Source organism: Pseudomonas sp. EA_35y_Pfl2_R111 (genome assembly GCF_963970955.1).
In the GTDB taxonomy this organism is placed as follows: Bacteria; Pseudomonadota; Gammaproteobacteria; order Pseudomonadales; family Pseudomonadaceae; genus Aquipseudomonas.
In genome coordinates, this window is the sequence record NZ_CAXAOM010000002.1 from 57,672 (window position 1) to 173,014 (window position 115,343).

Below are 115,343 nucleotides of genomic sequence, written 5' to 3' on the forward strand. Positions count from 1 at the left end.
TCGAGATCAAGGGCTAAGTCATTTTGCTGCACGGCGATGGACATAATATTTATCCCTATATGGAATTTATATAAATATTAGTCCACATAGAGATATCTGACAATGAGTTGCAGTCGCTGCGATAAGGCCAGACGGTCTAAACCGCTTATGCCTCTAGGCTTTTCTCTCTTGGGCCGTGGCCTGCTGGGAAATCTCGATAATCTGCTCGCGCATCCAGCGGTTGGCCGGGTCTTGGTCGGTGCTTTCGTGCCAGTAGATGTGGGTCTCCAGCGGCGTCATGTCCTTGATTGGCAGCTCGACAAAGTGCAGGTCGTTACGCCTGGCAAAGCGTTCCGGCACGGTCATCGCCATGTCGGTGCCTTGCAGCACAGTGGTGGCCATCAGGTAGTGCTGCGAGCGCAGGGCAATTTTGCGCTGTATGCCCATGCGGCCTAGGGCCAGGTCGACGTGACCAAGACCGCTGCGGCGGCTGGATATATGGATATGGGTCATGCCCATGTATTCGTCGAGGGTGATTTTCTCTTTGGCCAGCGGATGGCCACGGCGCATGGCGCAAACGTAACGGTCTTCCATCAACTTAACGTGGCGCACCTGCGGGTCGGTGTTAAGCGGAGCGTCCACGGCGAAGTCGAGGCGGCCGGCGGCCAGTTCCTTGGTGGTTTCGCGGCGCCGCGCCAGCATGCTCTCGATATTCACATTGGGTGCCATACGGCGCAGGCGCTGGAACAGCGGCGGCAGGACGATGGCCTCGGTAAGGTCGGTCATGCTGATGCGGAAAGTCTTGTTGGCCTGAGCCGGGTTGAAGATACGGCTTTCCTGCACGGAGATGCGCAGCTGCTGCAGCGCATTGCGCACCGGACCGATGATGTTCTGTGCCATGGGCGTGGGCACCATGCCCTGGGCGGTGCGCACGAACAGCGGGTCATTGAAGGTTTCGCGCAAGCGTGCCAGGGCGTTGGACACCGCGGGCTGGGTAATGCCGACGATCTGCCCGGCGCGGGTCAGATTGGCCTCGGTGTAAATGGCGTCGAAGACGACAAAGAGGTTGAGGTCGACCTTGTTCAGATTCATTGCACGCTCACTCCGAGTGATGATCGCTATCAGTGGAACATATATCGGTGATGAATGTTAATACACGGCGAGAATAGATTAGATAAATCTTAATCGCTGTTCTAGCATCATTTCCACCTCACCGAACTTCCCAAAAATCAGCGTCAGAAGGTAGCCACCATGGATTTCGCCTACTCCCCCAAGGTTCAGCAGCTGCGTGAACGCGTCACCGCGTTTATGGAGACCCATGTCTATCCAGCCGAAGCCGTGTTCGAGCAGCAGGTCAATGAAGGCGACCGCTGGCAGCCCACCGCGATCATGGAAGAGTTGAAAGCCAAGGCTAAAGCCGAAGGCCTGTGGAATCTTTTTCTGCCGGACTCCGAATTGGGTGCCGGCCTGACAAACACCGAATATGCGCCGCTGGCGGAAATCATGGGCAGCTCGTTGATCGGCGCCGAGCCGTTCAACTGCGCCGCGCCGGACACCGGCAATATGGAAGTGCTGGTGCGCTACGCCAACGAAGCGCAGAAAGAGCAATGGCTCAAGCCACTGCTGGACGGCACCATCCGTTCCGCCTTCGCCATGACCGAGCCAGGCGTGGCGTCCTCCGATGCCACCAATATGCAAGCCAGCGCCGTGCGCCAGGGCGATGAGTGGGTGATCAACGGCCGTAAGTGGTGGACGTCGGGCGCCTGTGATCCACGCTGCAAAATCATGATCTTTATGGGCCTGACCAACCCAGATGGTCCGCGCCATGCGCAACACTCGATGATCCTCGTGCCGATGGATGCCCCGGGCGTGAAAGTGCTGCGTCCGCTGCCAGTATTCGGCTACGACGACGCGCCGCATGGCCACGCCGAAGTGCTGTTTGAGAACGTGCGTGTGCCTTACGAAAACGTGTTGCTAGGCGAGGGCCGTGGCTTCGAGATTGCCCAGGGTCGCCTTGGCCCAGGCCGTATCCACCACTGCATGCGTTCCATCGGCATGGCCGAGCGCGCGCTGAAACTGATGTGCGAGCGTTCGATCAACCGTACTGCCTTCGGCAAGCCGCTGGCCCGCCTGGGCGGCAATATCGATCACATCGCCGACTCGCGCATGGAGATCAATATGGCCCGCCTGCTGACGCTGAACGCGGCTTATATGATGGATACCGTGGGCAATAAGATTGCGGCCAGTGAGATCGCCCAGATCAAAGTGGTGGCACCGAACGTGGCGTTGAAGGTGATCGACCGCGCGATCCAGATCCACGGCGGCGCCGGGGTTTCCAACGACTTCCCGCTGGCCTACTGGTACGCCATGCAGCGCACCCTGCGCCTGGCTGACGGCCCGGACGAAGTGCACCGCGCGGCCATCGGCAAATTCGAGATCGGCAAGTACGTGTCGAAAGAAGTGATGAACGCCAGCCGCTGAAACGCGTCGCTGGAAATGCACAAGGCCCGCATCAGCGGGCCTTGTGCGTTGTGGCGAGTGTGGTGTTTCTGGTGGAGCAAACTAGTCATCTGGACTCGCGCCTTGTTGCAGCCAGAGGTGGCGCATATGCAATTGCGCGGCGAAGGCGCGGGCGGCTTGTTCCTGTTGAAAAATCAGGCTGCGCCGGCCCATGCGCACTTGCCAATACAACTTGCCGCGCTGCAGCAGCGGTTCGATAACAATGCTCGGTGAACTCAAACGATCAGTGCTCCTGAAACAATGGCCAACACAGATATGGCCTAAGCATTAGGCTCTAACGGGAAGCTTGGCAAGCGCAGAAACAGTAAATCAGTTGCTGTACTGGTAGATGATCGGGGCAAAAATGCCCGTGTCATGGCCGTTCTCCAGGCACTGATTGAACTGCTCTAGGAACCAACCCATCTTCAGCGTTTTGGCGATGCCCATGTGCTTGCTATCACTCTTGAACGGCACCGGCAAAGTGGTGAAGGCATCTGACTGCAAGCCCGGCCAGCTTTGGGCAAGCCTACGGATATCGATGCTGGAGCCGAGTAGGATCGCATCGATGCGACCACGCTGTAGCATGCCCAGGCCGCTGCGGGTGTCGTTGAAGCCAACGATGGTCAGGCTGCCGTTGGTCACGGCTTCGTCATACACAGTGCCATAGCTGGTGCCGATGGTGACGCCGATCAGTTTGTCCTTTAGGTCCGTGACGTCCTGGTAGGCAAACTCACGGCCTTTCTGCACCACCAGCACGATATGTTCGGTGAAGATCGGCTCGGAAAAATCAAACAGAATCAGGCGCTCATCACTGATCGACAACCCGATCACGCCGCCTTCGCTGCGCTCGGCCATGGTGTAGGCGCGTTTCCACGGCAATAGCTGAATCTTATAGGGCACCTGCATCTGGTCCAGGCAGTGTTTGCTGATGTCCACAACAATGCCTTTGGCCTCGCCATCTTCCTCAAAGTACTTAGGGAAGCCATCGTGCGCGCCAAACACCCGAAACACCTCGGCCTGGGCGCTTTGTATGACCAGCAGAGTCAGCAGCAGGATCAGCCGCAGAGGTGTGGCAGGCATGGCAGAACCTCAAACTAGAGGCGAGAAAGTCTGTTCAGCTTAGCCACTCGGCGCGGTTAATCACGCCCTGATGCTGCAATACCTGCAAGCAACGCCGGGGTTGAGCCAGGTTCAGTAAACCCAGACCTCCACCCGGCGATTCTTGATCCGCCCTTCATCGGCGCTGTTGGCGGCTACCGGCAGTTCATCACCCATACCGATGATGTCGCGAAAGATCACGCCGCCCTTGTTCAGCTCGCGGCGCACGGCCATGGCGCGCAGTTTGGAGAGCAGCTCAGCGCGTGCGGTGTCAGCCTTGGCATCGCCGAATCCCACCAGCACCACCTTGTCGCGCAGCTTGTCCTGCTCGCGCAGGTAGGCCATCAGCCGGTTTAGGTCGCGCAAGGCCTTGTTGTCGAGGTTGGCGCTGCCTTCCTGAAAGCGGAAGTTCACCGACAGACGCTGGGCATTCTGCGCCAAGGCCTGGTAGTCCGCGGGCATTTGCGCGTTGGCGGGAATTTTCACCGCCTGCACGGTCTGCGCAATAAAGCCGTTCTGGTCGACAATCGCCTGGCCACGTGTGCTGTGGGCGAACTGCACCAGGGCACGGCCCCAGGGGTTGCTCAGTTCCGGCTGGTTATAAAGGAACAGCCGGCGCGACAGCGGGTAATCCTCGGTGGCAATCAGGGTCAGGCTTGGCAACATCGGTTGCGAGTCGCCAGCGGCAATCGCCACGGCCTTGGCCTGACGGATATAGGGCAGGCCAATAAAGCCGATGCCGTTAGGGTCCTGGCTGACTGAGTCAGACAGCTTTTCGCTGGACTCGTAGCGTTTGGCGTTGGCAGCCAGGGTTTTACCGTTGGCGCTGAGTACCAACTCCTTGAATGTGTCGAAGGTGCCGGACTTGTCATCACGGGCGTACAAAGTAATAACCCCGGCTGGCGCACCGAGTTGCGCCCAGTCGCTGATCTCGCCGGCAAAAATCTGCGCCAGCTGCGCGGTGTTCAACGCGGTGAGAGGGTTGCTCGGGTGCAGGATAATGGCCAGGCCATCCAGGGCGATGATCTGCTCGGCGCTGGCGCTTTTCAGATCACCCAGCCTTTGCAGACTGGTGGCCTCGCTGTCCTTGATCGGCCGGGATGAGGCAGCCAGCTCGGCGCTGCCGTCGGCCAGCGAGGTAAAACCAGTGCCCGAACCGTGGGCTGCCACCTCAATGCTGACACTGCGGCCGTCGGCGGTTTTACCGGTGATCTTCTGCTCGTTTTCTACGCTGCCTGCTTCGATGCGAATGGCGCTCAGGCCCTGTTCTTCGAACAGGCCTTTGACCAGCGCTGGGCCAAGCCGCGCGCCGATAGTATTGGACCCCTGAATACGCAGTACGCTGCTCTTGTCGCCAGGAATAGGCAGGGCGGCAAATACCGACCAGGGCAGGGCGTAGCAGATGGAGCCAAGCAGCAGAAAGCTGACGGTACGAATCCAGGTATCACGTTCGAAGGCAGAGGAGGCACGCGGCATGCGGCAAACACCTTATATGGGTGAGTGAAAGTGCCGCGACGATAAGACAAAAAAGTGACTGCAATATGACAGTCACTCATCCGTTAAAGGCTCTGCCTCAAGCTTATCAGCTCAACTCCAGCCAGATCGGCGCGTGGTCGGAAGGCTTTTCCAGGCCGCGCAGGTCGTAGTCAACGCCTGCATCCTTAATCCGCGCCTGCAACGCCTGGGAGGCGAGAATCACGTCGATGCGCAGGCCGCGCTTGGGTTCGTCCTCGAAACCGCGGCTGCGGTAATCAAACCAGCTGAAACGGTCATTCACTGCCGGGTTAAGGTGGCGGAAGCTGTCGACCAGGCCCCAGTTTTTCAGGGTGGCCAGCCATTCGCGCTCCTCCGGCAAAAAGCTGCATTTGCCGGTTCTCAGCCAGCGCAGGCGATTGGGTTCGCCGATACCGATGTCGCAGTCTTCGGGCGAGATATTGATATCGCCCATCACCACCAGCGCCTGCTCGGGGCTGAACTGGCTGAGCAGCAGCTGTTGCAGGTCGGCATAGAAACGCTGCTTGGCCGGGAACTTAGTCGGGTGGTCGCGGCTTTCACCTTGGGGGAAGTAGCCATTCATTACCGTTACCGGGTTGCCCTGAGCGTCGGCAAAGGTGCCGTAGATAAAACGCCGCTGTGCGTCTTCGGCATCGCCGGGAAAACCCTTGTGCAGGCTCAGTGGCTCTTGGCGAGAGAGCAGGGCGACGCCGTAATGGCCTTTCTGGCCGTGGTAATGCACGTGGTAACCGAGCTGGCGAATATCCGCCTCGGGGAACTGCTCGTCCGAGACTTTGGTTTCCTGCAGGCCGATAACATCCGGCTGGTGTTTGTCGATCAATGCGGCCAGTTGATGCGGGCGTGCACGCAGGCCATTGATATTGAAGGAGACGATCTTCATGGGCGGCAGTCCTGGCTGTGGCTCTGGAAAGCCCGCGATGCTAGCCGATTAGCAGTACTGCCGGCCAGCCTGTGGCGACGCTGGGTGCAGGGTGCTAACGTGGCTGCAGGCCCAGTAAATCAAGAACAACAGAGGTCAAGTAGATGCCTAACAGTCTCGCCGAAGTACGTATGCTCGATAGTGGCTATGCCCGCGAAGCACGCTCGTTGCTGTACCACGCTTACCGTCACGACCCCACCTTTGCCTACCTGTTTGAAGCCGAACGGCCAGGCTATGACCAGCGTGTACGCGCCACAGTGCGCGAGTTGGTGCAGCAGCATTTTAGTGAGGACCTGCCAGCTATTGGCCTGCTGATCGACGACCGCCTGATCGGCATGGCACTCATCGCCCCGCCGCAGCGGCGCATGGACATCACCGAAAGCTGGGGCTGGCGCATGCGCATGCTGCTGACCACCGGTTTCCGCTGTACCAAGCGCTATCTGGAATACCACGACGCTGTGATCGCCTGTCTGCCGCCGGGGCCGTACCATGTGTTGCCGCTGCTGGGCATCCACCCGGAGTACCAGGGCAAGCACCTCGGTGAGCAACTGCTTGAGGCGCTGCACAACTGGTGCGCCGAAGACGCCAGTTCCCAGGGTGTGGTGCTGGATACCGGCAACGGGCATTACCTGGATTTCTATAAACGTCAGGGTTACGAGGAAATTGGCGAGGTGGCCATAGGCCCGATTATCGAGCACGTGTTCTTCCATCCAAGCCCGCAAGTAGCAGTCAAAGCCAGCGCCTGACAACGGTCTGCTCGGTGTGTCTGCCGGCACACCGAGTCGCAACTATTTGCCCGCGCTGGTGCTCTAAGTCGGCCCTGAGCTCGTGCTAGCATCGCCCCCATGTCTGTTTTCTCCAACCTTCTTGCAGGGCTATTTCTTCTGCTACTGAGTGCTACGGCCCTGGCCGAAGCGCAGTTGCGCGTGCGGGTTGATCCGGCCAATAGCGCGCTGAAAAGCAATATCGAGGGCTATATCGGTAGCCTGGGCGATCGCGATGCCGACGCCCTGCAACGCTTTCGCCGGGTGGCCGAGAGCCAGGCGGAAAAAGCCGCACAAGCCCTGGGCTACTACCAGGCGCAGATCACGACCGAGGTAGGCGAGAGCGCGACACCGCGCCTGACCGTGCGCATTCAGCCGGGTGAGCCGGTGCGTTTGCGTGATGTGGTGGTGCGCGTCGAAGGTCCTGCCGCGCAGCTGAGCGATTTCCGCACTCCCAATGACCCGCAGCTGCGCAGCGGTGCCCAGCTTAACCACGGTCATTACGATGCGGCCAAGCGCGAAATTCAGATTCAGTCCTCGCGTTATGGCTTCTTTGCCGGACGTTTTAGCAGTCAGCGCCTGACGATTGACCCCGAGGCAGGGGTTGCTGATATCGAGCTGATCTACCTCAGCGGGCCGCGCTACCAGTTAGGCGAAGTGAGTTTTGTCGGCGATGCGCCCTTTGATGAGCAATTGCTGCAGCGCATGGTGCCGTTCCCGGCTGATACGCCCTATGACTCGGCGTTGATCGCCGAGCTGTATCAGGCGCTGCGTTCAAGTGGCTATTTCGAGTCGGTGCAGGTGGATGCCAACCCTGCCAGTGCGAACGCCGAGCAGATTCCGGTGCAGGTTCAATTGCAGGCGCGTAAACCGCGCAGCATGGGCCTTGGCTTGGGGTTTTCCACCGATGTTGGTCCGCGCGGTCGGGCCGACTGGACACGGCACTGGGCCAACCCGCAGGGGCATAGTTACGGCGCTGAGTTCGAATTGTCGGCGCCGCGGCAGAATGTCGGCCTGTGGTACGACGTGCCGCTCGATCCGCCGCTGACCGACAAATTGCGCGTGGCTGGCGGTTACCAGGCTGAAGATCTGGCCAACACCGACAGCAGCAGTCGCCTGTTGACCGTCGGCCCGGAATGGCACAGCAAACTCGACAGCGGCTGGCAGCGTGTACTGTCGCTGAAGTGGCAGCATGAAGAGTATGAGCTTGGGGATGATTCTGGCGTCAGCACGCTGCTGATGCCGGGCGTCAGTTATTCCTACCTACAGAGTGACAATCAGATCGACCCCAACCACGGCTACCGCCTGCAATTAGATTTGTCCGGCGCGGCCGAGGGGCTGCTGTCTGATGCCAATGTGTTGCACGGTAATGTCCAACTTAAAGGCTTGACCACGCTATTTACCCGGCACAGGTTGCTCGGCCGGGTGCAAGTGGGCGGCACTGAGTCCGATGGCTTTGCCAAGGTGCCGCCGTCGCTGCGCTTCTTTGCCGGTGGCGATCAGAGCGTGCGCGGTTATGACTACCAGAGTCTGTCACCGGAAAACCGCGCCGGCGACAAGGTCGGCGGTCGCTACCTGTTTGCCGCCAGCCTGGAATACCAGTACAGCCTGACCGAGCGCTGGCGCCTGGCGAGCTTCTTCGATCAGGGCAATACCTTCGACTCACTGGCGATTCCATCGCTGAAAAGCGCCGTGGGCATAGGCGTGCGCTGGGTGTCGCCACTGGGGCCGTTGCGCCTCGACCTAGCGCACCCGCTGGATGACCAGGGCGGCGTGCGCCTGCATTTCTCCATGGGCCCGGAGCTATGAAGCGTCGCCTGCGCAATGGCTTACTCGGCCTACTCGGATTGCTGCTTGTGCTGGCTATCAGCCTTAGCCTGATGCTGGGCAGCCAGAGCGGCAGTCGCTGGTTATTGGCGCAAGTGCCGGGCTTGCAGGTGGACGACTTCAACGGCCGTCTGGGTGGTAGCTGGAAGGCGGCACAGCTGCGCTGGCAGCAGGGCGATGACAGTGTGCTAGTGATGGCGCCTAGCCTGGATTGGTCGCCAGCTTGTCTGCTGCGCCTGACTCTGTGTATCGAGCGGCTGCACAGCGGGCCAATCAGCCTGATTTTCCCGGACGATGGGCCACCCAGTAGCGAGCCGTTCAGTCTGCCGGACCTGAGCCTGCCACTGGCACTGCAACTGGGTCAGGTGCAGATCGACAGCCTGCAGCTTAATGGCGTCGAACAGTTGCAAGGCTTGCAGCTGACCGCGCGCTGGACATCGCAGGGCATCCAGGTCGATACCCTCAGCCTGCGCAGCGCCGAACTGCAGCTCGCGCTACAAGGCCAGGTGCGAACCTCCGGCAACTGGCCGTTGCGGCTAAACGGACAACTGCAACTCCCCGCGCCCGAGCAGCAGGCCTGGCCGGTAGCACTGCAGCTTGATGGTGAGCTGCGCGAAAGGGTGCAGCTCACGGCCAGCAGCAGTGGGTATCTGACCGGCGAACTGACGGGCTGGCTGCAGCCATTGGAAGAGCATCTGCCGGCCCAACTGCGTTTGCAGGTTGCGGCCTTCAAGGCCAGCGCTGGACTGCCGGATAGCCTGGCTCTTGAGCAGGTGGAGCTAAATGCGCAAGGCGATCTGCAGGATGGCTATCAGGTCGTCAGCAGTGGCAGTTTGCCGGCAGCCGAGGGACCGATCGCCTTGGCGTTGGCGGGGCTGTTTAAGGCAGACGGCGCGACCGTCAGTAATCTGAGTCTCACAGCAGAACCTGATCAGCAGGTACAGCTTAGTGGCGAGTTGAACTGGCAGCAGGGCCTGAGCCTGGACAGCCGCTTCAGCTGGCAAAACTTCCCCTGGCAGCGTCTTTATCCACTGGAGGAAGAGCTGCCGGTGGCGTTGCAAACGCTCAAGGGTGAGCTGGCTTATCAGGATGGTAACTACCTCGGGCATTTCGCCGCCGAGCTGGATGGCCCGGCCGGTGCATTCAGCCTGCAAAGCCCACTCAGTGGCGACCTGAAGAACCTGTACCTGCCCGAGCTGCGCCTGCAGGCCGGCCAAGGCAGCGCCGAAGGTCAGCTCAGCCTGGGGTTTGCCGAGCAACTGAGCTGGGATGTGCGTTTGCAGTTGAGCCAGCTTGACCCAGCGTACTGGCTGGCTGAGTTGCCCGGCACGCTTGCCGGCCCCTTGAACAGCTCCGGCAGTCTGGTCAATCAGCAGCTCAACCTCACCGCCGATATCGATCTCACTGGTCGTTTGCGGGGTCAGCCGGCCACGTTGCTGGCGAAGTTCGCTGGCGGCCTGAAGCAGGGCGAGTTGAGTGCGCTGGATATCCGCCTGGGTGATAACCGTATCAGCGGCCAAGCAGCGCTGCGTCAACAGTTGAGCGGCCAGTTGCTGCTGGCGATGCCGCGACTGGGTCAGCTCTGGCCGGGATTGCAGGGCCAGCTCAATGGCCAGCTGGATCTGGCCGGCAACCTGCAAGCGCCCCAAGGCCAGCTACAGCTGCAGGGCCAGCGGCTGGCCTTTGAAGATCAGCGCCTGCAACAGCTCAAGCTCGACGCCAGCCTGAACAGCGCTCAACGTGGCCGGATTACCCTGAAAGCACTGGGTATTCAGCTGGGTGAAACCGAGCTGGGTCGCCTGGACGTCACTGCCGCCGGTGACCAGCAGCAACAAAGCCTTGAACTGCAACTACAAGGCCCCTTGCTGCAAAGTCAGTTGGCCCTGTCTGGCAAGCTGGACAAGGGCAACTGGCGCGGCAGCCTGAACCGTGGCGAAGTGCAAAGCGGCGGGCAGGACTGGCGCCTGCAACAGCCAGCCGCGCTGGTGCGGCTGGCTGATGGGCAGCTCAGCCTCGGCGCGCATTGCTGGCGTTCTGGAGAGGCCGGCCTGTGTGGCACGCAGCAGCGCCTGCTGCCGCAGCCCAAGCTGAACTACCAGCTGAGCGACTTCCCCATGGATAGCCTGGCTGCCCTGTGGCCCCAAGATTTCGCCTGGCAGGGCCAGCTTAACGGTCGGCTTCAGCTAGATCTGCCGGCCAGCGGGCCGAATGGCAGCCTGGAGCTGGATGCCGGCAGCGGCGTCTGGCGTATCCGTGATCAGCAACAGTGGCTGGATTTTGCCTACGACAGCCTGCGCCTGAGCGCGCAATTGCGCCCGCAACGCATCGACAGTTTGTTGGAGTTGCGCGGCCCGGCGATTGGTGAGCTGTCGCTGCAGGCTCAGCTTGACCCGCGCCCAGCGAGCAAGCCGCTGTCCGGCAGCTTCCGCTTGAATGGCCTGGACCTGGCCCTGGCTCGCCCGTTTGTACCGATGGTCGAGCGTATCGCCGGGCAACTGAATGGCGCCGGCACGCTATCGGGCGGGCTGTTGGCACCGCAGGTGAACGGCAACTTGCGCGTGCTAAATGGCGAAATAAGCGGTGGCGAGTTGCCGATGAATATCGAGCAGCTGCAACTGCAGGCGCAAATCGAGGGTGAGCGGTTGCTGCTGGAGGGCGATTGGCGTAGCGGCGAGCACGGGCAGGGCAGCCTGAATGGCGAGCTGAGCTGGGCCAATGGGCTGGTGGCGGATATGCAGCTGCGTGGCAGCCGGCTGCCGGTCACGGTGGAGCCTTACGCCGCGCTGGAGGTCGAACCGGACCTGCGTTTAAACCTGCGTGATGAGCAGCTGTCGGTGGCCGGCAAGGTGCTGATCCCCAGCGGCAAGATTGAAGTGCGCGAGCTGCCGCCCTCGACTGTGCAGGTTTCCAGCGATGCCCAGGTGGTGGGCCACGAGAGCACGCAACGGCAGGCTACAGCGATTGCCATGGATGTCGGCGTCGAGGTCGGCCAACAGCGCCTGACCTTCAGCGGCTTTGGCCTGGATGCTGAACTGCTTGGCCGTGTGCATATTGGGAATGACCTGGACACACGCGGCGAGCTAAGCCTGAACAAGGGTCGCTTCCGCGCTTATGGTCAGCGCCTTAACGTGCGCCGTGCGCGTTTGCTGTTTGCCGGGCCGATTGACCAGCCATTTCTCGATATCGAAGCGGTGCGCCAGGTCGATGACGTCACCGCCGGCCTGCGTCTGAGCGGCAATGCTGCGCAACCGACCAGTGAAGTGTTTTCCGAGCCGGCCATGAGCCAGGAGCAGGCGTTGTCCTACCTGATCATGGGGCGGCCCCTGGGGCAGGGTGGTGGCGACAACAATATGCTTGCACAAGCCGCGTTGGCCTTGGGCATGGCCGGCAGCGCGCCATTAGCCAATAGCCTGGCGCAGGGCTTGGGTATCAGCGATTTCCAGCTCGACACCCAGGGTTCTGGAGTGACCACAAGTGTGGTGGCCAGCGGCAACCTGTCCGAGCGCCTGAGCTTGCGTTACGGCGTGGGGGTGTTTGAACCCGCCAATACCATCGCCTTACGCTATGAGCTGAGCAAACGGCTCTACCTCGAGGCTGCCAGCGGGCTGGCCAGTTCTCTGGATTTATTCTATCGGCGTGATTTTTAGGGGCTGTTTGTGCGGGTTAATGCTGGATTAAGCCATTAAATTCGCGTTTAAATTACGCCCCTCGCTCAAAACGTCTGAGCGTTGAAATCTAAACAGTGAAAACCACTATCACAGTCTTCATATACTGACCGCCGCTGATCACCGGGCAGTCGTCGTGCTGACTGGTATAGCCCGATCCGTTGTTTGCAGGCGCGCCAACCCGGCTCGCGTTCTGCGTAACAGCCTGGCCTACCCGGCAATCGGACAAGCGAAGGCTACCCACCTCGCGTTCACTACAAGAATAAGGAAATGAGCATGGAATTCGTCAACACCCTGGTTAATCAACTCAATGGCGTGGTCTGGGGCCCGCCCATGCTGGTGCTGATTCTCGGCACTGGTTTGTTCCTCATGTTGCGCCTGAAATTCATGCCGCTGAGCAAGATCGGCGCAGGCTTCAAACTGATGTGGCAAGGCCGTCAGAAAGGCGATACCGAGAGCGGCGAGATCAGCCCGTTCCAGGCGCTGATGACCTGCCTGGCCGCCACCGTTGGTACCGGCAATATCGCCGGTGTGGCCACCGCGATCTTCCTTGGCGGCCCAGGCGCGTTGTTCTGGATGTGGTGCACCGCACTGGTCGGCATGGCCACCAAGTACTGCGAAGTGGTACTGGCGGTGCATTACCGCGAGAAGGACGAGCGCGGCGAGCATGTCGGCGGCCCGATGTACGCGATCAAGAACGGCCTGGGTAAGAAGTGGCTGTGGCTGGGCACCGCGTTCGCCATCTTTGGCGGCTTTGCCGGTTTTGGCATCGGCAACATGGTGCAAGTCAACAGCATGGCCGCAGCCCTGCAAACCACCTTCAATATTCCGCTGTGGGTTACCGGCGTGGTGACCATGCTGTTTGTCGGCATGGTGATCCTCGGCGGTATCAAGCGCATCGGTAAGGTCGCCGCGACCCTGGTGCCCTTTATGTGTGTGGCCTACATCATCGCCGCCATGGTGGTGCTGGTGGTCAATGCCGCGGAAATTCCTGCTGCCTTTGAAATGATCTTCACCTACGCCTTCACTCCGATTGCAGCGACGGGTGGTTTTGCCGGTGCGGCGGTTATGGCAGCGATTCGCTTCGGTGTGGCGCGCGGGATCTTTTCCAACGAAGCCGGTCTGGGTACTGCGGGCATCGCTCAGGCGGCCGGCACCACTAACAGCCCGGTACGCTCCGGGATGATCGGCATGCTCGGGACCTTTATCGACACCATCATCATCTGCTCGATGACTGGCTTGGCGATCATCACTTCCGGCGTGTGGACCAGCGGCGTCAGCGGTGCGGCGTTGTCTGCTGCTGCCTTTGAGCAGGCCATGCCGGGCGTCGGTGGTTATATTCTGACCATTGCCCTGGTGGTGTTTGCCTTTACCACCATCCTCGGCTGGAGCTACTTCGGCGAGAAGTGCTGGGAATACATGGTCGGCACCAAGTCGATCCTGCCGTTCCGCATTCTCTGGGTGGTAGCCGTGCCGTTCGGCGCGATTGCCCAGCTGGACTTCGCCTGGCTGGTGGCGGACACCCTCAACGGTCTGATGGCGATTCCTAACCTGTTGTCGCTACTGTTGCTGAGCCCGATCGTGGTCAAGCTGACCAAGGATCACTTCGCAAAAAATTGATGTGTCGCTTAGACGGGCAGGGTAGTCTGACTCATTGGTCAACTATGCTTGCCCGCTCTGGCAAGCCGTTGCAAAACTACCTGCGTTGGCAGTACCGCGTTAAAAACAGGCTCGGAATGCTCATTTACAAACCCGTAAACTCCGCTTCCTCGCCTGTTTTTGCCTTGTCCTGCCTGCCTCGCCTACGTTTTTCAACGGTTTGCTTCAAGAGGGCGCGAGCTTGCCATTTGGCAGGTTCGCGCCCTTACTTGTTTTCCGCCCCTCAACTCCACTGATAAGGATCGTTCCCATGGCACAAGTCACTCTCAAAGGTTCCCCGGTTGAAGTCACCGGCCAACTGCCGCAGGTTGGTCAACAAGCGCCGGCATTTAGCCTGGTTGCCGGTGACCTGAGCGATGTGAGCCTGGCCAGCCTGGCCGGCAAGCGCAAAGTCCTGAACATTTTCCCAAGCGTGGACACCCCGACCTGCGCCACCTCCGTGCGTACCTTCAACACCAGTGCTAGCCAGCTGGCCAATACCGTGGTGCTGTGCATTTCCACTGACCTGCCGTTCGCCCAGGCGCGTTTCTGTGGTGCCGAAGGTCTGCAGAACGTGATCAACCTGTCGACCATGCGTGGCGCCGACTTCCTGCAGAACTACGGCGTGGCGATTGCCAGCGGCCCGCTGGTGGGTGTTGCCGCCCGTGCCGTGGTGGTGCTGGATGAGCACGATAAAGTGCTGCACAGCGAGATGGTCAGTGAAATTGCTGATGAGCCGAACTACGAGGCGGCCCTGGCTGTGCTCAAGTAACAGTTGTTTATCGCTGCACCTACGGCCTGCTTTGCAGGCCGTTTTCATTTGTGTCCCGCCATCCCTGCGGGCTGTCGTTACGTGACATTGAACACTGCCCCAACAATTTTCTATTCGGATCAGATATTTAGTTACGTAAGGAAAAGGTAAATAGGCGGTAAAGAGGCTTTGCAGGCTGGCTGATAGTGCATATCGTTCACGCTCCCCAAGAAAGTGATCGTTGCCATGCCTGATACACAGTTCACCACCCGTCCTCGCAACCTGTCGCGGCAATGGCTGCTCGGCTCGCTCGCGCTGGTTGCTCTTGCCTTACTGCTGTGGTGGTTCTGGCCCAGCTCGCCGGAAGCGCCCAAGCGTGGCGGCCCTTGGCGTGATGGCGGTCCGGTACCGGTACGCGTTGCCAGTGTCAGCCAGGGCGACTTCCCGGTTGAGCTCAAGGCCTTGGGCACTGTCACCGCCTACAACACGGTCAATGTGCGCGGTCGAGTGGATGGCGAACTGGTCAAGCTGGTGTTCAAGGACGGCCAACAGGTCAAAGCCGGTGATCTGTTGGCCGTGATTGACCCACGCGCCTATGAAATTGCTCTGCAGCAAGCCCAGGGCGCGCTACAGGAGAGCCAGGCGCAGCTGCGCAATGCCGAGCTGGACCTGGCGCGCTACCGAGGCCTGTATGCCGAAGACTCGATAGCCAAGCAGACCCTCGACACCCAGGAGTCTCTGGTCAACCAGTACCGTGGGGGCATCAAAAGTCTGCAGGCTGATGTCGCCACTGCGCGGCTGAATCTGGATTTCACCCAGATTCGCGCACCTATTACCGGCCGCCTGGGCATCCGCCAGGCCGATGTCGGCAACCTGGTCAGCTCCGGCGACGAGCTGCCGCTGGTGGTGATTACCCAGACCCTGCCGATTGCCGTGATGTTTACCCTGCCCGAAGCCGAATTGCCGGCAGTGGTGCAGCAACTGCGCAGTGGTGCGACCCTAACCGTCGAGGCTTGGGACCGCAGTGAAAAACTCAAACTGGCTGAAGGCGAGCTGGAGAGCGTCGACAACCTGATCGACACCGCCACCGGCACGGTCAAGCTCAAGGCGCGCTTCGCCAATGCCGAGGAAGTGCTGTTTCCCAACCAATTTGTCAACGTGCGCCTGCGGGTGAAAACCCTGCAGAACGTCACCCTGATGCCGGCCGCGGCGCTGCAGTTCGGTGCCAGCGGCACCTTCGCCTATGTGGTGGATGCTGAAGACAAGGTACAGCTGACGCCGATCAGCGTTGGTGCCAGCGACGGCTTGCTCAGTGTGGTCGAGCAGGGCCTCAATCCGGGCGACCGCCTGGTGTTGGAAGGCACCGACCGACTGCGCTCCGGCAACAAGGTAGAGGTTATCGACGACAAACCGGTTGCCACCCAGACCGAACCGGCAACCTCTGAACGTAAACGAGCGCCGCGCGCCCAATGAACGCCTCTCGCCTGTTTATCCTGCGTCCGGTCGCCACCACGCTGATCATGCTGGCGATCTTCTTGAGCGGTTTGATCGCCTACCGCTTACTGCCGGTCTCGGCGCTGCCGGAAGTGGATTACCCGACCATTCGGGTGATGACCCTGTACCCCGGCGCCAGCCCGGACGTGATGACCAGTGCGGTTACCGCGCCGCTGGAGCGCCAGTTCGGCCAGATGGCCGGGCTGAAACAGATGTCTTCGACCAGCTCCGGCGGCGCCTCGGTGATTACCCTGCGCTTTAACCTGGAAGTGCAGCTGGATGTCGCCGAACAGGAAGTGCAGGCGGCGATCAATGGCGCAAACAACCTGCTGCCCAGCGACCTGCCGGCACCGCCGGTGTACAACAAGGTCAACCCGGCCGACACCCCGGTACTGACCCTGGCCATCAGCTCGAAAACCATGCCGCTGCCGCAGGTGTTCGATCTGGTCGATACCCGTCTGGCGCAGAAGCTGGCGCAAACCAGCGGCGTCGGTCTGGTCACCCTGGCTGGCGGCCAACGTCCGGCCGTGCGTTTGCGAGTCAACCCGGAAGCATTGGCTTCTTATGGCTTGAACCTCAGCGATGTGCGCACGCTGATCACCGCCAGCAACGTCAATCAGCCCAAGGGCAACTTCGACGGCCCGACCCGGGTGTCGCAGCTGGATGCCAATGACCAGCTGAAATCCGTCGACGAATATCGCGAGCTGATTCTCGGCTACCAGAATGGCGCCACGCTGCGCCTGAAAGATGTCGCCGAGATCATCGATGGTGCGGAAAACCAGCGCCTGGCTGCCTGGGCCAATCGCAACGAGGCGGTACTGGTCAATGTGCAGCGCCAACCCGGCGCCAACGTGATTGATGTGGTCGACAGTATTCAGACCCTGCTGCCCAACCTAACCCAGGGCCTGCCGGCCAGCGTCGAGGTCAGCATGCTGACCGACCGCACCGAAACCATCCGCGCGGCGGTCAAGGGCGTGCAGCATGAGCTGCTGCTGGCCATCGCCCTGGTGGTGCTGGTGACCTTCCTGTTTCTGCGCAAGGTGTCGGCGACCATCATCCCGTCCATCGTTGTGCCGCTGTCGCTGATCGGCACCTTCGGCGTGATGTACCTGGCCGGTTTCACCATCAACAACCTGACGTTGATGGCCCTGACCATCGCCACCGGCTTTGTGGTGGACGATGCCATCGTCATGCTGGAGAACATCGCCCGTCATCTGGAAGAGGGCGAAACCCCGCTAAATGCGGCGCTAAAGGGCGCGCGGCAGATCGGCTTTACCCTGGTGTCGCTGACTATTTCGTTGATCGCGGTACTGATTCCGCTGCTGTTTATGGCCGACGTAGTGGGGCGGCTGTTCCGCGAATTCGCCATCACTCTGGCGGTGGCCATTCTGATTTCCCTGGTGGTGTCGCTGACCCTGACGCCGATGATGTGCGCGCGCCTGCTCAAGGCGGAAAAGCCCGAAGAAGAAGGGCGCTTCTACCGCGCCGCCGGGGCGGTGATCGACGGCATGATCGCCCGTTACGGCGTGTGGCTGACCTGGGTACTCAAGCATCAGCCGCTGACCCTGCTGGTGGCTATCGGCACCATGGCGCTGACCGTAGTGCTCTACCTGGCCGTGCCCAAGGGCTTCTTCCCGGTGCAGGACACCGGGGTAATCCAGGGCATTTCCGAGGCGCCGCAGTCGATTTCCTTCCGCGCCATGAGCGAGCGTCAGCAACGCCTGGCCGAGGTGATTCTGCAGGACCCGGCCGTGGCCAGCCTGTCGTCCTATATCGGCGTGGACGGTGACAATCCGACGCTCAATAGCGGCCGCCTGCTGATCAATCTGACGCCACGGGCCGAGCGCGATGTCAGCGCCAGTCAGATCATCGAACGCCTGCGCCCGGAGTTGGCGCGGATTCCTGGGATCGAGCTGTACCTGCAGCCGGTGCAGGACCTGTCCATCGAGGATCGGGTCAGCCGCACGCAGTTCCAGTTCAGCATGGAGTCGCCTGATATCAGCCTGCTGGAAGAGTGGGTGCCCAAGCTGGTCAGCGCGCTGCGCGAGCAGCCGGAGCTGACTGACGTGGCCAGTGATCTGCAAAACCGTGGCCTGCAGGTGTTTTTGCAGATCGACCGCGACATGGCCGGGCGCCTCGGCGTAAGCATTGCCGATATCGACAACGCGCTGTACGACGCCTTTGGCCAGCGGCAGATTTCCACCATCTATACCCAGGCCAGCCAGTACCGCGTGGTGCTGGAAAGCGAGAACGCCGGCAGCATCGGCCCGGCGGCGCTGCGGCAGATTCACGTCAAGGCCGCCGATGGCCAGCAGGTCGCGCTGTCGACCCTGGCCCAGGTGGAAGAACGCGCAGCCAGCCTGCTGATCAACCATATCGGCCAATTCCCGGCTGCGACCCTGTCATTCAACCTGGCCAGCGGCGTGTCGCTGGGCGAGGCGGTGGCGGTGATCGAGCGGATCGAGCAGGAGATCGGCATTCCGCCAGCGGTGCAGACGCGCTTCCAGGGCGCGGCTGAAGCCTTCCGCGCCTCCTTGTCGAGCACCTTGCTGCTGATTCTGGCGGCCATCGTCACCATGTACATCGTGCTCGGTGTGCTCTACGAGAGCTATATCCACCCGATTACCATCCTCTCCACCTTGCCCTCGGCGGGCGTTGGCGCGCTGCTGGCGTTGCTGATCAGCGGCAACGAACTGGGGTTGATCGCGATCATCGGCATCATTCTGCTGATCGGCATCGTCAAGAAGAACGCGATCATGATGATCGACTTCGCCCTCGACGCCGAACGCAACCAGGGCATGCAGCCGGAAGCGGCGATCTACCAGGCAGCGCTTTTGCGCTTCCGGCCGATTCTGATGACCACCCTGGCCGCGCTGTTTGGCGCGATTCCACTGATGCTGGCCACCGGCTCCGGGGCCGAGCTGCGTCAGCCGCTTGGGCTGGTGATGGTCGGCGGGCTGCTGCTGAGCCAGATCCTCACCCTGTTCACTACGCCAGTGATCTACCTGTACTTCGATCGCCTGTCGCGGCGCATCAGTGGCCGTAGCGCGGCCGGGCTTGTGGTCAACCCATGAACCTCTCCGGCCCCTTTATCCGCCGGCCGGTGGCAACCCTGTTGCTGAGCCTGGCGATTCTGTTGCTTGGCGGCGTCAGCTTCGGTCTGCTGCCGGTGGCGCCGCTGCCGCAAATGGATTTCCCCACGATTACCGTGCAGGCCAGCCTGCCGGGGGCCAGCCCGCAGATCATGGCGTCCAGCGTAGCGACGCCGCTGGAGCGCTCGCTCGGTACCATCGCCGGCATCAGCCAGATGAATAGCCGCAGCAGCCAGGGCAACACGCGGATCATGATCCAGTTCGACCTGGATCGGGACATCAACGCCGCTGCCCGCGAGGTACAGGCGGCGATCAATGCCTCACGCGAACTGCTGCCCAGCGGCATGCGCAGCATGCCCACCTACGCCAAGGTCAACCCGTCGCAAGCGCCGATCATGGTGCTGTCGCTGACCAGCGATGTGCTCAACAAGGGCCAGCTGTACGACGTGGCTTCGACCATCCTGGCGCAGAAGCTCGCCCAGGTAACCGGCGTTGGTGAAGTGCAGATCGGCGGCAGCTCCTTGCCCGCCGTGCGCGTGGCCCTGGAGCCGCGCCTTCTCGATCAGTACGGCATCGCCCTCGATGAAGTGCGCCAGAGCATCAGTGCGGCCAACGCCAAACGGCCGAAGGGCGCGGTGGAAGATGCCGAGCGGCACTGGCAGGTACAGGCCAGCGATCAACTGGAAAAGGCCGCCGATTACCTGCCGCTGATCATTCGTTACCAGGATGGCGCGGCGGTACGCCTGGGCGATGTGGCCAAAGTTACCGATGGCGTCGAGGACCGCTACAACAGCGGTTTCTTCAACGATCAGCAGGCCGTGCTGCTGGTGATCAACCGGCAGACCGGGGCCAATATCATCGAAACCATCGCCGGCATTCGCGAGCAGCTGCCGGCCCTGCGTGCGGTGATTCCCGCCAGTATCGCGCTGGAAGTGGCGATGGACCGTTCGCCGGTAATTCGCGCCACCCTGCACGAGGCCGAGCAAACCCTGCTGATCGCTGTGGTGCTGGTGATTCTGGTGGTGTTTGCCTTCCTCGGCCGTTGGCGCGCGGCGCTGATTCCGGCCCTGGCCGTGCCGGTGTCGCTGGTTGGCACCTTTGCGGTGATGTACCTGCTGGATTTCTCCCTGAACAACCTGTCGCTGATGGCGCTGATTATCGCCACTGGCCTGGTGGTGGACGATGCCATCGTCGTTTTGGAAAACATCTCTCGGCATATCGAGGCCGGCGAAACGCCCATGGCGGCAGCGTTCAAGGGCGCGCGCGAGGTGGGCTTCACCCTGCTGGCGATGAACCTCTCCTTGGTTGCGGTGTTTATCTCGATCCTGTTTATGGGCGGCATCGTCGAGCGGCTGTTCCGCGAGTTTTCCATCACCCTGGCCGTGGCCATCGTGATTTCCCTGCTGGTGTCGCTGACCCTCACTCCGATGCTCTGCGCGCGCTGGCTCAAGGCCGAAACCGCCGAGCACCAGCCCAGCGCCATGCAGCGTTGGGGCGGGGCCGTGCAGACGCGCGTGCTGGCGTTTTACGCGCGCGGTTTGGACTGGGCGCTAAAACACTCTTTGCTGATGCTGTTTAGCCTGCTGGCGACCATCGCGCTGAACATCTTCCTGTTTGTCAGCGTGCCGAAAACCTTTATGCCGCAGCAGGACACCGGCCAGCTGATCGGCTTTATCCGCGGTGATGACGGCCTGTCGTTTCAGGTGATGCAGCCGAAAATGGAAATCTACCGCCGCGCCGTGCTGGCTGATCCTGCGGTGGACAGCGTGGCCGGGTTTATCGGCGGCAGCGGCGGGATCAACAACGCTTTTATGATCGTGCGCTTGAAACCGGTGAGTGAGCGTAATGCCAGTGCCCAGGACGTGATCAACCGCCTGCGCCAATCGGTGCCGAAAGTGCCCGGCGGGCGCATGTTCCTGATGCCTGATCAGGACCTGCAGATCGGCGGGCGAGAAGGGCGCAGCTCGGAAAACGAATACATGCTGCTGTCCGGCGATCTCGACGAGTTGCGCAAATGGCTTCCGCCGGTACGCGAAGCACTGCGCGCCCTGCCGGAACTGACCGACATCGACGCCAAGGAGGCCGAAGGCACCCAGCAGATCCGCCTGGTGGTTGACCGTGATATGGCCAAGCGCCTGGGCGTGGACATGAATATGATCACCGCGGTGCTGAATAACGCCTTTAGTCAGCGTCAGGTCTCGACCATCTACGACAGCCTCAATCAGTACAGCGTGGTGATGGAGATCAACCCGCAGTTCGCCCAGTACCCGGAAACCCTCAACCAGATTCAGCTGATCACCGCTGAGGGCGCGCGAGTGCCGCTGTCCAGCTTCGCGCGCTGGGAGCGCAGCCTGGAAGAGGACCGCGTGCACCACCAGGGCCAGTTCGCCGCGGAAAATATCGGCTTCGCCCTGGCCGAAGACATCAGCCTGGATCAGGCTAGCGCGGCGATCAACAACGCGGTTGCACGGGTCGGTTTGCCCACCGAAGTGCAGGGCATGCTCGGCGGCACTGGCGGCGCCTTCCAGAAAACCCAGCAGAATCAGCCGTGGATGATTTTGCTGGCCCTAGTGGTGGTGTATATCGTTCTCGGTGTGCTGTACGAGAGCTATATCCACCCGCTGACCATTCTCTCCACCTTACCCTCGGCCGGGGTCGGCGCGCTGCTTGCGTTGCAGCTGATGAGCATCGAATTCAGCCTGATTTCACTGCTCGGTCTGTTTTTGCTGATCGGCATCGTCAAGAAGAACGCGATTCTGATGATCGACCTGGCCCTGCAGCTGGAACGCCAGCAGCACCTGAGTCCGGAGGAGTCGATCCGCCAGGCCTGTCTGCTGCGTTTTAGGCCAATCATGATGACTACCCTGGCGGCGATTCTCGGCGCGCTGCCGCTGATGCTCAGCAGCGCCGAAGGCTCGGAGATGCGCCAGCCGCTGGGCATCACCATTGTCGGTGGGCTGGTACTGAGCCAGTTGCTGACTCTCTACACCACCCCAGTGATCTACCTGTATTTCGACCGCCTGCGCCACCGGGTTAACCGCTGGCGCGGTGTGCGCACTGACGCTGCTCTGGAAACTCCGTTATGACTCTGCTGCCAACACCCGTAGGAGCGAGCCATGCTCGCGAAACCTTTTCCGTTGCCAAGCCATTCGCGGGCGTGGCCCGCTCCTACATGGGGCTGCTTACACTCAGCCTGCTGTTAGGCGGCTGCGCCATTGGTCCGGACTATCAGCGCCCGCAGCTGCAAACCCCGGCGCAGTTCAAACAGATCGAAGGCTGGACCCAGGCCAAGCCCGGCGATGTGCTAGAGCGCGGCAGCTGGTGGCAGTTGTATGGCGATGCTGAGCTGAATGCCCTGGTCGAGCGGCTGAATATCTCCAATCAGAGTCTGGCTGCCAGCGAGGCGCAGTATCGCCAGGCGCGCGCGTTGGTTCGCGGCGCGCGAGCGGCGTTTTACCCCAGTTTGTCGAGCAGCGCCGGTGCCACTCGCAGCAGCCAGGGCAGTGGTTCCAATAACAACATTGGCAGCACCACAGCCAGCACCGGCGATATCAGCAAGAGCTATGAGCTGGGTCTGAATGCCACCTGGGAGTTGGATATCTGGGGCAAGCTGCGCCGCTCGCTGGAATCCAGCCGCGCCGGCTTCGAGGCCAGCGCTGCTGACCTGGCCGCGCTGAAGCTCAGCCTGCAGGCGGAGCTGGTGCAGAACTACCTGCAACTGCGTGTGCTGGATGATCAGCAGCGCCTGCTCGATTCCACAGTCGCGGCCTACGCCCGTTCGCTGAAACTCACGGAAAATCAGTACAACGCCGGCATCGTGCCGAAATCTGATGTCAGTCAGGCGCTGACCCAGCTGAAAAGCACCCAGGCCCAGGCTATCGATCTGCAATGGCAGCGCGCGCAGCTGGAACATGCGATTGCCGTGCTGGTCGGTGTACCGCCTAGCGAGCTGAGCATCGCTGTGCGCGAGAAATTGCCAGCATTGCCGGAAATTCCTGTGGCGCTGCCATCGCTATTGCTGGAGCGTCGCCCTGATGTGGCCGCCGCCGAACGCAGGGTAATAGCCGCCAACGCCGAAATCGGCGTGGCAGAAGCCGCCTGGTATCCGGACCTGACTATCTCCGCCAGCGGCGGCTACCGTGGCAGCAGCTTTGCCGACTGGATCGACCTGCCTAACCGTTTCTGGTCCCTCGGCCCGCAGCTGGCCCTGACCCTGTTCGATGGTGGCGCGCGCAGCGCCGAACTGGAACGCAGTGAAGCGGCCTACGACCAGACCGTGGCGCAATACCGCCAGTCGGTGCTCGACAGCTTCCGTGAGGTGGAGGACACCCTGGTGCAACTGCGCGTGCTGGAGCAGGAAGCCGTGATTCAGCAGGAAGCGCTGGACGCCGCCCGCGAATCCCTGCGCCTGATCGAAAACCAGTACCGCGCCGGTACCGTGGACTTCAACAGCGTGGTCAATGTGCAGGCCACGGCGCTGAGCAACGAGCGCACCAACCTCAGCCTGCTGGGCAGTCGTTTGACCGCAAGCGTGCAGCTGATCGCTGCATTGGGTGGTGGTTGGCAGGGTGAATTAGAGGTGCCGGAGCAAGAAGCGCCCTAAGCGTCATTACAGGTAACCGCCGTTTTGACGCTTGAGGCTTTGGGGAACGATTAGTCGCGGGACTTGCGGTTTACCGTTTGCGCAGCCTTGAGTATGTCTGCGCCGATCTCGGCTTCAAACTGCTGCCAAACCGGTTGCATGGCGGTGCGCCAGACAGCGCGTTGTTCGTCAGTGAGGGTGATGATCTGGCTGCTGCCGGACGCTTCGATACGCTGACGGTCTGCACGGTTGGCTTCTTCAGACTGGTGATTCACCGCGAAGCTCACTTCATCAATGATGGCTTCCAGCTCGCTGCGGATCTGGTGCGGAATGGAAAACCAGAAGCGCTGATTACTGACCAGCATGTAGTCGAGTGCACCATGGTTGGTCTCGGTAATGAACGGCTGCAGGGTGTGCAGCTGCTTGGTGTAGATGTTCGACCAGGCATTCTCGGTGCCCTGTACCTTGCCGCTTTGCAGCGCATCGAAGACCTCGGCAAAAGGCATCGCCAAGGGCGCCGCACCGATCTGATAGAACTGTGCTTCCAGCACGCTGGAGGGCTGAATACGGAACTTCAAACCCGCCGCATCACTGGGCACTTGCAGCGCTTTAGTCGCTGAGAGCTGCTTCATGCCGTTATGCCAATACGCCAGACCAATGATGTTGTGCGCCTCCATGGAACGCAGCAATTGACGGCCTTTGGCGCGCTTCTGGAAGCGTGTGACGGCTTCTAGGTCGTCGAACAGGAAGGGCAGGTCGAAGACTTGCAACTGTTTGGTGTATTTCTCGAACTTGGCCAGTGAAGGTGCCAGCAGTTGCACCTCGTTGTTAGCCAAGGCCTGCAATTCATTGTCATCGCCAAATAAGCTGGAGGTCGGGTAAACCTCAACGCTGACCTTGCCTGCCAGGCGCTGATCGACCAACTGTTTGAACAGCAACGCCCCCTGACCCTTGGGCGTATGCTCATCGGCAACATGGGCAAACTTGATCAGAATGGGCTTCTGTTCTTGCGCGTTGCAAAGGTTGAATGCACTGAACAGCAGGGTGCCAACAGCTATAACAGCAATCGACTTGAACATAGGGAAGTCCTTGGTTGAGGCAGGCGAGCAGTTTTGAATAGTCGGAGGGCAATCAGGCGCTAGACGCACTTTCAGCGTAGCGGCTTTTGGCCAGCATCTTGGGTGTTTGGCCAGGGGCGAGCAGAAGGGGCTAGTTAGAGCGGCGCGGAGATTACTGCACTTGGCGCGTCAGTGGAGTGCGATGGCGCACGTCTTAGAACCAGCACACGATCTGCTGTACGTCGGCCCTACTGCGTTAAAAACCGGCTGGTGCGCCAGCCCGGTCGGAAGCCGCTTGCGGCTAACGCGCTTTAGCGTGACCCGCAGGGCGAGTGAAACGAGTAATGCTCATGTACAGCTCGTGCACTCGCCTGCGAACCCAGTCCGTTTTCTCGCCTGCTTTGACCAGCCGGAGGCTGTTACTACGTAGCGTCTTGCAGTGCTCTAGTTCGCGAACAGGCTCTTAACGCTTGTTGCGGTTAACCGTTTGCGCGGCCTTCATTATGTCGGCGCCGATCACGCCTTCGAACTGTTGCCATACCGGCTGCATGGCTTGGCGCCAGGCGTCGCGTTGCTCATCGGTAAGCGCGATAATTTGGGTGCCGGTAGCTGCGGCGATGCGGTCGCGGTCGGCCTGGTTAGCCGCTTCAGCCTGGTGGTTCACCTCGTAGGTCACCTCGTCGATGATGCCTTCCAGCTGCATGCGAATCTGATGGGGAATGGCGTACCAGAAGCGTGGGTTACTCACCAGCATGTAGTCGAGCACGCCGTGGTTGGTCTCGGTGATAAACGGCTGCACGCTATGCAATTTCTTGCTGTAGATGTTCGACCAGGGGTTTTCCGCGCCCTGTACCTTGCCGCTTTTCAGCGCATCGAAGACTTCGGCAAATGGCATTACCAAAGGCGTAGCGCCGAGCTGGTTGAACTGCGCCTCAAGCACTGAGGACGGTTGGATACGGAACTTCAAACCGGCCGCGTCGCCCGGTACCAGCAGCGCCTTGGTGGCCGAAAGCTGCTTCATGCCGTTGTGCCAATAGGCCAGGCCGACGATGTTGTGGTCTTCCATGGAGCGAAGCAACTGGCGGCCCTTGGCGCGCTTCTGGAAGCGGTTTACCGCGTCCAGGTCATCAAACAGGAAGGGCAGGTCGAACACTTGCAGCTGTTTGGTGTATTTCTCGAACTTGGCCAGCGACGGTGCCAGCAGTTGCACGTCGTTGTTGGCCAGCGCTTCGAGTTCGTTGGCATCACCGTACAGGGTGGAGTTGGGGTAGACCTCGACTCTTACCTTGTCACCCAGGCGCTCCTCGGCCAGTTTCTTAAACAGCAATGCGCCTTGGCCTTTGGGGGTGTTATCTGCCACCACATGGGCGAACTTGATCACGATGGGCCCCTTGTCGGTTGCCGCGTGAAGCGTGGTAGACGCCAGCAGCAGGCTGCCAGCGGCGATAGCGCAGATCGACTTGAACATAGCGTTGTTCCTGATTGTTCTTATGTTGTTGTGTTGACGGCATGCCAGGGTAAGTTTCAGCAGGCTGGTGGTGCAGGCTGTCAGGTTGGCGCGGCAGCACGATGGTTGCCGTGCGCAGTGCATCCGCTGTATCGCAATGCCTATGCCAGAGTAGCAAGTGCGCTACAGGGCCTGGGATGCCGTGAAACGGGTGTGATAGAACGCACAGTGGGTGGCGATAAATCGCCATTTGCGCGCAAGAGTAGGCGAAAAATCGCTCATGGTGGGCGAGGGTGGCGTTTTACCGCCACCTGCAGGGGGAGTGCTACCGGGTGATCAGCGGCGTACGGCGCGCCAGGCGGCAAACAGGCACAGGGCAAAGAGCAAGGCGACGCTGAGCAGAGTCCAGTGGGTAAATGACAAGCCGAGAATGCTGTAGTCGTTTTGCCCACATACGCCAGCGCTCATAAATACGCCGGGCAGCCAATCATGCAGCGGCAGATAGAAAGCGTAGAAAGGAAACGGCGAGCAGCTGGAGCTTTCCAGTACGCCAGTCTCGATCAGCACCAAGTGCGTGTTGTCATACACTGCCATACCCGCCGCAGCCAGTAGCAACGGCCAGAGCGGCAAGCTTAGCCAGCGCAGGCCGAGGGCTTCCACTGTCAAAATCAGCAGGCTTACAACGCCACCACAGAGCAGCCATAGGCGAATTTGAATGCACAGGGTGCAGGGCTCCCAGCCGCCTAGATGCTGCAGCAGCAAGGCGCCGCCAAGCATGGCAAAACAGGCGAGAGTAATCAGGGTGAGCAACGGCTTGAGTGAACTGGGGCGGGACATCTGAATCTCCGAAAGGGCCTGGCGCGTTGGCTAAGGCAGATACTGTGCCGGCATCTAAGACGTGCGGCGCAGGCTTAAGTTGCAGGCCTGTTTGAGCGATTCGGATACAGGGCCAGCAGCGCAAGGATGATCGCCAGCGAATAGGCAAACAAGCCCATATTGATGCTCAAAGAGCATTTCTCTGATCTGGTAGAGATTAAACCGGCCGGTGCTCGGTACCTGCACCAGCGGTGAGAAACAGCAATGTCGTGGCTTGCGTGGTTTTGGCGGTATGCCACACGCCCTTTGGCACCAGCACGTAACTGCCAACAGTATCGAGCAGCACTTCGCTCTCGCCGCTTGCCTCTTCAAGTAGCAGTCGTGCACTGCCCGATAGCAGCATGACCAACTCCTCACCGGCCGGGTGACGCTCCCAACTGGGCCAGTCTTGCGCAAAGCTGAAGGCCGACATCAATCGGCCCTGGTTCAGCTCCGGTCTTGCACCGCTGACAATATCGCTCCAGAACTGTTCTGTGACGGCGACCGGGCTGGTTTTTCCGCCGTCTTCAACATGCAGATAGGTATGCAGTATTTCCTCGGCACGCTTGGCGATCATCCCGTTCTCCCTGGCGTATCTGGGTTCAATGTTTGAGTAATGCGGAATCCAACTGGTTGAAACACTGCACGATGCGCTCATGGCTGACATCGGCAAAGTTCTTCTGCGTGAGGCTCACCAGCACACTCGGCTTTACCCGGCCCGAACGCAGTTGGCGCTGCATATAGGCCAGTACATCAGCGTCGCTGGTGGGTGTTGTTTGGCTCGGCTCTTCCACGGTATGTGCACTCATTGTCGATGGTTTATGGCTGTATTTACGGCTGGTCACGCCTGTATCCGGGCTGCTTGGACGGAAGACTCTATAGTTACTGACTTATATCCCTGGCTACTAATTAAGGTCATACCCAAATCCTATTGGCTCGTTCGCTGCCCAGCTACCACTCTGAGTCCATCTGCCAAGTAGAAAACAACAGGAGTGAGACATGTCAAATGACGCGAAATGCCCGTTTTCGGGTGCAGGAACCAGCCGCATGTCGGGTGGCGCACCGAAGAACGCGGATTGGTGGCCTAACCAGCTCAGCTTGAAGATTCTCCACCAGCATTCCTCCAAATCCGACCCCATGGGCGCGGGCTTCAATTATGCCGATGAATTCAAAACGCTTGATTTACCTGCGGTGATCAAGGACCTCACCGCGCTGATGACCGATTCGCAAGATTGGTGGCCCGCCGATTGGGGCCACTACGGTGGTTTGATGATCCGTATGGCCTGGCACTCCGCGGGTACTTACCGCATCCAGGATGGCCGTGGCGGTGCGGGCAGCGGTAATCAGCGTTTTGCGCCACTTAACAGCTGGCCGGATAACGGCAACTTGGACAAGGCCCGTCGCTTGCTCTGGCCAATCAAACAGAAGTACGGCCGCAAACTGTCCTGGGCAGATCTATTTGTGTTGGCCGGTAACGTGGCTCTGGAATCCATGGGCTTTAAAACCTTTGGTTTTGCCGGCGGCCGCCCGGATATCTGGGAGCCGGAAGAAGAGACCTACTGGGGCGCTGAAACCGAATGGCTGGCTACTAGCGACAAACCCAACAGCCGTTATTCCGGCGAGCGCAATCTGGAAAACCCACTGGCAGCCGTGCAGATGGGCCTGATCTACGTTAACCCCGAAGGCCCGGATGGCAACCCAGATCCACTGGCGTCGGGCCGCGATGTGCGCGAAACCTTCGCCCGCATGGCCATGAACGATGAAGAAACTGTTGCTCTGGTAGCGGGTGGTCACACCTTTGGCAAAGCCCACGGCGCGGGTGATCCGGCCCTGGTTGGCTCCGAACCAGAAGGTGCCGGCATCGAAGAGCAAGGCCTGGGTTGGATCAATTCGTTCGGCACGGGCAAGGGCGTGCACACCACCACCAGCGGCATCGAAGGTGCCTGGAAGCCTAATCCAACGACGTGGGACAACGGCTACTTCAACATGCTGTTCGGCTACGAGTGGGAGCTGACCAAGAGCCCGGCCGGCGCTCATCAGTGGACGCCGAAGAACGTCAAACCGGAGGACATGATTCCCGACGCCCATGATCCGTCGAAGAGCCACCCGCCGATGATGACCACCGCCGATATGTCGCTGCGCATGGACCCGGCTTACGAGAAAATCTCCCGGCACTTTCACCAGAACCCCCAGGCATTCGCCGATGCCTTCGCCCGCGCCTGGTTCAAACTGACCCACCGTGACATGGGCCCGCGTTCCCGCTACCTCGGCCCGCTGGTGCCGCAAGAAGAACTGATCTGGCAAGACCCCGTTCCAGCGGTCGATCACGCCCTGGTTGATGCGCAGGACATCGCCAGCCTCAAGGCAAAGGTGTTGGCGTCCGGCCTGTCGATTGCCCAACTGGTCAGCACTGCCTGGGCCTCGGCATCCACCTTCCGCGGCAGCGACAAGCGTGGTGGCGCCAATGGCGCGCGCATTCGTCTGGCACCGCAGAAGGACTGGGAGGTTAACCAACCTGCTGAACTGGCCAAGGTGCTGGCGGCGCTGGAAGCCATCCAGAAGGACTTCAACGCCTCGGCCGCTGCTGGCAAGAAAATCTCCCTGGCGGACCTGATCGTTCTCGCCGGCTCTGCAGCGGTTGAAGCCGCAGCGAAGAAGGGTGGCGTGGAGGTCGTAGTGCCGTTCGCGCCAGGTCGCACCGACGCTTCGCAGGAGCAAACCGATGTCGAGGCCTTCGCGGTGCTGGAACCCAAGGCCGATGGCTTTCGCAACTATTCCTGCAAGGGCTATGAAAGTGTTGCCGCCGAGTTGCTGGTAGACAAGGCGCAGTTGCTGGAATTGACCTCGCCGGAGATGACCGTATTGATTGGTGGTCTGCGTGTACTCAACGCCAATGCCGGCAAAACGCCGCATGGTGTATTCACCAAACGCCCGGAAACCCTGAGCACTGACTTCTTCGTCAATCTGCTCGACATGGGCACCAAGTGGCAGAAGTCCGCCAGCGAAGGTGTACTGGACGGCCGTGACCGCAAAACCGGCGACCTGACGTGGACCGGCACCCAGGTTGACCTGGTGTTTGGTTCCAACTCCCAGCTGCGGGCGCTGGCCGAGGTCTACGCCACCGTCGACGCGCAAGCGAAGTTTGTGCAGGACTTCGTGGCTGCCTGGACCAAGGTGATGAATCTGGATCGCTTCGATCTCACGTGATCTGCATAGAGGCCTAACAAACCTCAGCTGAAACCACTTCGCCCCGCCATGGTCACTTATGGCGGGGCGAAGTTCTTTATAAGTACTTGATTAAGTTTGAATTCAGCCCGCAACGTTAACCTTGCCCCATCTTTTTAAATGCTTTGGAGTCTCCCTATGTCATCCCGTGCCTTTGTCCCGCTCAAACAGCTTACGGCCGCCTCCGCACTCTGCGCCGCACTGTTCACCACTGGCGCGATGGCCAACCAGCCGCAGATCTACGGTCTGCATGAGCGTGTTTCTTTGTATGAGTTGGCCCTGGAGCTGCCCGCCAAGCTTGATACCGGAGCCGAAACCGCTTCGCTCAGCGCCAAAAATATTGAGATGTTCAAGCGCGATGGTGGCGAGTGGGTGCGCTTCCAGCTGGGCATGGAAGACGCCAAACAGTCGCAGATCATTGAAAAGCCGCTGACACGCATGAGCTATATCAAACGCCGCGCGGGTGACCGCAGGCCTGGCGACAAGCAGCTGTATACAGAGCGTCCGGTGATCGAGATGGACATCTGCGTAGGTGATGAGCTGAAAAATATCGAGGTCAACCTGACTGATCGCAGCGCCTTTGAATTCCCGCTGTTGATCGGATCGACCGCATTGAAGGCGTTCAACGCTGCTGTCAGCCCAGGTGTCCGCTACTCGGCTGGGCAACCAAGCTGTACGCAAACCAGCTGAATTAGGGGCCTGAACCTGTGGGTTGTTATGTGGCCCTGAAGCTCCAGACTATTTCCACCACGCGCACGGCCAGAATCAGGTAAAGCAGAAACAGGATGATCTGCAACGCAAGGTGATGACGCAGCTTGGCCAACCGGTTCAAGCCGTCACTGATGTTTAGTATTAGCAACAACGCCGACAGAAAGATCAGCCCCCACCCAGCCAGGGTTGAGCCCCAGAGCCCCATAAACAGTTGATGGTCGCCATGCAACGCATCGGTGCCAGCGGCAAACAGCAGCGCGCAGACCAACAGATTTTTGATGTTGTCGAAGATTTTTGCGCTTACATCTGCATCCAGTAGCGCCAGGTACTTGCTCCAAAAGTTGCGCATAAACGGCACCTGATTAGCAGCAGAGCGATTAATGGTTGGCGTTTCGCAGCTTGGGCCAGAACAGGCTGGCCATGCACAGGGCATACACAACCGCGAATAGGACATAGGCAATCCGCGTGGAAAACAGCTCAGGCGTTTCGCCCGGCAAGGGCGAAACGCCCAGGCCAAAGAGAATCAAAAAGGTCGTCAGCCCGCCGCCAAACACTTTGCCCGTCACGGCCCCCATTACCGCCCGTCCAGCAAACAGCAGGCTGACCAGCAGCAGGATAAGGACGACCCACAGCAGGTTGGGTCGTAGTTCGATCACGGCAAATGCCAGAGATGCAGCAACCCCGCCGAGCAGATTGATCACGATCAGCGCGGCTGCGGTTCGGCTGCTCATTCCCAGCTCAAACTGACTCAGCAACGAGGCGACGGTTATCGGTATGACCATCGCCGTGGCCAGGCGCGGGTCAATCAAGCACAACCCAACTATGCCCAGCAGAATCGCGCCACTGGCCATGGCCTGACGCATTACGCAGGTAAGCTCAGAACGCTGCAAAGGCGCAGGGGCTACCGGCGATCGGCCGATATCCGGAAATACTGCGTGAGCGCCCCAGGCAAGCAGCAGGCCGATGCTGACCGCCTTGGCCAGAACCAACACAATCGACTCACCGAGGTCACGTTGGAGGATGTCGAGCAGTGGCACCACAATCGCAATCACCAGCATCAACGCCGGCCCAGCGCCACCCACCTGCCGACCCTGGGCGAAAAAGCAGCTGAAGTAGCACAGCCACAGCAACGGCAGCAGCACTAACGGCCGGTCACCGAGCAGACCGGTGAGGAAGATCAGCAGCGCGCCAACCACAAAAATCAGCAACACAGTGCCCAACCCCTGACGCAAACCGGGTGGGCTGTAGCTGGCCAGTAGAAATTGAGTGGCGAATAGCGGCGCGAGAAACGGCAACACACTGCCATTGACCAAGGCTAGGCTGAAACCCACCGTCACTGCCAGGGCCACACGCAAACCCTGACGTTTGGCGCGCGCCAGCTCGTTTGACGGCCGGGCGTGCACCACAGCCTCAGTTGACATAGGTCAGCAAGGCTACAAGCCGCGCGGTGATTACGCCGAACATATTCGCCAGCGGGTTATCACCGGTGTAAATCACCACCGTGACCTGTGAGCCATAGCGCAGGCCTTTCGGGTAAGGCTCCAGCACCACCAGGCGCACGGGGAAGCGCTGCGGGTCGCGTATCCAGCCGCTCTGGTTGCGTACCGAGGGCAGGGCAGAAGAACTGCTGCCTTCATTGGCCACGCCCCAGCCGACACTCTCGACCCGCGCATTGAACACGCGCCCGGGCAATACGTCGAACACCAGCTCGGCGGTATCATCCGCCTGCACATGCTCAAGGCTGTTTTCTTTAAAGGCTGCGGAAATCCATACGGTGCCGGTGTCGATAAACGTCAGCGCGGGCTGGCCAGCGCTGACCACCTGGCCAACCGCAAGCTGCAAATTGGTGATAACGCCATCTGCAGGTGCCTTAATCTCCGTACGCACCAGATCAAGCCTGGCCTTTTCCAGTTGCGCGAGGGCTTGTTTGAACTGCGGGTTATCCGTACCCGTTGGGCCGAGCTCCTGACGCGCACGCTGCAAGTCAGCCTGCGCCTTGGCCACCGCGGCTTCTGCAGAGTTCAGCGATGCCGTGGCCTCATCCAAACGCGCCCGCGCATAGACGCCGCGTTCAACCAGCTGCATCACCCGGCGCGTTTGCTCACGCACATTGTCACGCTGCGCGCGGGCAGACACTGCCTGCGCCTGAGCCGCATCCACCGATGCGGTGTTGGCCCCCAATGCCTGACCGGTCTGTTCGAGGCGCGCTTCGGCTTCGGCAATGGCGATCTTGTAAGGCTGCGGGTCGATGCGAAACAACAGTTGCCCAGCCTCAACTCGCGCATTGTCGAGCACCGCGATTTCCACCACGCGGCCACCCACTTCGGAAGCCATCTGCACCACATAACCCTGCACCACAGCCTGCGAGGTAGAAGGGGTGCTGCGCTCCATCAGGATGGACAGCACAAACAGCACGGCAGCAACTAACACCACGATCAACGCAATGCGCCGCAGTGGGTTGGCTGGCGGGGCGGGTTTTTCGGTGGCAGGCGGCGCCTCGGCCAGGGGTGTGTTGTCAGGTTGCTCTACTGTTTCAGACATATGGATTCCCGTAAGGCAGATGAAGCAAGCGCAAAGATTGGCTCGGCAGTGCGAGGCCGATCAGGCAGCGTCTGGACTGCTAACCCGAGCGGTGCGGATAAACAGCGCGCGCAGCTTCTCCCAGAAATTGCCGCCTAAAACGAAGAAGCTGCCAATCAGCAAAGCATCGCCAAGCATCTGCAACGCCCAGCTATTGGGCCGCAGCCCAGGCGCGACGGCGTCGATATAGGGCTCAAGAAAGGATGAAATCAGCGGTAGGCAGAACATCACCACGCCAATACGATGGCGCAACGGACCGATCTCAGACTCCGAGCTCGGCACCATCGACGACATATAGCCGTAAATATGCTGCTTCAATTCCTGGAAACCCGCCTTGCCCATGATGGCGATAACCAGTAGCAGGAGAACTTTATTGAGAATAAACAGCGCCCCCGAAAGCGCAGCCACCTTGGACCCAGGCACATCCGCGGCTGCCGCCAGCGGCACCAGAAGCCACAAAGCCGGAATCAAACAGATAATCGCGATGCCCAACTTGAACCGCCAATGGGCGGACTTGGGCTGGGCTGTGTTCTGCTCTGTAGTCATGTGCGCGTACCTTCCCTTGCGATTATTGTTATTGGCCTAAAGCCCCCAAAACCATCAGCTAAATATCTAGCACAAAGCCAGCGCGGTAGAGCTTTATCAGGCTATGCCGGCTCTACCTGTGGCTTTTCTGTTCTTACGATGACTCACAGGCGGGCTACTGATACTTGTTTTCGTAGATTGGACATCCTCTTTCGTGTGGCTTTGCGCAGATGCATTGTTATGTTTCTATGAGCAACCAAGTCAGGATGGGCGAGAAGAAAGACTTATGCTCATTAAAAAGTTCGGGGCTTCTGGAAAAATACTAAGAAGAGATCACCGTACTGAAGGTAGTCGTGCGAATGGAATTAGCTCAGTACTCAGATGACTCAAGCGTAGCGCCCACCCCCACGCTACTATCGACAATAGTCGACGAAGCCTGCGTACAGGCTGCCTTGCAGCCCTGGATCGCGATGGAGTGCTACCAACTCGGGCAAGGGCGAGAGCTGGCGCTGATGGAGAGCCTGGATCTCGGCAGCTATCAAATCGTTCGCGAGTCACAGATGGCCGCGGTGCAAAAGCTGGGGAAGATGCCGGCGAACCTTTGCACACTGTCGTATTGCACACCGGATCCAAACTTCCGCTTTTCCGAACTCGGCGCCGATGAGGCCGATACCGTGTTCTTCATGCCTGAACACACCGAGTTCGACATCTACGTCCCCGCCGGTGCTCAAACGGCCTATGTCAGCTTTGACCAGCAAGCGTTTCTGGAAGATGCCCGTACGCTGAACCCGAGCCAATGGGAGAACACTCCGCAGCAACTGCAACAACTTCAAACGGCTCAGCAAGCGGCCCTAAAGGGGGCAATCAGTCAATGGTTCAACACAACGGCAGCGCTCAACGAGGCCCATACCGTAGTTGATGAAGGCTTGATGCATCGCCTGTTGTTAGAAAGCATTCTGCACGTCGCCACAACGTCCAAGATGCAAGAGTCTCAGCCCGCGCCGGTTGAACGCGCTAGGGCTTTTCACATATGCCGAATGGCCCGCGCCTTTGTCGAAGACAGCCTGACCATCGATGCAGTGCCGACCGTTACCGATATCTGCAGAACCATCGGCGTATCGGAGCGCGCCCTGCAATATGCCTTTCGCGCCTATGTCGATATGTCGCCAGTCAACTATCTGCGCCTGTGTCGCCTCAACCGCGTTCGCACCACCTTGCGTGTTTCAGACCCGCAAGCCACCACGGTCACAGCCGTGGCCATGCGCTTTGGCTTCTTACACCTTGGCCGCTTTGCCCAGGACTACCGGCAAGTGTTCGACGAGCCGCCCTCCGTAACCCTCGCATCCTGACACTGCCGGTATACCCCTCATAAAAATTACGTTTTCGCTGCATCTTTGCGGAAATCGGATAGCCATGTGCTGTTTGCCCTACTTAGGCTGAGAGAATTTTTTCGGCTATGGGGCAGAGAGCAATGCTGGAAGCAGCGATACCAAGTGAGTTCAGAAAAAAAGCGCTGGCCGCTGCCGTACGACAATTTATCGCTGCCGCCAGACAATGCAGGGTGTCACTCAGTAATTACCGGCTGACAAGGCGCACGCTGGTGGCAACGCTTGCCTGTGCAACCCCCAGCCTATGCACCGCCGCGCTTTGGGATAGCAATTGGAGTGCAGGCACGGGTGACTGGGCGACCGCGAGCAACTGGTCAGGAGCATTCGGTCCAATGGTCCCAGGGGAGGACGATTACGTTTTTATCGACAACGGCGGTACCGCACAGGTACAGACCACACCCAGTGATGTAGTGGGTTATCTTTTCGTTGGAAATCTAAACAGCGGCACGCTTGAAATTAGCAACGGCGCTCAATTGTCGAACAATGCTTTTCATACTATCGGTGTCGGCGTCGGCAGTAACGGTGGTGTGACAGTGGACGGTGTTGGCTCAAGTTTGTTACTTGAAGGCCCAAGTGCACGACTTATTGTGGGCTCTTATGGCACCGGCTCAATAACTATTACTAATGGCGGCACAGTAAGTCAGAACGTTAGTTACCTGTCTACCTACATAGGTGAATACGCGGACAGCAACGGTACGGTAACGGTAGACGGGGCAGGCTCTAGTTTAACCTACACTAATGCCAGCATTACTGTAGGCCACTCAGGCAGCGGTACACTTAACATTATTAACAATGGCTTAGTAAGTTTCCTCAGTGGCCGAGCTGTGTACTTGGGGAGCCTGAGCGGCAGCAACGGCACACTTAATATTGGCAATGGCGGTGCGGCAGGCATACTTAATGCGGCAGAAGTGGATGGGCGCTATGGCACGGCCACGCTTAATTTCAACCATAACGATGCTAATTATTTCTTCACCGATGACGGCACGTCACTGGGCGATACCGTCATCATTAGAGGCACAGCTTCGGTAAACTCCATAGGCAGCGGCACCACCTATATAAGTGGTAACAACACCTATACTGGCAGCACCAATATTAATAGCGGAAAACTAGTGGTTTATAACTCAGGAGCTCTGGGGAATAACAGTGCAGTTACCGTTGCGGCTGGCGCAATGCTTGAGTCTTTAGATAATCTCGCGATTGGTTCGCTAGCCGGTGGCGGAACAGTTAAGTTAGATACAGGATCTGGCGGTCATATATTAACGGTTGGCGGCGACAATACATCTACGCTCTTCAGTGGTGTAATTACGGATGACAGCTATTTAACTAAAATAGGTTCGGGAACCCTTACCTTATCAGGCATCAATAGCTATCACGGTGCAACCGTCATTAACAATGGCCGGCTTGTGGTAAATGGCTCCATTGCTAATTCCGGCATAACCGTCAATGCAGGTGGCGCACTGGGCGGTAGCGGTACTTTAGGCAGCATCACGCTCAATGGCGGCACCTTGGCTCCCGGCAACTCCATCGGCACAATGAATGTTGCGGGTAATGTGAACTTCGCTGGCGGCGTTTATCAGGTAGAAGTGGACGCCGCCGGTAATTCAGATCACATCAATGCCACTGGCAGCGCAACACTGACGAATGGCAGCGTGCAAGTTCTACCCGAAGCGGGTAGCTATGCACTTAGTACCGACTACACCATCCTCACCGCCGCTGGTGGCCTGGGCGGCACCACCTTTGGCAGTGTCAGTTCCAACCTGGCCTTCCTGACACCGACGCTGTCTTACGATGCCAACAATGTATTGCTCAACCTGAGCCGCAACTCGACTGAATATGCGTCAGTGGCCGAGACCGCCAACCAGGGCTCTGTTGGCACTGCGCTCGATACCTTGTTCAGTTCCGGTACGACAGAGGCTGATGAGCTGTTCAATAACCTCAATATTCTGAGTGCCGCAGGTGCCAACCAAGCCTATGACGCGCTCAGCGGCGTGCAACACACCTACAGCAATCAGATTGCCCTGCAGTCGCTGAATCAGTTCAAAGGGCTGCTGTTCGACCGTCTGCAAGGCAACAGCCAGTTTCTCGCCAGTAATGGCCAACTGATGCTGGCCTATAACGACAACGGCACAGTCACCGATGTGGGCTCGCAGTTACTCGGCAGCAGGCCGGTAGCGGATCGCGGCTGGTGGCTGCGCGGCACCGGCAGCTATGGCGAAATCGACGGCACAGCTAATGCCAGCGGCGCCCATTACAACGCCAGCGGTACGGCTACCGGTATTGATTTCAACCTGGATGACTCGATCACCCTTGGCGCCGCCTTCGGCTATAGCACCACCGGTGCCGGCGTGGAGCAGGGCGACCTTGAAGTCGACAGCTACCAGACGGCTTTCTACGGCAGGTGGCTGCTTGATGATGGCTATTACGCCAGTGGCATGGCTGGCCTTGGTTACCACGATATTGATGCCAAACGCGGCATCAACGTCGGTGTCTCCAGTAGCACCGCCAAAGCGGATTACGACGCCTGGACCGGCAACCTCGCGGTTGAAACCGGTCGCACATTTGCCCTTAACGAACGCACCCGAATCACGCCGCTGGCCGGCCTTGAATACGCCCATCTCAACCGTTCCAGCTTTACCGAGCGCGGCGCCGGTGCGGCCGACTTGCATGTCAGCAGCGACCAGCAGGACTCACTGCGTTCAGCACTCGGCGCACGCTTAGAGCACACCTGGGTAACCCGCAATGGCAGCCGCATTCAGCCCACGGTTGAGCTGGCCTGGTTGCATGAGTTTATGGATAACGAGGCCGCGCTACGCGCCGGCTTTGCCCCAGCACCTACGGCTAAGTTCAATGTCAGCGGCCCCGAGCTGGATCGTGACCGCGCCCGGCTTGGCCTCGGCCTGAATATGCAGGTGTCTGAAACTGCGTCACTGAGCCTGGGCTATCAAGGTGAGTTCGCCAGCTCCGACAACCGCCACGATGTATCGGCCACCTTCAAGATGGCGTGGTGAAGGACAGGACTTTCTACGGATTGCTTTGCCCATAAAAAAGCCCCACGGCAAGGAGCAACTGCCGTGGGGCGGGAAGTGGTTGGCAAGCCAACCGGGGGAGAGTCTGCAAACAGGTTCTAGGCGTTAGGCTGCCACCCGCCGCCGAGGGCTTTGTAGATGGCGACGATGCCGCGATACAGCTCGACTTCCGCCTGGGCCTGGGCGTCTTCAGCACTTAGGCGTTCGCGTTCGGCGTCGAGCAATACGAGGAAGTCCACTTCACCTTCGCGGTAGCGCACGCGGGCTTGTTCGGCTGCGGCGCGGCTGGCGTCGGATTGGCGTAGCAGAGCCAGTAGCCGCTGCTGGCGTTTACCGTAATCGCTAAAGGCGTTGGCGGATTCTTCCAGGGCCAGCAGCACCTGCTGTTCATAGTTGGCCAGTGCGCCATCGGCTTCGGCTTCGGCCCCGCGCATACGTGCACGCACGCTGCCCAGATCAAACGCCGCCCAGCTTATGGTTGGGGCAAGGCCCCAGGCTTGCGCTGCAGATGAGCCCAGCTGCGAACCACGCCCGGCGGTAAAGCCGAGGAAGCCGGAGAGGCTCACCCGTGGAAACAGATCCGCCGTGGCCACACCGATATTGGCGGTGGCGGCGGCCAGTTGCCGTTCGGCCGCACGGATATCCGGGCGGCGGCGCAGTAACTCGCCGGGGTCGCCAACCGGTAGTGCTTTGGCAATGGCAGGTAGGTCTTGAGCAGAGAGGTCCACACTCAATTGGTCCGGGCGTTGGCCGAGCAGGGTGGCGATGCGGTGCTTGGCGCGCTGCTGTTCGGCCTGTAGTTGCGGCAGGCTGGCTTCAGTGCCGGCCAGACGTGCATCGCTGCGTAGCACATCCAGCTGACTACCGACGCCGGCCTCACGCAGTTGTTCGGTAATGGCGCGGGATTCCTGCTGGTTTTTCAGGTTGTCGCGGGCAATGCGTTCGCGCAGTTGCGCGCCGCGCAGGCTGCCGTAGGCATCCACCAGCTCGGCGATCAGGCTGACCTGCAGTTGCTGATAGTCGGCTTCGGCCACGTCCAGTTCGGCGTCGCTGGCTTCCAGTTGGCGCTGAATGCGGCCAAACAGATCCAGCTCCCAGAGCATGTCCAGGCCCAGGTCATAACGTTCGCTGCGCACGCGTTGTTCAGTTACGCCGGGTTGCTGGGCTTTGCCGAAATCACCGCTGGCGCGGCTGGTGATGGTCGGCAGCTGATCGTTGCCGAGGTCATCACGGATAGCCTGGGCCGCACGCAGGCGGGCAAAGGCCACGCGCAGCTGGCGGTTTTCCTGCAGCGACTGTTCCACCAACTGGTTAAGTGTTGGGTCGTCGAACTGCTGCCACCAACTGACTTCGAAGCGCGAGCGATCGTAGTTGCTGCCTTGCGCTGCGCTCAGCTGGGCGTCCTCCGCTTGCGGTGCCTGGTAGTCTGGGCCGACGGCGCAGGCTGTCAGCGCAACGCTCAGCAGGCTGATGGCCAGCGGCTTGGCATTAAATGTTTTCATGCCTGCACCTCCTGCAAACGAGCCACTTTCTTCGCTTCGCGCTTCTCCACAAAAGCGCGGATCAGCACATAGAACACTGGGGTCAGCAACAAGCCAAAGAAGGTCACGCCGAGCATGCCGCTGAACACCGCGACGCCCATGGCGTGGCGCATTTCCGCGCCGGCGCCGGAGGACAGCACCAGCGGCACTACACCCATGATGAAGGCGAAGCTGGTCATCAGGATCGGCCGCAGCCGCAGGCGGCAGGCTTCCAGCACCGCGCTGACGCGGTCCATGCCTTCTTCCTGCTTTTCCTTGGCGAACTCGACGATCAGGATGGCGTTCTTACAGGCCAGGCCCACCAGTACGATCAAGCCGATCTGGGTGAAGATGTTGTTGTCGCCTCCAGCCAGGATCACCCCGGTAATGGCCGACAGCAGGGTCATCGGCACGATCAGGATCACTGCCAGCGGCAGGCTCCAGCTTTCGTACTGAGCGGCCAGTACCAGGAAGGCCAGCAGTACGCAGAGTGGGAAGACGAAGATCGCGCTGTTACCGGCGAGGATCTGTTGGTAGGTCAGGTCGGTCCACTCGAAGCTCATGCCGTTGGGCAGTTCTTCCTTGAGCAGCTGGGCAATCGCCGCCTCAGCCTGGCCAGAACTGTAGCCGGGGGCTGCCGCGCCGTTGATTTCCGCGGTGAGGAAGCCGTTGTAATGCATCACCCGATCCGGGCCGGAACTGGCGCTGACCTTGAGGAAAGCCGACAGCGGGACCATTTCACCACGGTTGTTACGCACCTTGAGCTGGCCGATCTGCTCCGGCTCCAGGCGGAACTGCTGCTCGGCTTGCACGTTGACCTGATAGGTACGACCAAAGCGGTTGAAGTCGTTGGCGTACAGCGAACCCAGGTAGATCTGCATGGTGTCGAAGATGTCGCTGATCGCCACACCGTGGGTCTTGGCCTTTTCACGGTCAATCGCAGCATCGATCTGCGGCACATTCACCTGGTAGCTGGTGAACACCGACATCGGGTCCAGTTCCGGCAGCTGACGCGCCTTGGCGATAACGTTCTGGGTCTGCACGTACAGCTCGTCATAGCCCAGGTTGCCACGGTCCTGTACCTGCAGGCGGAAGCCGCCGATGGTGCCCAGCCCCTGTACCGGCGGTGGTGGGAAGATCGCCAGATAAGCTTCCTGAATAGAACTGAGCTGGCCGTTAAGCTCAGCAGCAATGGCCCCGGCGGACATGCTTTCGTCCTTGCGCTGATCGAAATCTTTCAGGGCGACGAAGACGATGCCGCTGTTCGGGCTGTTGGTGAAGCCGTTGATCGACAGGCCTGGGAAGGCAATGGTGTTTTCCACACCGGGGTGCTTGCCGGCGATGTCCGACATCTGTTTCATCACCGCTTCGGTGCGATCCAGGGTGGCGGCATCCGGCAGCTGAGCAAAGGCCACCAGGTACTGCTTGTCCTGCGCTGGTACGAAGCCGGTTGGCGTCGTGGCGAAGCCCAGGTAGGTCAGACCCATCAGTCCGGCATAGACGAACAAGGCGATACCACTGCCGCGTAATACGCGCTTTACGGTGCCGACGTAGCCATGGCTGGCACGGTCGAATACGCGGTTGAACGGTGCGAACAACCAGCCACCGAACAGTCTATCGAGCAGTTTGGAGAAGCCATCCTTCGGCGCGTCGTGGCTTTTCAGCAACACGGCGGCCAGGGCAGGGGACAGGGTCAGCGAGTTGATCGCCGAGATCACCGTGGAGATGGCAATCGTCAGGGCAAACTGTTGATAGAACTGTCCGCTGAGCCCGGAGATAAAGGCCGTGGGGATAAACACCGCGCACAGCACCAGAGCCGTGGCGACGATGGGCCCGGTCACTTCCTTCATCGCCTGCTTGGTGGCTTCCACCGGGGTTTTGCCCAGCCCGATATTACGCTCGACGTTCTCCACCACAACGATGGCGTCGTCCACCACGATGCCGATGGCCAGCACCAGGCCGAACAGCGACAGCGCGTTGAGCGAGAAACCGAACATATGCATCACGGCGAAGGTGCCGATCAACGACACCGGCACGGCGGCGAGCGGGATGATCGAGGCGCGCCAGGTTTGCAGGAACAGAATCACCACCAGTACCACCAGGATGATGGCTTCGAGCAGGGTGTGAACCACCGCCTCGATGGAGCCACGCACGAAGATGGTTGGGTCATAGACGATTTCGTAGTCCACGCCCTGGGGGAAGCTCTGCTTCAGCTCGGCCATGCGCTCACGCACCGCATCGGAAATCTCGATGGCGTTGGAGCCAGGGCGTTGGAATACCGGGATGGCGACTGCAGGTTTGTTGTTGAGCAGCGAACGCAGGGCGTACTGGCTGGAGCCCAGCTCGATCCGTGCGATGTCTTTTAGGCGGGTGATTTCGCCGTTTTCACCGGCGCGGATGATGATGTTTTCGAACTCTTCCTCGGTGACCAGACGGCCCTGAGTGTTGATCGACAACTGAAAGCTGTTACCCGCATCCGACGGCGGCGCACCCAGCGAACCGGCGGCGACCTGGCGGTTCTGCTCGCGGATGGCGTTGACCACGTCCGTAGCTGTCAGGTTGCGCGAGGCCACCTTGTTCGGGTCGAGCCACACGCGCAGCGAGTAGTTGCCGAGGCCGAACAGTTGCACATCGCCGATGCCATCGAGACGCGCCAGCTCATCCTTGATATTCAACGCAGCGTAGTTGGACAGATACAGCATGTCGTAGCGGTCGTCCGGCGAGGTCAGGTGCACGACCATGGTCAGGTCGGGCGAGGCCTTGTCGACGGTCACGCCGAGACGCTGCACTTCAGTGGGCAGGGTCGGCATGGTTCGGGTCACGCGGTTCTGCACCTGCACCTGGGCTTTGTCCAGATCGGTGCCGAGAGCAAAGGTCAGCGTTAGGGTCATCTTGCCGTCGGCCGTACCCTGGGACGACATATAAAGCATGCCTTCCACACCGGTAATCGCCTGCTCCAGCGGCGAGGCAACGGTCTCACCTATCACCTTGGGGTTAGCGCCGGGGAAGGTGGCGCGGACCACCACGGTAGGCGGCACCACTTCCGGGTATTCGCTGATCGGTAATTGGAACAGTGAGATGGCCCCGCTGATCAGGATCAGCAGCGAGAGCACGGCGGCGAAGATCGGCCGCTGAATAAAGAATTGAGAGAAATTCATCGTCTTTCTACCTATATAACAGCGTATTAGCCGCGCGGCGCAGTGTTGGTAGGGCTGCTTTCTGCAGCGACCCGGCGGCTGTTCTGGCGTTCGATGGCCTGACGTTGCTCAGTCAGCAACGCCTGGGTCTTTTCATCGGCCATCGGCACGCTTTGCGGATCAACCGTGGAGCCGGGGAAGGCGCGCTGCAGTCCGTTGACCACGATCTTCTCGCCCTTGGCCAGACCGCTGCGCACGATGCGAAGGCCTTCCAGCTTCGGCCCCAGCTCGATGCTGCGGTACTGCACGGCATTGTCCTTATCGAGCACCAGCACGTACTTCTTGCCCAGATCCGTACCGACCGCTTCGTCCTTGATCAGCGCGGCGGCGTACTGGCTGCTGCCGACCAATTTCAGGCGTGCATAAAGGCCCGGGGTAAAGCGCCCATCACGGTTGTCGAACACTGCACGGCCACGGATGGTGCCGGTCTGCGGGTTGACCTGGTTGTCGATAAAATCCAACTCGCCTAAATGCGGGTGACCGTCTTCGCTGGACAGGCCCAGGTACACCGGGCTGGCATCGCGGGTCTGGCCGCCGGCTTGGCGCGCCAGCTCGACATATTTGAGGAACACGCGCTCATCGGCGTCGAAGTAGGCATAAACCTTGTCGGTACTTACCAGGGTCGTGAGGTGGCTTTGCCCGGCATTTACCAGGTTGCCTTCGGTGATTTCCGCACGGCTGACGCGACCATCAATCGGCGCTGTGACGCGGGTAAAGCTGAGGTTGAGGCGGGCGTTATCCAGTTCTGCCTGGATGCCCGCTACAGCGGCCTTAGCTTCTGCTGCGGCGCTGGCACGGGCATCGGCCAGTTCGGCGGAAATTGCGTTGCTTTTGCGCAGACGCTCACCACGACTGGCTTCGCTTTGGGTCCGCACCTGGCTGGCACGAGCTTGTTGTAGCTGGGCTTCAAGGCGTTTGACCTCGGCCTGGAATGGGCGCGGGTCGATCTGAAAAAGCAAGTCGCCTTTCTTCACCAGGCTGCCTTCATTGAAGGCTACGCGGTCAACAAAACCGGACACTCGTGGGCGGATATCTACCGACTCTGGCGCTTCCAGGCGGCCGGTAAATTCGTCCCATTCGTTGATCGGTTGCTCGATTACTTCGGCCACGCTGACTTGTGCGGCCGGCATCTGTTGCGCGCTTTCTGGTGCTTTGCCGCAAGCGCTCAGTACCAGCAGTGCGGCAAGGGCGAGGGGGAAATGCCAGAAATTTTTAGTGGACTGTTCCATGTGTGCTTCCGCCAGAGGGTGTTATGAATGGGCGGAGTCTGCGGCGGCGGGGACGATGGCGACGAATCGAACGGGGCGAAGATGAGTATCAATCTTAGTGATGATTTATCAGCTTGTATCGATAAAGGCGATTGTGAGCAAAAGAGAGCAGGGTGGGCGGGGCGAGATGAGACCCCGACGATTGGTCGACGAGGTGCCCAACAGAGCTGGGGTTACAGGCTATCGGGATCGCCGCAAAACATCTGGATGCGTGAACGTAGCCAGCGTTCTGCCGGGTCGTTGTCCTGGGCTCCGCGCCAGGCCATATGTAACTCGAAGGCTTGCACGGATAGCGGCAGCTCTTCGGCGCGCACACCGCCTGCAGAGGATAAGGCTGCAGCGGTGTAATCCGGCACGGTGGCGATGATGTCGGTGCCGGAGAGCAGCGTGCCAAGGCCATTAAACTGGGGCAAAGCGAGTACCACACGACGTTTGCACCCAATCTTCTCCAGTTCCTCATCGATAAAACCACCAAGGTCCCCCGCAAATGACACCAGCGCATGGGGCCGCGAGCAAAAATCATCCAGGCTTAAAGGGCCTGGCGCGCTGTCAGCACGCAGTAACTTGGGCTTACTGCGGCGCAGTACTTTGCGCTTGGCATTAGCCGGTAGTTCATCGGTATAGGCAACGCCTACGGATATCTCGCCAGAGGCCAGCAGGGACGGCATTAATAAATAGTTGGTACGCCGAATCACCAGCACCACCCCTGGGGCCTCTGCGCGCAGGCGTTTGATCAAAGGTGGCAGCAGGCCGAATTCGACGTCATCCGACAGGCCGATGCGAAACACCGCGTTACTGGTGGCAGGGTGAAAATCTGCGGCGCGGCTGACTGCGGTGGAGATCGAATCCAGCGCTGGCGAGAGCAGGGCGGCGATCTCCATGGCCCGAGCGGTAGGCTCCATGCTGCGGCCGGTACGCACGAACAACGGATCATCAAACAGGCTACGCAGACGGGCGAGGGCGGCGCTGATGGCCGGCTGGCCGAGAAAAAGTTTTTCCGCCGCACGTGTCACGCTGCGTTCATGCATCAGCGTTTCGAAGACGATCAGCAGGTTTAGATCGACGCGGCGGAGATCGTTACGGTTCATCCGGTGTCCATTCTGGAAGTGGCTGCGCTTTTGCGCGCGACTCAGGCTAATGCCGAACACTGTCGCCAGGCAATATGCACAGGCAAATGATGTGCTTGAGGCCCATCATCATCGACAAGCATGGTGAATATCAGCCTCGAGCGGTGGAATTGCTGGCAAAGCCCGGATAAAGTCCGTGGCCATAAGGGGTCGCCGCACCTGTATAGGGCAATAATGCCAAACAGCTGCCGCGATCTGAATGGGTCAACCGAAGAGGTTTGCGATGTCCCGCATAGTTCGTTTCCATGAGTTTGGCGAGGCCAATGTCCTCAAGATCGAGGAGCGCAAAGCGCCTGCGCCGGCCGCAGGCGAAGTGCTGGTCGGTGTTGAGGCCGTAGGCGTCAGCTGGTACGACGTACTCTGGCGGCAGAACCTGGCCAATACACCGACGCAATTACCAGCAGGCCTGGGCCATGAATTGGCCGGTGTGGTACTGGCAGTCGGCGATGGTGTTACCGATCTGGCTGTGGGTGACCGGGTGGCCAGCTTCCCGGGACACAGCGCCAACCGTTATCCCAGTTACGCCGAGCACGTAGTATTGCCGCGCAGCTCCCTGGCACGTTATCCAGACAATCTGACCGCACAACAGGCAGCCGTGCACTATCTGCCGTCAATGGTCGGCTGGTTTGGCTTTAACGAGCTGGCCCGTTTGCAGCCCGGCGAAACAGTGTTAGTCACCGCAGCAAGCCGCTGTTGGGGGCCATATATCGTGCAGATGGGCAAAGCCCTGGGCGCGACGGTAATTGCCGCTACAGCCTTTGCCGAAGACAGCGATTTTCTTAAGCAGCTGGGCGCCGATCACATCATCCTCACCGAGGAGCAGGACTTGGTCAGCCGCGTAAGCAAGCTGACCGATGGCCATGGCGTCAACGTGGTAATGGACGCACTTGGTGGCCCACAGATGTGTCTCCTGGGCGATGCCATCGCGCCGCGTGGTCGACTGATCCTGTTCGACCTACAAGGCGGTAATGAAACACCATTTCCAGCCTGCGCAGCGTTTCAAAAGAACATCCAGTTCTTCGTGCATTGCATCGGCAACTTTACCGGCAAGGAAGAGCTGAATATTCCGCAAGATCAGGCTGCTGTGGCTAAAGCTGTGCAAGGTATCAATCAGCTGACGGCGGATGGCTTACTCAAGCCGCTAATCGACAAGGTGTTCAGCTTCGACGATGTAGTCGAAGCGCATCGCTACATGGAAACGTGTCCAAGCCGTGGGCGCGTGTTGTTGGATATTGGCGCGCATTAAACAACTCACATTATGCGAAGCCTGGATTAGGGCGAGAGCAGTGAATCCTGAGCGGTATCTGGGTTCACCGTTCGCTACATTGTGGTTCGCATAATGTATATTATGTTAAATTGAATGTATGGAGCTGATGGCCTATAGGATCAACTTCCTAGCTTCCCCCTCCGTGCACTTCTGCTTATCTCGTTTCTGATCGTTGGAACGTCAGTCGCGATCCAGCAAATGAAAACTGGGCAGCGCCACATGCCAGCGAATGGCAGCCAGGCGGATTAATAGTACGGTGAGCATGGCCACACTGGTGTCCAGCCAGTGAGGCGTATCCAGAGTGCGCATGCCGATAAACACCAGCGCCCCTGCAATACAGGCCGTAGCGTAGATTTCTTTCTGAAAGATCAGCGGAATCTCGTTGCAGATCACATCACGCATCACGCCGCCGGCTACACCGGTCATCACTCCCATGATCACCGCGGTGCTATGCGGTACGTTGTGCTGCATGGCGACTTCAGCACCGATCACGGTAAACACCGCCAAGCCAAAGGCATCCGCCAATAGCAGGCCTTTTTCGTGAATCGGCTGGGTCAGCCGCACCCAGATCACGGTGCCGACCGCCGCCAGCGAAGCGACCACGATATACAGGTCGTTGCGGATCCAGCTGACCGGATGGTTGTCCAGAATCACGTCACGCAGGGTGCCGCCACCCAGTGCGGTGATGATGGCGATAACCAGCACACCGAACAGGTCCATGGACTTGCGCCCCGCCATCAGCGCGCCGGTAATGGCGAAGACCGCAACACCGAACAGGTCGGCCAGATAAAACAATTGCGCCATGCTGACCTCAGGACGACACGGGGGTACGCATGGTGACGAACTCTTCGGCGGCCGTCGGATGCACGCCGATGGTTTCATCGAATAGCTGCTTGGTCGCACCAGCTTTAAGTGCAACAGCTAGCCCCTGAACGATTTCACCGGCGTCCGGGCCGACCATATGGCAACCAAGCACGCGGTCTGTGGCAGCATCTACCACCAGTTTCATCAAGGTGCGTTCCTGGCTTTCGGTCATGGTCAGTTTCATCGGACGGAAGCGGCTTTCGAAAACCTGAACGCTGTAGCCCTCCTCCTTCGCCTGCTCTTCGCTGAGCCCCACCGTGCCGATATTCGGCAGGCTGAATACCGCTGTTGGGATCATTCGGTAGTCGACCTTACGGTATTCCCCTGGCTTGAACAGGCGCCTAGCCACTGCCATGCCTTCGGCCAGCGCTACCGGTGTGAGCTGCACGCGGCCGATCACATCACCAATGGCGAGGATCGATGGCGTGCTGGTCTGGTATTGCTCGTCGACCTTGATAAAACCGCGCTCATCAAGCTGTACGTGGGTGTTTTCCAGACCCAGGTTATCCAGCATCGGCCGGCGTCCGGTGGCGTAAAAGATACAGTCGGCTTCTAGGGTTCGACCGTCCTTGAGGGTGGCCAGCAGGCTGCCGTCGGCTTGTTTGTCGATACGGGCGATGTCGCTGTTGAACTGCAGGTCGACACCGCGCTTGTTCAACTCATCCTGCAGGTGCAGACGCACAGCTTTATCGAAACCACGCAGGAACAGCTCGCCGCGATAGAGCAACGCGGTTTTTGCGCCGAGGCCGTTAAAGATTGAGGCAAACTCAACAGCGATATAACCGCCGCCAATCACAAGAACGCGCTTGGGTAACTGCTCAAGAAAGAAGGCTTCGTTCGAGCCGATAGCAAATTCATGCCCTGGGACTTCGGGAATGTGCGGCCAGCCGCCAGTGGCAATCAGGATATGTTTGGCGCTGTAGCGCTTACCGCCCAATTCGACACTGTGGTCGTCAACAATCCGCGCGTGGCCTTCGAGCAAGGTCACGCCACTGTTAAGAAGAAGCTTGCGGTAGATGTCATTGAGGCGATTGATTTCGCGATTTTTGTTACTGATCAGAGACGACCAATCGAATGTCGCCTCGCCCAGCGACCAACCGAAGCCTTGCGCCTGCTCGAAGTCGTCGGCGAAGTGCGCGCCGTAAACCAGCAGCTTCTTTGGTACGCAGCCGACGTTGACACATGTGCCCCCGAGATAACGACTTTCGGCAACCGCCACGCGGGCACCATAACCAGCGGCAAAACGCGCAGCCCGTACACCGCCGGAACCGGCACCGATCACAAATAGGTCAAAGTCATAGGTCATTGCAGCCTCCTGAACAGGCTGCCAGCATACCCCAAGGAGCGTCGTGCCTAAACTTGAAGCATGCGCAAGAGGAGATCAGTGATGCACCCTACCCTCACTCATGTGGCGTTACATGTACCCGATCTGGATGCCTGCGTGACCTTCTATGAGCAGTTCTGCAGGATGCAGGTGATTCACCAGCGCGCCGGCAAGGGCTCAAGGATTGTCTGGATGGCCGAACCGGGCAAGGAGCATAGTTTTATCTTCGTGATCATGCCCGGCGGCCAAGCCCGTCAACTGGCCGCGGATGATTACAGCCACTTTGGCTTTGCCATGGCAAATCGTGCGGAGGTCGACCGCATTGCTGAACGAGCCAGGCAGGCTGGATGCCTGATCTGGGAGCCCCGTGATGAGCCCTACCCTGTTGGCTATTACTGTGGCCTGCGTGACCCAGCAGGCAACTATGTAGAATTCAGCTACGGCCAGCCGTTAGGGCCTGGCGCTGAGCATATGCCACTGGCATGAATGTAAACAGCCACCCGAAGGTGGCTGTTTGCGGTCGCGGCGTAGACTGAATCAGTAAGCCTTGCCGGTCTTGTAGAGGTTTTCGAAGCAAAAGTTGGTGGCTTCGATATAGCCTTCCGCGCCACCGCAATCGAAACGCTTACCCTTGAACTTGTAAGCCATCACACAGCCGTTCTGCGCCTGCTTCATCAGGGCGTCGGTGATCTGGATTTCCCCGCCCTTGCCGGGCTCGGTTTGTTCGATCAGGTCGAAGATATCCGGGGTGAGGATATAGCGGCCAATGATCGCCAGGTTCGACGGTGCATCTTCCGGTTTGGGCTTTTCGACCATGCTGTTGACCCGGTATATGTCATCACGAATCATCTCGCCGGAGATCACGCCATATTTATGGGTCTCTTCAGGTGGCACTTCCTGAATGGCGACAATCGAGCAGCGGAACTGGTTGTACAGCTTGACCATCTGCGTCAGCACCGCGTCACCTTCCAGGTTCAGGCACAGATCGTCGGCCAACACCACTGCGAACGGCTCATCACCAATCAGCGGGCGACCACAGAGAATGGCGTGGCCCAAGCCTTTCATCTCGACCTGACGGGTGTAAGAGAAGGTGCATTCATCGATCAGTCGACGGATACCAACGAGGTACTTTTCCTTATCGGTATCACGGATCTGATGTTCAAGTTCGTAGCTGATATCGAAGTGGTCTTCCAGCGCGCGCTTACCACGGCCGGTGATCATGGCAATCTCCGTCAACCCGGCTGCCAGAGCCTCCTCAACGCCGTACTGGATCAGCGGCTTGTTCACGATCGGCAGCATTTCCTTGGGCATGGCCTTGGTGGCTGGCAGAAAGCGGGTGCCGTAACCGGCTGCTGGGAACAAACATTTCTTGATCATGGGTAACCTTGAGCAATAGTGTGAAAAGTGCGTGCGCAGTCTATCAGGCTGCACTGGCCTTACAATGCCCATGCTCAGCTAGCTGTGCGGCATCATAGATATTGCGCCGCGGGTATCGGCATCACTCCATGGATGCGAGCAAAGTACGGCCGGCAGAACTGCTTCCACAGCAGGCACAACCCTTGGCCGTCAAACAACGTGTATTCCTTTGTCTCGAGGGTAGCGTTTGGTCCGTCAGAGGGATAACAGTGCGCGCCCTAGTGGTAGGTTCCTTGTAGAACCATTCATATGCCTAAAGCTTGGGGTTGTGCAGGATCATTCAAAAACATACGGGCACAAAAAAACCGGCAAGAGTGCCGGTTTTAGTGGGTTTCAGGTTCATACAGGAACATCTGAAATCATGTACATGGTGCCCGAAGCCGGAATCGAACCGGCACGGGGTTACCCCCGAGGGATTTTAAGTCCCTTGCGTCTACCGATTTCGCCATTCGGGCGGTAGCGCTGCTTTGCAAGGCTTGGACTATATACAGCCCGTGAATACCTCGCAAGGGTTCAAGCTTAAATGAAAAAGCCTCGTAAATCAGTGATCTACGAGGCTTTTCTAATTGGAGGCTGAGGTCGGAATCGAACCGGCGTTCACGGATTTGCAATCCGGTGCATAACCACTCTGCTACTCAGCCTTGAAACTAAACGGACCGTGTAAAACGGCCCGTTGGAAAAATGGAGCGGGAAACGAGACTCGAACTCGCGACCCCGACCTTGGCAAGGTCGTGCTCTACCAACTGAGCTATTCCCGCTTGTCGTGCTGACGGCCGCCATTCTATAGCTTCAGATCGGCCCGTCAACCCCTTGATTCAAAAAAGCTTATTTCTTTTCCGCGGTGATTCGCAGGTGTGGCCATGCGGCCAGCAGGTACTGTGCCATCGACCACAGGGTGAGTACGGCGGCAATGATCAACAGCGCATAACCGAGCACAACCCAGGCTGTAAAGGTCGGCGGATTTGCCAGCAAAATCACCAGGGCAACCATCTGTGCGGCGGTTTTCCATTTGGCCAGTTTTGATACGGCCACATGCGCGCGAGCACCTATCTCTGCCATCCATTCGCGCAGCGCCGACACCACGATTTCACGACCGATGATGATCGCCGCAGACAGGGTCAGCCAGAGATTGGCGTGCTCAGCAACTAGTAATACTAGGGCAACCGCCACCATCAGCTTGTCGGCAACGGGATCGAGGAAGGCGCCAAAAGGCGTGCTTTGTTCCCAGCGGCGCGCCAGGTACCCATCTAGCCAGTCGGTTGCAGCCGCGATTGAAAACACCGCGCTGGCAGCCCAATAGCTCCAATCGAAGGGAAGATAGAACAGCAGAATAAACACCGGTATCAGCAATACGCGAAGCACGGTAAGCAGGTTGGGGATATTCATCGACACAACTTGGCGGTAAATAGAACCCGCATTCTACTCACTGTGCAGGGCGGCATAAATCAACTCGGCGAGTTTTTTACTGATTCCAGGCGCCTTGGCGATTTCTTCAATGCTGGCGCGGGACAGTTCCTGCAGCCCACCGAAGTGGTTGAGCAGCTCGCGCCGGCGTTTTGGCCCTACGCCGGCAACCTCCTCAAGGGTGGAGGTGCGCCGGGTTTTGCCACGGCGGGCACGGTGCCCGGTAATGGCAAAGCGGTGCGATTCATCGCGGATCTGCTGAATCAGGTGCAGGGCCGGCGAGTTACCCGGCAGAGTGAATTCATGGGCGGCGTCATTCAGGTACAGGGTTTCCAAACCCGGCTTACGCGTGGTGCCTTTGGCCACGCCAAGCAGAATCAGGTCAGGCACCGCCAGCTCTTCGAGAACTTCACGGGCCATGGCCAGCTGACCTTTGCCGCCGTCGACCAGGAGGATGTCCGGCAGCTTGCCTTCACCATCCTTGATCTTGCTGAAGCGCCGCGTCAGCGCCTGATGCATGGCGGCGTAATCGTCGCCAGGCGTTACGCCTTCGATGTTGTAACGGCGGTAATCGGATTTCAGCGGGCCTTCCGGGCCGAACACTACGCAGGAGGCTACGGTTGCCTCGCCACTGGAGTGGCTGATGTCGAAACACTCCAGGCGCTGCGGCACTTCATCCATATCCAGCGCCTGGGCCAGGGCATCGAAGCGCGCGGCAACGTGCTGGCGGTTGGCAAGGCGCGCGGCCAGGGCCTGCTCGGCGTTGGTCACGGCAAGCTGCTGCCAGCGTGCACGGGTGCCACGCACGCGGTAGCTGATGCTCAACTCACGGCCGCGCAGTTCATCAATGGCGGCAATCAGCGTTGGGAAGTCTTCATGCTGTGCATTGACGATCAGCTCGCTCGGCAGGTCGCGCTCCTGGCTGCTCAGGTAATACTGCGCGAGGAAGGCCAGCAATACCTCACTGCCCTCCTCTTCGATGGCCACTTGCGGGAAGAAGTTCTTGCTGCCAAGCACCCGGCCGCCGCGCACGCTGATCAAATGCACGCACGCGCCACCGGGATTGACCATGGCCGCGACCACGTCCACATCACCAGTGCCGCCTTCCATGCTCTGCTGGTCCTGCACCCGGCGCAGCAGCGATATCTGATCACGCAACCCGGCCGCCCGCTCGAAGTCGAGATCCGTAGCGGCAGTCTGCATGCCGCTGGACAGCTCGTCGGTCAGGGCATTACTGCGTCCCTCAAGAAACATCACCGAATGACGTACGTCTTCAGCATATTCGGCAGGCTCTACCAGACCAACACAGGGGCCTTTGCAGCGTTTTATCTGGTACTGCAGGCAAGGCCGCGTGCGGTTCTTGTAGAAACTGTCCTCACACTGGCGCACCAGAAAAGTCTTCTGCAGCAGGTTGAGACTTTCGCGGATGGCGCCGGCGCTGGGATAAGGACCGAAGTAACGGCCTTTCTGCTTTTTCGCGCCACGGTGAATGCTCAGCCGGGGGAAATCACCGTCGGAAAGAAACACATAGGGATAGGATTTATCGTCGCGCAGCAGAATGTTGTACGGCGGCCGCCACTCCTTGATCAGCGTCTGCTCAAGGAGCAGCGCTTCGGTCTCGTTGGACGTGATGGTGGTTTCGATCTGCGCAATTCGCCCCACCAGGGCGGCGGTCTTGGGCGCCAATCCGGTTTGGCGGAAATAGCTGGCCAGGCGCTTTTTCAGGTTTTTCGCTTTGCCGACGTAGAGTAGCTTGGCGTCCACATCGAACATGCGGTAAACGCCGGGGCGGCCGCTGCAAGTGGAGAGAAATGCGCTGGAATCGAAGGCTGCGCGGCTGTTGTCAGCTGCTGGCATCAATCATGCCGTGGCGCACGGCCAGCAAGGCCAGTTCGACATCGCTGGTAATCGACAGCTTCTCGAAGATGCGATAGCGGTAGGTATTCACGGTTTTCGGCGACAGGCAAAGCTTGTCGGAAATGGCCTGAACCTTCTGGCAGCCGGCAATCATTAGCGCGATTTGGATTTCGCGCTCAGAAAGCAGATCGAAAGGCGAATTGCTGCTTTGCGGCTGGAACGACTTGAGGGCCAGCTGCTGGGCAATCTGCGGGCTGATATAGCGCTGGCCGCTGAACACCATACGAATTGCCTGAACCATTTCTTCCAGCGCGGCACCCTTGGTCAGGTAACCGGCGGCGCCAGCTTGCAGCAAGCGCGTGGGGAACGGGTCTTCTTCGCACACGGTTACTGCGACGACTTTAAGGTCGGGATGGCTGCGAATCAGTTTGCGCGTGGCCTCAAGGCCGCCGATGCCCGGCATCTTGATGTCCATCAGGACAACATCGGGCTTCAGTTCGCGGGCTTTCTTCAGGGACTCTTCGCCAGACTCAGCTTGGCCAACCACATGCAAACCGTCGATATCAGCCAGCATGCGCGTGATGCCGGTACGTACCAGGTCGTGGTCATCAACTACTAGCACCCTGATCAAGCGACACCCCGTATGCATCAGCCGCCAAGAGCGGCTGGTTGGGTTGAAAGGCTGGAGATTTAGTGAATCCCAGCTTGGCGCATAACCGTCAAAATGCAAGCGCCAATAAAGCTGTGCGCTAGGGTGACGGCCAGAGGAATATGGCGGAAGCGGTGAGATTCGAACTCACGGAAGAGTTTCCCCTTCGACGGTTTTCAAGACCGTTGCATTCAACCGCTCTGCCACGCTTCCGGCGTTTGCGGGCGGCAATCTTACCCGAACGCAACACGCTGTCAAACTCTGCGTATTGGCTCTTTATCTGCCTCTGCTATGATCGGGCCTGACCTTGGTCACGGAACCATCAGCCATTTCAGGAGTGTCGCCATGAACGAACACAATTATGCACTTGACCATACGCAGGTTGAGCAGCAAGAAGTCAGCCGCGTCTTGCGCAACACTTATGGCCTGCTGGCCATCACCCTGGCCTTCAGCGGCCTGGTGGCGTATATCGCGCAACGCGCCAACGTGCCTTATCCGAATATTTTCGTGGTGCTGATCGGCTTTTACGGCCTGTTCTTCCTCACCGCCAAACTGCGTAACTCAGCTTGGGGCCTGGTTTCTACTCTCGCTCTGACCGGCTTTATGGGCTACACCCTCGGCCCAATCCTCAATCGCTATATGGGCATGGCCAACGGTGCTGAAGTTGTCAGCTCCGCTTTCGCCATGACGGCCTTGGTGTTCTGCGGCCTATCGGCTTACGTACTGACCACCCGCAAGGACATGAGCTTCCTCAGTGGTTTCATCACTGCAGGCTTCTTTGTACTGATCGGTGCGATGGTTGCCGGGTTCTTCTTCCAGATCAGTGGTCTGCAACTGGCGATCAGCGCAGGCTTTGTACTGTTCTCCTCGGCCTGCATCCTGTTCCAGACCAGTGCAATCATCCATGGTGGCGAGCGCAACTACATCATGGCGACCATCAGCCTGTACGTATCGATTTACAACCTGTTCGTCAGCCTGCTGCAGATTTTCGGCATCATGGGCAGCGACGACTGATTCAAGTTGCTGTGGAAAGCCCGCTTCGGCGGGCTTTTTTATGCCTGTCGCGCGCATCTTGACGGCTCAGGCTTTATCATTCCGGCAAATTGGCTTGCCAGGTTTGTTATGAAGTTCGCCATCGCCCTCTTCTCACCTCCTCATGCGCCCTCCTCGCGCCGCGCGCTGCGCTTTGCTCAGGCGGCATTAGCGGGTGGCCATGAAATTGTGCGGCTGTTCTTCTATCAGGACGGCGTACACAGCGCCTCGAGCAATGTGGTTTGCGCGCAGGATGAAGTGGATCTGCCGCGGGAATGGCGTGAGCTTGTGCAAGCGCAGCAGTTGGATGGCGTGGTGTGTATCGCCGCCGCCCTGCGTCGCGGCGTGTTGAATGACGACGAAGCGCAGCGCTACTCGCGCACTGCCGCCAACCTAGATGCGCCCTGGGAGCTTTCCGGCCTGGGCCAGTTGCACGAAGCGGCGCAGCTGGCGGATCGCTTAGTGTGTTTTTGAGGGCCTTGAAATGAGCAAATCGCTGTTGATCATCAGCCGCCAAGCCCCCTGGTCCGGCCCAGGTGCGCGGGAAGCACTGGATATCGCACTGGCCGGCGGCGCCTTCGATTTGCCGATTGGCATGCTGTTTCTCGACGACGGGGTATTCCAGCTGAGCGGCGCGCAACAACCGGCCAATCTGCAGCAAAAAGACCTCAGCGCCAATCTGCAGGCCCTAGCGATGTTTGGTGTCGAAGCGCTGTATGTTTCGCAGCGCAGCCTGGAGGAGCGTGGTTTGCAGAATCAGCCCAGCAGCCTTGCGGCGGAGCGCCTGAATGATGCAGGGCTAAGCGCCTTGATTGACCGCTATGACCAGGTGATTACACTCTGATGGCTACCTTGCACGTACTCTCACACTCGCCCTTTACCGATAGCCGCCTGAGCAGTTGTCTGCGTCTGCTCGGCAGCCAGGATGCTCTGCTGCTCTGTGGTGATGCGGTGTATGCCTTGCAGGCCGGCAGCGCGCAGCGCCAGGCGCTGGAACTGATGCCAGAAGCCGTCGCACTGTATGCTCTGGATGAAGATGTGCAGGCCCGCGGCCTTGCGCACCCTACCCGCTTTACGCTGGTCGATTATCCCGCTTTCGTTGCACTGAGCTGCCAATACGACAAGGTAAACACCTGGCTATGACGGCATTGAATGTTGAGGGCCGCAGCCTTGCGCTGGACAAGGACGGTTATCTGCTTGACCTCACCGATTGGTCCGAGGCCGCCGCGCACGCCCTGGCACAACGTGAAGGCATCAGCCTGAGCGCCGATCACTGGGAAGTTCTCTGGCTGGTGCGCAGCTTTTACGACGAGTTTCAGTTGTCACCGGCCAATCGCCCGCTGATCAAATTTATTGCTGTGAAAATCGGCCCCGAGAAAGGCAATAGCCTGAACCTCAATCGCCTGTTCAATGGCGCTCCCGCCAAACTCGCCGCCAAGCTGGCGGGCCTGCCCAAGCCGACCAATTGCCTATGAATTTTGTAACCCCGCCGGAACATCCCTTTGCCCAATTTGTGCGCATTCTTGGCAAAGGCAAGCGCGGTGCGCGAAACCTGACCCGCGAAGAGGCCCGCGAGGCTATGGGCATGCTACTCGACGGCCAGGCCGAAGAAAGCCAGCTAGGCGCATTCCTGATGCTGCTGCGGCACAAGGAAGAAAGCGCCGAGGAGATGGCCGGCTTTGCCGAAGCCGTGCGCGCGCGCCTGCAGGCTCCGGCAATCCAGGTCGACCTCGACTGGCCGAGTTATGCCGGCAAAAAGCGCCATCTGCCGTGGTTTCTGTTGGCCGCCAAAGCACTTGCCAATAGCGGTATTCGCATCCTGCTGCATGGCGGCGGCCCGCATACAGCCGGGCGCATGTACAGCGAACAGTTAATCGACAGCCTGCATATCCCGCTGTGCCGCAACTGGGGGGGCGTCGAGCAGGCACTGGCGCAACATCAGCTGGCGTTTATCCCGTTGGGCGACTGGATGCCGCAACTGCAACGGATGATTGATCTACGCAATATCCTCGGCCTGCGCTCACCTATTCACTCCCTGGCGCGCATTCTCAACCCGCTGGGCGCACGCTGCGGCCTGCAGAGCATCTTTCATCCCGGTTATCAGGCGGTACACCGTGAAGCCAGCCAGTTGCTCGGCGATAGCGCTGTGGTGATCAAGGGTGAAGGCGGCGAAATCGAGATCAACCCGGACGCCACCAGCCACCTGTATGGCACGGCCAATGGCGAAAACTGGGATGAAGAATGGGCGGCGCTATCTGCGCTGCGCCACGTCAAGCCTGAATCACTGCAACCCGCTCACCTAGCCGCTTTCTGGCGTGGAGAAATGGCCGATGATTACGGCCAGCTTGCAGTAATAAGCACCATGGCGTTGGCGCTGCGTGGCCTGGGGCAAAGCCGTGAGGCCGCCTTCGATGAAGCGAAACGCCGCTGGGAAAGGCGACACTTATCTAAGTAAGCGATAGGTCTGTGCGCGTTTTGCACCCTTTTCACCCTGTGCAAGCAGTTAGACTGACCGTTCATACATGACGGAGTCAGTCCTATGGGCCTACTAATAGATGGACACTGGCGTGACCAGTGGTATGACACCGCCGACAACGGACGCTTTCAGCGTGAAGCTGCACAGCGCCGCAATTGGATTACCACCGGTGGTGCCCCTGGTCCTAGTGGCACTGGCGGCTTTGCTGCCGAAGCTGAGCGCTACCACCTGTATGTATCACTCGCATGCCCTTGGGCGCACCGCACGCTGATTTTGCGCCAGCTTAAAGGCTTACAACCGCTGATTGGCGTTTCGGCCGTCAGTTGGTTAATGCGCGAGAATGGCTGGACTTTCGATACCGAGCACGGTGCCAGCGGTGATACCCTCGATGACCTGAACTACCTGTACCAACGCTACACCGCCGATGACGCCCAATACACTGGGCGAGTTACGGTTCCTCTGCTGTGGGACACGCAGCAGCAATGCATCGTCAGCAATGAGTCAGCCGAGATCATTCGCATGTTCAACGGTGCCTTCGATGCGCTAACCAGCAACCGCCTCGACTTCTACCCCGAGCATTTACGCGAGCAGATCGACGCCCTCAATGAGCACATCTACCCCACCATCAACAACGGGGTGTACCGTGCTGGTTTTGCCACACGCCAGGATGCTTATGAAGAAGCGTTCGATGAGCTTTTCGAGGCTCTGGATGGGCTAGAAGCTAGCCTAGACAGCCGCCGCTATCTGGCCGGCGAGTACCTGACAGAAGCAGATATTCGCCTGTTTACCACGTTGATTCGCTTCGACGCGGTTTACCACGGTCACTTCAAGTGCAACCTACGCCGGGTGGAGGACTATCCCAACCTCTCGAACTGGTTACGCGAGTTGTACCAGTGGCCAGGCATCGCCCAGACCGTAGATTTCACCCACATCAAAAGTCATTACTACGCCAGCCATGCCACGATTAACCCAACCGGAGTGATTCCTAAAGGTCCGCATCTGGACTTGAAACAGTCGCACGATCGTAAACGACTACCGGGCAAGGGCATTTACCAAGGCTAAGCGCAGGCCTGAGCTGCAAGCAGAGGGACCAAGCAAAAACCGAGGCTCAATCCTGAGCAGCGGCATCTTCAAACCAGGCCAGTTTTTCGCGTAGCTGCACCACTTCGCCAACGATCACCAGGGTCGGTGCATGCACCTCATGCTCGGCCACCAGCTCGGCCAGGTTGGCCAACGTACCGGTAAACACTCGCTGATTCTGCGTGGTGCCCTGCTGGATCAATGCCGCTGGGGTTGTAGCGGCGCGACCATGGGCAATCAGTTGCTGACAGATGATCGGCAGCCCCACCAGACCCATGTAGAACACCAGGGTCTGGCTGCTGGCCGTAAGCTCGCTCCAGGGCAAATTGCTGCTGCCATCTTTCAGATGGCCGGTGACAAAACGTACTGATTGCGCATGATCACGGTGGGTCAGCGGGATACCGGCATAAGCCGCGCAGCCTGAGGCGGCGGTGATGCCCGGGACCACCTGGAAGGGAATGCCGTGAGCGGCCAGCTCTTCGATTTCCTCACCGCCGCGGCCGAAGATAAACGGATCACCGCCTTTCAGACGCAAAACGCGTTTGCCTTGTTTGGCCAGGCTGACCAAACGCTGGTTGATCTGCTCCTGCGGCACGGCATGCTCGGCGCGCTGTTTACCGACATAAATACGCTCGGCATCACGACGGCACAGTTCGATAATCGCCGGGGCCACTAGGCGGTCATACAGCACCACATCGGCCTGTTGCATCAGGCGCAAGGCGCGGAAGGTCAGCAGATCAGGATCACCCGGCCCAGCACCAACCAGATACACCTCGCCAAGGGTGCGCGGAGCTATCCCGGCGATTTTCTCTTCCAGTTGGCGCTGACCTTCCTGCAGTTTGCCGGCGAATACGCTTTCGGCGACCTGCCCCTGGAACACATCCTCCCAGAACACCCTGCGCTGCTGTACATCCGGGAACAGCGCTTTGACCTGGGCACGAAAGCGCTTGGCCAGACCGGCTAGCTGGCCGTAGGTTGCAGGAATCCAGGTTTCGATCTTGGCGCGAATCAGCCGGGCCAGCACCGGTGCATCACCGCCACTGGTGATAGCGACGATTAGCGGCGAGCGGTCGACAATGGCGGGGAAAATCACGCTACACAGCTTCGGTGCATCCACCACGTTGACCGGAATGCCCAAGGCCTGGGCCTCGGCTGAGATTTGCGCATTCAGCGGTTCGTCATCGGTTGCGGCAATGATCAGGGCCACACCCTGCAGGTCAGCCGACTGATAATCACGCAGCCGCACCTCGCCACTACGCGCACTGGCCATTTCACGTAGTTCATCACGAATCTCCGGCGCGACTATCCGCAGCGTCGCGCCGGCATCACTGAGCAAGCGCGCCTTGCGCACGGCAACTTCGCCGCCACCGACCACCAGTACCAGGCGATCCTGCAGTTTGTGGAACAGGGGCAGAAAATCCATGACGTACGCTCTCAATCGGGTAAACAAAACGGGGCGGCACTGGCCGCCCCGTCACAGGTAACTGAAATCCGGATTAACCGATGATTTCGATACCGCCCATATAGGGCTTCAGCACGTCCGGAACGCGGATGCTGCCATCGGCCTGCTGGTAGTTCTCCAGCACAGCTACCAGCGTGCGACCGACTGCCAGGCCGGAGCCGTTGAGGGTGTGCACCAGTTCGGGCTTGCCGGTTTCCGGGTTGCGGTAGCGCGCTTGCATGCGGCGGGCCTGGAAGTCACCACAGTTGGAGCACGAAGAAATTTCACGGTACTTGTCCTGGCTCGGCACCCAGACCTCCAGGTCATAGGTCTTCACCGCGCCGAAACCCATATCACCAGTGCACAGTGCCAGTTTGCGGTATGGCAACTCAAGCAGCTGCAGCACACGCTCGGCATTGGCAGTCAGGCTTTCCAGCGCTTCAAAGGATTTGCTCGGCTCGACGATCTGCACCATCTCGACCTTGTCGAACTGGTGTTGACGGATCATGCCGCGGGTATCACGGCCGGAAGCGCCGGCTTCACTGCGGAAGCACGGGGTATGGGCGACCAGCTTCAGCGGCAGCAGCTTGGGATCAAGGATCTCGCCGGCGACGATATTGGTCAGCGACACTTCAGCGGTCGGAATCAGGTACAGATCCGCCTCGCCTTCACGGCTGATCTTGAACAGGTCTTCCTCGAACTTCGGCAGCTGCCCGGTGCCTTGCAGCGCCGGAGCCTGCACCAGATAAGGCGTATAGGCTTCTTCATAGCCGTGCTCGCCGGTGTGCAGGTTGATCATGAACTGAGCCAGAGCGCGGTGCATGCGCGCAATCGGACCGCGCAGCAGGGCAAAGCGCGCGCCGGACAGTTTGGCGGCGGTCTCGAAATCCAGCCAGCCGTGCTGCTCGCCAAGGGCAACGTGATCCTGAATCGGGAAATCGAAGCTGCTCGGCGTGCCCCAACGGGAGACTTCAACGTTTCCCTCTTCATCTTCACCAACCGGCACCGACTCATGCGGCAAGTTGGGGATATTCAGCAACAGGTTATCGAGTTCGCTCTGAATGCTGTCGAGGTCACGCTTGCCCTGCTCCAGATCGCTGCCCATCTGGTCCACTTCTGCCAGCAGCGGCGCAATGTCTTCACCTCGCTGCTTGGCTTGGCCAATGGATTTGGAGCGACTGTTACGTTCGGCTTGCAGCTGCTCGGTGCGGGTCTGCAGCGTCTTGCGCTTAGCCTCAAGCGCTTCAAAGCGGGCAACATCAAGGACAAATCCACGGGCGGCCAGGCGCTCGGCCACTTCATGGAGCTGGGTACGAACGAGTTTGGAATCAAGCATGTTCTGGTCTCAACACATCACAAGGGTTTGCATGGCTTTGGCCATGACGCGCAATGCCGCGCAGTTTAAGGCTTTAACAGGCTTGGGTGCCAGACCGCGCGTTAGCCGCTGCGGTTACTGATAAAGGCGCGCCAGGGCAAAGCCGCCCCAGACGGCAAGTACACCGCCGACCACGCTGCACAGCAGGTAGGCGAAGGCCTCGTTGTGGCGGCCGCCTTCAAACAGTTTGAGCAGTTCAAGGCTGAAAGAGGAAAAAGTGGTAAAGCCGCCCAGCAGGCCGATGATCAGGCCGCTGCGCAATTCGATGGGCAGGTCGCTGCGCAGCAGAAACAGGCCTGACAACAGACCGATCAACAGGCAGCCGAGAATATTGACGGTAAAGGTGCCCAGGTAGAAATGCCGTGGCCAGTGGGCAACAACCCAGCTGGCGGTGAGAAAGCGCAGCACTGCGCCTACGGCTCCGCCGAGGGCAACGGCCATGGCGACACGAATCATGGTTTTCTCCGCTGCCTAGGGCTATTGCGGTCCTTGTTGTGCAAATGCTGCAGCTTGTCGCGAATCTTCAGTTCCAGGCCGCGTGGCACCGGCTGATAATACTCGCGTGGTTCTAGGGTTTCGGGGAAGTAATCCTCCCCCGCCGCATAGGCATCGGGCTCGTCGTGGGCGTAGCGGTACTCGTCGCCATAACCCAGCTCTTTCATAAGCTTGGTCGGCGCGTTACGCAGGTGCAGCGGCACCTCTTGGGAGCCATGTTCGGCGGCGTCGCGCATAGCGGCCTTGAAGGCGTTGTAGACCGCATTGCTTTTCGGCGCGCAGGCTAGGTAGACAATCGCCTGGGCCACCGCCAGTTCGCCCTCCGGGCTGCCCAGACGTTCCTGCACATCCCAGGCATTCAGGCACAGGGTCAAGGCACGCGGGTCGGCGTTGCCAATATCCTCACTGGCCATGCGCACCACGCGGCGGGCGATATACAGCGGATCACAGCCGCCATCGAGCATGCGCGCAAACCAGTACAACGCGCCGTCCGGGCTGGAACCGCGTACGGATTTGTGCAGCGCCGATATCTGGTCGTAGAAAGCTTCGCCGCCCTTGTCGAAGCGCCGACGGGTATCGCCGAGCAGATTGAGCAGCAATTCGCTGCCGATCTCACTGCCGTCTTCAGCAAGGTCCGCGGCGTTTTCCAGAAAGTTGAGCAAGCGCCGGCCATCGCCATCGGCGGCGGCCTGGAGAATCTTGAAGCTTTCTTCCGGCAGGCTCAGCTGACGCTCGCCCAGGCCTTTCGGGTCGTTTAAAGCGCGCTCAACCAATTTGCGAAGCGCGCTTTCATCCAGGCTTTTCAGCACATACACGCGAGCCCGTGAGAGCAAGGCGTTATTTAGCTCGAACGAAGGATTTTCCGTGGTGGCCCCGATAAAGATCAGCGTGCCGTCTTCCACGTACGGCAGGAAGGCATCCTGCTGCGACTTGTTGAAGCGGTGCACCTCATCAACAAACAGGATGGTCTGACGGCCATATTGCGCGGCATGTTGCTGCGCCACTTCCACGGCCTGGCGAATTTCCTTGACCCCGGAGAGCACGGCGGAAATCGTCTCGAAATGCGCATCGGACACCTGCGCCAGCAGCCGCGCCAGGGTGGTCTTGCCGACGCCTGGCGGGCCCCAGAAGATCATCGAATGCAGCGCGCCCTGCTCCAGCGCTTCACGCAAGGGTTTGCCACGGGCCAGCAAGTGCTCCTGGCCGACGTACTCATCCAAACTGGCTGCACGCAAACGGGCAGCCAGGGGTTGAGCAACGGAAGCCTTGCGAAACAGATCCATGACTGCGCTTTAACGCCTCTTGCCCTTGAGCCTTCTACTCTTGAATCACGTCCGCGCCGGCCGGAATCTCGAAGGTGAACTGCGCATCGTCCTGCGGCTCATTCATTTTCACGTTGAGAAACAGAATATTGGTGCGCTGGCCGATGCTGTCGATCAGCTGCATATCGTTGAGCACTTTGTTGCGGAACGACAGGCGCAAGCTGTCGAACAGGGTGTCCTTGGATTTTGGCTTGAGGATGAAATCGACCACATTGCCGCCCTCGTTGTGGCTGATCTCGAAGTTCTCACGGATCTTCGACACATCTCCGGACAGCAACAGCGCCGGGGTATGGGTCAGGCGCTGATCGAGGGTCTGAATGGTCACCTGCTGCAGATCCGGGTCATACAGCCAAACCTTCTCACCATTGGAGACCAGCAGCTGCTCCATTGGCGCATCGGTGTGCCAGCGGAACAGGCCCGGACGCTTCAGTGCGAGCTGGCCGGCGGTTTCCTGCAGCTGGGTGCCGCTGCCATCCAGGGTCAGTTGGGAAAAGCGCGCGTTGATGGTTTGCGCCTGGTTGAGCAGCTCGGTCAGACGCTGCACGGCAACTTCATCGTCGGCCATGGCGGCAACGCTGGTAAAACTCAGTACGGTCAGCAACAACATGCGAATCAGGCGCATGGGACTCCTTATCAGATCGGGCTAGGCATTAATCGCGAACAGGGCTTGGTGCTATGACCTCGCGAGAGCCATTGGTGTTCATTGAGGTGACGACGCCAGCCATTTCCATGGCTTCAATCATCCGCGCGGCGCGGTTGTAGCCGATCTTCAGCTTGCGCTGCACGGCAGAAATAGACGCACGGCGACTTTCCAGTACGAAATTGACCGCTTCATCATAAAGAGGGTCGGACTCACTGCCTTCACCACTGCCCTCGCCGCTACCACCCTCAAAACCACTACCGGACTCCTCGACGCCATTGAGAATGTCATCGATATAGTCAGGCGTGCCGCGCTGTTTCCAGGCCTCGACCACCCGGTGCACTTCATCATCAGAAACGAAGGCGCCGTGTACGCGAATGGGCAGGCTGGTGCCGGGCGGCATATAAAGCATGTCGCCGTGGCCGAGGAGCTGCTCTGCGCCGCCCTGATCGATGATGGTGCGCGAATCGATCTTGCTCGACACCTGAAACGCCATGCGAGTCGGAATGTTGGCCTTGATCAGACCGGTAATCACATCCACCGAGGGGCGCTGGGTTGCGAGAATCAGGTGAATCCCGGCTGCACGAGCCTTCTGCGCGATACGCGCAATCAGCTCTTCAACCTTCTTGCCGACAATCATCATCATGTCGGCGAACTCGTCGACCACTACCACGATGGTCGGCAGGGTTTTCAACAGTGGTGCTTCGTCGTGCATGCTTTCGCGCTTGTACAGCGGATCGCTCAATGGCTCGCCGGCCTCTTCGGCGTCCTTGACCTTGCGGTTGAAGCCGGCCAGGTTGCGCACGCCCATCTTCGACATCAGCTTGTAGCGACGCTCCATTTCGGCTACCGACCAGCGTAGGGCGTTGGCGGCTTCCTTCATGTCGGTCACTACCGGGCACAGCAGGTGCGGGATGCCTTCGTAGATCGACAGTTCAAGCATTTTCGGGTCGATCATGATCAAGCGCGCCTCTTCCGGCGTGGACTTGAACAGAATCGACAGGATCATTGCGTTAACCCCAACCGACTTACCCGAGCCGGTAGTACCGGCCACCAGCAGATGGGGCATTTTCGCCAGATCGGTAATCACCGGTTTGCCGCCAATATCATGGCCCAGGGCCAAGGTAACGGGCGACTTGGCTTCGTCATACTCAGGCGACGACAGCACTTCGGAGAAGCGCACGATCTGCCGATCTTCGTTGGGGATTTCGATGCCGACAGTGGTCTTGCCCGGAATCACTTCCACCACGCGTACGCTGATAATCGCCATCGAACGCGCAAGATCCTTGGCCAGGCCAGAAATACGGCTGACCTTGATCCCTGCCGCCGGCTGGATCTCGAAACGGGTAATTACCGGACCAGGATGCACAGACTCGACGATAACCTCGACACCAAACTCCTTGAGTTTGATCTCAAGCAAGCGCGACATGGCCTCCAGGTGTTCAGGCGAATATTTCTTCTGAACCTTCTCTGCTACATCGAGGATCGAAATCGGCGGCAGGCTGCCGGCTAGTGCGCTGTCTTCAAACAGATTGACCTGTTTCTCTTTGAGCACGCGCTTGCTCGGCTCAGGCGCTTTCGGGGCGGCCGGCGGCGTGATGACTGGAGCTGGGCGGTTCACCCGTTCACTCATGTGTTTGTTCAGCGACTCTTCGCGCTCGATCAGGCGTTCTTTGACCTTGGCCTGCTCACGGCGATCCAGCACGATTGGCGCGGAGACTTCACTGACGCGCTCATCAACTTCCCGTAACTGCGCCACCAACTGCTTACGTTCAGCCCGCGCACTCCACCAGCGGTTGGCCAGACTCTGGATCAGCTCGATCAGGTCGAGGGTGATCTTCCCGGTCAGGTCCATCACCTTGAACCAGGATAGGTCAGTGAAGACTGTCAAACCGAAGAGAAATAGCGCGATCAGCAGCAGCGTGCTGCCCTGAACATTCAGCGCATTAATCGCCAGCACACCCAGACTTTCGCCCAGCGCGCCGCCTGCAGAGGCCGGCATGCTGGAACTGGCATAGAAATGGATATAGGCCAGCGCGGCACCGGATAGCACCAAAAAAACCAGGCCGATCAGCCGCCAGGAAAACAGCCAACCGCTCCATTGCCACGGCTGATGGCGGGCGCGAAATACCTGCAGGGTTTTTACCGCCAACAGCAGCGGGAACAGATAGGCAAAATAGCCCAGCGCCATAAAAAGGATGTCGGCAAACCAGGCACCGGCGCGGCCGGCGGCGTTCTGTACCTGTTCGACATTGCTGGTGTGCGTCCAGCCAGGATCGGCCGCATCGTAGGTCAGCAGGGCCATCCAGAGATAAAGGCAAAGTGCGCCCAGGCCAATCAGCGCGCCTTCTTTAAGTCGATAAGGCAGCTGCTGACGCCAGATAGGGGCTTGTGCGGTTGGGCTAGATTTCTTCAAAACGCATCTGTTCCTGCGCCAGAGGCGCCGAATAATTGGTTAACGGCAAAATATGCAGCAATTGTACGGGTTTAACCGCACCATACCAGACCAAGCTGTATGCATAAACAGCTATAACGGTTGACTCCCGCTCTTCGCCCGCTTCGGTGTAGCATATCCGCCAATATCTTCCGTGCGGCTCAATTGGAGCATGCATTCTCTTTTGTGACAAAGGCTTATGAGGTGTTTTTATGAGCGAAGTCAAGCATTCACGCTTGATCATCCTGGGCTCTGGCCCTGCCGGTTATAGCGCTGCCGTTTATGCTGCCCGCGCCAACCTCAAGCCCGTGATCATTACCGGCATCCAGCCCGGCGGTCAGCTGACCACCACCACCGAAGTGGACAACTGGCCCGGCGACGTTGAAGGTCTGACCGGCCCGGCGCTGATGGAACGCATGCAAAAGCACGCCGAGCGCTTTGAAACCGAGATCGTCTACGACCACATTCACACCGCCGAGTTGCAGTCGCGCCCTTTCACTTTGAAAGGCGACAGTGGTACCTACACCTGTGACGCACTGATTATTGCCACGGGTGCATCGGCGCAGTACCTGGGCCTGCCGTCCGAAGAAGCGTTTTCCGGTAAGGGTGTATCGGCGTGCGCCACCTGTGACGGCTTCTTCTATCGCAACCAGGTAGTAGCGGTGATTGGCGGCGGCAATACCGCCGTCGAAGAAGCGCTGTACTTGTCGAATATCGCTAAGGAAGTGCACCTTGTGCATCGCCGCGACAAGCTGCGCTCGGAAAAGATTCTTCAGGATAAGTTGTTCGACAAAGCAGCCAACGGCAACGTGGTGCTGCACTGGAACCACGCACTGGAAGAAGTGCTGGGCGACAACACCGGTGTAACTGGCGCGCGCCTGAAAGATACACAGAGCGGTGTGAGCAAAGACCTGCCGTTGGCCGGCGTGTTTATCGCCATCGGCCATAAGCCCAATACCGAGCTGTTCCACGGCCAGCTGGAAATGCGCGACGGCTATCTGCTGATCAAAGGTGGCAATGAAGGCAATGCCACCGCTACCAGCATTGAAGGTGTATTTGCCGCAGGCGACGTGGCTGACCACGTTTACCGCCAGGCCATCACCTCCGCCGGTGCCGGCTGTATGGCCGCGCTGGATGTCGAGAAATTCCTCGACGACAATTGATTCATTCAGGGCGGACGCTCAGTCCGCCCTGCCCTCCTCTTTCCAAATCCGGCCCTGCACATGCTGACGTGGCTGCAACGCGACTCACTGGATTTCCCGCCTCTCAATAAAGCCCTGCGCGAGCCCAATGGCTTGCTGGCCGCTGGTGGCGATCTACGCCCCGAGCGTTTGATCCAGGCTTATCGGCACGGCTGCTTTCCTTGGTTCCAAGATGGTCAGCCGATTCTCTGGTGGTCGCCGGACCCGCGCACCGTGCTGCTGCCTGAACAGCTGCACGTTTCGCGCAGCCTTGGCAAAGTGCTGCGCCAGGGCCGTTATCGGGTGACCTTTGATCAGGCTTTCACTGACGTGATCCGCGCCTGCGCAGCGCCACGCAGCTATGCAGCAGAAACCTGGATCACCAGTCCCATGCAGGACGCTTACTTGGAACTGCACCAGCGCGGTATAGCTCATTCGGTTGAGGTTTGGCGTGATAGCGAGCTGGTTGGCGGGCTCTATGGTCTGGCCATGGGGCAGCTGTTCTTTGGTGAATCGATGTTCAGTCGCGCAGACAACGCCTCCAAGGTGGGTTTTGTCACGCTGGTTGAACACTTGAAAGACTGGGGCTTTGTGTTGATCGATTGCCAGATGCCGACCGAGCACCTGCTCAGTCTCGGCGCGCAGACAATTTCCCGTACCGCGTTTGCCGGCTACCTGAGCGCTCATCTAGATCAATCCAGCCGAGCCGATTGGGTCGCCTAGGCGAGGGCGCCAGCCTGGCTTACACTTGATTCAAGCATGACCCTGAGAGTCGATCATGACTGAGCTGGCCCGCCTGAAGTTTTACGCCACTCAACCGCACCCCTGCAGCTATCTGCCCGACGAGCAGGCCACAACCCTGTTCCTCGATCCCAGCCAGCCCATGGATGCGGATGTTTATGCTGAGCTTTCGGAAATGGGCTTTCGTCGCAGCGGCGACCACCTCTATCGCCCGCACTGCCAACGCTGCACCGCCTGCGTCCCTGCACGCATTCCTGCCGCGCAGTTCAGCCCGAATCGTCAGCAACGGCGTATTTTCAAGCGTAATCAGGACATTCAGGTCCGTCTGGTGCGCCCGGCATTTACCGAAGAGTATTACGCGTTGTATGTGCGCTACATTGAGCAACGGCATGCCGATGGCGATATGTACCCGCCCAACCGCGAACAATTTTCTACCTTTCTGGTGCGCGATCTGGCCTTCTCGCGCTTCTACGAATTCCGCCAAAACAACCGCCTGCTGGCAATTGCTGTAACCGATGTACTGCCCAATGGACTGTCCGCGGTATACACATTTTATGAACCGAACGAGGAGCGCCGCAGCCTCGGGCGCTTTGCCATCCTCTGGCAAATTGCCGAAGCGGCGCGTTTGGGGCTACATGCGGTCTATCTGGGCTACTGGATCAAGAACTGCCGCAAGATGAATTACAAGACTCAGTACCGGCCCATAGAGCTGTTCGTCAATCAACGCTGGGGCAGACTTAGCTGAAGCCCTTGGCGCAAACCCCAAATTTCGGGCACAATGCACGCCGCTTTTGCCTGGCGCCAGTTGCACCGGGCCATTCATTGGATACCGAGGGCTTTACTGCATGTCGAAAGAAGACAGCTTCGAAATGGAAGGCACTGTCGTCGACACCCTGCCCAACACCATGTTCCGTGTGGAGTTGGAAAATGGGCACGTCGTTACTGCGCACATCTCCGGAAAGATGCGCAAAAATTACATCCGCATTCTGACTGGCGACAAAGTTCGTGTTGAACTTACGCCTTATGACTTGAGCAAAGGCCGCATTACTTACCGCGCCCGTTAACAGGCCAGCGAAAACTTAGGTTTCCCGGCATCTGTTACACCAAGCTCCAGTAAAAACGCCCGGCAATGCCGGGCGTTTTTGTGCGCGTAATAAGACTAGGTCTAGGCCATTTCTGCCGTGGTTTCGAAATCAAAGGTCAGCTCACCACCTTCGATGTCGATATGCACCACACCACCGTGTTCAGCCAACTCACCAAACAGAATCTCTTCCGCCAGCGGACGCTTGATCTTGTCCTGGATCAAGCGCGCCATCGGCCGAGCACCCATCTGCACATCGTAACCGCTCTCTGCCAACCAGCTACGCGCGGCATCGCTGACTTCCAGCGTGACGCGTTTGTCCTCAAGCTGCGCCTGCAGCTCGGTGAGGAACTTGTCGACGATGCTTTTGATCACTTCGTGGCTCAGGCGGCCGAACTGGATAATGGTATCCAGGCGGTTGCGGAACTCTGGAGTGAAGCTCTTCTTGATCACTTCCATGGCATCAGACGAGTGGTCCTGATAGGTGAAGCCAATGGATGCCCGCGCTGCGGTTTCAGCACCTGCGTTAGTGGTCATGATTACGATCACGTTGCGGAAGTCCGCCTTGCGACCGTTGTTATCAGTCAGGGTGCCGTGATCCATGACCTGCAGCAGCAGGTTAAAGACTTCCGGGTGAGCCTTCTCGATCTCATCCAGTAGCAATACGCAGTGCGGTGTTTTAGTTATCGCCTCAGTTAATAGACCGCCTTGATCGAAGCCGACATAGCCCGGCGGCGCACCGATCAGGCGCGAAACCGTGTGGCGCTCCATATACTCGGACATATCGAAACGAACCAGCTCAACGCCCATCGCCTTGGCCAACTGGCGGGCGGCTTCGGTTTTACCCACCCCCGTAGGGCCGGCAAATAGGAAAGAGCCTACCGGCTTGTCGGGCGCTTTGAGTCCAGCACGGGACAGCTTGATCGCGGTCGACAGCGAGTCAATCGCAGCGTCCTGGCCAAATACGGTGAGTTTGAGGTCGCGCTCGAGGTTACGCAGAAGTTCTTTATCCGAACTGCTGACGTGCTTCGGCGGAATGCGGGCGATTTTCGCCACAATGTCTTCGACCTGTGCCACATCGATACGCGTCAGGCGTTTTTCCACCGGCTGCAGCCGCTGGTAGGCCCCAGCTTCATCGATTACATCAATGGCCTTGTCCGGCATATGCCGATCATTGATATAGCGCGAGGCGAGCTCAGCCGCCGCGCGTAAGGCCTCATCGCTGTATTCGATGCTGTGATGCTGCTCGAAGCGACCTTTCAGACCCCGCAGAATGCCGATGGTGTCTTCCACCGAGGGCTCAACCACATCAACTTTCTGGAAGCGACGCGCCAGGGCGCGGTCTTTCTCGAAGATGCCACGGAACTCTTGGAAGGTCGTCGAGCCGATGCAACGAATCTCACCCGAAGACAGCATGGGCTTCAGTAAGTTGGACGCATCCATTACTCCACCCGACGCAGCACCAGCGCCGATAATGGTGTGGATTTCATCGATAAACAGAATGGCGTGGGGGCGCTTACGCAGCTCATTGAGCAAAGCTTTCAAGCGTTTCTCGAAATCACCGCGGTACTTGGTGCCAGCCAGCAGTGCGCCGAGATCCAGCGAATAGACCACGCTGTCGGCCAACAGATCAGGTACCTGGTTATCGACGATGCGCTTGGCCAAGCCTTCGGCGATGGCAGTTTTACCGACACCAGCCTCACCCACCAATAGCGGATTGTTCTTACGCCGACGCGCGAGAATCTGCGCCACACGTTCGACTTCCGACTCACGACCGACCAATGGATCAATACGCCCCTGGCGAGCCAGCTCGTTCAAGTTACTGGCATAAGCATCCAGCGGATTGCTCGAGCTGGCGGATTCGCCGCCCTCCTCATCCTGCATTTCCTGCTCGGTTTCCGAATGGCCACCATGGCCCGGCACCTTGGAGATGCCGTGGGCAATGAAGTTGACCACATCGATACGCGCGACGCTCTGCTGCTTGAGCAGAAACACCGCCTGGCTTTCCTGCTCGCTAAAAATCGCCACCAGTACGTTGGCGCCGGTCACTTCACGCTTGCCGGAACTTTGCACGTGGAAAACCGCGCGCTGCAGAACACGCTGAAAACCCAGGGTAGGCTGCGTTTCGCGTTCTTCGTCGTGTTGGGGAATCAGCGGCGTGGTGGAGTCGATAAACTCCTGCAGATCATGCCGTAGCTTGTCTAGATTGGCCCCGCATGCGCGCAGCACACTAGCGGCGGCCTCGTTATCCAGGAGGGCCAGCAACAAATGTTCAACCGTCATAAATTCATGACGCTTGGTACGAGCCTCCTTGAAAGCCAGATTGAGGGTGACTTCGAGCTCTCGATTTAACATAGCTTCACCTCATGCCCAAGTGGCCGGCGTTAACCGTCCTTCTCTATTTCACAGAGTAGCGGATGCTGGCTCTCTCTCGCATATTGATTCACCTGTGTTGCTTTGGTTTCAGCAATATCGCGGGTAAACACACCACATACTGCCCGGCCCTCTGTGTGGACGGTCAGCATGATTTTGGTCGCCATTTCTCGATTCAGGTTGAAAAACACCTCGAGAATCTCGACCACAAAATCCATAGGCGTGTAGTCGTCGTTAAACAAAATCACCTTATACATAGGAGGCGCCTGCAAAGCGGGCTTGGACTCCTGAACGGCTAAGCCGAAGGAATCGTCCTCATGCTCTGCGGGGCGATCCTGATTGAATGTTAGTCGAATCTGGCTACGTGCATGCATGCTGAATAGCTTCGTTGATGGGCGAATAGTCTGTGCTAGACAGAGTTTGAACGGCTTCTCAGCCAGTTACAGCATTGCCTTGACTATCGGCAAAACGGTGTTACAAACAATGAATACCCAGCGTGGGTATTAAGGGGTTTCACAGCTTTGCCGACTCACGTCAAGCAAAGCGTGGAATTGAAGTGGATGATACTCCAGTGATGGAGTCCTTTGCAGAGGGATATCAGCATGGTTAGCGGTAAGGTCAAGTGGTTCAACAACGCCAAAGGCTATGGATTCATCCTGGCCGATGGTCGAGATGAGGACCTGTTCGCCCACTACTCGGCTATCCAGATGGACGGCTATAAAACGCTGAAGGCTGGCCAGCCGGTAAGCTTCGATATTATTCAAGGTCCAAAAGGACTCCACGCCGTGAACATCAGTGCGGCTACTGCCGCCAGTGAAGTGCCCGCCGCAGTCAAGCAACACCAGGGCGCAACGGTTGAAGTCTGATTAGAGTCACCTGGGCAGTTAATCGCCCACAAAAAAGGCCGGTCATTTGACCGGCCTTTCTTTATTTCACTGATTGGCTTACATATGCGAAATCAGTGCGTCACCGAAGGCCGAGCAGGACAGCAGCTTGGCACCGTCCATCAGGCGCTCGAAATCATAGGTCACAGTCTTGGCCGAGATAGCGCCGTTGGTACCCTTGATGATCAAGTCGGCCGCTTCGGTCCAGCCTATGTGGCGCAGCATCATTTCCGCAGAGAGAATCAGCGAACCGGGGTTCACCTGATCCTTACCAGCGTACTTCGGCGCAGTGCCGTGGGTGGCTTCAAACATGGCAACGGTGTCGGACAGGTTGGCACCTGGAGCGATACCGATACCGCCCACTTCGGCCGCCAGGGCATCGGATAGATAGTCGCCGTTGAGGTTGAGGGTAGCGATTACGTCGTACTCAGCCGGGCGCAGCAGGATTTGCTGCAGCATGGCGTCGGCGATGGCGTCTTTGACGATGACGTTCTTACCGGTTTTCGGGTTCTTGAATTGCATCCAAGGACCGCCATCAAGCAGGGTCGCACCGAACTCTTCAGCAGCAATTTCGTAGGCCCACTCTTTGAAGGCACCTTCGGTGAACTTCATGATGTTGCCTTTATGCACGATGGTCAGCGAGTCGCGGTCGTTATCGACTACATACTGCAGCGCTTTACGTGCCAGACGCTTGGTACCTTCTTTGGAGACCGGCTTGACGCCGATGCCGCAGTCCTGATCGAAGCGAATCTTGGTTACACCCATTTCCTCTTTGAGGAACTTGATGACCTTGGTTGCTTCAGGCGAGCCCGCCTTCCACTCAATACCGGCATAGATGTCTTCCGAGTTCTCACGGAAGATGGTCATGTCGACGTCACCGGGCTTCTTCACCGGGCTTGGTACGCCTTCGAACCAGCGCACCGGACGCAGGCAAACGTACAGATCGAGCTGCTGACGCAGAGCGACGTTGAGGGAGCGGATACCGCCACCGACTGGCGTGGTCAACGGGCCCTTGATGGAAACGACGTAGTCTTTGACTGCGTCAAGAGTTTCCTGAGGCAGCCAGGTGTCCTGATCGTAAACCTGAGTGGCTTTCTCGCCTGCGTACACTTCCATCCAAGAGATCTTGCGTTCACCGCCGTAGGCTTTCTGTACGGCCGCATCCACGACTTTGATCATCACCGGGCTGATATCGACACCGATACCGTCACCTTCGATAAAGGGGATAACTGGATTGTTCGGTACGTTCAGGGATGCATCGGCATTGACGGTGATTTTGTCACCGGTGGCAGGCACCTGGATCTTTTGGTATCCCATGCTGGACTCCGTCTTGTGGTTAAAACAATCAGATCGCCCCAGAGTAACCCACTTGAATCGGGCGAAACCATATGTTCGTTGGTCTTATGCGCCAAGGCATTCTGCGACGCGTTAGCGCGGTGGTATACTTCACACATGACTAACAGGTCATAAGGCGCGGATCGTTTAAACAGGTTGTCCGCCTCTTGAAACCGTCGAATTGCTACAGCGCTTCAACGGCTCGAAACGCTCAACACTCTACTGGTGCATCCAACATCACCGCGGCAAGTCCTCGACTTCTGGTTCGTCCATTTGGGCCTCAGCGCTTACCTGCGCATGTCGAGCGGCTGTGCACGCTCAGCAAAGAAGAGAGTTAACTCTAAATGTCCACCCCCTCGAAGATCATTTATACCTTCACCGACGAAGCTCCAGCCCTTGCGACCTATTCGCTTCTGCCTATTGTAGAAGCGTTCGCAGCCTCTGCTGAGATTGCCGTCGAAACGCGCGACATCTCTCTTGCAGGGCGCATCCTTGCAAGCTTTGCCGACCAGTTGGATGCCGACAAGCAAATCGCCGACGACCTCGCCAAGCTGGCCGTACTGGCCACCTCGCCAGACGCCAATATCATCAAACTGCCGAACATCAGCGCCTCGGTGCCGCAGCTCAAGGGCGCAATCGCAGAGCTGCAGGCGCAGGGCTACAACATCCCGAACTTCCCGGAAGACCCGCAAACTGACGCGGATAAAGACGCCAGCGCCCGCTACAGCAAAGTGCTTGGCAGCGCGGTGAACCCGGTGCTGCGTGAAGGTAACTCCGACCGCCGCGCGCCTGCCGCAGTTAAAGCCTTCGTACGTAAGCATCCGCACTCCATGGGCAAGTGGAGCATGACCTCGCAGTCTCACGCCGATTACATGCGTGGCGGCGATTTCTTCTCCAGCGAGCAGTCCATCACCATGGCCAAGGCCGGTGACGTGCGCATCGAGTTCGTCGGCAAGGACGGCAAGGTCGAAGTCAAGAAGCAGCTCACGCTGCAAGAAGGCGAAGTCTTCGACAGCATGTTTATGAGCTGCCGCAAGCTGCGCGATTTCTTCGAGCGCACCCTGCAGGACTGCAAGGAAAACGGTGTGATGTGGTCCCTGCACGTCAAGGCGACCATGATGAAGGTCTCCCACCCGATCGTTTTCGGCCACGCCGTCAGCGTTTACTACAAGGACGTCTTCGATAAATACGGCAAGCTATTCGAAGAGCTGGGCGTTAACCCGAACAACGGCATCAGCAGCGTTTACGACAAGATTAAATCCCTGCCCGTTTCGCAGCAGGAAGAAATTCTCGATGATATCCATGCCTGCTACAGCCACCGCCCGGAAATGGCGATGGTCGACTCGGTCAAGGGCATCACCAACCTGCATATCCCGAGCGACGTGATTGTCGACGCCTCGATGCCAGCGATGATTCGCAGCTCCGGGCAGATGTGGGGCAAGGACGGCAAGCTCAAAGACACCAAAGCGGTGATGCCGGAAAGTACCTACGCCCGCATCTATCAGGAAATGATCAATTTCTGCAAAACCAACGGCGCGTTCAATCCCACCACCATGGGCAGCGTGCCGAACGTCGGTCTGATGGCGCAGAAAGCCGAAGAGTACGGTTCCCACGACAAGACCTTCGAAATGCGCGCCGATGGCACCATGCGCGTAGTGCTGGCCGACGGCACCGTACTGATGCAGCATGAAGTCGAAGCCGGTGACATCTGGCGCGCCTGCCAAACCAAAGATGCGCCGATCCGCGACTGGGTCAAACTAGCTGTAACCCGCGCTCGTCAGTCCAATACCCCGGCAATTTTCTGGCTCGACCCAGAACGTGCCCACGACCGCGAACTGCAGAAAAAGGTCGAAGCCTACCTGCAGGAGCATGACCTGACCGGTCTGGACATCCGCGTTATGGACTACAACCAGGCCATTCGCGTGAGCATGGAGCGTTTGATTCGTGGTCAGGACACCATTTCGGTGACCGGCAACGTACTGCGCGACTACCTGACCGACCTGTTCCCGATCATGGAACTGGGCACTTCGGCCAAGATGCTCTCCATCGTGCCGTTGATGGCAGGTGGCGGCATGTACGAAACCGGTGCTGGCGGCTCCGCGCCCAAGCATGTGCAGCAACTGATCGAAGAAAACCACCTGCGCTGGGATTCGCTCGGCGAATTCCTGGCCCTGGCGGTTTCCCTGGAAGAAACCGGGATCAAGACCAACAACCCGAAAGCCAAACTGCTGGGCACTACCCTCGATGCGGCCACCGGCAAGTTGCTGGACCATAACAAGTCGCCATCGCGCAGGACCGGCGAGCTGGATAACCGTGGCAGCCACTTCTACCTGGCGCTGTATTGGGCTCAGGAACTGGCCGCGCAGAACGATGATGCCGAGTTGAAAGCGCAGTTCGCGCCGCTGGCCAAAACCCTCAGCGAGAATGAAGCAACCATCGTCGCCGAACTCAGCGCCGTACAGGGCAAGCCCGTGGACATCGGAGGTTACTACCGTTCCAACCCGCAATTGACCAGCCAGGTCATGCGCCCGAGCGCAACTTTCAATGCTGCGCTCGCGGCTCTGAACTAAGGCATAACGCCCTGCGCCAATGGGTGCAGCAATACCGCAAACCCTGGCCCCGTGCCGGGGTTTGCGCATTCAGGGCCGAGAGAATCAGGATAAGATCGCCTTTTCTCATAACAGGTAGCACGTTCATGCAGTGGCAACCGCACATCACCGTGGCCACGGTCATCGAAGACCAGGGCCGTTTTCTGTTAGTCGAAGAAATGGCCGAAGGCCGCGCCGTATTCAACCAGCCGGCTGGGCACCTAGAAGCAAACGAAAGCCTGATACAGGCCGCGCTGCGCGAAACCCTCGAAGAGACTGGCTGGGATGTCGAGCTGACCGGCGTTACCGGCATTTATCTATACACCGCGCCAAGCAACGGCGTCACCTACCAGCGCGTATGCTTTGCCGCCAAACCACTGCAGCAACGGCCTAACCATCCGCTGGATGACGGTATCATCGGCCCGCGCTGGCTAACCCGTGACGAGCTGGCAGCGCAGCCCGAGCGCTGGCGCAGTGAGCTAGTGCTGCGCTGTATCGATGATTACCTGAGCGGCCAGTGCTTTTCACTCAGCTTGATTCGCGATTAACAGCCCTAAGCCCCAGCCTGTTAGAATCGCCCTCTTTTTAGACCCGTGCCCAGTATTCCCATGCCTGATCCAACTACCCAGCGCGTCATTGTCGGTATGTCCGGCGGCGTCGATTCCTCCGTTTCCGCCCTGCTGCTGCTTGAACAGGGGTATCAGGTCGAAGGCCTGTTTATGAAGAACTGGGACGAAGACGACGGCACCGAATACTGCACGGCCATGGACGATCTGGCCGATGCTCAGGCTGTGTGCGACAAGATCGGCATCAAGCTGCACACTGCCAATTTTGCTGCCGAGTACTGGGACAATGTGTTCGAGCACTTCCTGGCCGAATACAAGGCTGGACGCACGCCGAACCCGGACATCCTGTGCAACCGCGAGATCAAGTTTAAAGCCTTCCTCGACTACGCCCTGATGCTCGGCGCCGACCTGATTGCCACCGGTCACTATGTGCGCCGCCGCGATATCGATGGCCGCACCGAACTGCTCAAGGGCCTCGATCCGAACAAGGATCAGAGCTATTTCCTGCATGCTGTGGGCGGCGAGCAGATTGCCAAGACGCTGTTCCCGGTCGGCGAGCTGGAGAAGCCAGCAGTACGCGCAATTGCCGAGAAATACGCACTGGCCACAGCAAAGAAGAAGGATTCGACCGGTATCTGCTTTATCGGCGAACGTCGTTTCAGTGACTTCCTCAAGCAGTACCTGCCGGCCCAGCCGGGCAATATCGAAACCACTGAGGGCGAAATCATCGGCCGTCACCACGGCCTGATGTACCACACCATTGGCCAGCGCCAGGGTTTGGGTATTGGTGGTTTGAAAGACGCCAGTGACGAGCCCTGGTACGTCCTGCACAAGGACCTGACGCGCAATGTACTGGTGGTTGGCCAGGGCAATGAACACTCCTGGCTGTTCAGCCGCGCCCTACTCGCCTCGGAGATTTACTGGGTAAACCCGATTGATCTGAGCACGCCGCGCGAGCTGACGGCCAAAGTGCGTTATCGCCAGAGCGATCAGGCCTGCACGCTGGAAAAAACCGCCAGCGGCTATCGCGCCGTCTTCAACGAGCCGCAGCGCGCCGTGACTCCAGGCCAGTCCGTGGTGTTCTACGACGGCGAAATCTGTCTGGGTGGCGGCGTGATTGAAACCGCCGAGCCTTGGACTGCGCGGGAGCAACGGGTTTGAATCCAATCCGTGAACAACTGATCGCCCTCGGCGCGGTATTCGAGTCGGCGGTATTGGTCGACAAACTGGCGCGCACCGGCCAGGTCGGCGAGCCGGCCGTAGCCTGCATGATCAACAGCCTGCTGGTGCGCGACCCAAAAGACACGCTGGATGTTTACGGCGGCGATGACCTCAACCTGCGCGACGGCTATCGCGCCCTGGCTGGCGCCTTGGAGCGCGACCCTGCCAGCCTGCAGCGTGATCCGCTGCGTTATGCCCTGGCCCTGCTCGCGTTGGAGCGTCAGCTGGATAAGCGTGGCGACATGCTGCAAGTCATGGGCAGCCGCCTCGACCAGGTGCAGCAACAGGTCGAACACTTCGGCCCGACCCACGAAAACGTCATCGCCAACTGCGCCAGCCTTTATCAGGACACCATCAGCACCTTCCGCCAGCGCATTCAGGTGCAAGGCGATATGCGCCACCTGCAACAGACCAACAATGCGGCGAAGATTCGCGCGCTGCTGCTCACCGGTATTCGTTCTGCACGCCTGTGGCGCCAACTGGGCGGGCATCGCTGGCAGATGGTGTTCAGCCGCAGCAAGTTGCTCAAGGAACTCTACCCGCTGTTGCGCGCGTGACTATGGGCACCCGCTCGGTTAAACCCGTTCAGGGTGCCGCACTGCTCGCGCTGTCGGCCTTGTTGTTTTCCCTGATGGGCGTCGGCATTCGCGAGGTCTCGGTCAGCGTCAACAACGAGTCCGTGGTGTTCTTTCGCAATTTGGTCGGCGTGCTGTTCTTTATGCCGCTGATTCTGTTCAAAGGCCTGCGTCCACTCAAAACCACCCGCCTGAAATCCCACCTGTGGCGCACCACCTACGGCCTGGCGGCGATGTACTGCTTTTTCTACGCCATTGCCCACCTACCGCTGGCCGACGCCATGCTGTTCACCTACTCAGCGCCGCTGTTTACCCCGCTGATTGCCTGGTGGTGGCTCAAGGAGCCGCTGAGCAAGCGCATGCTGCTAACCACCGTGGTGGGCCTTATTGGCGTGCTGCTGGTGGCCAAACCCTCTGCGGCGCTGCTCGACAGTCATGCGCTGATCGGCCTGGCCGCTAGCGTGATGGCCGCCTTTGCCTTTGTATCGATCCGCGAGATGAGTGATACCGAGCCTGCGTATCGCATCGTGTTCTATTTTTCGCTGTTCAGCGCCCTGATCTCGGCCATCCCATTGACCTGGGCCTGGCAGCCGATGAGTGAACAAGATCTCTGGCTGCTGTTGGCAATTGGCCTGCTGGCTACCGCCAGCCAGATCATCATGTCCAAAGCCTACAGCCTGGCATCGCCCGGGCTGATCGGCCCCTTTGCCTACCTGGCGATCGTGTTTGCCGGGCTGATCGCCTGGCTGCGCTGGGGTGAAACCCCGGATCTGACCTCGTTGATCGGTGCGGCGTTGATTTTCAGCGCCAGCCTGCTGTCGATTGCTAGAGGCAATCGCGGCTGAACGGTCACAGCCAATCGCGATTCAGCTGCCGATTTCATGTATGATACGCGCCCTTTTCAATGCCCGATTGTCCGAGAACGCCTCCCATGCAGCTTTCCTCGCTCACCGCGGTTTCCCCCGTTGATGGCCGCTATGCCGGCAAAACCAGCGCACTGCGCCCAATTTTCAGCGAATACGGCCTGATCCGTTTCCGCGTACTGGTTGAGGTCCGCTGGTTGCAGCGCCTGGCCGCCCACGAAGGCGTTGCCGAAGTGGCGCCCTTCTCCGCTGAAGCCAACGCGGTACTCAATGAGCTGGCGGACAACTTCGCCGTCGAGCACGCCGAGCGCGTCAAAGAGATCGAGCGCACCACCAACCACGACGTCAAAGCCGTGGAGTACCTGCTCAAGGAACATGCCGCCAAGCTGCCTGAGTTGGACAAAGTCAGCGAATTTATTCACTTCGCCTGCACCAGTGAGGACATCAACAACCTGTCCCACGCCCTGATGCTGCGTGCCGGTCGTGACGACGTACTGCTGCCGCTTATGCGCCAGACTGCCGAAGCGATTCGCGAGTTGGCGATCAAGTTCGCCGATGTGCCAATGCTCTCGCGCACCCACGGTCAGCCGGCGTCGCCGACCACCCTAGGCAAAGAACTGGCCAACGTGGTCTACCGCCTGGAGCGCCAGATCGCTCAGGTAGCAGCCGTACCGCTGCTGGGCAAGATCAACGGCGCCGTAGGCAACTACAACGCCCACCTTTCGGCCTACCCGCAGATCGACTGGGAAGCCAACGCGCGCCAGTTCATCGAAGGTGACCTGGGCCTGCAGTTCAACCCCTACACCACGCAGATCGAGCCGCACGACTACATCGCCGAACTGTTCGATGCTATCGCCCGCTTCAACACCATCCTGATCGACTTCGATCGTGATATCTGGGGATATATCTCCCTGGGCTATTTCAAGCAGCGCACCATCGCCGGCGAAATCGGCTCCTCGACCATGCCGCACAAGGTCAACCCGATCGACTTCGAGAACTCCGAAGGCAACCTGGGTATCGCCAACGCGCTGTTCCAGCACCTGGCCAGCAAGCTGCCGATCTCCCGCTGGCAGCGCGACCTGACCGACTCCACCGTGTTGCGCAACCTCGGTGTCGGCTTCGCTCACAGCGTTATTGCTTATGAAGCCAGCCTCAAGGGCATTAGCAAGCTGGAGCTGAACGAAGCGCGTATCGCTGCCGACCTGGACGCCTGCTGGGAAGTCCTTGCCGAGCCGATCCAGACCGTTATGCGTCGTTACGCCATCGAGAACCCATACGAGAAACTCAAGGAACTGACTCGCGGCAAGGGCATCAGCCCCGAAGCGCTGCAGACCTTTATCGACGGCCTGGACATGCCAGCAGAGGCCAAGGCCGAGCTCAAGCTCCTGACCCCTGCCAGCTACATCGGCAACGCGGTCGCCCAGGCCAAGCGCATCTAAACGGCAACAGCCTCCCAGACGCCCGGCTGCGCCGGGCGTTTTTATTTATGGGTATTTACTTACATCAAGGGCTTAGCGATGAATCCTGATACTCCGCTACAACTGCTGGGTGGTATTACCGCGCGCGAGTTCATGCGCGATTACTGGCAGAAGAAACCCTTGCTGGTACGCCAAGCCATCCCCGGTTTTGAAAGCCCGATTTCCCCAGACGAGCTGGCAGGCCTGGCGCTGGAAGAAGAAATCGAATCGCGCCTGGTCATCGAGCACGGCGAGCGCCCTTGGGAACTGCGCCGCGGTCCGTTTGCCGAGGACGCCTTTGCCGAACTGCCCGAGCGCGACTGGACCCTGCTGGTGCAGGCGGTCGACCAATTCGTCCCGGAAGTGGCCGAGCTGCTGGAAGAGTTCAAGTTTCTGCCAAAGTGGCGCATCGATGACGTGATGGTCAGCTTCGCCGTCCCGGGCGGCGGCGTAGGCCCGCACTACGACAACTACGACGTGTTTCTCCTGCAGGGTTACGGCAAGCGCCGCTGGCAGGTTGGCCAGCAGTGCAATACCGATAGCCCGACACTGCAACACGCGGATCTGAAGATCCTCGCTGAATTCGTTAAAACTGAAGAATGGGTTCTGGAGCCCGGCGACATGCTTTATCTGCCGCCGCTTCTGGCCCACTGTGGTACCGCTGAGGATGACTGTATGACGTATTCCGTAGGCTTCCGTGCGCCAAGCGCTGCTGAAGTTCTGACTCATTTCACCGATTTTCTCGGCCAGTTCCTGCCTGACGAAGAGCGCTACAGCGATGCCGACGCGCAGCCGACCAGCGATCCGACGCAGATCCAGCGCGATGCCCTGGATCGCCTCAAGGCTCTGCTCACCGAACACATGAGCGATGAGCGCCTGCTGATGACCTGGTTCGGCCAGTTTATGACCGAACCCAAGTACCCGGAGCTGATTGCCGGCATCGAGATCGACGAAGAAGGCTTCCTCGCGGGCCTGGAAAATGGCGCGATCCTGATCCGCAACCCCAGTGCGCGCATGGCCTGGTCGGAAGTCGGCGACGACCTGGTGCTGTTCGCCAGTGGCCAGAGCCGCCTGCTCTCGGCCAACCTGCGTGAACTGCTGAAACTGGTGTGCGCGGCCGATGCCCTGCATATCGAAAACCTCGGCGCGTGGCTTGCCGATGACGAAGGGCGTAACCTGTTGGTTGAACTGGTCAAACAAGGCAGCCTGGAGTTTGCTGATGAGTGAGATACACGTTCGCCTGGCCGACTGGCAGAAGGACAACGCTGACCTGCGGCGCATTCGCGAAACCGTGTTTATCGCGGAACAAGCGGTGCCGCCGGAGCTCGAATGGGATGCCGAAGACGCCGATGCTGTGCATTTTCTGGCCCTGGAAGGCGACTACCCCATCGGCACCGCACGTCTGTTGCCCGATGGCCATATCGGCCGGGTGTCGGTACTAAAGGACTGGCGCGGCCTGAACGTGGGTGTGGCGCTGATTCAGGCGGTGATCGCCGAAGCGGAAAAACGCGGCCTGACGCAACAAATGCTCAGCGCCCAGGTGCACGCCACTGCCTTCTATGAAAAGCTCGGGTTTGCCATCGTCAGCGGGGAATACCTCGACGCCGGCATCCCCCACGTGGATATGGTGCGTCATAGCGCCTAGAGGCCGAAATGAACGACGAAAACGCCCCGAGTGACCCTACCGAGCCGCTGGAGCCTATAGAGCTCCCCGCCATCGAGTTTCAGTCACCGGGGCGTTTTGCTGTGCACAATCCAGGCAGCCCCAGTCCGGATAGCCCGCGCGCGGAGCCGGCGCCGTTTATCCTCGGCGCGCATGCAATGCTGGAGCGCTTCAGCCAGCCCGAACAGGCCCGCGCTCATGCCCTCGCGCTGTTGCAACAAGCGCAACGTAGCCTGTGCATCTACAGCCATGACCTGGAGCCCTGGCTCTACCACCACAGCAGCGTGCAAGACGCCTGCACCCGTTTTCTCCTGGCCAGCCCGCGCAATCAACTGCGCATCCTGCTGCGCGACCCCAGCCGTGCAGTCAAGGAAGGCCACAGCCTGCTCAGCCTTTCGCGCCGACTGTCCTCCAACCTGCAGATCCGCAAGCTGCACCCGGACTACCCTAGTGAGGAGCTAGCGTTTCTGCTGGCAGATGATCGCGGCTTGCTGCTCTTGCCAGAAATTGGCCAGGCCAGCGGCTATGCCCTGTACCAGGACCCCGGCCGCAACCGCCAACGCCGCGCGCAGTTTGATCAAGCCTGGGACACCAGCATCACTGACGCTGATTTACGGAGTTTTCTGCTATGAAGGTTCGCGCCCTGCTCGCCGCCGCGCTGTTTAGTTGTAGCCTGTCCCTCAGCGCCGCTACCGAAGTGATTCCACTGAATTTCCGCACAGCTGATGAGGTGCTCAGCGTGGTGCAATCGGTGCTCGGCCATGAGGGCAAGGTCAACGCCTATGGCAACCAGCTGATCGTCAATGCCGAACCGGCGAAGATTGCCGAAGTGCGCGCCCTGCTGCAGCAACTCGACACTGAACCACGGCGCCTGCTTATCAGCGTCGACACCAATGAATCGGGCTTTCAGTCGGATCGCGGCTACCGCGCCGATGGCACGATCAGCGCCGGCGATGCCGAGGTGCAGATCGGCCAGGGCGAAATCAATGGCCGCGACCAGGTACGCATCATCCGCCGCAGCACCGACAGCCGCAGCGGCGGCACCCAACAGGTGCAGGCCACCGAGGGCTACCCGGCGCTGATTCAGGTCGGCCAGAGCGTGCCGCTGACCACCCGCGGGCGTGATGCGTACGGCCAGCCCTACAGCAACACCCAGTACCGCAACGTCACCCGCGGTTTCTATGTCACTGCAAGCCTCAGCGGTGATCGGGTGCATTTGAATATCAGCAGCAACCGTGACCGGCTTAGCCAGTCGCAGCCCGGCGCCATTGATGTGCAAAGTACCGATACCCGTGTCAGTGGACGGCTGGGCGAGTGGATCAGCATCGGCGGCGTTAGCGAGCAAAGCCAGAGCGAACAAGGCGACTTTCTGCAACACCGCTCAACCCAGGGTCGTGAAGATATGAACATGCGCGTCAAGGTCGACGTGGTGAACTAACCTGCGGCGTCCCGCCATCACGCTGGGCCGCCCAGGCCCAACGCCAATAACCACTCATCGGTTGGTCTTCGCCGCCGCCGCAAAGCAAATACCTCATAGCCATGGCCAAGGCCCGCAAACCGCCGGGTAGAGCCGTAAAAGCTGACTTATCGGTCGTTTCTGGATTTATGTAGTAGTCATTCAAAAAGCACTACAAAATTATTGACGAAGGCTTTTGGCAGAGGCATGATGGCCCCGCTCCCGCTAATCAGAGGTGCTGAAAGGCCCTCCGAATCGCGCTCCAACTTACCGTCCGAGCCGATTTGCGTTGTAAAGCCCACAAGGCCGTTCGATGAGATTGCGACTGGAACGAAGTTGTCCTGAGGGACGGGGAAGCGTTTAGCAACAGCGCGCAATACGCACAGCAAGTTGAGTCGTCCACCGGCATCTTGTCGGTAAACGCCAAATGACCCGCTCATTTGCAACAGCTGAAGCCCGCGAACTGTTTAGCTCGTCAACCTCCTCCCGGATCAATTCTGTCTCAAGTCGATGTCTCGGCGTTCTGCAGTTGGCTGCAACAACCTCCAGCAACACCAGTGGGGAAGTCGGTGCTCAACCAAACACATACTTTGAAGGATTGACCATGTCAGCTTATCAAAACGACATCAAAGCCATTGCCGCACTCAAAGAGGCCGCCGGCAGCAGCTGGAGCGCTATCGACCCTGAGTCCGTGGCCCGCATGCGCGCCCAGAACCGCTTCAAAACCGGTCTGGAAATCGCTCAGTACACTGCCGACATCATGCGCAAAGACATGGCTGAGTACGATGCTGACTCCTCCGTCTACACCCAGTCCCTGGGCTGCTGGCATGGTTTCATCGGTCAGCAGAAGCTGATTTCGATCAAGAAGCACCTTAAGACTACCAACAAGCGCTACCTCTACCTGTCGGGTTGGATGGTTGCTGCTCTGCGTTCGGATTTTGGTCCGCTGCCGGATCAGTCCATGCACGAGAAAACCTCGGTTTCCGGCCTGATCGAAGAGCTGTACACCTTCCTGCGCCAGGCTGACGCCCGTGAGCTGGACCTGTTGTTCACCGCTCTGGACGCTGCCCGCGCTGCTGGCGACAACGCCAAAGCGGCTGACCTGCAGAACCAGATCGACAACTACGAAACTCACGTAGTGCCAATCATTGCCGACATTGACGCTGGTTTCGGTAACCCGGAAGCCACCTACCTGCTGGCCAAGAAGATGATCGAAGCGGGTGCTTGCTGCATCCAGATCGAAAACCAGGTTTCCGACGAGAAGCAGTGCGGCCACCAGGACGGTAAAGTGACCGTTCCTCACGCCGACTTCCTGGCCAAGATCAACGCTGTTCGCTACGCATTCCTCGAGCTGGGCATCGACAACGGCGTGATCGTTGCGCGTACCGACTCCCTAGGTGCTGGCCTGACCAAGCAGATCGCTGTTACCAACACTCCGGGCGACCTGGGCGACCAGTACAACTCCTTCCTGGATTGCGAAGAAGTCTCCCCTGCCGACCTGAAGAACGGCGACGTGGTTCTGAACCGCGAAGGCAAGCTGCTGCGACCTAAGCGTCTGCCGTCCAACCTGTTCCAGTTCCGTGCTGGCACCGGTGAAGCGCGTTGCGTACTGGACAGCATCACTTCGCTGCAGAACGGCGCTGACATGCTGTGGATCGAAACCGAGAAGCCACACGTCGGCCAGATCGCAGAAATGGTTAACGAAATCCGTAAAACCATCCCGAACGCCAAGCTGGTTTACAACAACAGCCCATCGTTCAACTGGACCTTGAACTTCCGTCAGCAGGTATTCGATGCCTTTGTTGCTGAAGGCAAGGATGTTTCCGCCTACGACCGCACCAAGCTGATGAGCGTCGATTACGACGAAACCGAGCTGGCTCAGGTTGCTGACGAGAAGATCCGTACCTTCCAGCGTGATGGTTCCGCTCAGGCTGGTATCTTCCACCACCTGATCACTCTGCCGACCTACCACACCGCCGCGCTGTCCACCGACAACCTGGCCAAAGGTTACTTCGCAGAGCAAGGCATGCTGGCCTACGTGAAAGGCGTTCAGCGTCAGGAGATCCGCCAAGGTATCGCCTGCGTTAAGCACCAGAACATGTCCGGTTCCGACATCGGCGACGCTCACAAAGAGTACTTCGCAGGTGAAGCGGCTCTGAAAGCCGGCGGCAAAGACAACACCATGAACCAGTTCAGCTAAGAACCGGCTCACTCAACCGAGGCCACGATCAAGGTTGAAGGGTGTTTAGAAAATCCCAGCAGAAATGCTGGGATTTTTTTTATGGCCTGCCATCCATGGCGGCCACCCTTCTAGCCATCGCTGGGCGACGTTAAAAATGCCTCCGGCCATTTTTTGGCCTGCGATTCGCCCTTCTTCCGGTTTTGTGCGCGCTCGCACAGCCACTGTCATGGTTACGTCAATTTTCTTGGATAGCGTCAGGCACCCGTCGATTAATCCAAGGAGCCTGTATGAGCCTCGATAATGACCAAGCCGTACTGTTCGGCAACGGCGATGAATTGCCCAGCAACGCGTCCAGCAACCCGCATATTAATCAGCTGATCGACGGCGTCGGCCGTCGACAAGTGTTGGCCGCCGGCGCCGCGCTTGGCACCCTGGCGTTTCTCGGCAGTGTTATGCCTGGCGCCGCGGTTGCGGCAGAGCCAGCCGCCAAAGGCCTGGAAAAACTGCACTTTAGACCGCGCAGCAAGCTGCCCTTCACGGCTATCGCGACCAACCGCTTAGACAGCATCAGCGTACCGGCCGGTTACCGCGCCACTACCTTTATCCCTTGGGGTACGCCGATCACCGGTAATTACCCGGCTTATCTGAGTGACGGCAGCAACAGCGCCCAAGATCAGGCCGAGCAACTGGGCATGCACCATGACGGCATGCATTTCTTCCCGATTGACGCGCAGCGCGGCGGCAAGAAAAGCGATCACGGCTTGCTGGTGCTCAACCACGAATACGTCGACGCCCCCCTGCTGCACCCCAATGGCCCAACGCTGGTGGCCGGCAAACGCAGCAGCGCCGAAGAAGTACGCAAGGAGATCAACGCCCACGGCGTTTCCGTGGTGGAAGTCCGCCGTGGCCTGAATGGCGAATGGACGGTGTTGCCGAGCGCCAGAAACCGCCGCATTACCGGTGCCACACCCATGCAGATCAGCGGTCCGGCGCGCGGCCATGTGTTGTTGAAAACCCGCTACAGCCCGAAAGGCACGGCCACTCGCGGCACTCTGAACAATTGCTCCCACGGTTTCACGCCATGGGGCACCTACCTGACCTGCGAAGAGAACTGGGCCGGCTACTTTGCCACCCGTGACAGTGACCTGCCGCGCGAGCTGAGCCGCTATGGCCTGCGCAGCAGCAGCCGCTATGGCTGGGATCATCTCAAGGGTGATGAGTTCGAGCGTTTCGATGCCACGCGCATCACCACCACCGCCAGCGCGGACTATCGCAACGAGCCCAATCACTTTGGCTGGATCGTCGAAATCGACCCATTCGCGCCGGAGTCCGTTCCCGTCAAACGCACGGCCCTCGGCCGCTTCGCCCACGAAGGCCTGGTGTTCGCCCCGGTAAAATCGGGCCGTCCGGTGGTGTGCTACTCCGGCGACGATTCGCAGAACGAGTACATCTACAAATACGTCAGCCGCGACAAGTACCGCCCAGGGCGCAGCAATGGCCGGCTGCTGGACGAAGGCACGCTGTATGTCGCGCGCTTTGATAACAGCGGCAAGGGTGAATGGCTCGCGCTGGATATCAACGACAAGAAGTTTCAGAAAGCTTGCAAGGCCGCTGGGGTGAGCTTTGCCGATCAGGGTGAGGTGTTGATCAATACCCGTCTGGCAGCTGACGTGGTCGGCGCTACAAAGATGGACCGCCCGGAATGGGGCGCGGTCAATCCGGACAATGGCGAGGTGTACTTCACCCTGACCAACAACAGTGCCCGGACTAGCACCGATGCCGCCAATCCGCGCCCAGCCAACGCGTTCGGCCATATCATCCGCTGGCGTGAGCTGAGCAAGGATTACGCCGGCCGCCAGTTTGCCTGGAGCCTGTTTATGCTGGCTGGGCCGGAGACCGACAGCATCGGACCGAATGGCAAACCACTGACTGCTGATAATCGCCTGGCCAGCCCTGACGGGCTGTGGTTCGACGAGGAAGGCCGGCTGTGGATCCAGACCGACATGAGCGGCAGCCAATTGAGCGGTGGTCCATTCGGCAACAACCAGATGCTGGTTGCCGAACCGCGCACCGGTGAGCTGAAACGTTTTCTGGTCGGCCCTGTGGGCGCCGAGGTAACGGGCATCACCGCGACCCCGGACTTCCGCACCCTGTTCGTCAATATCCAGCATCCGGGTGAAGGCTCAACGGCGACCAACCTGCTCAGCACCTGGCCCGATGGTCCCGGTCAGCGTCCGCGCTCGGCCACCGTGATCATCACCCGCGAAGACGGTCGTCGATTGCTCTAATCGACTCGAAATAATGTGACCGGTCAGCCCTGGCCGGTCACATTTCGCTGTGACAGACTCATGCCCTTCCCTTTGCGCAAAGAGCATCAGCATGTCCAGCAACCGCTTGAGCCGTATCGTCGGCAAGATCCAGCAACTGCCCAGCGCTCTGCAAAGCCCGGCGCTGTCACTGCTGTTTGGCTCCCAGGTAAAGTTCGCCGGCACCGCCAAGGTGCGCGTGCATACGCTGACCCAACAGCAGGCGGTGATGAGCATCGCCAACACGCGCAAGGTGCAGAACCACATCAAAGGCGTGCATGCCGCCGCCATGGCGCTTCTGGCTGAATCCGCCACGGGTTTTCTGGTCGGCATGAACGTGCCCGATGACAAACTGCCGTTGATCAAAAGCCTCAAGGTCGACTACCTCAAGCGCGCCACCGGCAGCCTGCGCGCCGTGGCAAGCCTGACACCCGAGCAGATTCAAGCCATCCACACCCAGGAAAAAGGCGAAGTGCTAGTTGCCGTGACCGTGACCGATGAAGCCGGAATCCAGCCGATCCAGTGCGAAATGCTTTGGGCCTGGGTTAGTAAGAAGCGCTGAGTGCCTCGCCTAGGTTTTTCAACACCCTGCTAAGCTGAAAACGCCGCACGGTGCGGCGTCATTCAGGAGATAGCCGGTGCAGGGAAAACCTTTTCTAATCAGTGGCGGGCTGGTGTTGATTGCGGTGCTCGGCACTCTCTACTGGCGCCTGCAAAGCGAGCCGCAGGTAGCAACTCTACCCATTCAGGCCGACAACTCCGCAAGCGTGCTCTCGGGCGTTAGCCCGGCAACGCCGATGCCCACTGAGGCGCAGCTAGAGGAGCTGCTGCAAAACCCCGCCGTGAAAAACCAAGAGCAGCGCCTGGCGTTCCATCAGGCCTACCGCAGCTTTGTCAGCGGCGCCGCTGAGCTGCCACCCGCGCAACGTGAAAGCCAGGCGCAGGCCTTGCGTGAGCAGATCGAAACTTACGAGCAGCGCAGTGAACTGGCCATGAGCGAGTCGCTGTTACTGCAACTGGGCCTGATTCAGCTCACCACTGGCGATGAACAAGCGCAGAAAGATCAGGCCGCTGCGCTGGTCGCCCGCTACAAGGCGATTAGCGCCGAGCGCGAAGCCAAGGCCGCGACGCCCAGCGCCGAGTTTCGTCGTTACAAGATCGATGAGAAACGCATCGTTGAGGAAGTCCTGAGCATGGACAGCTTTCCCGATGGCTTGAGCCGTGATGAGTACCTGCGGCAACGCCTGCAGCAGGCGCGCGAACAGCACTATCAATAACCCGACCTGAGCAGGCTACTCAGGTCGGGTCAGCGCGTTACAGTAGTTGGTCGAGCGCGTAGTACAGCAGGTTGAAGGGTTTGTTGCGGTCGGCGGTGTCGCTCTGCTCGGAAGCATCCAGTACCGGGCCGCTGCCATTCATCACGTTATTGACGAAGTCATCCAGCTGCAGGTTCTGCTCCTGAATATCCGAATTGGCAAACTCGATGATGCTGGTGCAGTGGCTTTCATTGACCGCGCGGTACTGCGGAAAGTACCCACCGACATTCGGCAGGTTAGCCAGCTCGTTACGCAGCCTGCCAGTATCCACATCCCACTTGGCGTGGATTAGCGCCTCCTTGGCGGCCTGATTCGGCGCATTGATGATCTCCGGGTAGAAACGCTCGTAGGAATAGGACGAGTAATTCAGGTCCTTCCAGAAGTGCGTATGACCCATGCGGTCACCCGCCAGGTTGCTCGACAACGCTGGATAGATAGTGCCCAGGTCGTTCAGGTTAAGCCCCGGCAAACGCGATTGCAGGTACGTCAACGGCCCGGCATCCAGCCCCCAGGCATTGCGGATAAAGCTTTGCAACGGCAAGGATGGATAAGCCTCGTTGCCACCGCCGCTGATGGCCGAGAACACCGGGCCGGAGTCGTTGATCAGGAAGCTGCGCGTCGGTGCGATGTCCTGCCGGGTCGGCGCATAGTTGGTCAGGCTGCCAGCACCGCCAGCGCTACAACCGGTGGTCAGCATCTGCGTAGGTCGCGGCAAGTTGTCTTTCAACCAACCCACTACCGCACGCATGTTACGCAGGCCGTTGTGGTGCCAGATCAGCGGCGCCTGCTGGCTTTGTGGATCTTGATAGACCGCGACCTTGTCGCCGGAATAGATGTCACCGGTGCAATACGGCACGTAGACCATGTTCCAGTTTTGAGTCTTCACCCGCGTCCAGGGATGCAGGCGCACCACAAACGGACTGACCAGACTGGCTCCCGGGTTGAGCAGGCTCATGTAGTCATTGGGAATGCCGTCGGGGTTACGCGCACCGCGGATGCCACTCTGGCCGGTGCAACTGGCGTAGTCCCAGCAGGCCCCGCCGCCCTCAAGATAGATGATGGTGTTGCGGGTATTGGGCACGCGGTTGACAAAGAACTTGTACGGCGAGCCGTTGCCACACACGGCGCCGGTTTGCGGGGCCATCTGCACGGTTTGCCAGGCGTAGTAATTGGCCGGTTTGAAGCCGCTGTTGAAACCGCCCGGATTGGCCAGCAGCGGGTACGGGCCGAGGCGTTGCGCCGGGGTGACCTTGTTATCCGCCGCCGGTGCCACGACCAGGTTGCTCAGGGTTTGCCAGAAGTTGTAATCGCCCTCCTCGGCCTGCACTGGCATGGCCAGGGCCGAAACTATCAGCGGCGCGGCACAGCGCCGAAGTGCTATCGCTACAGACATGGTGAGTCCCTCATCTTGTTGTTATCGATGGGTCCACATACCCGAGCCGTTATACGAAGCACCTCCAGTTGTTACCCGAATCAGCCATTCCCTACTGGAAGCTGCTCATAAACCGCACCAAAGCAGCAGTAACTACGCGCACCCAAACGTGTCGCCGCTGCTTAAACTTCAAGCGGGCCCGGCGATTTATGCACGCTAGTCCAAGAAACTCCTGCATACCACAGTGCTACATATTTATTGGATATAGCGCTACGGTTTTTAAGCTGCTGCGGTTATCTGCCGGAGGGTTATTTCTGTAGGAGCGGCGGGGGCGCCTAGCCCATGCCCGCGAAACGATTGTCGCGGGCCTGGCCCGCTCCTACGGGAAAATAAAAAGGGAAGCCTGGCTTCCCTTTAGATGTTGCAGCGTCAGGCGCTAGATGCGGAACTGGCGCACCAGTGCGCCCAGGCGTTCGCCCAGCCCAGCTAGGTTGCGCGCGGTCTGTGCGCCCTGCTGGGTTTCGTCGGCCACGCTGTCCACCGCCACGGCAATCTTGTGCACGCTGCGGTTGATCTCTTCGGCCACGGCGGTTTGCTCCTCCGCGGCGCTGGCGATCTGCGCGTTCATTGCGTTGATGGTGCCGATCAATTGTGCAATGGCATCCAGCGAGGTACCGGCCAGATTGGCCTGCTCGCTGGTGACATCACCAGCATCGCTGGAGCGGCGCATCGATGTCACGGCATCCTGAGTACCCTTCTGCAGGCGGTCGATCATGCCCTGAATTTCCTGAGTGCTCTGCTGCGTACGACTGGCCAGCGCGCGCACTTCATCGGCCACCACGGCAAAGCCGCGCCCTGCTTCACCGGCTCGCGCGGCCTCAATGGCGGCGTTAAGAGCCAGCAGATTGGTCTGCTCGGCGATTGAGCGAATCACGTCGAGCACGCTGACAATCGACGAGACGTCCTTCTGCAGGGTGTCAAGGGATACGCCGCTGTCGCGGATGTCCTGCACCAGGGTATGGATGCGCTCGATGCTGCCATCGACCACCTTCTTCGCGGCCTGGCCTTCGGTGTCGGTCTTCTGCGCCGCTTCTGCTGCGCCTTGAGCGCTTTGCGCGACTTCATGGGCGGCAGCGGACATTTCATTGATGGCAGTTGCCACCTGATCGGTCTCATGGCGCTGACGCTCCATGGCTTCTTCGGAACGCTGCGTCTGGGCCGATACCTGGCCAACCAGCTCGGTCAGCTGGCCGGTCATGTCGACGATCTGTCGTACTAGGCCGTGGATCTTTTCGACAAAGCGGTTGAACGAGCCCGCCAGTTGCCCAAGCTCATCGTCGCCATTGATTGGCAGGCGGCGCGTCAGGTCACCTTCACCGGCCGCGATGTCATCGAGGTTGTCCTTGATCTGCTGCAGCGGGCGCAGGAAGGTGTTGCTCAGCACCACACCAACGATGCCAAACACCACCAGCAACACGGCAGCAATCACCATGATGCTGGTGATGATGGTGCTGATGCGCTCGTCGATCTCAACCTGTACCTGGGCAATTTGCGCCTCGACACCGTCAAGGTTGATTGCCGTGCCCAAAGCCATATCCCACTTCGGCAGGTAGTAGCTGTAGGCCATTTTCGGTACCAGCACCGCATCATTGCTCGGCAGTGGCGAACTGTAATTAACGTAGTAACTGTTGTTCTTGGCGACATTCACCAGTTCACGATTGATGTACACACCATTCGGATCGCGGCGATCGGCCAGGCTCTTGCCCACATCCACCGGGCTGTCGCCGCGGAACAGGCGCACCACATTGGAGTCGTGGCCGAAGAAGTAACCGTCCTTGCCGAATTTTATTTTCGACAGGATGGCGACGGCTTGTTCGCGGCTGGCCATATCGCCTTGCGCGGCACCGTCATACAGCGACTGCACCGAACCCAGGGCAATTTGTACGTAATGCTGCAGCTCGTTACGGCTCTCCTGCAGCAGGCGCTCGCGGGTTTCGTTGACTTCCTGGGCTGCCAGATTTTGCAGCACCTTGGCGGCGGCGCCACTGAGTACCAGGGCAAACAGCACCACCGGAACCAGCGCCAGAAGCACTACTTTTGCTTTTAATGTAAGACGCATCGGGCAAGTCCTTGCTAAGCGATACAGCGGAATAAAAACGGGGCTACCGGTATATCGGTAGCCCCGCTGAAAGGTTGAGTCACCTAGAGCTGTAGCGCTTCAGACGACCCCTAACCCGATCAAATCACCATAGCTGCTGCCCAACCGAATACCAACAGGGGCAGGTTGTAGTGCAGGAAGGTCGGTACCACGCTGTCCCAGATATGGTTGTGCTGGCCATCGACGTTAAGCCCGGCGGTTGGACCGAGAGTCGAATCGGAGGCTGGCGAGCCGGCATCCCCCAGCGCGCCGGCAGTGCCGACGATGCACAGAATGGCCAGCGGGCTGAAGCCCAGTTGCAGGCCCAGCGGTACAAAGATTGCCGCGATGATCGGCACAGTGGAGAACGATGAGCCAATGCCCATGGTGACCAGTAGACCGACCAGCAGCATCAACAGCGCGCCCAGCGCCTTGTCGTGACCGATCAGCTCGGCGGAGCTGTCAACCAGGCTTTTTACCTCACCGGTAGCTTTCATCACTTCAGCAAAACCGGCGGCGGCGATCATGATAAAGCCGATCATCGCCATCATTTTCATGCCTTCGGTAAACAGGCCATCGGCCTCTTTCCAGCGCACGACGCCGGACACCGAGAAAATGATGAAACCGACCAATGCGCCGATGATCATCGAGTCCAGCCACAGCTGCACGACAAACGCCGCGACGATCGCCACGCCCGCTACCAGCAAGCTCAACGGGTTGTAGGCAACATCCACGCGCTCGGCCTGCTCAATCTTGCTCAGGTCGTACACACGCTTTTTGCGGTAGCTGAACAGCACCGCCACCAGCAAGCCGAACAGCATGCCCAGTGCTGGAATCGCCATAGCCTTGGTCACGTCCAAGCCTTGGGTATCGACGCCGCCGCTGGCGACATTGGCCAACAAAATGTCATTGAGGAAAATCCCGCCAAAACCCACCGGCAAAAACATATAAGGCGTAATCAGGCCGAAGGTCAGCACGCAAGCGATCAGGCGACGGTCGAGCTGCAGCTTACTCAGTACATACAGCAGTGGCGGCACTAGGAGCGGGATAAAGGCGATATGAATCGGCAGGATGTTCTGCGAGGAAATAGCCACCGCCAGCAACAGCGCGATCAGCAGCCACTTTAGCAACCCTGCGCCTTTGGCGTCCTGCTTGCCGACCATTGCCAGCGCCTTGTCCGCCAGGGCGTGGGCCAGGCCGGATTTTGCAATTGCCACGGCAAAGGCACCGAGCAAGGCATAGGACAACGCCACTGTCGCGCCGCCGCCCAGGCCTTTATTGAAAGCCGCCAGCGAGCCTTCGATCCCCAGCCCGCCGAGCAGACCACCGGCCAAGGCGCCGACGATCAAAGCTACCACCACATGCACACGGCACAAGCTGAGAATCAGCATGATCCCCACTGCCGCAACGACTGCGTTCATCGATTTACTCCCGCAATTTAAAGAGGTCCGCGAAGGGTCTCGACCTTCTCTGGATGCTGCGCCGGTTCGGCGAAGGGCGCGTACTCTGCACAATGCTGACTGACCTGTCAAAACACCCGTAATTTATTCTGTACAAGGTGTTGCTAATTTCGATCACCCTGCGACTTTAAGGGCCCTACTGGCCTGCGATTCGCTCTGCTTTACTTAACCTGAAACTTAAAGAAATGCCCCTAAGCGCCGATAGGCGCTCTAAGCCTCAGTCATAAAAAGGTCCTGAAAATGCTGTTCAGCCGACTTTCCATCCAGTTGAAGATCACCCTACTGGCAGGCCTGTGCTTGCTGGCTATTGTTGCCGTGCTGGTTTCGGCCTCGGTCATTCAGGCCTCACGCAGCGCCAGCCTGGTCAAGCAGGCCAGCTCGACCATGCTGCAGGAGTCCGCGCAGTTGCGTATGTCGGCGCGCGGCGAATCTCAGGCGTTGCAGATCCAGCGCTATTTTATGGACGCCTATCAGTACGGGCGCGGTGCGGCCACGCAGGTATTGTTTATTCGTGAACAGGCCGAAAAACGCTTTCTCGATGCCTTTGACCTGCGTGAAGACCTGACTCGTCAGGTACGCAGTGCATTGGAAGCCAACCGCAGTTTGCTGGGCATTTATGTTGCATTCGAACCCAACGCGCTGGACGGCAAGGATGACCTGTTTGCCGATCAGGAAAATCTCGGTAGCAATGACAAAGGTCGTTTTTCTATCTACTGGTCACAGGGCGATGATGGCGAGCTGAGTTCCGAGGCCATGACCGAAGAGAACCTCAACGACACCACTCCGGGTATCAGCGGTGCGCCCTATAACGCCTGGTACAGCTGCCCGTTGCAGCAAAAGAAGGTGTGCCTGCTCGACCCCTATATCGATGATGCCGACGGGGTAAAAACCCTGATGACGAGCATCGCCTTCCCGCTGGAACAAGGCGGCAAAGTGATCGGCGTACTCGGCGTGGATATCAGCCTGACCAGCCTGCAGGAGCTGAGTACCAGCGCACATCAAGGCCTGTTCGACGGCGCTGGTCATGTCAGCATCATCAGCCCGGCGGGCTTGCTCGCCGGCCATAGCCGCGACAGCAGCCTGCTAGGCGGAAAGCTGGAAAAAGCCTACACCGACCAACATCGAGAAATACTCAGTTTGGTTGCAAGCAATCGACCGGAAACTCTGCACCATGAAGGGGCGCTGCAAGTACTGCAGCCGCTGCTGCCTATCCCCGAGTCACAACCCTGGGGCGTGTTAATGGAGGTGCCAGAAAAGGTTCTGCTGGCCCCGGCCGCTCGCCTTGAGGCGCAAATGGATGAAATGGGCACACGCAGCACCGCCGTGTCTTTAGGCCTGGGGTTAGCTGCCGGCGTGGTGGGTATTCTGCTGATCTGGCTAACCGCGCTGGGTGTCACTCGGCCAATTCTCGGTGTAGCGGCGATGCTGAAAAATATCGCCAGCGGCGAAGGCGACCTCACCCGTCGCCTGGAATATGCCAAACAGGATGAACTGGGCGAACTGGCCAGTTGGTTCAATCGCTTCCTCGACAAGCTGCAGCCGATCATCGCTGACGTTAAGCGCAGCGTGCAGGACGCCCGGAGCACGGCCGATCAGTCCGCACTGATCGCCAGCCAAACCAGCAACGGCATGCAGCAGCAATACCGCGAAGTCGATCAGGTCGCCACCGCATTCCAGGAAATGAGCGCCACCGCGCAAGATGTTGCACACAACGCCGCCCAGGCCGCAGAGGCAGCACGCACCGCCGACCAAGCCAGCAGCGAAGGTATGAGCGTAATTGGCAAGACCACTTCAACCATCGAACTGCTGGCCAATGAAATGAACGTGGCCATGCAGGAGGTCGAGGGCCTGGCCAACAGCAGCGAGAAGATCGGTTCGGTACTCGAAGTGATCCGCTCGATCGCCGAACAGACCAATCTGCTCGCCCTCAACGCCGCCATTGAGGCCGCCCGCGCCGGTGAGGCCGGGCGTGGTTTTGCTGTGGTGGCCGATGAAGTGCGCAATCTGGCCAAACGTACTCAGGATTCAGTGGAGGAAATTCGCCAAGTGATCGAAGGCCTGCAAAGCGGCACCAAGGAAGTGGTCAGCACCATGCACAGCAGCCATCGGCAGGCCCAGGGCAGCGTCGAGCAGGTAGAACAGGCTGTGGCCGTGCTGCAACGGATCAGTCAAGCGGTCAGCGTGATTACCGACATGAACCTGCAGATTGCCAGTGCCGCCGAAGAGCAGAGCTCGGTGGCCGAAGAGATCAACCGCAACGTGGCCTCGATCCGCGATGTCACCGAGTCGATTTCTGTACAGGCCGATGAGTCGGCAAAAATCAGCCAAGGTTTGAACAAACTGGCCAATCACCAGCAGAGTCTAATGGACCAGTTCCGCGTTTAATTGTCAGGGGTGGCTCTATCGGACCATCACCCTGGCGGCTGTTTCCTTGTGACGCAGGCTAACGATCGTTAGCCTGCGTTTTTCATTTATGACCCATAAATTATTGAAGGTGCACGATGCTCAATATCGCTCTGGTGGCTGGTTCCAGCCGCAGCAACAGCCAATCGGGCAAGGTCGCCCGCTTCTTGCGTCAGCGCCTGATTCAGTTGGGCCACACCGACGATGCACAGAGCAATGTGATTGACCTGGGCCTTGCGCCCCTGCCGCTGTGGCCCGCCGACGACATCGGCCCTTGGGGGTTGTACAGCAAGCAACTGGCCGCCGCCGATGCCGTGGTGATTATCGCGCCGGAGTGGAATGGCATGGCCTGCCCGGCGATCAAGAACTTCTTTATCTACTCCAGCAAGGCCGAGCTGGCGCACAAGCCAGGGCTGCTAGTGGGAGTATCATCGGGAATTGGCGGGGGTTACCCAATCAGCGAATTGCGCGCTTCCAGCTACAAGAATTGCCGCCTCTGCTACTTGCCTGAGCACCTGATTGTGCGCAGCGTCGAGAAGGTGCTAAACACGCCCGAGCCAAGCAGTGAAGACGACCAGCGCCTGCATTCACGCATCGATTACACGCTGGATATTTTGGCCAAGTACGCGCACGCCTTGGGCCCGGTGCGCGCCAACATCGATACAAGCAATCCGGCATTTGCCAACGGCATGTGAGGCGCGCTGAACGACTCAGGTGCGCTTCACCACCGGCAAGCTGACGGTGACGCGCAACCCTCCCAAGGGACTGTCTGCCAGCTGCAAACTCCCGGCCCAGGCATCGATGATATCGCGCACGATGCCCAGGCCCAGGCCATGACCGGCCACCTGCTCATCCAGGCGGCTGCCACGGCAGAGTACGTCGTCGCGCTGCGCGGCATCGATGCCCGGGCCATCATCTTCAATCAGCAGTTGATAACCCTCGCCCACTTTACCGATCTGCAGCTGCACCTGGCTGTCAGCCCACTTGCAGGCGTTATCCAGCACGTTGCCGAGCAGTTCCAGCAGGTCCTCACGGTCCCAGGGCAAACGCAAACCGGGCTCGGCCTGCCAGTCCAGTTGCAGGTGGTTGCCATGGATCATCGCCAAGGTTGAGAACAGCTCCGGTAGCTCGCTAGCGCAGTCAAAATGTGCCCCCGGTAAGGCCTCGCCGGCTAAGCGGGCGCGGCCTAGTTCACGGGCGATGCGTTGTTCGATCTGCTGCAGCTGCCCGTTCAGGCTTTCACGCAGCTGCGGCAATTGTTTGAGCTCTTCCCGACTGGCCAGACTGACTAGCACTGCCAGTGGCGTTTTCAACGCATGGCCAAGATTGCCCAACGCATTACGTGAGCGCTTGAGGGTGTCTTCGGTATGCGCAAGCAGGTGATTGATTTGCGCCACCAGCGGTTCAAGCTCCAGCGGTACTTGCTGATCCAACTGACTGCGTTGGCCTTGTTGCAGCTGCAGCAGCTGTCTGCGGGTTTTCTCCAGCGGTCGTAATGCGCGCCTGACGATCAATCGCTGCAGTAACAGAATCAGCACCAGGGCGGTAATCCCCAGGCCCAGGACAATCTTTTGCACCTGATTGAAACTGTTAAGCATGGGCCTGTAGTCGCGCGCCACGTGAATCACAATGGGCCGGCCATAACGCTGATAGTCGGCGCGGTACACCAGCCATTGCTGGCCTTGCGGACCATCGCTCAGCGCCTCCTGCAAACCAGCAGCTTCAATCGGTTGCAGGTCACGGTCCCAGAGGGAGCGCGAGCGCCAGCTTTGATCGCCTAGGTCAATACGGAAGTACAGCCCCGAATAAGGCCGTTTGAACGCTGCACTAAGGCGTCGCTCATCCAGCTGCAAGCCATTGGCACCACGCACTACCGCCCCCAATAGGGTCTGCGTTTCATCCTGCAAGGTTGTCTGTAGATAGCTGCGCAGGCTGCGATCGAACAGCCAGAGGCTGCTTTGTGCCAGCAATAGGCCGATCACCAGCAGTACGCTGATCAGGCCCAGGCTCAGGCGTCGCTGAATTGACCTCAAGCAGCATCCCCGCTAAAGCGATAACCCTGGCCGCGACGGGTTTCAATGATTTCACGGCCCAGTTTGCGCCGCAGGTGGTTGACATGAACTTCAATGACATTCGAGTCGCGTTCGCTCTCGCCGTCATACAAGTGCTCGGCCAGGTGGCTCTTCGACAACAACTGTCCAGCATGCAACATGAAATAGCGCAACAAGCGGAACTCGGCGGCGGTCAGCTGTACCTCCTGGCCATTGCGCTGCACCGATTGCCGGCCCTCATCCAGCTGCAAACCGGCGGCTTCCAGCTGCGGCTGATTGGCCAGGCCATGGGCACGGCGCAGCAGGGACTGAATGCGCAGTTGCAACTCTTCAGGGTGAAAGGGTTTACTAAGGTAGTCATCTGCGCCGGCCTTAAGCCCTTCGATGCGCTCCGCCCAGGAGCCACGCGCGGTGAGGATCAATACCGGGGTGCTAAGGCCGCCCGCCCGCCATTCCTGCAACACCTCAAGCCCCGGTTTGCCAGGCAAGCCGAGGTCGAGAATGATCAAGTCATAGGGTTCGGTTGCGCCCTGGTAGGCGGCATCACGGCCGTCAGCCAACCAGTCCGCTGCATAACCCTGGCGAGTCAGGCCGGCTAACAACTCCTCAGCCAGCGGCACGTTGTCTTCAACCAGCAATAGGCGCATTCAGTCTTCCACCTCGTCCTTGAGCACTTCGCCGGTGCTGGCATGCAGCTCCAACTCACGCACGATGCCCTCCTCGGTCACCAATTCGACCTCATAAACCAAGACGCCATTCTCTTCTTCCAGCTCAACTTCCAGCAGCATTGATTCAGGATGGCGCTGCATGGCTTTGTGCAGTAGTTGCTCAAGGGGCATGATCAAGCCCTCGCGACGCAAGCGTAGCGCTTCATCCTGATCCAGGTCGCGCGCGCTGCTGCTGAACGTCAGCGTCAGCAGCAAGCAGGCCAGGAGTGCGCGAACAAACCCAACAGTGGTGTTCATCAATCGTCTCGTTGGTTCTTCAGCACTTGTGCGTTAGTGGCGTCCAGCTCAACGTCCCACTGCACGCCTTGGGCGTCGCGAACTTCGACCTGGTAGATATAGCGGCCGTACTCTTCTTCCAGCTCGGTGTCTTCAGTCTTGCCACCTGGGTGCAGAGCCAGGGCGGCGGCGTCGAGCTTTTCAACGGCCTGGATGGTGCCGGCGTCACGTAATTTCAGCGTTTCGTCAGGGCTCAGGTCGCGAGCTTGAGCCAAACCGGCAGTCAGGCTCAGGGCGGCAGCGGTCAATGCAACAGTCAGGATTTTCATGTTCAAGTTCCTTATGGAATTGGCTTTCGACAGCGTCCAAGTTACTGCACACGACTTAACTCAAGCTGAATGTGCTCAAGGCAGGGCTCACACACTGACTTATCCCGACCCATGCCCCCATCATTCATATGCTGAAGTCGCTTGGCCTGGCCATTCAGGGCCCTATAATCGCTGCCTTGCGTGATGGAGGCCAGCATGAGTGCGATATTTATCAAGTCCCCTGCCCTGACAATCAAGGCCGGCAATCGCGCCCTCGCGCGCATTCGCGAGCACGGCTTGCAGCCAGCCGATGTCGGCATTCTGCCGGGCGCAGCAGGCGGCCCGAAGGCCTTGGGGATTCAAGGGCTGGATCTGGCGCTGTTTGGCGACTGGCTGCAACGTGCGCCACGCGAGCGTTCGCTGATTGGCGCCTCTATCGGTTCCTGGCGTTTCGCCAGCGCCTGTTTGCCGGATGCGGCAGCCGGCTTGCGCCGCCTTGGCGAGCTGTATACCTCACAGCGTTTTGCCAAGGGCGTGAGCATGGCGCAGGTGTCGAACAGCTGCAGCCTGATGCTCGACCAACTGCTGGGCAACGACGCCTCCAGCATCCTCAGCAACCCGCATTACCGCTTGAATATCGTCGTGGTGAAAAGCCATGGCCTGCTGCAGCACGATCATCGCGGCGCCCTCGGCCTGGGCTTGTCGTCGGTGATAGGCAGCAACCTGCTGGGCCGCCCGCGCCTGGCCAAGCACTTCGAGCGGGTGATTCTGCACGATGCCCGTCTGGCGCCGCCGCTGGGCACGCTCAGCGACTTTCCGTCGCGTTATCTACAGCTCGACAGCGGCAATCTGCGCCATGCGTTGCTGGCTTCCGGCTCTATCCCCATGGTCATGCAAGGGGTGCGTGATATTCCCGGTGCCGGACCCGGTACGTACCGAGATGGCGGCCTGCTCGACTATCACCTCGACCTGCCATACAGCGGCGAAGACATCGTGCTCTACCCGCACTTCACTGATAGGGTCATCCCCGGCTGGTTCGACAAGGGCATGCCCTGGCGGCGCGGCGACGCTGGGCGTCTGCAGGATGTAGTGCTGCTGGCCCCGTCACGTGATTACCTGGCACGCCTGCCCCATGGCAAGCTCCCTGACCGCAAGGACTTCAGCCGTTACTTGGGCGATGATGCCGGTCGCGAGCGCTATTGGCGCACGGCCATGAGTGAGAGCCAGCGGCTTGGCGACGAGTTTCTCGAACTGGTCGACAGCGGCCGCCTCGGTGAACGCCTGCAAACACTTTGATAATCCGTGCGCGAACATAGCCGCCACGCAGACAAGACCAGGGATGGGCCGGATGAAACTCGCAGTCGCCATTATCCACGGCATCGGAACGCAGCCCGATTTGCGTAACGACGAAGGTCAGCACGACTTCGCGCAGAACATGATCGCCGGGTTACGCCAGCGCCTCGGTGTTGAGGCCAACCAGGTGGCCTTTCAAACGCTGTACTGGGCCAGCGTGCTGGACAAGCGCCAACTGGTGTTCCTCGACCAGCTGCGCAACCAGCCGGTGCGTTGGCGCTGGTTACGGCGCATTGTCACGCTGTTTCTCGGTGATGCCAGCGGATACCGCAAAGTCAGCGAGGCCTACGACACCACCTATGAAGAAGTCCATCAATGCCTGCGCAGCGGTTTCAATGCCCTGCGCGCCAAGGTCGATGCCGATACCCCGTTGGTAGTACTGGCGCACTCGTTGGGCGGGCACATCTTCTCCAACTTTGCCTGGGACCAGCAGCGCATCAACAAAACCGAAAGCTGCCCGCTCGATCCCTTTCTGGCACTAGAAACCCTGAGCGGGCTAATTACCTTCGGCTGCAATATCCCGCTGTTCACCTTTGCCTATGACACTGTTGTGCCGATTCGCTTCCCCGGCCACTGCCTGACCGATGCGGTAACCGCTCAGGCGCGCTGGCTTAACCTCTATGCTCCCGCCGATCCACTGGGTTACCCGCTGCGACCGCTACCCAGTTATGCCGCGGTGGTCGCGGAAGACCGCGCCATGCCAGTAGGGCCCTGGTACAAGCGGCATACCCCGCTGAGCCATCTCGGTTACTGGAACGACCGAGGTTTTCAACGCTATGTCGCCGCCTACCTGCGCCAGATGCTGGCTGCCTGCGAGGGCCGTGAAGGCGCCTAAAGCCCGCATTCCTCGCGCTGTTTCTCGGCTTATGCCATTAAAACTGTGATTTATCGGACAATTTCTTGCATTTCTTCGACAACATGTGACTTAGCAGTCAGCTTCGTTCATCAACGCTTATGACTGGCAAGCGTGAGTCCACCGTTTGCCCTTGTGTATTTGGGATCACCTCGGAGAAACCGACCCCATGAACGCACCGCTGCGTTTTAACGAAGCCTTGCTGATTGCCGACCGCGCCTTTCAACCTTTCCAATGCGTCGCCTGGGCCCCGCAAGATGGCACTGGCAACCTCAGCCTGAGTGTCATCGACCGTACCAGCACCCGCCTGCTCGGCCGTACTCAACTGTCCAGCACCATCTACAGCGACCCGGTGCAATTTGCCGACGTGCTCAAGCAGTCCCGCGAGCAGCTCAGTCAGCAAGGTTTCGCCCTGGAGCCATGGAGCATGCCGGAGTAATCGGCTGCTGCAACAAGGGCTCTGAGCTGCCAATCGGCCCCTCTGTGTCAGAGCCCTTAACTCCTCTAAGCCGCACTGTCCTGCGCGTCTTTCCCTTACGAATTCACCCACAAGCCTTGCAGGTGTTTTGACGACCGAGCTTTGCTGCGCCTGCGCATTAGCGCTTATGCTCAGCAAACAAATGATTTTGAGGAGTCTGTCATGCTGCAATTGCGTCCAAACTGTGAGTGTTGTGACTGCGACCTGCCAGCAGACTCAACCGATGCGTTGATTTGCTCATTCGAATGCACGTTCTGCCGCGGGTGCGCCGAGCACACCCTCCAGGGCACCTGCCCAAACTGTTCGGGTGAGCTGGTGCAGCGGCCACGTCGGCCTGCGGCTAAGCTCGTGAAGTACCCAGCGTCCACTGAGCGCGTCAATAAAGCCTAGTACGTAGCATAGCCAGTTAAAGCAACGCAGGAGGTGCCTATGAGCGAAGAGGACAACAAACCGCTGACGCTATGGGAGATGCTGCAAAGCGTGTTGAGTGCAGCGCTCGGGGTGCAGAGCGGGAAGAACCGCAGCCGTGACTTCACCCGCGGCAAGCCCAGTCACTTCATCATTCTCGGTGTGCTGTTCACGGGCGTGTTTGTGCTGGTGATCTTCGGCATCGTCAAACTGGTGCTGCACCTGGCAGGTGTCTGACTTATTGCAGCAGCGGCTTGATGGAAAACTGGTAGTCCTTGATCTGCGGTTGATACACCGCGCTGAACTGACGAAAGTTCAGACCGTAACCTGGCACCTTGAGGCGCTGCTGCAAGTGCGCGGCCTGTTTGACATTCAGTAGGCTGAACAGCTGATCAACCCGGTCCTTACCGCCGCGCGCTGCAAAATCCTGCCCGGCATGGTAGTCATGCAACATCACCATGGCCCAACCACCCAAAGTAAAATGCCCGCCGACCAGAACATCAATCGTGCCGTCGATATAGGCCTGCAGCACCTCATCCGAATTGTTCAGCGCCGACAGGTAAATATCCTTACCAGGCTGTTTGCCCAGCTCCTGCGCGGCTCGCATGACCCCAAAAGCCATTTCATCATTAGCCGACCACACCAGCCGTACTTCGGGATGACGTGGCAACATCAGCTTCGCCTGTTCATAGGCACGCTGACGTTTCCACTCCCCTTGCAGCATCTGTTGCAGCTTGATTTCCGGGTGTTCGCGCAGGGCACGGTGCAAGCCATCCTCACGTAGGCTAGAGGATGGCGTGTAACGCACTCCGGCAAAGGCCAACAAACTACCGGGCTTGCCCTGTAACTTGGCGATCAGGGCCTTGGCCATCCAATAACCGGCTTGCTCATCATTGGGGATCAGGCTACCAATCCAGTTGCGGTACTGCTCACGCGAGGCGCCAATAATTTTCTGTTGCTCGGGCGTCAGGGTGCTGTGCAGGGAAAACAGCTTGGTCGGGCTATCGGCAAACAGCCTGAGCAATTCCGGCGCGATATACATTTCGTTTACGAACACTAGGTAGTCCGGCTGCTGGTCGCGGGCCAGCGCGCTGCGGGCTTTTTCCAGCAGCTGCGGCGGGTTGCGTTCGCCATAGATCACTTGCAGTTGCATGCCCAAATCATCGGCGGCCGCTTGCATAAAGTCGCTGTACCCGACCCAGAACGGCTCATTGGAAAAGCCCGGGTTAAGAAATACCACCGTCGCTGGTTCCTTGCCCGTTGCGTGCGAGTTTTCTGCAACAGCCTGGGCAGCGTGGGCCAAAGCCAACACACAGACTGCACCAATAGCAGTTAAAACGGACTTGAACACGCCATGCCTCCTCAAGGGATGCAGAGTATATCGGCAAAGCCATAGCAATTAGCCATCTAGCCGATATGACGCGCCGGACAGCCAAGACGGCGCACAACTCTATCGCTACAATCGCCGACCATTCTCATCCTTGCTCATCGGTACCTTATGTCGCCTCTGGAAATCATCGCTTCAGCCCTTGGCGTATGGGCCGTCTGGCTAACAGTGCGGCAGAACCGCTGGTGCTGGCCGTTGGGCTTGGTCATGGTGCTGATGTATGCCTGGATCTTTTATGACGGCAAGCTGTACTCAAATATGCTGCTGCAAGGCGTCTACGCCGCACTGCAAGGCTATGGTTGGTGGCAATGGACGCGCGGCGGCAGCAGTCATCAAGGGGTACAGGTAAGTAGGCTCAGCCGGCAAGGCATATTGATCAGCTTAGCAATAGGTGCAGTCGGTGCACTGGCGCTCGGCTATCTGATGGCCACTTTCACCGACGCTGCCGCACCCTGGCAGGACGCGGCGCTGAGCGCGTTCAGTCTGGTCGCTCAGGTTTGGATGGCGCAGAAGCGGGTTGAATGTTGGCCATTGTGGATCGTGCTTGATCTGTTGTTCGTGGCGCTATTTGTACAACAAGGGCTGTACCCGACTGCGGCCCTCTACGGGGTGTTTACCCTACTGGCGCTCAACGGCTGGCTGACCTGGCGGCGTGATCGCGTCTTGGTTAATGCATAAAGGCTCTGCCATGAAAGTACTGGTACTCACCGGCCCGGAGTCCAGCGGCAAAAGCTGGTTGGCCGGGCACATCCAAGCGGCGTTCGGCGGGCGGCTGGTGGGCGAGTACGTGCGGCATTTTATCGACCGCGAGCAGCGTGACACCTGCTACGCCGATATCAGCACCATCGCCCAGGGCCAACTGGCCTGGGAAGACCAGGCCAGAGCGGCGCGCCCCGAGCTGCTGATTCTCGATACCCATTTGCTGAGCAATATGCTCTGGAGCCGAGAACTGTTCGGTGACTGCCCCGCGTGGATCGAGCAAGCCTTGCTCGATCGCGATTACCACCTGCACCTGCTGCTCAATCCTGCCGATGTGCCCTGGATTGACGATGGCCAGCGTTGCCAACCTGAACTGGCCGAGCGCATGGCGTTCTACCAGCAGTGCGAGCACTGGCTGCGGTTCCACCAACAGCCGCTGCAGTGTATTCAGGGCGGCTGGACGCAGCGCCGTGAGCAGGCGCTGGATACGGTGGCGGAGTGGCTCAACTCACCGTAGCAGCACGCTGGCCCAGGCCATTAGCAAGCTCAGGCAGACGACAATGGTCAACGGCCGGCGCAGGCTGGGATACCACTGCGGCGCCAGGCCCAGCTTCACCGCCCGCAAGTCGGCAGCATACAAGCCGCCAAACGCCAACAAGCACAGAGGCAATGCCAGACCGATCGGCATACCACTGCTGATTGCCAGCCAGCCCAACAATGGCGGCACCACAGACAACCCAAGCTGCATCTGGGCCGGCTCGCTCGCATCCTCGGCACGCATGGCCAGCCCCCAGTGAATCGCCCCCATAAAAGCCAGGATCACTGCGGCATAATCGAGCAAGGCGGTTAACACCAGCACTCGCCAACCCTCGGGGGTTACCCAGATGCCTAATGCTCCAGTGACAAAAGGCACAAGCCCGGCATAGCCCAGCAGTAACGCCAATTTCGGCGGCTGCGGCGCGTCAAATGGATGCATGCACTCACTCCTGTTGGTCAACTCGACCTAAATTGCACTGTAAAGCCTTCCGCGGGCCTAGCAGAAGCATATTTCCGGTGTTTTGCAGTAATGGCTGCTTGCCATCTGCTGTTGCAATTGGCATAAAACCAACAAATAAAAAACACCACAAGGAAGTACCCATGCACATCCTCCGTCGGGCCCTGTATGGGCTTGTTTTGTTGCTGGTTGTGGGGCTGTTGATTGCCCTGTATTTCATCGCCAACCCCAACCTGCCGAACTATCAACAGCCCGATAAGCTGCACTACCTCAATCAGTGGTCGGCAGAAGAACGCCAGACCTACTACTACACCCCACAGGGTACTCAGGTGAAAGGCCTGCGCTATGAATGGTTCAGCGCTCTGGAGTTGCCGTTCAGCAGTAGCAAGTTCGCCACCCCGGATTACCTTGCGCGTTTCGGCTTCCTCGTCGATCCAGCTCAACAGCCCACACAGCTAAACCCCGGCAACCTGCCAGTCGGCTTTGCCCGCCATGACGATGTGGAAAGCGGCGAACATTACCTGGATATAAGTTGCGCCGCCTGCCACACCGGTGAGCTGCGTTATAAAGGCCAGGCCGTGCGCATCGATGGCGGTGCCGCGCTGCATTCGCTGGCTTCCACTGTGCCTACAGTGCGTGGCGGCAGCTTTGGCCAGGCGCTCGGCATGAGCATGGCCTTCACCTATTACAACCCGCTGAAATTCCGCCGCTTCGCCAAGCAGGTACTGGGCGATGAGTACGACAACCACAAGGCGCAGCTGCGCCGCGACTTCAAGGTGGTGCTCGACCGCCTACTTGGCACGGCTTTCAATGACTGGCACCGCGGCCTTTATCCAACCGAAGAAGGCTTTGGCCGTACCGACGCATTTGGCCGGATTGCCAACAGCGTGTTCGGTGATGCCATCGACTCAAGCAATTACCGCGTCGCCAATGCACCAGTGAGCTACCCGCAGGTCTGGGATATCTGGAAATTCGACTGGGTGCAGTGGAACGGCTCAGCCATGCAGCCGATGGCCCGCAACGTTGGCGAAGCTCTGGGGGTTGGCGCCACCCTGCGTCTGCTCGATACCAACGGTCATCCAGTGGCCGAAGCCGAGCGCTACGCCTCAAGCGTACTCCTGCGTGACCTATTCACCCTGGAAGAAACCCTTAAGCAACTGCAGCCGCCCACCTGGCCTGAAGAGGTGTTCGGCAAGGTCGATCTGCCGCTGGCCAGCCGTGGTCGCGCGCTGTTTGCAGAAAATTGCGCTTACTGCCATGCGCCTGATCCGAAGAAGCCAGATGAGCGTTTTGCCCCCGCTCGCGATCCCGAGTGGCGGATGCGCGTGGTACCCACCTCCATCGTCGGCACCGACCCGACCACCGCAGACAATATCGCCGACCACCGCTTCGATATCAGCAAACTGGGCTGGACCACGGCCGAACTGAGCAAGTTGGATGTACGCCTGTTTGGTGCCAAGTTGGAGGATATCGACATGCGCAATATCTCCAGCGCCAAAGCCCTGGCCTATGTCACCGCCTATGTGGAAAACCGCGCCTATCGGGATGCCGGCATCACGCAAGCGGAACGTGGCCGCATGGACGGCTTCGATCTGCCCATCGGGGTGCAGGAAAAACGCGGCTACAAGGCGCGCCCGCTGGATGGCATCTGGGCCACGCCGCCGTTCTTGCATAACGGCTCGGTGCCGAGCCTGTTCGAGCTGCTCTCCCCTGTCTCGGAACGGCAAACCCAATTCTGGGTGGGCAACTTCGAGTTCAACCCTAAGCAGGTCGGCTACCAGAGCGAAAAATTCGCCGGCGGCTTCCACTTCGACACTCAGGTCACCGGCAACAGCAATCGCGGCCATGAGTTCCGCGCGGGCTGCCGTGAAGACGGTGTAATCGGCCGCGCCCTGCAACCGGAAGAGCGCTGGGCGCTAATCGAATACCTCAAGGTCCTGGGCAATCCCACGCTGGAACAGCAGCTACAACCTGTTGCCGCTAAAGAGTGGACGCCTGGCCCGTCTTGCCAGAACTGAACTTCACGCTGCCTGTAATCGCCCACTGAGAATAATTAAAAGGAATTGACTCCATGTTTAAACGATTCTGGCTCTGGCTCGGTCGCGTACTTGGCAAATTGCTAGTGCTTGTACTGGCCATCGGTATCGGCGGCTGGGCCATCGGTGCGGCCTACTACGGCTGGAAGTTCTCCGGCCCGGTATCCACGGAGGAGCAGATCCCGGCCGATGAAGCCTCGCTTACCCAAGGCATCATCGAAGATGCCATTCGCGTGGTCGAACAGCACCGCGACAATACCCGCGTGCTACGCGATGCCCACGCCAAGGCCCATGGCTGCATGAAAGCCGAAGTCACCGTCAGCGCCGATATCGATAGCAGCCTGCAACGCGGCGTACTCAGCGAGCCGGGGAAAACCTGGCAAGCCTGGATGCGCCTGTCCAACGGCAATGCCTACCCGCAGTTCGACCGGGCCCGCGATGCACGTGGCATGGCGATCAAACTGCTGGATGTGCCTGGTGAAAAACTCACGAAAAGCCCGCAACACGCCAACGAGCAGGATTTTGTGATGTTCAATCACCCAGCCTTTTTCGTGCGCGACGTGGCCGAGTACAAAAGCAATTTCGCCGCTCAAGCCGATGGCAAAAAGGCCATGGCCTTCTTCCCCAGTTGGAACCCAAATGGCTGGGAAATTCGCCACCTGATCATCGCCCTGAAGACCTTGTCCCCTGCCCCGGAAACGCCGGTAGCAACCACCTACAACTCCATCGCCCCATTCAAACTCGGCGAGCACAACATCAAGTACCGGGTCATTCCTCAGCCAGACGCTTGCCCTGACTATCAGTTGCCTGAACAGAACCAGGACCTTCCTAATTTCCTGCGCAATGCGCTGTACCAGCAGCTATCGCTAGACCGTGTTCCCGCCTGCTTTGCCCTGCAAGTGCAGCGGCAGAACGCCGAGCACTACATGCCCATCGAAGACCCCAGCGTTGAGTGGAGCGAAACCATCTCGCCCTTCGAAACCGTCGCCACCATCAAGGTGCCGGCGCAGGATTTTGATAGCCGCGAGCAGAACCTGTTCTGCGACAACCTATCGTTCAACCCCTGGCATGCGCTGCCCGAGCATCGCCCGATTGGCGGCATCAACCGCTTGCGCAAGGCGGTCTACGAAGCGGTCAGCATCTACCGGTTGGAGCGCAATCAGCCATAAAACTGTATCCAATCCTCTGTGCTACTCGGTTAACAGCCATTGAGCTGGTAATATTCGCGCCTTGCTAAACGCGCTGTTAACCGCGTACCACCTGAGAGAAAGATCGTGGAATTGTTCAAAGAGTTTATGTTCGAGGCGGCGCACCGCCTACCTCACGTTCCCGAAGGCCACAAATGCGGGCGCCTGCACGGCCACTCCTTCAAGGTGGCGGTGTATATCGAAGGTGAGGTTGATCCGTATACCGGCTGGATACGCGACTTCTCCGAGATCAAGGCGATCTTTAAACCGCTCTATGAGCAACTTGACCACAATTACCTGAACGATATTCCTGGCCTGGAAAACCCCACCAGTGAAGTGCTGGCCAAATGGATTTGGCAGCAACTCAAGCCGTTGCTACCTGAGCTGTCGCGTATTCGTATCCACGAAACCTGCACCAGTGGTTGCGAATACCGCGGTGACTGATCGCACCACGCCTGGTGTTGCTTAAAGCGCCAGGCAACCTCCTCTCGCGTCCCTCAGTGGATGCGCGCAACCTCTGTTTTTTATGACTGCCGTATCAGTTTCGCTTAGCGCAATAACAACGGCCGCAGAAAATTCCACCGAAAGATTTCATAAATTTGAAACCGGTTTGAAAAAAAGCAGGCAAACTTGTTATTGCCTGGCTACTGCTTTAGGGTGCCTGGGTCTTTGCCTGGATGGGTAAAGCTTCTTATGGATAAGCGAAAAGGAATCACGATTATGTTGAAGAAAATTGCTCTGGCTGCCGGCCTGGTTACCCTGCTCAGCGGTTGCGCCTCCGGCCTGTCGCCAGTCAGCGTTGGCCTGATCACCGACGTCAAAGGTCCGATCACTGCCACTACCGCTTCGGGTAGCAAAACTGGTACTGCTTGCGCCACCACCATCATCGGTCTGATTAACAAAGGCGACGCTTCCATTGCTGCCGCCAAGGCTAATGGCAACATCGGCACCATCGCTACCGCTGACTACCACACCAAAGGCTTCTACCCGTTTTTCGGCGAAACCTGCGTGAACGTAACCGGTAACTAAGTTGTCGGACTGCCCCTAAACCCTGTTTGGGGGCAGTACAGAAAACCCGCCCCTCTAGAGGCCGTAGCCTGCCAAGGCTGACAAGAACTGCGCCTCATCAATCACCCGCACCCCCAACTCACTGGCCTTAGCCAGCTTCGAGCCCGCCCCAGGCCCTGCCACCACGCAACTGGTTTTCGCCGATACCGAACCGGCTACCTTGGCGCCTAGGCTTTCCAGTTTCTCCTTTGCCACATCGCGACTCATCACCTCCAGTGTGCCGGTCAGCACCCAGGTCTGCCCTGCCAGCGGCAAGCCTTCGATAACTTTTTTCTCGCTGTGCCAGTGCATACCAAAGGCCTTTAGCTGCGCCTCAATGGCCTGCGCACGCCGCACATTAGCCGGCACATCGAAAAACTCGCGCACCGCCTTCGCTTGCTTCTCGGGCAGGGTCTGGCGCATATCCAGCCAGTCAGCCGCTAATACAGCCTCCAGGCTGCGAAATTTATCCGTCAGTTTCTGCGCGCCGCCAGGTCCTACGAAGGGGATATTCAGCTTGTCGAGCATCCCGGCCAGTGTAGCGCTGGCACTGAACTCGGCACCCAACTCACCCTGTTCCTGCAACTGCAAGCCGCACTGGTCGCTGGCCAGCAAGGCCGCAATCACCTGCTGGTTATGGCTGTCGGCAAAGAAGCTGTGAATCTCATGGGCAACCTCCAGACCGATGTCCGGCAAGTAGGTCAACACTTCGGGCAAGGCTTGTTGCACACGCTCCAGAGAGGCCAGCGCACGGGCCAGCACTTTGGCCGTTTCCTCACCTACATCCGGTATGCCGAGGGCGTAGATAAAGCGCGCCAGAGGCGGCTGTTTGCTGTCTGCAATGGCCTTTAGCAGCTTGTTACTGGAGACCTCGGCAAAGCCTTCCAGGTTGATAATCTGCTCATACGTCAGCTTGTACAGATCGGCCGGCGAGGCGATCAGCTGCTCATCGACCAACTGCTCAATGGTCTTGTCACCCAAGCCTTCGATATCCATGGCCCGGCGCGAGACGAAGTGAATGATGGCCTGTTTAAGCTGAGCACCACAGGCCAGACGCCCGACGCAGCGATAAACCGACCCCTCGCTGAAGGTTTCCTTGCCTTTGCTGCGCTTGACCAGCTGAGTGCGCTCTACATGTGAGCCGCATACCGGGCAGCTTTCAGGAATCTGCACGGCCCGGGCATCTGCAGGGCGCCGCTCTGGCACCACCGCCATAACCTGCGGAATCACATCACCGGCACGGCGGATAATTACCGTATCACCAATCATCACACCCAGCCGCGCCACCTCGTCCATGTTGTGCAGCGTGGCATTGGCCACCATCACGCCGGCCACCTTGACTGGTTTGAGACGCGCTACTGGCGTGACAGCACCGGTGCGACCGACCTGAAATTCCACATCCAGCAACTCGGTCAGTTCTTCCTGCGCGGGGAACTTGTGGGCTATCGCCCAGTGCGGCGTCCGTGCACGGAAGCCAAGCTGCTGCTGGTCCTCGATGTTATTGACTTTGAACACCACGCCATCGATATCGTAGGCAAGGCTCATACGCCGCTCGCCAATATCACGGTAATAGTCGAGACAGGCCTGCACGCCCTTGGCCAATTTCAGTTCACGGCTGATGGGTATGCCCCAGGCCTTGAGCTGTTCAAGCATGCCCACCTGGGTATCTGGCAGTTCTCCACTGATCTGACCGACGCCATAGCAGCAGAACTCCAGGGGACGGCTGGCTGTGATTTTCGGGTCAAGTTGGCGCAGGCTGCCGGCTGCCGCATTGCGCGGGTTGGCAAAGGTCTTGCCACCACTTTCTGCCTGACGGGCATTAAGCTCTTCGAAACCGGCCTTGGGCATGAAAACTTCGCCGCGCACCTCCAACATCTGCGGCCAGCCTTCGCCTTGCAGCTTGAGTGGCACGTTGCGGATGGTGCGCACGTTGCTGCTGATATCCTCGCCAGTGGCGCCGTCGCCTCGGGTCGCACCACGCACCAACTGGCCGTGCTCATAGCGCAGACTAACGGCCAGACCATCGAGCTTAGGCTCGCAGCTGTATTCGGCATCTACACCGCCACCGAACAGGTCGCCCGCAAGGCCGAGGCCACTCTGCACGCTGCGGTCGAAGGCCAGCAGGTCTTCTTCTTCAAAGGCGTTGCCCAGGCTGAGCATGGGCACTTCATGGCGCACTTCACCAAACGCCGCCAGCGCCTCACCCCCGACGCGCTGGGTCGGTGACTCGGCAGTCACCAGTTGCGGGTGTTCAGCTTCCAGTGCCTGCAATTCACGAAACAGACGGTCGTATTCGGCATCGGCAACGCTCGGTTCATCGAGAACGTAATAGCGGTAGTTATGCTCATCCAGTTCGGCACGCAGTTGCACAATGCGCTGGGCAGCAATCGAAGCGTCGGTCATTGCAGTGTTCTCTCAAACGAAAAGAGCAGCCTTGGCTGCTCTTGGTATTTCATCGATTAATCAGCGCTTATTGGTCAGTTGCTTGCGCTCATATTCGACGATGCGCTGACGATAATGTTCGATAGTTTGCGCAGTCATCACGCTGCGCTGGTCATCCTTCAACTCGCCACCCAGTTCATGAGCCAGTTTGCGTGCGGCTGCCACCATCACATCAAACGCCTGCTTGGGATGACGCGGACCGGGCAAGCCAAGGAAGAAGCTCACGGCGCGAGTGCTGAAACCCTCAATATCATCGAGATCAAAAGTGCCAGGTTTTAATGCATTGGCCATGGAGAACAGCACTTCACCGTTACCGGCCATGCTTTCGTGGCGATGGAAAATGTCCATCTCACCGAAACGCAGGCCGCTTTCCAGAATGTTCTGCAACAGCGCTGGGCCTTTGAAGCCTTCTTCATCGCGAGCAATGACGTTGATTACCAGCACTTCTTCAACCGGCGGCAATTCCTTGTTGCTTTCTTTGGTCTGACCGGCGGGTTTGACCACGTCGTCATCAACCGGGTTAAGCAACGTCGGCACAGGCTCGTCCAAGCCCAGGTTAAGGTCGCCCTGCTGAGGTTCACCGCTGCGGCGACGATTCAACTCACGAGCGCTGAGCGACGGCAGGTCTTCTTCATCGAAAGCTGGCTCATTACTGCGATCAATAACCCGAGGCGGACTAAGCAGATCGGGATCGCTGTCGTCGTCCGGCAAATTGGCAAAACTGCGATCAAGCTTGAACTTGAGTTTGCCTTTGCCACCACGCATCCGACGCCAGCCATCAAACAGGATGCCGGCAATTACTATAATGCCGATGACAATCAGCCACTCGCGCAGACCGAATTCCATGAAATACCTTAACCCCTAATAAAAATGTGATGAAAAAGGCCTTCCCGGGCCATTTTGCTAATTCTTTTTCGCGACGCCAAGCCCATGTTCTGCCAGGCCTTTCCCTCAGTTATAACGCCACGTCTAATATCAATGCGCATTAAGCTAGCACGACGAAAGATAACTTTACACCGCCCTGGCCATCATGATTCAACCAAGGCCAGCGCTTCCTCTACATCCACGGCCACCAACCGCGAACAGCCAGGCTCATGCATGGTTACACCCATCAACTGATCGGCCATTTCCATGGCGATTTTATTGTGGGTGATATAGATAAATTGCACA

At 59.0% G+C, this 115,343-nt stretch carries 99 protein-coding genes, 4 tRNA genes and 3 pseudogenes (2 of these 106 cut by a window edge); 56 read left to right on the forward strand and 50 right to left on the reverse strand.

The features are described 5' to 3' along the window. Both AACY25_RS08890 and AACY25_RS08895 read right to left on the reverse strand, forming a co-directional pair. Positions 1–44: the 5' end (the start) of an MbcA/ParS/Xre antitoxin family protein gene (locus tag AACY25_RS08890; RefSeq protein WP_339523954.1), read on the reverse strand. The gene continues 361 nt to the left of window position 1, outside the view; the window shows 44 of its 405 coding nt (coding positions 1–44); the start codon lies at positions 42–44; its stop codon lies beyond the left edge, outside the window. Between the two features lie 109 nt (positions 45–153). Beyond that, positions 154–1,071: a LysR family transcriptional regulator gene (locus tag AACY25_RS08895; RefSeq protein WP_339523955.1), complete on the reverse strand. Its 918-nt coding sequence runs from the start codon at positions 1,069–1,071 to the stop codon at positions 154–156. Between the two features lie 159 nt (positions 1,072–1,230). Between AACY25_RS08895 and AACY25_RS08900 the strand changes: the two genes are divergently transcribed. Further along, positions 1,231–2,460: an acyl-CoA dehydrogenase gene (locus AACY25_RS08900; protein WP_339523956.1), complete on the forward strand. Its 1,230-nt coding sequence runs from the start codon at positions 1,231–1,233 to the stop codon at positions 2,458–2,460. A gap of 81 nt (positions 2,461–2,541) precedes the next feature. Here AACY25_RS08900 and AACY25_RS08905 read toward each other — a convergent pair whose 3' ends face one another. The 4 genes from AACY25_RS08905 to xthA all read right to left on the reverse strand — a co-directional run bounded on the left by AACY25_RS08905 (position 2,542) and on the right by xthA (position 5,971). After that, complete coding sequence (locus AACY25_RS08905; RefSeq protein ID WP_339523957.1) at positions 2,542–2,718, reverse strand: hypothetical protein; 177 nt, start codon at positions 2,716–2,718, stop codon at positions 2,542–2,544. Between the two features lie 90 nt (positions 2,719–2,808). Next, complete coding sequence (locus tag AACY25_RS08910; RefSeq protein ID WP_339523959.1) at positions 2,809–3,558, reverse strand: substrate-binding periplasmic protein; 750 nt, start codon at positions 3,556–3,558, stop codon at positions 2,809–2,811. Positions 3,559–3,669: 111 nt separating this feature from the next. Beyond that, complete coding sequence (locus AACY25_RS08915; RefSeq protein ID WP_339523960.1) at positions 3,670–5,052, reverse strand: phosphate ABC transporter substrate-binding/OmpA family protein; 1,383 nt, start codon at positions 5,050–5,052, stop codon at positions 3,670–3,672. A 106-nt stretch (positions 5,053–5,158) separates the two neighbouring features. Beyond that, positions 5,159–5,971, reverse strand: coding sequence for an exodeoxyribonuclease III (gene xthA / locus AACY25_RS08920; protein ID WP_339523961.1), 813 nt, complete (start codon positions 5,969–5,971; stop codon positions 5,159–5,161). A 143-nt stretch (positions 5,972–6,114) separates the two neighbouring features. Between xthA and AACY25_RS08925 the strand changes: the two genes are divergently transcribed. The 9 genes from AACY25_RS08925 (at position 6,115) to AACY25_RS08965 (ending at position 23,844) form a co-directional block, all read left to right on the forward strand. Then, complete coding sequence (locus AACY25_RS08925) at positions 6,115–6,756, forward strand: GNAT family N-acetyltransferase (protein ID WP_339411307.1); 642 nt, start codon at positions 6,115–6,117, stop codon at positions 6,754–6,756. Positions 6,757–6,855: 99 nt separating this feature from the next. Then, entirely contained in the window at positions 6,856–8,583 is a 1,728-nt protein-coding gene (locus AACY25_RS08930) for an autotransporter assembly complex protein TamA (protein WP_339523962.1), read from the forward strand. Further along, the gene (locus AACY25_RS08935) at positions 8,580–12,248 is read left to right on the forward strand and encodes a translocation/assembly module TamB domain-containing protein (RefSeq protein ID WP_339523965.1); all 3,669 of its coding nucleotides are present in this window, start codon (positions 8,580–8,582) and stop codon (positions 12,246–12,248) included. Before AACY25_RS08930 ends, AACY25_RS08935 begins: the two co-directional genes overlap by 4 nt. 294 nt (positions 12,249–12,542) lie before the next feature. Then, a complete protein-coding gene (locus AACY25_RS08940; protein ID WP_339523967.1) occupies positions 12,543–13,886 on the forward strand; it encodes an alanine/glycine:cation symporter family protein in 1,344 nt (447 codons plus the stop codon). 289 nt (positions 13,887–14,175) lie between these two features. After that, a complete protein-coding gene (gene tpx, locus AACY25_RS08945) occupies positions 14,176–14,676 on the forward strand; it encodes a thiol peroxidase (RefSeq protein ID WP_339523969.1) in 501 nt (166 codons plus the stop codon). Positions 14,677–14,901: 225 nt separating this feature from the next. After that, complete coding sequence (locus AACY25_RS08950) at positions 14,902–16,128, forward strand: MdtA/MuxA family multidrug efflux RND transporter periplasmic adaptor subunit (protein WP_339523970.1); 1,227 nt, start codon at positions 14,902–14,904, stop codon at positions 16,126–16,128. Further along, a complete protein-coding gene (locus AACY25_RS08955) occupies positions 16,125–19,223 on the forward strand; it encodes an MdtB/MuxB family multidrug efflux RND transporter permease subunit (protein ID WP_339523972.1) in 3,099 nt (1,032 codons plus the stop codon). Before AACY25_RS08950 ends, AACY25_RS08955 begins: the two co-directional genes overlap by 4 nt. Continuing rightward, entirely contained in the window at positions 19,220–22,327 is a 3,108-nt protein-coding gene (locus tag AACY25_RS08960) for an efflux RND transporter permease subunit (RefSeq protein WP_339523974.1), read from the forward strand. The genes AACY25_RS08955 and AACY25_RS08960 overlap by 4 nt, the downstream gene beginning before the upstream one ends. Before the next feature lie 86 nt (positions 22,328–22,413). Beyond that, entirely contained in the window at positions 22,414–23,844 is a 1,431-nt protein-coding gene (locus AACY25_RS08965; RefSeq protein ID WP_339524982.1) for an efflux transporter outer membrane subunit, read from the forward strand. Positions 23,845–23,894: 50 nt separating this feature from the next. Here AACY25_RS08965 and AACY25_RS08970 read toward each other — a convergent pair whose 3' ends face one another. The 5 genes from AACY25_RS08970 to AACY25_RS08990 form a co-directional block, all read right to left on the reverse strand. Then, the gene (locus AACY25_RS08970) at positions 23,895–24,902 is read right to left on the reverse strand and encodes a DctP family TRAP transporter solute-binding subunit (protein ID WP_339523975.1); all 1,008 of its coding nucleotides are present in this window, start codon (positions 24,900–24,902) and stop codon (positions 23,895–23,897) included. A 442-nt stretch (positions 24,903–25,344) separates the two neighbouring features. Beyond that, positions 25,345–26,349: a TRAP transporter substrate-binding protein gene (locus tag AACY25_RS08975; RefSeq protein ID WP_339411290.1), complete on the reverse strand. Its 1,005-nt coding sequence runs from the start codon at positions 26,347–26,349 to the stop codon at positions 25,345–25,347. Positions 26,350–26,664: 315 nt separating this feature from the next. Then, positions 26,665–27,165: a disulfide bond formation protein B gene (locus tag AACY25_RS08980; RefSeq protein WP_339523977.1), complete on the reverse strand. Its 501-nt coding sequence runs from the start codon at positions 27,163–27,165 to the stop codon at positions 26,665–26,667. Positions 27,166–27,361: 196 nt separating this feature from the next. Then, a complete protein-coding gene (locus AACY25_RS08985; RefSeq protein WP_339523979.1) occupies positions 27,362–27,760 on the reverse strand; it encodes a cupin domain-containing protein in 399 nt (132 codons plus the stop codon). Between the two features lie 25 nt (positions 27,761–27,785). Then, positions 27,786–28,028 carry a hypothetical protein gene (locus AACY25_RS08990; protein WP_339523980.1) on the reverse strand — a complete coding sequence of 81 codons (243 nt, stop codon included), beginning with the start codon at positions 28,026–28,028 and terminating at the stop codon, positions 27,786–27,788. 154 nt (positions 28,029–28,182) lie between these two features. On the opposite strand from AACY25_RS08990, the gene katG reads away from it, so the two are divergent. Next, positions 28,183–30,390 (forward strand): catalase/peroxidase HPI, encoded by a 2,208-nt coding sequence (gene katG, locus AACY25_RS08995; protein ID WP_339523981.1) that lies wholly within the window; start codon positions 28,183–28,185, stop codon positions 30,388–30,390. A 237-nt stretch (positions 30,391–30,627) separates the two neighbouring features. Continuing rightward, positions 30,628–31,098 (forward strand): ATP-dependent zinc protease family protein, encoded by a 471-nt coding sequence (locus AACY25_RS09000; protein WP_339524983.1) that lies wholly within the window; start codon positions 30,628–30,630, stop codon positions 31,096–31,098. Between the two features lie 25 nt (positions 31,099–31,123). On the opposite strand, the gene AACY25_RS09005 is transcribed toward AACY25_RS09000, so the two are convergent. Genes AACY25_RS09005 through AACY25_RS09020 form a run of 4 tightly spaced genes read right to left on the reverse strand, consistent with a single transcriptional unit; the run spans position 31,124 to position 34,245 of the window. After that, positions 31,124–31,468 carry a hypothetical protein gene (locus AACY25_RS09005; RefSeq protein WP_339523982.1) on the reverse strand — a complete coding sequence of 115 codons (345 nt, stop codon included), beginning with the start codon at positions 31,466–31,468 and terminating at the stop codon, positions 31,124–31,126. Positions 31,469–31,496: 28 nt separating this feature from the next. Then, positions 31,497–32,540: an FUSC family protein gene (locus AACY25_RS09010; protein WP_339523984.1), complete on the reverse strand. Its 1,044-nt coding sequence runs from the start codon at positions 32,538–32,540 to the stop codon at positions 31,497–31,499. Next, complete coding sequence (locus AACY25_RS09015; protein ID WP_339523985.1) at positions 32,530–33,660, reverse strand: HlyD family secretion protein; 1,131 nt, start codon at positions 33,658–33,660, stop codon at positions 32,530–32,532. The genes AACY25_RS09010 and AACY25_RS09015 overlap by 11 nt, the downstream gene beginning before the upstream one ends. Before the next feature lie 60 nt (positions 33,661–33,720). Beyond that, the gene (locus tag AACY25_RS09020) at positions 33,721–34,245 is read right to left on the reverse strand and encodes a transporter suffix domain-containing protein (protein WP_339523987.1); all 525 of its coding nucleotides are present in this window, start codon (positions 34,243–34,245) and stop codon (positions 33,721–33,723) included. Positions 34,246–34,736: 491 nt separating this feature from the next. Between AACY25_RS09020 and AACY25_RS09025 the strand changes: the two genes are divergently transcribed. Next, complete coding sequence (locus AACY25_RS09025; protein WP_339523989.1) at positions 34,737–35,573, forward strand: helix-turn-helix domain-containing protein; 837 nt, start codon at positions 34,737–34,739, stop codon at positions 35,571–35,573. Positions 35,574–35,695: 122 nt separating this feature from the next. Further along, on the forward strand, positions 35,696–38,620 hold the full coding sequence (locus AACY25_RS09030; RefSeq protein ID WP_339523991.1) for an autotransporter family protein: 2,925 nt from the start codon (positions 35,696–35,698) through the stop codon (positions 38,618–38,620). A gap of 116 nt (positions 38,621–38,736) precedes the next feature. On the opposite strand, the gene AACY25_RS09035 is transcribed toward AACY25_RS09030, so the two are convergent. The 4 genes from AACY25_RS09035 to AACY25_RS09050 all read right to left on the reverse strand — a co-directional run bounded on the left by AACY25_RS09035 (position 38,737) and on the right by AACY25_RS09050 (position 45,711). Further along, on the reverse strand, positions 38,737–40,140 hold the full coding sequence (locus tag AACY25_RS09035) for an efflux transporter outer membrane subunit (protein WP_339523993.1): 1,404 nt from the start codon (positions 40,138–40,140) through the stop codon (positions 38,737–38,739). Then, positions 40,137–43,316 carry an efflux RND transporter permease subunit gene (locus tag AACY25_RS09040; RefSeq protein WP_339523995.1) on the reverse strand — a complete coding sequence of 1,060 codons (3,180 nt, stop codon included), beginning with the start codon at positions 43,314–43,316 and terminating at the stop codon, positions 40,137–40,139. Before AACY25_RS09040 ends, AACY25_RS09035 begins: the two co-directional genes overlap by 4 nt. Before the next feature lie 26 nt (positions 43,317–43,342). Continuing rightward, complete coding sequence (gene mexE / locus AACY25_RS09045; RefSeq protein ID WP_339523996.1) at positions 43,343–44,584, reverse strand: multidrug efflux RND transporter periplasmic adaptor subunit MexE; 1,242 nt, start codon at positions 44,582–44,584, stop codon at positions 43,343–43,345. 212 nt (positions 44,585–44,796) lie between these two features. Beyond that, positions 44,797–45,711: a LysR family transcriptional regulator gene (locus tag AACY25_RS09050; RefSeq protein ID WP_339523997.1), complete on the reverse strand. Its 915-nt coding sequence runs from the start codon at positions 45,709–45,711 to the stop codon at positions 44,797–44,799. A 262-nt stretch (positions 45,712–45,973) separates the two neighbouring features. Between AACY25_RS09050 and AACY25_RS09055 the strand changes: the two genes are divergently transcribed. Then, positions 45,974–46,996 carry a zinc-dependent alcohol dehydrogenase family protein gene (locus AACY25_RS09055; protein ID WP_339523998.1) on the forward strand — a complete coding sequence of 341 codons (1,023 nt, stop codon included), beginning with the start codon at positions 45,974–45,976 and terminating at the stop codon, positions 46,994–46,996. 201 nt (positions 46,997–47,197) lie between these two features. Here the strand turns inward: AACY25_RS09055 and AACY25_RS09060 are convergent, their stop codons facing one another. Together AACY25_RS09060 and gorA are read right to left on the reverse strand one after the other, a co-directional pair. Then, positions 47,198–47,821, reverse strand: coding sequence for a trimeric intracellular cation channel family protein (locus AACY25_RS09060; protein ID WP_339411262.1), 624 nt, complete (start codon positions 47,819–47,821; stop codon positions 47,198–47,200). A 7-nt stretch (positions 47,822–47,828) separates the two neighbouring features. Beyond that, positions 47,829–49,187 (reverse strand): glutathione-disulfide reductase, encoded by a 1,359-nt coding sequence (gene gorA / locus AACY25_RS09065; protein WP_339524000.1) that lies wholly within the window; start codon positions 49,185–49,187, stop codon positions 47,829–47,831. An 81-nt stretch (positions 49,188–49,268) separates the two neighbouring features. Here gorA and AACY25_RS09070 point away from each other — a divergent pair, with 81 nt between their 5' ends. Continuing rightward, complete coding sequence (locus tag AACY25_RS09070; protein WP_339524002.1) at positions 49,269–49,691, forward strand: VOC family protein; 423 nt, start codon at positions 49,269–49,271, stop codon at positions 49,689–49,691. Between the two features lie 51 nt (positions 49,692–49,742). Here AACY25_RS09070 and galU read toward each other — a convergent pair whose 3' ends face one another. The 8 genes from galU to AACY25_RS09110 all read right to left on the reverse strand — a co-directional run bounded on the left by galU (position 49,743) and on the right by AACY25_RS09110 (position 54,744). Further along, the gene (gene galU, locus AACY25_RS09075) at positions 49,743–50,582 is read right to left on the reverse strand and encodes a UTP--glucose-1-phosphate uridylyltransferase GalU (protein WP_339524004.1); all 840 of its coding nucleotides are present in this window, start codon (positions 50,580–50,582) and stop codon (positions 49,743–49,745) included. Between the two features lie 407 nt (positions 50,583–50,989). Further along, a tRNA-Leu gene (locus tag AACY25_RS09080) sits at positions 50,990–51,076 on the reverse strand. A gap of 112 nt (positions 51,077–51,188) precedes the next feature. After that, positions 51,189–51,262: transfer RNA gene (locus AACY25_RS09085), tRNA-Cys, on the reverse strand. 41 nt (positions 51,263–51,303) lie between these two features. Continuing rightward, positions 51,304–51,379 (reverse strand) — tRNA-Gly (locus AACY25_RS09090). A 67-nt stretch (positions 51,380–51,446) separates the two neighbouring features. Continuing rightward, positions 51,447–52,007 carry a CDP-diacylglycerol--glycerol-3-phosphate 3-phosphatidyltransferase gene (pgsA, locus tag AACY25_RS09095; protein ID WP_339524006.1) on the reverse strand — a complete coding sequence of 187 codons (561 nt, stop codon included), beginning with the start codon at positions 52,005–52,007 and terminating at the stop codon, positions 51,447–51,449. A 33-nt stretch (positions 52,008–52,040) separates the two neighbouring features. Beyond that, on the reverse strand, positions 52,041–53,882 hold the full coding sequence (gene uvrC, locus AACY25_RS09100; protein WP_339524007.1) for an excinuclease ABC subunit UvrC: 1,842 nt from the start codon (positions 53,880–53,882) through the stop codon (positions 52,041–52,043). After that, positions 53,869–54,513, reverse strand: coding sequence for a response regulator transcription factor GacA (gene gacA / locus AACY25_RS09105; protein ID WP_160014285.1), 645 nt, complete (start codon positions 54,511–54,513; stop codon positions 53,869–53,871). Before gacA ends, uvrC begins: the two co-directional genes overlap by 14 nt. Positions 54,514–54,654: 141 nt before the next feature. After that, positions 54,655–54,744 (reverse strand) — tRNA-Ser (locus tag AACY25_RS09110). Positions 54,745–54,876: 132 nt separating this feature from the next. Between AACY25_RS09110 and AACY25_RS09115 the strand changes: the two genes are divergently transcribed. The 7 genes from AACY25_RS09115 to AACY25_RS09145 all read left to right on the forward strand — a co-directional run bounded on the left by AACY25_RS09115 (position 54,877) and on the right by AACY25_RS09145 (position 59,101). Beyond that, on the forward strand, positions 54,877–55,545 hold the full coding sequence (locus AACY25_RS09115) for a Bax inhibitor-1/YccA family protein (protein WP_275962976.1): 669 nt from the start codon (positions 54,877–54,879) through the stop codon (positions 55,543–55,545). A 108-nt stretch (positions 55,546–55,653) separates the two neighbouring features. Beyond that, positions 55,654–56,037, forward strand: a complete 384-nt coding sequence (gene tusD, locus AACY25_RS09120; protein ID WP_339524008.1) for a sulfurtransferase complex subunit TusD — start codon at positions 55,654–55,656, stop codon at positions 56,035–56,037. A 10-nt stretch (positions 56,038–56,047) separates the two neighbouring features. Next, on the forward strand, positions 56,048–56,407 hold the full coding sequence (gene tusC, locus AACY25_RS09125) for a sulfurtransferase complex subunit TusC (protein ID WP_339524009.1): 360 nt from the start codon (positions 56,048–56,050) through the stop codon (positions 56,405–56,407). After that, a complete protein-coding gene (gene tusB, locus AACY25_RS09130; protein WP_339524011.1) occupies positions 56,407–56,706 on the forward strand; it encodes a sulfurtransferase complex subunit TusB in 300 nt (99 codons plus the stop codon). The genes tusC and tusB overlap by 1 nt, the downstream gene beginning before the upstream one ends. Next, positions 56,703–57,038, forward strand: coding sequence for a TusE/DsrC/DsvC family sulfur relay protein (locus AACY25_RS09135; protein WP_339411245.1), 336 nt, complete (start codon positions 56,703–56,705; stop codon positions 57,036–57,038). Before tusB ends, AACY25_RS09135 begins: the two co-directional genes overlap by 4 nt. Continuing rightward, positions 57,035–58,018, forward strand: coding sequence for a glycosyl transferase family protein (locus tag AACY25_RS09140; protein WP_339524013.1), 984 nt, complete (start codon positions 57,035–57,037; stop codon positions 58,016–58,018). Before AACY25_RS09135 ends, AACY25_RS09140 begins: the two co-directional genes overlap by 4 nt. A gap of 84 nt (positions 58,019–58,102) precedes the next feature. Then, positions 58,103–59,101: a glutathione S-transferase family protein gene (locus AACY25_RS09145; protein WP_339524015.1), complete on the forward strand. Its 999-nt coding sequence runs from the start codon at positions 58,103–58,105 to the stop codon at positions 59,099–59,101. Positions 59,102–59,147: 46 nt separating this feature from the next. Here AACY25_RS09145 and cysG read toward each other — a convergent pair whose 3' ends face one another. The 6 genes from cysG to ftsK form a co-directional block, all read right to left on the reverse strand. Then, on the reverse strand, positions 59,148–60,542 hold the full coding sequence (gene cysG, locus AACY25_RS09150; protein WP_339524016.1) for a siroheme synthase CysG: 1,395 nt from the start codon (positions 60,540–60,542) through the stop codon (positions 59,148–59,150). Between the two features lie 73 nt (positions 60,543–60,615). After that, positions 60,616–61,896 (reverse strand): serine--tRNA ligase, encoded by a 1,281-nt coding sequence (gene serS / locus AACY25_RS09155; protein WP_339411238.1) that lies wholly within the window; start codon positions 61,894–61,896, stop codon positions 60,616–60,618. A gap of 114 nt (positions 61,897–62,010) precedes the next feature. Next, positions 62,011–62,391, reverse strand: a complete 381-nt coding sequence (gene crcB / locus AACY25_RS09160; protein WP_339411236.1) for a fluoride efflux transporter CrcB — start codon at positions 62,389–62,391, stop codon at positions 62,011–62,013. Then, positions 62,388–63,713, reverse strand: coding sequence for a replication-associated recombination protein A (locus AACY25_RS09165; RefSeq protein WP_339524018.1), 1,326 nt, complete (start codon positions 63,711–63,713; stop codon positions 62,388–62,390). The genes crcB and AACY25_RS09165 overlap by 4 nt, the downstream gene beginning before the upstream one ends. A gap of 34 nt (positions 63,714–63,747) precedes the next feature. After that, positions 63,748–64,374, reverse strand: a complete 627-nt coding sequence (lolA, locus tag AACY25_RS09170; RefSeq protein ID WP_160086953.1) for an outer membrane lipoprotein chaperone LolA — start codon at positions 64,372–64,374, stop codon at positions 63,748–63,750. Positions 64,375–64,402: 28 nt separating this feature from the next. Beyond that, entirely contained in the window at positions 64,403–66,808 is a 2,406-nt protein-coding gene (gene ftsK, locus AACY25_RS09175) for a DNA translocase FtsK (RefSeq protein WP_339524022.1), read from the reverse strand. Positions 66,809–67,038: 230 nt separating this feature from the next. On the opposite strand from ftsK, the gene trxB reads away from it, so the two are divergent. From trxB to infA, 4 genes are all read left to right on the forward strand, one after another. Then, positions 67,039–67,989 carry a thioredoxin-disulfide reductase gene (trxB, locus tag AACY25_RS09180; RefSeq protein ID WP_090253685.1) on the forward strand — a complete coding sequence of 317 codons (951 nt, stop codon included), beginning with the start codon at positions 67,039–67,041 and terminating at the stop codon, positions 67,987–67,989. Positions 67,990–68,049: 60 nt separating this feature from the next. Then, positions 68,050–68,730, forward strand: a complete 681-nt coding sequence (aat, locus tag AACY25_RS09185) for a leucyl/phenylalanyl-tRNA--protein transferase (protein ID WP_339524024.1) — start codon at positions 68,050–68,052, stop codon at positions 68,728–68,730. A gap of 55 nt (positions 68,731–68,785) precedes the next feature. Beyond that, positions 68,786–69,493: an arginyltransferase gene (locus tag AACY25_RS09190; protein ID WP_339524026.1), complete on the forward strand. Its 708-nt coding sequence runs from the start codon at positions 68,786–68,788 to the stop codon at positions 69,491–69,493. Between the two features lie 100 nt (positions 69,494–69,593). Next, positions 69,594–69,812, forward strand: a complete 219-nt coding sequence (gene infA / locus AACY25_RS09195; protein WP_002553999.1) for a translation initiation factor IF-1 — start codon at positions 69,594–69,596, stop codon at positions 69,810–69,812. A 101-nt stretch (positions 69,813–69,913) separates the two neighbouring features. Here infA and clpA read toward each other — a convergent pair whose 3' ends face one another. Together clpA and clpS are read right to left on the reverse strand one after the other, a co-directional pair. Further along, the gene (clpA, locus tag AACY25_RS09200) at positions 69,914–72,184 is read right to left on the reverse strand and encodes an ATP-dependent Clp protease ATP-binding subunit ClpA (RefSeq protein ID WP_339411224.1); all 2,271 of its coding nucleotides are present in this window, start codon (positions 72,182–72,184) and stop codon (positions 69,914–69,916) included. Positions 72,185–72,213: 29 nt separating this feature from the next. Next, positions 72,214–72,576: an ATP-dependent Clp protease adapter ClpS gene (gene clpS, locus AACY25_RS09205; RefSeq protein ID WP_090253676.1), complete on the reverse strand. Its 363-nt coding sequence runs from the start codon at positions 72,574–72,576 to the stop codon at positions 72,214–72,216. 228 nt (positions 72,577–72,804) lie between these two features. On the opposite strand from clpS, the gene cspD reads away from it, so the two are divergent. Then, positions 72,805–73,068, forward strand: a complete 264-nt coding sequence (cspD, locus tag AACY25_RS09210; protein ID WP_339411221.1) for a cold shock domain-containing protein CspD — start codon at positions 72,805–72,807, stop codon at positions 73,066–73,068. A gap of 78 nt (positions 73,069–73,146) precedes the next feature. Here the strand turns inward: cspD and icd are convergent, their stop codons facing one another. Next, positions 73,147–74,403 carry an NADP-dependent isocitrate dehydrogenase gene (gene icd, locus AACY25_RS09215; RefSeq protein ID WP_339524028.1) on the reverse strand — a complete coding sequence of 419 codons (1,257 nt, stop codon included), beginning with the start codon at positions 74,401–74,403 and terminating at the stop codon, positions 73,147–73,149. Positions 74,404–74,765: 362 nt separating this feature from the next. On the opposite strand from icd, the gene AACY25_RS09220 reads away from it, so the two are divergent. The 14 genes and pseudogenes from AACY25_RS09220 (at position 74,766) to AACY25_RS09285 (ending at position 90,575) form a co-directional block, all read left to right on the forward strand. Continuing rightward, entirely contained in the window at positions 74,766–76,991 is a 2,226-nt protein-coding gene (locus AACY25_RS09220) for an NADP-dependent isocitrate dehydrogenase (RefSeq protein ID WP_339524030.1), read from the forward strand. Positions 76,992–77,116: 125 nt separating this feature from the next. Continuing rightward, positions 77,117–77,598: pseudogene (locus AACY25_RS09225) on the forward strand (NUDIX hydrolase). Positions 77,599–77,617: 19 nt separating this feature from the next. Continuing rightward, complete coding sequence (gene mnmA / locus AACY25_RS09230) at positions 77,618–78,736, forward strand: tRNA 2-thiouridine(34) synthase MnmA (RefSeq protein ID WP_339524032.1); 1,119 nt, start codon at positions 77,618–77,620, stop codon at positions 78,734–78,736. Next, on the forward strand, positions 78,733–79,353 hold the full coding sequence (gene hflD / locus AACY25_RS09235; protein ID WP_339524034.1) for a high frequency lysogenization protein HflD: 621 nt from the start codon (positions 78,733–78,735) through the stop codon (positions 79,351–79,353). Before mnmA ends, hflD begins: the two co-directional genes overlap by 4 nt. Positions 79,354–79,355: 2 nt before the next feature. Next, positions 79,356–80,216: a DMT family transporter gene (locus tag AACY25_RS09240; RefSeq protein ID WP_339524984.1), complete on the forward strand. Its 861-nt coding sequence runs from the start codon at positions 79,356–79,358 to the stop codon at positions 80,214–80,216. Between the two features lie 86 nt (positions 80,217–80,302). Next, on the forward strand, positions 80,303–81,673 hold the full coding sequence (gene purB, locus AACY25_RS09245; RefSeq protein ID WP_339524035.1) for an adenylosuccinate lyase: 1,371 nt from the start codon (positions 80,303–80,305) through the stop codon (positions 81,671–81,673). 78 nt (positions 81,674–81,751) lie between these two features. After that, positions 81,752–82,918, forward strand: a complete 1,167-nt coding sequence (locus tag AACY25_RS09250; protein ID WP_339524037.1) for a ribosomal protein uL16 3-hydroxylase — start codon at positions 81,752–81,754, stop codon at positions 82,916–82,918. Then, entirely contained in the window at positions 82,911–83,336 is a 426-nt protein-coding gene (locus AACY25_RS09255) for a GNAT family N-acetyltransferase (RefSeq protein WP_170049946.1), read from the forward strand. Before AACY25_RS09250 ends, AACY25_RS09255 begins: the two co-directional genes overlap by 8 nt. 8 nt (positions 83,337–83,344) lie before the next feature. Beyond that, entirely contained in the window at positions 83,345–83,986 is a 642-nt protein-coding gene (locus tag AACY25_RS09260) for a DUF7931 domain-containing protein (protein ID WP_339524041.1), read from the forward strand. Beyond that, entirely contained in the window at positions 83,983–84,792 is an 810-nt protein-coding gene (locus tag AACY25_RS09265) for a secretin N-terminal domain-containing protein (RefSeq protein ID WP_339524043.1), read from the forward strand. The genes AACY25_RS09260 and AACY25_RS09265 overlap by 4 nt, the downstream gene beginning before the upstream one ends. A 622-nt stretch (positions 84,793–85,414) precedes the next feature. Then, positions 85,415–87,010, forward strand: coding sequence for an isocitrate lyase (locus AACY25_RS09270; protein WP_339524045.1), 1,596 nt, complete (start codon positions 85,415–85,417; stop codon positions 87,008–87,010). 269 nt (positions 87,011–87,279) lie between these two features. After that, positions 87,280–89,280 carry a PhoX family protein gene (locus AACY25_RS09275; RefSeq protein ID WP_339524047.1) on the forward strand — a complete coding sequence of 667 codons (2,001 nt, stop codon included), beginning with the start codon at positions 87,280–87,282 and terminating at the stop codon, positions 89,278–89,280. 91 nt (positions 89,281–89,371) lie between these two features. Continuing rightward, a complete protein-coding gene (locus tag AACY25_RS09280; RefSeq protein ID WP_339524049.1) occupies positions 89,372–89,860 on the forward strand; it encodes a DUF4442 domain-containing protein in 489 nt (162 codons plus the stop codon). A gap of 76 nt (positions 89,861–89,936) precedes the next feature. Continuing rightward, positions 89,937–90,575 carry a hypothetical protein gene (locus tag AACY25_RS09285; RefSeq protein WP_339524051.1) on the forward strand — a complete coding sequence of 213 codons (639 nt, stop codon included), beginning with the start codon at positions 89,937–89,939 and terminating at the stop codon, positions 90,573–90,575. A gap of 37 nt (positions 90,576–90,612) precedes the next feature. Here AACY25_RS09285 and AACY25_RS09290 read toward each other — a convergent pair whose 3' ends face one another. The 3 genes from AACY25_RS09290 to AACY25_RS09300 form a co-directional block, all read right to left on the reverse strand. Beyond that, a complete protein-coding gene (locus AACY25_RS09290) occupies positions 90,613–92,007 on the reverse strand; it encodes a pectin acetylesterase-family hydrolase (protein ID WP_339524053.1) in 1,395 nt (464 codons plus the stop codon). A 415-nt stretch (positions 92,008–92,422) separates the two neighbouring features. Beyond that, on the reverse strand, positions 92,423–94,105 hold the full coding sequence (locus AACY25_RS09295) for a methyl-accepting chemotaxis protein (protein ID WP_339524054.1): 1,683 nt from the start codon (positions 94,103–94,105) through the stop codon (positions 92,423–92,425). Between the two features lie 119 nt (positions 94,106–94,224). After that, positions 94,225–95,544, reverse strand: coding sequence for a Na+/H+ antiporter family protein (locus AACY25_RS09300; protein ID WP_339524055.1), 1,320 nt, complete (start codon positions 95,542–95,544; stop codon positions 94,225–94,227). Positions 95,545–96,042: 498 nt separating this feature from the next. Between AACY25_RS09300 and AACY25_RS20965 the strand changes: the two are divergent. The 3 genes and pseudogenes from AACY25_RS20965 to AACY25_RS09310 form a co-directional block, all read left to right on the forward strand. Further along, a pseudogene (locus tag AACY25_RS20965) lies at positions 96,043–97,110 on the forward strand (PDC sensor domain-containing protein); the annotation flags it as partial. 345 nt (positions 97,111–97,455) lie between these two features. Further along, positions 97,456–97,968 (forward strand): annotated as a pseudogene (locus AACY25_RS20970) (methyl-accepting chemotaxis protein); the annotation flags it as partial. A 116-nt stretch (positions 97,969–98,084) separates the two neighbouring features. Then, positions 98,085–98,681, forward strand: a complete 597-nt coding sequence (locus tag AACY25_RS09310) for an NADPH-dependent FMN reductase (protein WP_339524058.1) — start codon at positions 98,085–98,087, stop codon at positions 98,679–98,681. A gap of 15 nt (positions 98,682–98,696) precedes the next feature. On the opposite strand, the gene AACY25_RS09315 is transcribed toward AACY25_RS09310, so the two are convergent. The 4 genes from AACY25_RS09315 to AACY25_RS09330 are packed head-to-tail and all read right to left on the reverse strand — an operon-like array spanning position 98,697 to position 101,310. After that, the gene (locus tag AACY25_RS09315) at positions 98,697–100,019 is read right to left on the reverse strand and encodes an ATP-binding protein (RefSeq protein ID WP_339524059.1); all 1,323 of its coding nucleotides are present in this window, start codon (positions 100,017–100,019) and stop codon (positions 98,697–98,699) included. Next, the gene (locus tag AACY25_RS09320; protein ID WP_339411187.1) at positions 100,016–100,684 is read right to left on the reverse strand and encodes a response regulator transcription factor; all 669 of its coding nucleotides are present in this window, start codon (positions 100,682–100,684) and stop codon (positions 100,016–100,018) included. Before AACY25_RS09320 ends, AACY25_RS09315 begins: the two co-directional genes overlap by 4 nt. Beyond that, positions 100,685–101,002: a PepSY domain-containing protein gene (locus AACY25_RS09325; RefSeq protein ID WP_339524060.1), complete on the reverse strand. Its 318-nt coding sequence runs from the start codon at positions 101,000–101,002 to the stop codon at positions 100,685–100,687. Further along, positions 101,002–101,310, reverse strand: a complete 309-nt coding sequence (locus AACY25_RS09330; protein ID WP_339524061.1) for a PepSY domain-containing protein — start codon at positions 101,308–101,310, stop codon at positions 101,002–101,004. Before AACY25_RS09330 ends, AACY25_RS09325 begins: the two co-directional genes overlap by 1 nt. 195 nt (positions 101,311–101,505) lie before the next feature. Here AACY25_RS09330 and AACY25_RS09335 point away from each other — a divergent pair, with 195 nt between their 5' ends. From AACY25_RS09335 to AACY25_RS09355, 5 genes are all read left to right on the forward strand, one after another. Further along, the gene (locus AACY25_RS09335; RefSeq protein WP_339524062.1) at positions 101,506–102,585 is read left to right on the forward strand and encodes a patatin-like phospholipase family protein; all 1,080 of its coding nucleotides are present in this window, start codon (positions 101,506–101,508) and stop codon (positions 102,583–102,585) included. 52 nt (positions 102,586–102,637) lie between these two features. Next, positions 102,638–103,477 carry a hypothetical protein gene (locus AACY25_RS09340; protein ID WP_339524063.1) on the forward strand — a complete coding sequence of 280 codons (840 nt, stop codon included), beginning with the start codon at positions 102,638–102,640 and terminating at the stop codon, positions 103,475–103,477. Positions 103,478–103,664: 187 nt separating this feature from the next. Then, positions 103,665–103,934, forward strand: coding sequence for a hypothetical protein (locus AACY25_RS09345; RefSeq protein ID WP_090253619.1), 270 nt, complete (start codon positions 103,665–103,667; stop codon positions 103,932–103,934). A gap of 201 nt (positions 103,935–104,135) precedes the next feature. Next, entirely contained in the window at positions 104,136–104,363 is a 228-nt protein-coding gene (locus AACY25_RS09350) for a DUF1272 domain-containing protein (RefSeq protein ID WP_339524066.1), read from the forward strand. A gap of 39 nt (positions 104,364–104,402) precedes the next feature. Beyond that, the gene (locus AACY25_RS09355) at positions 104,403–104,618 is read left to right on the forward strand and encodes a DUF2970 domain-containing protein (RefSeq protein ID WP_339524068.1); all 216 of its coding nucleotides are present in this window, start codon (positions 104,403–104,405) and stop codon (positions 104,616–104,618) included. Position 104,619: 1 nt separating this feature from the next. Here the strand turns inward: AACY25_RS09355 and AACY25_RS09360 are convergent, their stop codons facing one another. Next, entirely contained in the window at positions 104,620–105,684 is a 1,065-nt protein-coding gene (locus tag AACY25_RS09360; protein ID WP_445262143.1) for an ABC transporter substrate-binding protein, read from the reverse strand. 195 nt (positions 105,685–105,879) lie between these two features. On the opposite strand from AACY25_RS09360, the gene pnuC reads away from it, so the two are divergent. Together pnuC and AACY25_RS09370 are read left to right on the forward strand one after the other, a co-directional pair. Then, positions 105,880–106,446, forward strand: a complete 567-nt coding sequence (gene pnuC / locus AACY25_RS09365) for a nicotinamide riboside transporter PnuC (RefSeq protein ID WP_339524070.1) — start codon at positions 105,880–105,882, stop codon at positions 106,444–106,446. Between the two features lie 10 nt (positions 106,447–106,456). Then, the gene (locus AACY25_RS09370) at positions 106,457–106,984 is read left to right on the forward strand and encodes an AAA family ATPase (protein ID WP_339524071.1); all 528 of its coding nucleotides are present in this window, start codon (positions 106,457–106,459) and stop codon (positions 106,982–106,984) included. Here AACY25_RS09370 and AACY25_RS09375 read toward each other — a convergent pair. After that, positions 106,976–107,443: a DUF3429 domain-containing protein gene (locus AACY25_RS09375; RefSeq protein WP_339524072.1), complete on the reverse strand. Its 468-nt coding sequence runs from the start codon at positions 107,441–107,443 to the stop codon at positions 106,976–106,978. The genes AACY25_RS09370 and AACY25_RS09375 overlap by 9 nt on opposite strands. 161 nt (positions 107,444–107,604) lie before the next feature. Here AACY25_RS09375 and AACY25_RS09380 point away from each other — a divergent pair, with 161 nt between their 5' ends. From AACY25_RS09380 to AACY25_RS09395, 4 genes are all read left to right on the forward strand, one after another. Next, a complete protein-coding gene (locus tag AACY25_RS09380) occupies positions 107,605–109,479 on the forward strand; it encodes a cytochrome c (protein ID WP_339524073.1) in 1,875 nt (624 codons plus the stop codon). Between the two features lie 53 nt (positions 109,480–109,532). Further along, a complete protein-coding gene (locus tag AACY25_RS09385; RefSeq protein WP_339524074.1) occupies positions 109,533–110,666 on the forward strand; it encodes a catalase family protein in 1,134 nt (377 codons plus the stop codon). A gap of 105 nt (positions 110,667–110,771) precedes the next feature. Next, a complete protein-coding gene (queD, locus tag AACY25_RS09390; RefSeq protein WP_090241991.1) occupies positions 110,772–111,128 on the forward strand; it encodes a 6-carboxytetrahydropterin synthase QueD in 357 nt (118 codons plus the stop codon). A gap of 276 nt (positions 111,129–111,404) precedes the next feature. Continuing rightward, positions 111,405–111,713 carry a TRL-like family protein gene (locus AACY25_RS09395; protein ID WP_339411164.1) on the forward strand — a complete coding sequence of 103 codons (309 nt, stop codon included), beginning with the start codon at positions 111,405–111,407 and terminating at the stop codon, positions 111,711–111,713. A 54-nt stretch (positions 111,714–111,767) separates the two neighbouring features. Here the strand turns inward: AACY25_RS09395 and ligA are convergent, their stop codons facing one another. The 3 genes from ligA to smc form a co-directional block, all read right to left on the reverse strand. Further along, the gene (gene ligA, locus AACY25_RS09400; protein WP_339524075.1) at positions 111,768–114,134 is read right to left on the reverse strand and encodes an NAD-dependent DNA ligase LigA; all 2,367 of its coding nucleotides are present in this window, start codon (positions 114,132–114,134) and stop codon (positions 111,768–111,770) included. Positions 114,135–114,194: 60 nt separating this feature from the next. Continuing rightward, on the reverse strand, positions 114,195–115,019 hold the full coding sequence (gene zipA / locus AACY25_RS09405; protein WP_339524077.1) for a cell division protein ZipA: 825 nt from the start codon (positions 115,017–115,019) through the stop codon (positions 114,195–114,197). A gap of 182 nt (positions 115,020–115,201) precedes the next feature. Beyond that, positions 115,202–115,343, reverse strand: the final stretch of a protein-coding gene (gene smc, locus AACY25_RS09410) for a chromosome segregation protein SMC (protein WP_339524079.1). 3,347 nt of this gene lie beyond the right edge of the window; 142 of the gene's 3,489 nt are visible here — the last part of the coding sequence; the start codon falls outside the window, past its right edge — the gene reads right to left on this strand; the stop codon is at positions 115,202–115,204.

Excerpts from the sequence above, each read along its gene's own strand:
- tusC (WP_339524009.1), top strand. The coding sequence starts at position 56,048 with ATGAGCAAATCGCTGTTGATCATCAGCCGCCAAGCCCCCTGGTCCGGC.
- AACY25_RS09255 (WP_170049946.1), top strand. The coding sequence starts at position 82,911 with ATGAGTGAGATACACGTTCGCCTGGCCGACTGGCAGAAGGACAACGCT.
- infA (WP_002553999.1), top strand. The coding sequence starts at position 69,594 with ATGTCGAAAGAAGACAGCTTCGAAATGGAAGGCACTGTCGTCGACACC.
- AACY25_RS09320 (WP_339411187.1), bottom strand. The coding sequence starts at position 100,684 with ATGCGCCTATTGCTGGTTGAAGACAACGTGCCGCTGGCTGAGGAGTTG.
- AACY25_RS08900 (WP_339523956.1), top strand. The coding sequence starts at position 1,231 with ATGGATTTCGCCTACTCCCCCAAGGTTCAGCAGCTGCGTGAACGCGTC.
- AACY25_RS09395 (WP_339411164.1), top strand. The coding sequence starts at position 111,405 with ATGTTGAAGAAAATTGCTCTGGCTGCCGGCCTGGTTACCCTGCTCAGC.
- galU (WP_339524004.1), bottom strand. The coding sequence starts at position 50,582 with ATGATCAAGAAATGTTTGTTCCCAGCAGCCGGTTACGGCACCCGCTTT.
- AACY25_RS09115 (WP_275962976.1), top strand. The coding sequence starts at position 54,877 with ATGAACGAACACAATTATGCACTTGACCATACGCAGGTTGAGCAGCAA.
- AACY25_RS09020 (WP_339523987.1), bottom strand. The coding sequence starts at position 34,245 with ATGACTACAGAGCAGAACACAGCCCAGCCCAAGTCCGCCCATTGGCGG.
- mexE (WP_339523996.1), bottom strand. The coding sequence starts at position 44,584 with ATGGAACAGTCCACTAAAAATTTCTGGCATTTCCCCCTCGCCCTTGCC.
- crcB (WP_339411236.1), bottom strand. The coding sequence starts at position 62,391 with ATGATTCGTGTCGCCATGGCCGTTGCCCTCGGCGGAGCCGTAGGCGCA.
- AACY25_RS08955 (WP_339523972.1), top strand. The coding sequence starts at position 16,125 with ATGAACGCCTCTCGCCTGTTTATCCTGCGTCCGGTCGCCACCACGCTG.
- cysG (WP_339524016.1), bottom strand. The coding sequence starts at position 60,542 with ATGGATTTTCTGCCCCTGTTCCACAAACTGCAGGATCGCCTGGTACTG.
- AACY25_RS09355 (WP_339524068.1), top strand. The coding sequence starts at position 104,403 with ATGAGCGAAGAGGACAACAAACCGCTGACGCTATGGGAGATGCTGCAA.
- AACY25_RS09260 (WP_339524041.1), top strand. The coding sequence starts at position 83,345 with ATGAACGACGAAAACGCCCCGAGTGACCCTACCGAGCCGCTGGAGCCT.
- lolA (WP_160086953.1), bottom strand. The coding sequence starts at position 64,374 with ATGCGCCTGATTCGCATGTTGTTGCTGACCGTACTGAGTTTTACCAGC.
- AACY25_RS08925 (WP_339411307.1), top strand. The coding sequence starts at position 6,115 with ATGCCTAACAGTCTCGCCGAAGTACGTATGCTCGATAGTGGCTATGCC.
- AACY25_RS08935 (WP_339523965.1), top strand. The coding sequence starts at position 8,580 with ATGAAGCGTCGCCTGCGCAATGGCTTACTCGGCCTACTCGGATTGCTG.
- pgsA (WP_339524006.1), bottom strand. The coding sequence starts at position 52,007 with ATGAATATCCCCAACCTGCTTACCGTGCTTCGCGTATTGCTGATACCG.
- AACY25_RS09300 (WP_339524055.1), bottom strand. The coding sequence starts at position 95,544 with ATGAACGCAGTCGTTGCGGCAGTGGGGATCATGCTGATTCTCAGCTTG.
- uvrC (WP_339524007.1), bottom strand. The coding sequence starts at position 53,882 with ATGCCAGCAGCTGACAACAGCCGCGCAGCCTTCGATTCCAGCGCATTT.
- AACY25_RS09190 (WP_339524026.1), top strand. The coding sequence starts at position 68,786 with ATGACTGAGCTGGCCCGCCTGAAGTTTTACGCCACTCAACCGCACCCC.
- AACY25_RS08980 (WP_339523977.1), bottom strand. The coding sequence starts at position 27,165 with ATGTCCCGCCCCAGTTCACTCAAGCCGTTGCTCACCCTGATTACTCTC.
- katG (WP_339523981.1), top strand. The coding sequence starts at position 28,183 with ATGTCAAATGACGCGAAATGCCCGTTTTCGGGTGCAGGAACCAGCCGC.
- AACY25_RS09270 (WP_339524045.1), top strand. The coding sequence starts at position 85,415 with ATGTCAGCTTATCAAAACGACATCAAAGCCATTGCCGCACTCAAAGAG.
- tusD (WP_339524008.1), top strand. The coding sequence starts at position 55,654 with ATGAAGTTCGCCATCGCCCTCTTCTCACCTCCTCATGCGCCCTCCTCG.
- icd (WP_339524028.1), bottom strand. The coding sequence starts at position 74,403 with ATGGGATACCAAAAGATCCAGGTGCCTGCCACCGGTGACAAAATCACC.
- clpA (WP_339411224.1), bottom strand. The coding sequence starts at position 72,184 with ATGTTAAATCGAGAGCTCGAAGTCACCCTCAATCTGGCTTTCAAGGAG.
- AACY25_RS09135 (WP_339411245.1), top strand. The coding sequence starts at position 56,703 with ATGACGGCATTGAATGTTGAGGGCCGCAGCCTTGCGCTGGACAAGGAC.
- AACY25_RS09380 (WP_339524073.1), top strand. The coding sequence starts at position 107,605 with ATGCACATCCTCCGTCGGGCCCTGTATGGGCTTGTTTTGTTGCTGGTT.
- AACY25_RS09145 (WP_339524015.1), top strand. The coding sequence starts at position 58,103 with ATGGGCCTACTAATAGATGGACACTGGCGTGACCAGTGGTATGACACC.
- AACY25_RS09055 (WP_339523998.1), top strand. The coding sequence starts at position 45,974 with ATGTCCCGCATAGTTCGTTTCCATGAGTTTGGCGAGGCCAATGTCCTC.
- zipA (WP_339524077.1), bottom strand. The coding sequence starts at position 115,019 with ATGGAATTCGGTCTGCGCGAGTGGCTGATTGTCATCGGCATTATAGTA.
- clpS (WP_090253676.1), bottom strand. The coding sequence starts at position 72,576 with ATGCATGCACGTAGCCAGATTCGACTAACATTCAATCAGGATCGCCCC.
- AACY25_RS08965 (WP_339524982.1), top strand. The coding sequence starts at position 22,414 with ATGGGGCTGCTTACACTCAGCCTGCTGTTAGGCGGCTGCGCCATTGGT.
- AACY25_RS09350 (WP_339524066.1), top strand. The coding sequence starts at position 104,136 with ATGCTGCAATTGCGTCCAAACTGTGAGTGTTGTGACTGCGACCTGCCA.
- gorA (WP_339524000.1), bottom strand. The coding sequence starts at position 49,187 with ATGACCTATGACTTTGACCTATTTGTGATCGGTGCCGGTTCCGGCGGT.
- AACY25_RS08895 (WP_339523955.1), bottom strand. The coding sequence starts at position 1,071 with ATGAATCTGAACAAGGTCGACCTCAACCTCTTTGTCGTCTTCGACGCC.
- AACY25_RS09280 (WP_339524049.1), top strand. The coding sequence starts at position 89,372 with ATGTCCAGCAACCGCTTGAGCCGTATCGTCGGCAAGATCCAGCAACTG.
- AACY25_RS09295 (WP_339524054.1), bottom strand. The coding sequence starts at position 94,105 with ATGCGTCTTACATTAAAAGCAAAAGTAGTGCTTCTGGCGCTGGTTCCG.
- AACY25_RS09385 (WP_339524074.1), top strand. The coding sequence starts at position 109,533 with ATGTTTAAACGATTCTGGCTCTGGCTCGGTCGCGTACTTGGCAAATTG.
- AACY25_RS09030 (WP_339523991.1), top strand. The coding sequence starts at position 35,696 with ATGCTGGAAGCAGCGATACCAAGTGAGTTCAGAAAAAAAGCGCTGGCC.
- ligA (WP_339524075.1), bottom strand. The coding sequence starts at position 114,134 with ATGACCGACGCTTCGATTGCTGCCCAGCGCATTGTGCAACTGCGTGCC.
- AACY25_RS09265 (WP_339524043.1), top strand. The coding sequence starts at position 83,983 with ATGAAGGTTCGCGCCCTGCTCGCCGCCGCGCTGTTTAGTTGTAGCCTG.
- AACY25_RS09340 (WP_339524063.1), top strand. The coding sequence starts at position 102,638 with ATGAAACTCGCAGTCGCCATTATCCACGGCATCGGAACGCAGCCCGAT.
- AACY25_RS09290 (WP_339524053.1), bottom strand. The coding sequence starts at position 92,007 with ATGTCTGTAGCGATAGCACTTCGGCGCTGTGCCGCGCCGCTGATAGTT.
- AACY25_RS09220 (WP_339524030.1), top strand. The coding sequence starts at position 74,766 with ATGTCCACCCCCTCGAAGATCATTTATACCTTCACCGACGAAGCTCCA.
- AACY25_RS09325 (WP_339524060.1), bottom strand. The coding sequence starts at position 101,002 with ATGAACACCACTGTTGGGTTTGTTCGCGCACTCCTGGCCTGCTTGCTG.
- xthA (WP_339523961.1), bottom strand. The coding sequence starts at position 5,971 with ATGAAGATCGTCTCCTTCAATATCAATGGCCTGCGTGCACGCCCGCAT.
- serS (WP_339411238.1), bottom strand. The coding sequence starts at position 61,896 with ATGCTTGATTCCAAACTCGTTCGTACCCAGCTCCATGAAGTGGCCGAG.
- AACY25_RS09345 (WP_090253619.1), top strand. The coding sequence starts at position 103,665 with ATGAACGCACCGCTGCGTTTTAACGAAGCCTTGCTGATTGCCGACCGC.
- aat (WP_339524024.1), top strand. The coding sequence starts at position 68,050 with ATGCTGACGTGGCTGCAACGCGACTCACTGGATTTCCCGCCTCTCAAT.
- AACY25_RS08940 (WP_339523967.1), top strand. The coding sequence starts at position 12,543 with ATGGAATTCGTCAACACCCTGGTTAATCAACTCAATGGCGTGGTCTGG.
- AACY25_RS09060 (WP_339411262.1), bottom strand. The coding sequence starts at position 47,821 with ATGGCGCAATTGTTTTATCTGGCCGACCTGTTCGGTGTTGCGGTCTTC.
- AACY25_RS08910 (WP_339523959.1), bottom strand. The coding sequence starts at position 3,558 with ATGCCTGCCACACCTCTGCGGCTGATCCTGCTGCTGACTCTGCTGGTC.
- AACY25_RS09040 (WP_339523995.1), bottom strand. The coding sequence starts at position 43,316 with ATGAATTTCTCTCAATTCTTTATTCAGCGGCCGATCTTCGCCGCCGTG.
- AACY25_RS08930 (WP_339523962.1), top strand. The coding sequence starts at position 6,856 with ATGTCTGTTTTCTCCAACCTTCTTGCAGGGCTATTTCTTCTGCTACTG.
- AACY25_RS09335 (WP_339524062.1), top strand. The coding sequence starts at position 101,506 with ATGAGTGCGATATTTATCAAGTCCCCTGCCCTGACAATCAAGGCCGGC.
- trxB (WP_090253685.1), top strand. The coding sequence starts at position 67,039 with ATGAGCGAAGTCAAGCATTCACGCTTGATCATCCTGGGCTCTGGCCCT.
- cspD (WP_339411221.1), top strand. The coding sequence starts at position 72,805 with ATGGTTAGCGGTAAGGTCAAGTGGTTCAACAACGCCAAAGGCTATGGA.
- AACY25_RS08970 (WP_339523975.1), bottom strand. The coding sequence starts at position 24,902 with ATGTTCAAGTCGATTGCTGTTATAGCTGTTGGCACCCTGCTGTTCAGT.
- pnuC (WP_339524070.1), top strand. The coding sequence starts at position 105,880 with ATGTCGCCTCTGGAAATCATCGCTTCAGCCCTTGGCGTATGGGCCGTC.
- AACY25_RS09330 (WP_339524061.1), bottom strand. The coding sequence starts at position 101,310 with ATGAAAATCCTGACTGTTGCATTGACCGCTGCCGCCCTGAGCCTGACT.
- AACY25_RS09240 (WP_339524984.1), top strand. The coding sequence starts at position 79,356 with ATGGGCACCCGCTCGGTTAAACCCGTTCAGGGTGCCGCACTGCTCGCG.
- AACY25_RS08915 (WP_339523960.1), bottom strand. The coding sequence starts at position 5,052 with ATGCCGCGTGCCTCCTCTGCCTTCGAACGTGATACCTGGATTCGTACC.
- AACY25_RS09140 (WP_339524013.1), top strand. The coding sequence starts at position 57,035 with ATGAATTTTGTAACCCCGCCGGAACATCCCTTTGCCCAATTTGTGCGC.
- AACY25_RS09005 (WP_339523982.1), bottom strand. The coding sequence starts at position 31,468 with ATGCGCAACTTTTGGAGCAAGTACCTGGCGCTACTGGATGCAGATGTA.
- tusB (WP_339524011.1), top strand. The coding sequence starts at position 56,407 with ATGGCTACCTTGCACGTACTCTCACACTCGCCCTTTACCGATAGCCGC.
- AACY25_RS08975 (WP_339411290.1), bottom strand. The coding sequence starts at position 26,349 with ATGTTCAAGTCGATCTGCGCTATCGCCGCTGGCAGCCTGCTGCTGGCG.
- AACY25_RS09070 (WP_339524002.1), top strand. The coding sequence starts at position 49,269 with ATGCACCCTACCCTCACTCATGTGGCGTTACATGTACCCGATCTGGAT.
- tpx (WP_339523969.1), top strand. The coding sequence starts at position 14,176 with ATGGCACAAGTCACTCTCAAAGGTTCCCCGGTTGAAGTCACCGGCCAA.
- AACY25_RS09025 (WP_339523989.1), top strand. The coding sequence starts at position 34,737 with ATGGAGAGCCTGGATCTCGGCAGCTATCAAATCGTTCGCGAGTCACAG.
- AACY25_RS08950 (WP_339523970.1), top strand. The coding sequence starts at position 14,902 with ATGCCTGATACACAGTTCACCACCCGTCCTCGCAACCTGTCGCGGCAA.
- AACY25_RS08985 (WP_339523979.1), bottom strand. The coding sequence starts at position 27,760 with ATGATCGCCAAGCGTGCCGAGGAAATACTGCATACCTATCTGCATGTT.
- AACY25_RS08960 (WP_339523974.1), top strand. The coding sequence starts at position 19,220 with ATGAACCTCTCCGGCCCCTTTATCCGCCGGCCGGTGGCAACCCTGTTG.
- AACY25_RS09275 (WP_339524047.1), top strand. The coding sequence starts at position 87,280 with ATGAGCCTCGATAATGACCAAGCCGTACTGTTCGGCAACGGCGATGAA.
- AACY25_RS09010 (WP_339523984.1), bottom strand. The coding sequence starts at position 32,540 with ATGTCAACTGAGGCTGTGGTGCACGCCCGGCCGTCAAACGAGCTGGCG.
- mnmA (WP_339524032.1), top strand. The coding sequence starts at position 77,618 with ATGCCTGATCCAACTACCCAGCGCGTCATTGTCGGTATGTCCGGCGGC.
- AACY25_RS09375 (WP_339524072.1), bottom strand. The coding sequence starts at position 107,443 with ATGCATCCATTTGACGCGCCGCAGCCGCCGAAATTGGCGTTACTGCTG.
- AACY25_RS09250 (WP_339524037.1), top strand. The coding sequence starts at position 81,752 with ATGAATCCTGATACTCCGCTACAACTGCTGGGTGGTATTACCGCGCGC.
- AACY25_RS09050 (WP_339523997.1), bottom strand. The coding sequence starts at position 45,711 with ATGAACCGTAACGATCTCCGCCGCGTCGATCTAAACCTGCTGATCGTC.
- AACY25_RS09165 (WP_339524018.1), bottom strand. The coding sequence starts at position 63,713 with ATGGATCTGTTTCGCAAGGCTTCCGTTGCTCAACCCCTGGCTGCCCGT.
- purB (WP_339524035.1), top strand. The coding sequence starts at position 80,303 with ATGCAGCTTTCCTCGCTCACCGCGGTTTCCCCCGTTGATGGCCGCTAT.
- AACY25_RS09310 (WP_339524058.1), top strand. The coding sequence starts at position 98,085 with ATGCTCAATATCGCTCTGGTGGCTGGTTCCAGCCGCAGCAACAGCCAA.
- AACY25_RS09035 (WP_339523993.1), bottom strand. The coding sequence starts at position 40,140 with ATGAAAACATTTAATGCCAAGCCGCTGGCCATCAGCCTGCTGAGCGTT.
- AACY25_RS09000 (WP_339524983.1), top strand. The coding sequence starts at position 30,628 with ATGGCCAACCAGCCGCAGATCTACGGTCTGCATGAGCGTGTTTCTTTG.
- AACY25_RS09370 (WP_339524071.1), top strand. The coding sequence starts at position 106,457 with ATGAAAGTACTGGTACTCACCGGCCCGGAGTCCAGCGGCAAAAGCTGG.
- AACY25_RS09015 (WP_339523985.1), bottom strand. The coding sequence starts at position 33,660 with ATGTCTGAAACAGTAGAGCAACCTGACAACACACCCCTGGCCGAGGCG.